Source organism: Paenarthrobacter sp. NPDC089988, from assembly GCF_044748465.1.
Taxonomy (GTDB): domain Bacteria; phylum Actinomycetota; class Actinomycetes; order Actinomycetales; family Micrococcaceae; genus Arthrobacter.
Window position 1 is genome coordinate 1 of the sequence record NZ_JBIVGD010000006.1, and the last position, 113,737, is coordinate 113,737.

The 113,737-nt window shown below is 64.8% G+C and carries 96 protein-coding genes, 3 tRNA genes, 1 pseudogene and 1 riboswitch (1 of these 101 cut by a window edge); of the genes and pseudogenes, 44 read left to right on the top strand and 56 right to left on the bottom strand.

The features are described 5' to 3' along the window. The 9 genes and pseudogenes from ACIPV6_RS09190 to ACIPV6_RS09230 form a co-directional block, all read right to left on the bottom strand. Positions 1-208: pseudogene (locus ACIPV6_RS09190) on the bottom strand (hypothetical protein); the annotation flags it as partial. 351 nt (positions 209-559) lie between these two features. Beyond that, positions 560-1,864 carry a tRNA guanosine(34) transglycosylase Tgt gene (gene tgt, locus ACIPV6_RS09195; protein ID WP_400270576.1) on the bottom strand — a complete coding sequence of 435 codons (1,305 nt, stop codon included), beginning with the start codon at positions 1,862-1,864 and terminating at the stop codon, positions 560-562. 69 nt (positions 1,865-1,933) lie between these two features. After that, positions 1,934-2,641 carry an SRPBCC domain-containing protein gene (locus ACIPV6_RS09200; RefSeq protein WP_400270577.1) on the bottom strand — a complete coding sequence of 236 codons (708 nt, stop codon included), beginning with the start codon at positions 2,639-2,641 and terminating at the stop codon, positions 1,934-1,936. 62 nt (positions 2,642-2,703) lie between these two features. Continuing rightward, positions 2,704-3,693: a DUF6707 family protein gene (locus tag ACIPV6_RS09205; RefSeq protein ID WP_400270578.1), complete on the bottom strand. Its 990-nt coding sequence runs from the start codon at positions 3,691-3,693 to the stop codon at positions 2,704-2,706. A 73-nt stretch (positions 3,694-3,766) separates the two neighbouring features. Next, positions 3,767-4,306, bottom strand: coding sequence for an NUDIX hydrolase family protein (locus tag ACIPV6_RS09210; protein WP_400270579.1), 540 nt, complete (start codon positions 4,304-4,306; stop codon positions 3,767-3,769). A 78-nt stretch (positions 4,307-4,384) separates the two neighbouring features. Continuing rightward, positions 4,385-4,993, bottom strand: coding sequence for an RraA family protein (locus ACIPV6_RS09215; RefSeq protein ID WP_400270580.1), 609 nt, complete (start codon positions 4,991-4,993; stop codon positions 4,385-4,387). Continuing rightward, a complete protein-coding gene (locus tag ACIPV6_RS09220) occupies positions 4,990-5,397 on the bottom strand; it encodes a RidA family protein (RefSeq protein ID WP_400270581.1) in 408 nt (135 codons plus the stop codon). The genes ACIPV6_RS09215 and ACIPV6_RS09220 overlap by 4 nt, the downstream gene beginning before the upstream one ends. Continuing rightward, positions 5,394-6,773: an MFS transporter gene (locus tag ACIPV6_RS09225; RefSeq protein WP_400270582.1), complete on the bottom strand. Its 1,380-nt coding sequence runs from the start codon at positions 6,771-6,773 to the stop codon at positions 5,394-5,396. The genes ACIPV6_RS09220 and ACIPV6_RS09225 overlap by 4 nt, the downstream gene beginning before the upstream one ends. 157 nt (positions 6,774-6,930) lie before the next feature. Next, the gene (locus ACIPV6_RS09230; protein WP_400270583.1) at positions 6,931-8,142 is read right to left on the bottom strand and encodes a PucR family transcriptional regulator; all 1,212 of its coding nucleotides are present in this window, start codon (positions 8,140-8,142) and stop codon (positions 6,931-6,933) included. Positions 8,143-8,306: 164 nt separating this feature from the next. Between ACIPV6_RS09230 and ACIPV6_RS09235 the strand changes: the two genes are divergently transcribed. The 5 genes from ACIPV6_RS09235 to ACIPV6_RS09255 are packed head-to-tail and all read left to right on the top strand — an operon-like array spanning position 8,307 to position 15,657. Continuing rightward, positions 8,307-9,638: an MFS transporter gene (locus tag ACIPV6_RS09235; RefSeq protein ID WP_397323755.1), complete on the top strand. Its 1,332-nt coding sequence runs from the start codon at positions 8,307-8,309 to the stop codon at positions 9,636-9,638. Then, entirely contained in the window at positions 9,635-11,254 is a 1,620-nt protein-coding gene (locus ACIPV6_RS09240; RefSeq protein WP_400270584.1) for a thiamine pyrophosphate-dependent enzyme, read from the top strand. The genes ACIPV6_RS09235 and ACIPV6_RS09240 overlap by 4 nt, the downstream gene beginning before the upstream one ends. 16 nt (positions 11,255-11,270) lie before the next feature. Continuing rightward, positions 11,271-12,668, top strand: a complete 1,398-nt coding sequence (locus ACIPV6_RS09245) for a gamma-aminobutyraldehyde dehydrogenase (RefSeq protein WP_400270585.1) — start codon at positions 11,271-11,273, stop codon at positions 12,666-12,668. A gap of 8 nt (positions 12,669-12,676) precedes the next feature. Next, on the top strand, positions 12,677-14,392 hold the full coding sequence (locus tag ACIPV6_RS09250) for an amidohydrolase (RefSeq protein ID WP_400270586.1): 1,716 nt from the start codon (positions 12,677-12,679) through the stop codon (positions 14,390-14,392). A gap of 8 nt (positions 14,393-14,400) precedes the next feature. Next, entirely contained in the window at positions 14,401-15,657 is a 1,257-nt protein-coding gene (locus ACIPV6_RS09255) for a M20 family metallo-hydrolase (RefSeq protein WP_400270587.1), read from the top strand. Here ACIPV6_RS09255 and ACIPV6_RS09260 read toward each other — a convergent pair. Further along, on the bottom strand, positions 15,654-16,358 hold the full coding sequence (locus ACIPV6_RS09260; protein ID WP_400270588.1) for a hypothetical protein: 705 nt from the start codon (positions 16,356-16,358) through the stop codon (positions 15,654-15,656). The genes ACIPV6_RS09255 and ACIPV6_RS09260 overlap by 4 nt on opposite strands. Before the next feature lie 86 nt (positions 16,359-16,444). Between ACIPV6_RS09260 and ACIPV6_RS09265 the strand changes: the two genes are divergently transcribed. After that, positions 16,445-17,050: a YdeI family protein gene (locus ACIPV6_RS09265; RefSeq protein WP_400270589.1), complete on the top strand. Its 606-nt coding sequence runs from the start codon at positions 16,445-16,447 to the stop codon at positions 17,048-17,050. Between the two features lie 44 nt (positions 17,051-17,094). Here the strand turns inward: ACIPV6_RS09265 and ACIPV6_RS09270 are convergent, their stop codons facing one another. Then, positions 17,095-18,288: a glycoside hydrolase family 76 protein gene (locus ACIPV6_RS09270; RefSeq protein ID WP_400270590.1), complete on the bottom strand. Its 1,194-nt coding sequence runs from the start codon at positions 18,286-18,288 to the stop codon at positions 17,095-17,097. Between the two features lie 204 nt (positions 18,289-18,492). On the opposite strand from ACIPV6_RS09270, the gene ACIPV6_RS09275 reads away from it, so the two are divergent. Together ACIPV6_RS09275 and ACIPV6_RS09280 are read left to right on the top strand one after the other, a co-directional pair. After that, positions 18,493-19,284, top strand: coding sequence for an SDR family NAD(P)-dependent oxidoreductase (locus tag ACIPV6_RS09275; protein ID WP_400270591.1), 792 nt, complete (start codon positions 18,493-18,495; stop codon positions 19,282-19,284). Further along, positions 19,281-20,504 (top strand): acyl-CoA dehydrogenase family protein, encoded by a 1,224-nt coding sequence (locus tag ACIPV6_RS09280; RefSeq protein ID WP_400270592.1) that lies wholly within the window; start codon positions 19,281-19,283, stop codon positions 20,502-20,504. Before ACIPV6_RS09275 ends, ACIPV6_RS09280 begins: the two co-directional genes overlap by 4 nt. Here the strand turns inward: ACIPV6_RS09280 and ACIPV6_RS09285 are convergent, their stop codons facing one another. The 3 genes from ACIPV6_RS09285 to ACIPV6_RS09295 form a co-directional block, all read right to left on the bottom strand. Continuing rightward, entirely contained in the window at positions 20,505-21,329 is an 825-nt protein-coding gene (locus tag ACIPV6_RS09285; protein ID WP_400270593.1) for a DUF1684 domain-containing protein, read from the bottom strand. It lies immediately after the preceding gene. Positions 21,330-21,522: 193 nt separating this feature from the next. Continuing rightward, positions 21,523-22,932 carry an Ig-like domain-containing protein gene (locus ACIPV6_RS09290; RefSeq protein ID WP_400270594.1) on the bottom strand — a complete coding sequence of 470 codons (1,410 nt, stop codon included), beginning with the start codon at positions 22,930-22,932 and terminating at the stop codon, positions 21,523-21,525. A gap of 92 nt (positions 22,933-23,024) precedes the next feature. Next, positions 23,025-23,768 carry a hypothetical protein gene (locus ACIPV6_RS09295; RefSeq protein WP_400270595.1) on the bottom strand — a complete coding sequence of 248 codons (744 nt, stop codon included), beginning with the start codon at positions 23,766-23,768 and terminating at the stop codon, positions 23,025-23,027. A gap of 150 nt (positions 23,769-23,918) precedes the next feature. Here ACIPV6_RS09295 and ACIPV6_RS09300 point away from each other — a divergent pair, with 150 nt between their 5' ends. From ACIPV6_RS09300 to ACIPV6_RS09330, 7 genes are all read left to right on the top strand, one after another. Further along, positions 23,919-25,478: a zf-HC2 domain-containing protein gene (locus tag ACIPV6_RS09300; protein WP_400270596.1), complete on the top strand. Its 1,560-nt coding sequence runs from the start codon at positions 23,919-23,921 to the stop codon at positions 25,476-25,478. Positions 25,479-25,599: 121 nt separating this feature from the next. Next, complete coding sequence (locus ACIPV6_RS09305; RefSeq protein WP_400270597.1) at positions 25,600-26,514, top strand: PIG-L deacetylase family protein; 915 nt, start codon at positions 25,600-25,602, stop codon at positions 26,512-26,514. After that, on the top strand, positions 26,514-27,428 hold the full coding sequence (locus tag ACIPV6_RS09310) for an ATP-grasp domain-containing protein (protein ID WP_400270598.1): 915 nt from the start codon (positions 26,514-26,516) through the stop codon (positions 27,426-27,428). Before ACIPV6_RS09305 ends, ACIPV6_RS09310 begins: the two co-directional genes overlap by 1 nt. Beyond that, a complete protein-coding gene (locus ACIPV6_RS09315; RefSeq protein ID WP_400270599.1) occupies positions 27,425-28,702 on the top strand; it encodes a glycosyltransferase in 1,278 nt (425 codons plus the stop codon). The genes ACIPV6_RS09310 and ACIPV6_RS09315 overlap by 4 nt, the downstream gene beginning before the upstream one ends. Beyond that, entirely contained in the window at positions 28,699-29,808 is a 1,110-nt protein-coding gene (locus ACIPV6_RS09320) for a hypothetical protein (protein WP_400270600.1), read from the top strand. The genes ACIPV6_RS09315 and ACIPV6_RS09320 overlap by 4 nt, the downstream gene beginning before the upstream one ends. A gap of 152 nt (positions 29,809-29,960) precedes the next feature. Beyond that, the gene (ppc, locus tag ACIPV6_RS09325) at positions 29,961-32,759 is read left to right on the top strand and encodes a phosphoenolpyruvate carboxylase (protein ID WP_400270601.1); all 2,799 of its coding nucleotides are present in this window, start codon (positions 29,961-29,963) and stop codon (positions 32,757-32,759) included. Between the two features lie 20 nt (positions 32,760-32,779). Beyond that, positions 32,780-33,085, top strand: coding sequence for a hypothetical protein (locus ACIPV6_RS09330; protein ID WP_400270602.1), 306 nt, complete (start codon positions 32,780-32,782; stop codon positions 33,083-33,085). Positions 33,086-33,091: 6 nt separating this feature from the next. On the opposite strand, the gene ACIPV6_RS09335 is transcribed toward ACIPV6_RS09330, so the two are convergent. Next, complete coding sequence (locus tag ACIPV6_RS09335) at positions 33,092-33,724, bottom strand: DedA family protein (RefSeq protein WP_400270603.1); 633 nt, start codon at positions 33,722-33,724, stop codon at positions 33,092-33,094. 75 nt (positions 33,725-33,799) lie between these two features. Between ACIPV6_RS09335 and ACIPV6_RS09340 the strand changes: the two genes are divergently transcribed. Further along, positions 33,800-34,339: an O-acetyl-ADP-ribose deacetylase gene (locus tag ACIPV6_RS09340; RefSeq protein ID WP_400270604.1), complete on the top strand. Its 540-nt coding sequence runs from the start codon at positions 33,800-33,802 to the stop codon at positions 34,337-34,339. Between the two features lie 9 nt (positions 34,340-34,348). Here ACIPV6_RS09340 and ACIPV6_RS09345 read toward each other — a convergent pair whose 3' ends face one another. Beyond that, positions 34,349-35,278, bottom strand: a complete 930-nt coding sequence (locus ACIPV6_RS09345) for a pseudouridine synthase (protein WP_400270736.1) — start codon at positions 35,276-35,278, stop codon at positions 34,349-34,351. Between the two features lie 148 nt (positions 35,279-35,426). Here ACIPV6_RS09345 and ACIPV6_RS09350 point away from each other — a divergent pair, with 148 nt between their 5' ends. Both ACIPV6_RS09350 and ACIPV6_RS09355 read left to right on the top strand, forming a co-directional pair. After that, on the top strand, positions 35,427-36,083 hold the full coding sequence (locus tag ACIPV6_RS09350) for an ArsR/SmtB family transcription factor (RefSeq protein WP_400270605.1): 657 nt from the start codon (positions 35,427-35,429) through the stop codon (positions 36,081-36,083). Next, complete coding sequence (locus ACIPV6_RS09355) at positions 36,073-36,765, top strand: SRPBCC domain-containing protein (protein WP_400270606.1); 693 nt, start codon at positions 36,073-36,075, stop codon at positions 36,763-36,765. The genes ACIPV6_RS09350 and ACIPV6_RS09355 overlap by 11 nt, the downstream gene beginning before the upstream one ends. A 77-nt stretch (positions 36,766-36,842) precedes the next feature. On the opposite strand, the gene ACIPV6_RS09360 is transcribed toward ACIPV6_RS09355, so the two are convergent. Next, complete coding sequence (locus ACIPV6_RS09360) at positions 36,843-37,418, bottom strand: TetR-like C-terminal domain-containing protein (RefSeq protein ID WP_400270607.1); 576 nt, start codon at positions 37,416-37,418, stop codon at positions 36,843-36,845. A 78-nt stretch (positions 37,419-37,496) separates the two neighbouring features. On the opposite strand from ACIPV6_RS09360, the gene ACIPV6_RS09365 reads away from it, so the two are divergent. After that, the gene (locus ACIPV6_RS09365; protein ID WP_400270608.1) at positions 37,497-37,994 is read left to right on the top strand and encodes a DUF4188 domain-containing protein; all 498 of its coding nucleotides are present in this window, start codon (positions 37,497-37,499) and stop codon (positions 37,992-37,994) included. Positions 37,995-38,033: 39 nt separating this feature from the next. Here ACIPV6_RS09365 and ACIPV6_RS09370 read toward each other — a convergent pair whose 3' ends face one another. Together ACIPV6_RS09370 and ACIPV6_RS09375 are read right to left on the bottom strand one after the other, a co-directional pair. Then, entirely contained in the window at positions 38,034-39,074 is a 1,041-nt protein-coding gene (locus ACIPV6_RS09370; RefSeq protein WP_400270737.1) for an IS30 family transposase, read from the bottom strand. 239 nt (positions 39,075-39,313) lie between these two features. Beyond that, the gene (locus ACIPV6_RS09375) at positions 39,314-40,771 is read right to left on the bottom strand and encodes a PLP-dependent aminotransferase family protein (protein ID WP_400270609.1); all 1,458 of its coding nucleotides are present in this window, start codon (positions 40,769-40,771) and stop codon (positions 39,314-39,316) included. Between the two features lie 60 nt (positions 40,772-40,831). Between ACIPV6_RS09375 and ACIPV6_RS09380 the strand changes: the two genes are divergently transcribed. After that, positions 40,832-41,461, top strand: a complete 630-nt coding sequence (locus tag ACIPV6_RS09380) for a YitT family protein (protein WP_400270610.1) — start codon at positions 40,832-40,834, stop codon at positions 41,459-41,461. Here the strand turns inward: ACIPV6_RS09380 and ACIPV6_RS09385 are convergent. The 6 genes from ACIPV6_RS09385 to ACIPV6_RS09410 form a co-directional block, all read right to left on the bottom strand. Then, positions 41,445-42,293 carry a DNA-formamidopyrimidine glycosylase family protein gene (locus tag ACIPV6_RS09385; protein WP_400270611.1) on the bottom strand — a complete coding sequence of 283 codons (849 nt, stop codon included), beginning with the start codon at positions 42,291-42,293 and terminating at the stop codon, positions 41,445-41,447. The two genes, ACIPV6_RS09380 and ACIPV6_RS09385, sit on opposite strands and share 17 nt — an antisense overlap. Further along, a complete protein-coding gene (locus tag ACIPV6_RS09390; RefSeq protein WP_400270612.1) occupies positions 42,286-47,247 on the bottom strand; it encodes an ATP-dependent helicase in 4,962 nt (1,653 codons plus the stop codon). The genes ACIPV6_RS09385 and ACIPV6_RS09390 overlap by 8 nt, the downstream gene beginning before the upstream one ends. Before the next feature lie 80 nt (positions 47,248-47,327). Continuing rightward, positions 47,328-47,957 carry a DUF4232 domain-containing protein gene (locus tag ACIPV6_RS09395; RefSeq protein WP_400270613.1) on the bottom strand — a complete coding sequence of 210 codons (630 nt, stop codon included), beginning with the start codon at positions 47,955-47,957 and terminating at the stop codon, positions 47,328-47,330. Positions 47,958-48,054: 97 nt separating this feature from the next. Next, positions 48,055-48,702 (bottom strand): YcnI family protein, encoded by a 648-nt coding sequence (locus ACIPV6_RS09400; protein WP_400270738.1) that lies wholly within the window; start codon positions 48,700-48,702, stop codon positions 48,055-48,057. Positions 48,703-48,853: 151 nt separating this feature from the next. Then, entirely contained in the window at positions 48,854-49,543 is a 690-nt protein-coding gene (locus ACIPV6_RS09405) for a hypothetical protein (RefSeq protein WP_400270614.1), read from the bottom strand. 95 nt (positions 49,544-49,638) lie between these two features. Then, entirely contained in the window at positions 49,639-50,208 is a 570-nt protein-coding gene (locus ACIPV6_RS09410; RefSeq protein ID WP_400270615.1) for an SRPBCC family protein, read from the bottom strand. Between the two features lie 175 nt (positions 50,209-50,383). Between ACIPV6_RS09410 and ACIPV6_RS09415 the strand changes: the two genes are divergently transcribed. Further along, positions 50,384-50,794 (top strand): peptidoglycan-binding protein, encoded by a 411-nt coding sequence (locus ACIPV6_RS09415; protein WP_400270616.1) that lies wholly within the window; start codon positions 50,384-50,386, stop codon positions 50,792-50,794. Positions 50,795-50,927: 133 nt separating this feature from the next. Next, complete coding sequence (locus ACIPV6_RS09420; RefSeq protein ID WP_400270617.1) at positions 50,928-51,977, top strand: TM2 domain-containing protein; 1,050 nt, start codon at positions 50,928-50,930, stop codon at positions 51,975-51,977. A 55-nt stretch (positions 51,978-52,032) separates the two neighbouring features. On the opposite strand, the gene ACIPV6_RS09425 is transcribed toward ACIPV6_RS09420, so the two are convergent. After that, positions 52,033-52,122, bottom strand: a tRNA-Ser gene (locus ACIPV6_RS09425). A gap of 115 nt (positions 52,123-52,237) precedes the next feature. Between ACIPV6_RS09425 and ACIPV6_RS09430 the strand changes: the two genes are divergently transcribed. Genes ACIPV6_RS09430 through ACIPV6_RS09445 form a run of 4 tightly spaced genes read left to right on the top strand, consistent with a single transcriptional unit; the run spans position 52,238 to position 55,892 of the window. Continuing rightward, positions 52,238-53,245 (top strand): zinc-binding alcohol dehydrogenase, encoded by a 1,008-nt coding sequence (locus tag ACIPV6_RS09430; protein ID WP_400270618.1) that lies wholly within the window; start codon positions 52,238-52,240, stop codon positions 53,243-53,245. Between the two features lie 3 nt (positions 53,246-53,248). Next, positions 53,249-53,647 (top strand): 6-pyruvoyl trahydropterin synthase family protein, encoded by a 399-nt coding sequence (locus tag ACIPV6_RS09435; RefSeq protein ID WP_400270619.1) that lies wholly within the window; start codon positions 53,249-53,251, stop codon positions 53,645-53,647. 1 nt (position 53,648) lies between these two features. Next, positions 53,649-54,647, top strand: coding sequence for a glycosyltransferase family 4 protein (locus ACIPV6_RS09440; protein WP_400270620.1), 999 nt, complete (start codon positions 53,649-53,651; stop codon positions 54,645-54,647). Positions 54,648-54,677: 30 nt separating this feature from the next. Continuing rightward, positions 54,678-55,892 carry a DNA glycosylase AlkZ-like family protein gene (locus tag ACIPV6_RS09445; RefSeq protein WP_400270621.1) on the top strand — a complete coding sequence of 405 codons (1,215 nt, stop codon included), beginning with the start codon at positions 54,678-54,680 and terminating at the stop codon, positions 55,890-55,892. Positions 55,893-55,927: 35 nt separating this feature from the next. On the opposite strand, the gene ACIPV6_RS09450 is transcribed toward ACIPV6_RS09445, so the two are convergent. Beyond that, positions 55,928-56,464, bottom strand: a complete 537-nt coding sequence (locus ACIPV6_RS09450; RefSeq protein WP_400270622.1) for a nucleoside deaminase — start codon at positions 56,462-56,464, stop codon at positions 55,928-55,930. 22 nt (positions 56,465-56,486) lie between these two features. Between ACIPV6_RS09450 and upp the strand changes: the two genes are divergently transcribed. From upp to ACIPV6_RS09475, 5 genes are all read left to right on the top strand, one after another. Beyond that, positions 56,487-57,122 (top strand): uracil phosphoribosyltransferase, encoded by a 636-nt coding sequence (upp, locus tag ACIPV6_RS09455; RefSeq protein WP_397323816.1) that lies wholly within the window; start codon positions 56,487-56,489, stop codon positions 57,120-57,122. Between the two features lie 83 nt (positions 57,123-57,205). Beyond that, positions 57,206-57,670 carry a hypothetical protein gene (locus ACIPV6_RS09460; protein WP_400270623.1) on the top strand — a complete coding sequence of 155 codons (465 nt, stop codon included), beginning with the start codon at positions 57,206-57,208 and terminating at the stop codon, positions 57,668-57,670. 53 nt (positions 57,671-57,723) lie between these two features. Beyond that, on the top strand, positions 57,724-58,101 hold the full coding sequence (locus ACIPV6_RS09465; RefSeq protein WP_397323818.1) for a VOC family protein: 378 nt from the start codon (positions 57,724-57,726) through the stop codon (positions 58,099-58,101). Positions 58,102-58,155: 54 nt separating this feature from the next. Continuing rightward, positions 58,156-58,848 (top strand): HAD-IA family hydrolase, encoded by a 693-nt coding sequence (locus ACIPV6_RS09470; protein ID WP_400270624.1) that lies wholly within the window; start codon positions 58,156-58,158, stop codon positions 58,846-58,848. A gap of 38 nt (positions 58,849-58,886) precedes the next feature. Further along, the gene (locus tag ACIPV6_RS09475; protein ID WP_400270625.1) at positions 58,887-60,278 is read left to right on the top strand and encodes a pyridoxal phosphate-dependent decarboxylase family protein; all 1,392 of its coding nucleotides are present in this window, start codon (positions 58,887-58,889) and stop codon (positions 60,276-60,278) included. Positions 60,279-60,412: 134 nt separating this feature from the next. Here ACIPV6_RS09475 and ACIPV6_RS09480 read toward each other — a convergent pair whose 3' ends face one another. The 7 genes from ACIPV6_RS09480 to ACIPV6_RS09510 form a co-directional block, all read right to left on the bottom strand. Then, the gene (locus ACIPV6_RS09480) at positions 60,413-61,162 is read right to left on the bottom strand and encodes a MerR family transcriptional regulator (protein WP_400270626.1); all 750 of its coding nucleotides are present in this window, start codon (positions 61,160-61,162) and stop codon (positions 60,413-60,415) included. Positions 61,163-61,619: 457 nt separating this feature from the next. Further along, complete coding sequence (locus tag ACIPV6_RS09485; RefSeq protein ID WP_400270627.1) at positions 61,620-63,701, bottom strand: ArnT family glycosyltransferase; 2,082 nt, start codon at positions 63,699-63,701, stop codon at positions 61,620-61,622. Positions 63,702-63,703: 2 nt separating this feature from the next. Next, positions 63,704-65,827: an ArnT family glycosyltransferase gene (locus ACIPV6_RS09490; protein WP_400270628.1), complete on the bottom strand. Its 2,124-nt coding sequence runs from the start codon at positions 65,825-65,827 to the stop codon at positions 63,704-63,706. Further along, on the bottom strand, positions 65,824-67,167 hold the full coding sequence (locus ACIPV6_RS09495; protein ID WP_400270629.1) for a glycosyltransferase: 1,344 nt from the start codon (positions 67,165-67,167) through the stop codon (positions 65,824-65,826). The genes ACIPV6_RS09490 and ACIPV6_RS09495 overlap by 4 nt, the downstream gene beginning before the upstream one ends. A gap of 171 nt (positions 67,168-67,338) precedes the next feature. After that, positions 67,339-68,178 carry a hypothetical protein gene (locus ACIPV6_RS09500; protein WP_400270630.1) on the bottom strand — a complete coding sequence of 280 codons (840 nt, stop codon included), beginning with the start codon at positions 68,176-68,178 and terminating at the stop codon, positions 67,339-67,341. Between the two features lie 3 nt (positions 68,179-68,181). Continuing rightward, positions 68,182-68,365, bottom strand: a riboswitch (cyclic di-AMP (ydaO/yuaA leader). Between the two features lie 108 nt (positions 68,366-68,473). Further along, on the bottom strand, positions 68,474-69,964 hold the full coding sequence (locus tag ACIPV6_RS09505) for an ATP-binding protein (RefSeq protein ID WP_400270631.1): 1,491 nt from the start codon (positions 69,962-69,964) through the stop codon (positions 68,474-68,476). A 3-nt stretch (positions 69,965-69,967) separates the two neighbouring features. Next, positions 69,968-70,708 (bottom strand): response regulator transcription factor, encoded by a 741-nt coding sequence (locus tag ACIPV6_RS09510; RefSeq protein ID WP_397323830.1) that lies wholly within the window; start codon positions 70,706-70,708, stop codon positions 69,968-69,970. Between the two features lie 202 nt (positions 70,709-70,910). Here ACIPV6_RS09510 and ACIPV6_RS09515 point away from each other — a divergent pair, with 202 nt between their 5' ends. The 3 genes from ACIPV6_RS09515 to ACIPV6_RS09525 all read left to right on the top strand — a co-directional run bounded on the left by ACIPV6_RS09515 (position 70,911) and on the right by ACIPV6_RS09525 (position 73,860). Further along, positions 70,911-71,825, top strand: a complete 915-nt coding sequence (locus ACIPV6_RS09515) for a hypothetical protein (RefSeq protein WP_400270632.1) — start codon at positions 70,911-70,913, stop codon at positions 71,823-71,825. Positions 71,826-72,389: 564 nt separating this feature from the next. After that, on the top strand, positions 72,390-73,253 hold the full coding sequence (locus tag ACIPV6_RS09520; protein WP_397323832.1) for a winged helix-turn-helix domain-containing protein: 864 nt from the start codon (positions 72,390-72,392) through the stop codon (positions 73,251-73,253). Between the two features lie 82 nt (positions 73,254-73,335). Continuing rightward, complete coding sequence (locus tag ACIPV6_RS09525) at positions 73,336-73,860, top strand: SixA phosphatase family protein (protein WP_400270633.1); 525 nt, start codon at positions 73,336-73,338, stop codon at positions 73,858-73,860. A gap of 28 nt (positions 73,861-73,888) precedes the next feature. On the opposite strand, the gene ACIPV6_RS09530 is transcribed toward ACIPV6_RS09525, so the two are convergent. Together ACIPV6_RS09530 and ACIPV6_RS09535 are read right to left on the bottom strand one after the other, a co-directional pair. Beyond that, positions 73,889-74,212 carry a hypothetical protein gene (locus ACIPV6_RS09530; RefSeq protein ID WP_400270634.1) on the bottom strand — a complete coding sequence of 108 codons (324 nt, stop codon included), beginning with the start codon at positions 74,210-74,212 and terminating at the stop codon, positions 73,889-73,891. 95 nt (positions 74,213-74,307) lie between these two features. Beyond that, positions 74,308-75,237 carry a LysR family transcriptional regulator gene (locus ACIPV6_RS09535; RefSeq protein WP_400270635.1) on the bottom strand — a complete coding sequence of 310 codons (930 nt, stop codon included), beginning with the start codon at positions 75,235-75,237 and terminating at the stop codon, positions 74,308-74,310. A gap of 72 nt (positions 75,238-75,309) precedes the next feature. Between ACIPV6_RS09535 and ACIPV6_RS09540 the strand changes: the two genes are divergently transcribed. Beyond that, complete coding sequence (locus tag ACIPV6_RS09540) at positions 75,310-76,224, top strand: EamA family transporter (RefSeq protein ID WP_400270636.1); 915 nt, start codon at positions 75,310-75,312, stop codon at positions 76,222-76,224. Positions 76,225-76,255: 31 nt separating this feature from the next. Here ACIPV6_RS09540 and ACIPV6_RS09545 read toward each other — a convergent pair whose 3' ends face one another. From ACIPV6_RS09545 to ACIPV6_RS09560, 4 genes are all read right to left on the bottom strand, one after another. Beyond that, a complete protein-coding gene (locus tag ACIPV6_RS09545) occupies positions 76,256-76,909 on the bottom strand; it encodes a hypothetical protein (protein WP_400270637.1) in 654 nt (217 codons plus the stop codon). 90 nt (positions 76,910-76,999) lie between these two features. Further along, on the bottom strand, positions 77,000-77,635 hold the full coding sequence (locus ACIPV6_RS09550) for a TetR/AcrR family transcriptional regulator (RefSeq protein ID WP_400270638.1): 636 nt from the start codon (positions 77,633-77,635) through the stop codon (positions 77,000-77,002). Next, the gene (locus ACIPV6_RS09555; protein WP_400270639.1) at positions 77,632-79,668 is read right to left on the bottom strand and encodes a YhgE/Pip family protein; all 2,037 of its coding nucleotides are present in this window, start codon (positions 79,666-79,668) and stop codon (positions 77,632-77,634) included. The genes ACIPV6_RS09550 and ACIPV6_RS09555 overlap by 4 nt, the downstream gene beginning before the upstream one ends. Further along, positions 79,665-80,450 carry an ABC transporter ATP-binding protein gene (locus tag ACIPV6_RS09560; protein ID WP_400270640.1) on the bottom strand — a complete coding sequence of 262 codons (786 nt, stop codon included), beginning with the start codon at positions 80,448-80,450 and terminating at the stop codon, positions 79,665-79,667. The genes ACIPV6_RS09555 and ACIPV6_RS09560 overlap by 4 nt, the downstream gene beginning before the upstream one ends. Before the next feature lie 114 nt (positions 80,451-80,564). On the opposite strand from ACIPV6_RS09560, the gene ACIPV6_RS09565 reads away from it, so the two are divergent. Next, a complete protein-coding gene (locus ACIPV6_RS09565; RefSeq protein ID WP_400270641.1) occupies positions 80,565-82,019 on the top strand; it encodes a dihydrolipoyl dehydrogenase family protein in 1,455 nt (484 codons plus the stop codon). Between the two features lie 18 nt (positions 82,020-82,037). Here ACIPV6_RS09565 and ACIPV6_RS09570 read toward each other — a convergent pair whose 3' ends face one another. The 7 genes from ACIPV6_RS09570 to ACIPV6_RS09600 all read right to left on the bottom strand — a co-directional run bounded on the left by ACIPV6_RS09570 (position 82,038) and on the right by ACIPV6_RS09600 (position 90,261). Continuing rightward, entirely contained in the window at positions 82,038-82,724 is a 687-nt protein-coding gene (locus tag ACIPV6_RS09570; protein WP_400270642.1) for an N-acetylmannosamine-6-phosphate 2-epimerase, read from the bottom strand. Positions 82,725-82,733: 9 nt separating this feature from the next. Beyond that, positions 82,734-83,711 (bottom strand): ROK family protein, encoded by a 978-nt coding sequence (locus tag ACIPV6_RS09575; RefSeq protein WP_400270643.1) that lies wholly within the window; start codon positions 83,709-83,711, stop codon positions 82,734-82,736. 18 nt (positions 83,712-83,729) lie between these two features. Continuing rightward, entirely contained in the window at positions 83,730-84,647 is a 918-nt protein-coding gene (locus ACIPV6_RS09580) for a dihydrodipicolinate synthase family protein (RefSeq protein ID WP_400270644.1), read from the bottom strand. Between the two features lie 37 nt (positions 84,648-84,684). Next, a complete protein-coding gene (locus tag ACIPV6_RS09585; RefSeq protein WP_400270645.1) occupies positions 84,685-85,479 on the bottom strand; it encodes an ATP-binding cassette domain-containing protein in 795 nt (264 codons plus the stop codon). Beyond that, positions 85,476-87,584 carry a dipeptide/oligopeptide/nickel ABC transporter permease/ATP-binding protein gene (locus ACIPV6_RS09590; RefSeq protein ID WP_400270646.1) on the bottom strand — a complete coding sequence of 703 codons (2,109 nt, stop codon included), beginning with the start codon at positions 87,582-87,584 and terminating at the stop codon, positions 85,476-85,478. Before ACIPV6_RS09590 ends, ACIPV6_RS09585 begins: the two co-directional genes overlap by 4 nt. A 3-nt stretch (positions 87,585-87,587) precedes the next feature. Further along, positions 87,588-88,544, bottom strand: coding sequence for an ABC transporter permease (locus ACIPV6_RS09595; RefSeq protein ID WP_400270647.1), 957 nt, complete (start codon positions 88,542-88,544; stop codon positions 87,588-87,590). Positions 88,545-88,638: 94 nt separating this feature from the next. Beyond that, entirely contained in the window at positions 88,639-90,261 is a 1,623-nt protein-coding gene (locus ACIPV6_RS09600; RefSeq protein WP_400270648.1) for an ABC transporter substrate-binding protein, read from the bottom strand. Between the two features lie 320 nt (positions 90,262-90,581). Between ACIPV6_RS09600 and ACIPV6_RS09605 the strand changes: the two genes are divergently transcribed. Further along, on the top strand, positions 90,582-91,310 hold the full coding sequence (locus tag ACIPV6_RS09605; protein ID WP_397323857.1) for a FadR/GntR family transcriptional regulator: 729 nt from the start codon (positions 90,582-90,584) through the stop codon (positions 91,308-91,310). 97 nt (positions 91,311-91,407) lie between these two features. Here ACIPV6_RS09605 and ACIPV6_RS09610 read toward each other — a convergent pair whose 3' ends face one another. Continuing rightward, complete coding sequence (locus ACIPV6_RS09610) at positions 91,408-92,028, bottom strand: TetR/AcrR family transcriptional regulator (RefSeq protein WP_400270649.1); 621 nt, start codon at positions 92,026-92,028, stop codon at positions 91,408-91,410. Positions 92,029-92,175: 147 nt separating this feature from the next. Here ACIPV6_RS09610 and ACIPV6_RS09615 point away from each other — a divergent pair, with 147 nt between their 5' ends. Genes ACIPV6_RS09615 through ACIPV6_RS09625 form a run of 3 tightly spaced genes read left to right on the top strand, consistent with a single transcriptional unit; the run spans position 92,176 to position 95,145 of the window. Then, complete coding sequence (locus ACIPV6_RS09615; protein WP_400270650.1) at positions 92,176-93,414, top strand: MFS transporter; 1,239 nt, start codon at positions 92,176-92,178, stop codon at positions 93,412-93,414. Further along, a complete protein-coding gene (locus ACIPV6_RS09620; protein WP_400270651.1) occupies positions 93,407-94,192 on the top strand; it encodes a cyclase family protein in 786 nt (261 codons plus the stop codon). Before ACIPV6_RS09615 ends, ACIPV6_RS09620 begins: the two co-directional genes overlap by 8 nt. Continuing rightward, positions 94,189-95,145, top strand: coding sequence for a fumarylacetoacetate hydrolase family protein (locus tag ACIPV6_RS09625; protein WP_400270652.1), 957 nt, complete (start codon positions 94,189-94,191; stop codon positions 95,143-95,145). The genes ACIPV6_RS09620 and ACIPV6_RS09625 overlap by 4 nt, the downstream gene beginning before the upstream one ends. Before the next feature lie 225 nt (positions 95,146-95,370). Here the strand turns inward: ACIPV6_RS09625 and ACIPV6_RS09630 are convergent. Further along, a tRNA-Arg gene (locus ACIPV6_RS09630) sits at positions 95,371-95,444 on the bottom strand. Between the two features lie 285 nt (positions 95,445-95,729). On the opposite strand from ACIPV6_RS09630, the gene ACIPV6_RS09635 reads away from it, so the two are divergent. After that, positions 95,730-97,556 carry a phosphoenolpyruvate carboxykinase (GTP) gene (locus ACIPV6_RS09635; protein ID WP_400270653.1) on the top strand — a complete coding sequence of 609 codons (1,827 nt, stop codon included), beginning with the start codon at positions 95,730-95,732 and terminating at the stop codon, positions 97,554-97,556. A 91-nt stretch (positions 97,557-97,647) separates the two neighbouring features. Here the strand turns inward: ACIPV6_RS09635 and ACIPV6_RS09640 are convergent, their stop codons facing one another. The 4 genes from ACIPV6_RS09640 to ACIPV6_RS09655 form a co-directional block, all read right to left on the bottom strand. Continuing rightward, positions 97,648-98,817, bottom strand: coding sequence for a globin domain-containing protein (locus tag ACIPV6_RS09640; RefSeq protein WP_400270654.1), 1,170 nt, complete (start codon positions 98,815-98,817; stop codon positions 97,648-97,650). Between the two features lie 144 nt (positions 98,818-98,961). Then, the gene (locus tag ACIPV6_RS09645; protein WP_400270655.1) at positions 98,962-99,456 is read right to left on the bottom strand and encodes an RrF2 family transcriptional regulator; all 495 of its coding nucleotides are present in this window, start codon (positions 99,454-99,456) and stop codon (positions 98,962-98,964) included. Positions 99,457-99,480: 24 nt separating this feature from the next. Further along, positions 99,481-99,948 carry a hypothetical protein gene (locus ACIPV6_RS09650; RefSeq protein WP_400270656.1) on the bottom strand — a complete coding sequence of 156 codons (468 nt, stop codon included), beginning with the start codon at positions 99,946-99,948 and terminating at the stop codon, positions 99,481-99,483. 24 nt (positions 99,949-99,972) lie between these two features. Next, entirely contained in the window at positions 99,973-101,391 is a 1,419-nt protein-coding gene (locus ACIPV6_RS09655; protein ID WP_397326020.1) for a phosphomannomutase/phosphoglucomutase, read from the bottom strand. Between the two features lie 126 nt (positions 101,392-101,517). Between ACIPV6_RS09655 and ACIPV6_RS09660 the strand changes: the two genes are divergently transcribed. Beyond that, positions 101,518-103,683, top strand: a complete 2,166-nt coding sequence (locus tag ACIPV6_RS09660; RefSeq protein ID WP_400270657.1) for a RecQ family ATP-dependent DNA helicase — start codon at positions 101,518-101,520, stop codon at positions 103,681-103,683. An 81-nt stretch (positions 103,684-103,764) separates the two neighbouring features. Further along, on the top strand, positions 103,765-105,195 hold the full coding sequence (locus ACIPV6_RS09665; RefSeq protein ID WP_400270658.1) for an MFS transporter: 1,431 nt from the start codon (positions 103,765-103,767) through the stop codon (positions 105,193-105,195). A 74-nt stretch (positions 105,196-105,269) separates the two neighbouring features. On the opposite strand, the gene ACIPV6_RS09670 is transcribed toward ACIPV6_RS09665, so the two are convergent. Together ACIPV6_RS09670 and ACIPV6_RS09675 are read right to left on the bottom strand one after the other, a co-directional pair. Beyond that, a tRNA-Ser gene (locus tag ACIPV6_RS09670) sits at positions 105,270-105,358 on the bottom strand. Positions 105,359-105,426: 68 nt separating this feature from the next. Further along, the gene (locus ACIPV6_RS09675; RefSeq protein ID WP_400270659.1) at positions 105,427-107,661 is read right to left on the bottom strand and encodes a prolyl oligopeptidase family protein; all 2,235 of its coding nucleotides are present in this window, start codon (positions 107,659-107,661) and stop codon (positions 105,427-105,429) included. Positions 107,662-107,721: 60 nt separating this feature from the next. Between ACIPV6_RS09675 and ACIPV6_RS09680 the strand changes: the two genes are divergently transcribed. Beyond that, on the top strand, positions 107,722-109,668 hold the full coding sequence (locus ACIPV6_RS09680; RefSeq protein ID WP_400270660.1) for an FAD/NAD(P)-binding protein: 1,947 nt from the start codon (positions 107,722-107,724) through the stop codon (positions 109,666-109,668). 64 nt (positions 109,669-109,732) lie between these two features. Here ACIPV6_RS09680 and ACIPV6_RS09685 read toward each other — a convergent pair whose 3' ends face one another. Next, positions 109,733-113,737 carry the 3' portion of an ExeM/NucH family extracellular endonuclease gene (locus ACIPV6_RS09685; protein WP_400270661.1) on the bottom strand. Its footprint extends 519 nt past the window's final position, so the window shows 4,005 of its 4,524 coding nt (coding positions 520-4,524); its start codon lies beyond the right edge, outside the window; it ends in the stop codon at positions 109,733-109,735.

A 113,737-nucleotide genomic window follows, 5' to 3' on the forward strand; every position in this document is an offset into this window, starting at 1 on the left:
CAGATTTTGGGGTCAACCATTCCGGGCGCCGGGGCTCCAGGTCCTCCACCTTGGGATCGGTTGCCGCCGCGCTCTTGGCCATGGCGTCCAAGAGCCCGGAAGCTTTTCCCAGGATGTCTACTGCGGCCTCGGATCGGGCCAACTTGGCCTTGAGGACTTCGTTCTCTTTCAGAACCTGCTTGAGCAGCCTCTTATCGGGTTCGCGCAACCTATGATCCTCCCGGCCTTCCCTGTTCCTGGACCTGAGTTCCCCGGACTCGCGCTGCCGGAACCAAAGGCGAATGGTGCTATCACTGATGCCTACAGACCTGCAGAACGCAGTCCGGGAACCACGCTCAAGGCACTTACCGTACTCATCCAGAATCGCGTGCTTCTCAGCGAGAGTGAAGTGGCTCCGCTTCGAAAAACGGGCAGGGATAACAAAATCCATGACGGACCTTTCCCCGCCGATGCATCAAACTGATGCGACAGCAACCTGTCACACAACAGCCTGACACACACGGGTTTCCCGGCGCCGTCGCACGTTTCCGGCGACCCCGGCACACACGCCCAACAAAGGCTACGAGTAGTACCGGCCCAACGTCTCGGCCTTGAACTCAAAGAAGTCCCCGGACTCGATGGCCAAACGGGCGTCGTCCACCATCTTCACCACGAAGCGCTCATTGTGGATGGAGATGAGCGTGGCCGAGAGCATCTCCTTGGCCTTGAACAGGTGGTGGATGTAGGCGCGCGAGTAGTTCAAGCACGTGTAACAGTCGCAGCCTTCCTGCAACGGCCCGAAGTCCTTCTTGTACTTCGCCCCGGACAGGTTGAACCGGCCGGACGGCGTGTAGAACGCGGAGTTCCGGGCAACGCGGGTGGGGGAGACGCAGTCGAAGGTGTCCGCGCCATTTTCGATGGCCGTGAAGATGTCGTCCGGCTCGGAGATGCCCAGCAGGTGCCGCGGTTTGTCCTCGGGAAGTTCCTCGTTGCACCAGCGCACGATCGTCCCCAGGTTCTCCTTCTCCAAGGCACCGCCTATCCCGTAGCCATCGAAAGGCATGGCACCGAGGTCGCGGCAGGCCTTGCGCCGAAGGTCCTCGTACTGGGCGCCCTGGATCACCCCGAACAGTGCCTGGTAGGGCTTGTCCGCACGGGAAGCCGTCAAGGAGAAGTGCTCGTCCAGGCAACGCAAGGCCCACAGCCGGGTACGCTCCAGCGACTCTTCCTGGTACGCCCGCGAGTTCTGCAGCGTGGTGAGCTCGTCGAAGGCAAACATGATGTCCGCGCCGATCTGGTGCTGCACCCGCATGGAGATCTCGGGGGAGAACCTGTGCTTGTCACCGTTGAGGTGGGACTTGAACCAGACACCGTCGTCGTCGATGTGCGCCAAGCGTTCCTTGCCTGGTGCCACGGCGTCATCCGGGCCGGAAGTATCCACATTCTTCATGTCGATGACCTTCTTGAACCCGGAGCCGAGGCTCATCACCTGGAATCCACCGGAGTCGGTGAAGGTGGGTCCGGACCAGTTCATGAACGCGCCGAGGCCTCCCGCGGCGTCGAGGATCTCGGGGCCGGGCTGCAGGTACAAGTGATAGGCGTTGGCCAGAACGGCCTGCGCGCCGAGGTCCGCGATGGACTCCGGCAGCACTGCTTTGACGGTGGCCTTGGTTCCGACGGCGATGAACGCGGGCGTCTGGATGGTTCCGTGCGGCGTGGTGATGGTTCCGGTCCTGCCAAGGAACTCGCCGCCGTTGGCGTCCACCAAAGCGTCCGACGGCGACGACGTTTCAGTCAGTCGCCGGCCCACCGAGAAGGAGAACCCGGACGCAGGATCGGAGACGGCGGACGGAACGGATGAGGGCGAAGACGCGGAAGCTGGCACGCTACCAAGTGTGCCAGCTTTACCGCGGGTAACTTGCCCGGCAAGCCCGAGAGCGCCCGGCAGCAACCATCAGGACCCGGAGCCTGAGTCCTTCCACTTGTCCCACGAGGACCGGATATCCGCCAAAGTGTGCGCCCCCAAATCGTAGGTGGAGGCAATCACCATGGCACCGCCGTCGGGCCTTTTCTCCGGGATCGGCTGCTGTTCGGCGACGATCAGCAGCCCATCGCCGTGTTCGGCGTAGCCGTGGACGGTGACGCCAACCTGATGGCGGCTCTTGAACCAGACCTTTCCGGAAATCGACTCGCCGGTGGACAGCGTGAGTGAGTATTCGTCCCCGACCGGCGGAAGATCGCCCAAGCCCAGTTTCTCGATGGCCGACCCGCCACCGGAGACCGAGACAAAGTGCGTCCGGCGCTTGCCGTGCGGGTGGCGTTCCAGAGTGAAACGGAGTTGGTTCAGGAAAGTGAGCCAGCCCTGGGTGATGTCCTCGTCCCATTCCGCCCACTCGGAGTCGTGGTCCAGTGCGGCGCGGGTGACCTTGACTTCCGTGCCGCCGGATACCGGGTGGAGTTCAAACTCATCGCCGCCGCGAACGGTCAGGCTCGTGTGGTCCGGTCCTTCCACGACGCTCGGATCGAAGTAGATTTGTTTGATTTCGTCGTCCAGCTCGTCGGCTTCCCAGCCGTGCCATTGGGCCACCAGCGACGGTTCGCGCAGCATCGTCCAAACCTGCTGCGCGTCAGCATTAATCACAACGCTCAGATTGTTCGTCATGGCCCTGAATTTACCGCCGTTTGGGTGCCTAAAACAGGCCTTGAAGTTGCCGAAGCAAAGGACTAGGCGCGGACCGCTTCGAGCTCGTTGGCGATCCGGCGTCCCAGTTCATCCTCGGCGATGGTCTTGGAGCCGCCATGTGCCCGGAGGAACATCAGCGCTTCGAGCCGCAGGAACCGCCACTCACGCTCGGCGTCGCGGTTCCCGTTGTCCATGGCGCGGAAAATTTCCTTGTCGTAGAGGTTGGGCTCGTTCAGTGAACGCTGGCGGACCCGGGCGTTGACGAGTGCCTTGAACGGGTCCTCTTCCTGGGATTCGGGAGCGCGGAGCAGTTTTTCGTAGACGGCGGCCCGCTCCGACAGGCCGGCTTCACGGCAAATGAAGCTGGACAACGCGAGGGCCCGCTCGATCGATGCCCAGCGGTCCAGGTTCCCGTCGAACGGAAGCACGTTCAGCAGGTCCGCGACTTCCAGGGAATGGTCGGGGTCGCGCAGCACGATGCAGAGATCGAAGGCGAGGTCGCTGAGGTCACGCAGGCAACTGCCGGACTTGGTGTTGATGCCCTTGGCCAGCCGCTCGGCCAGCACCTGCACGCCGTTCTTGCCTTTGTGTTCGGCCACCGCGGCGCGCACTACGGCCTCCGGCGTTCCGTCCGGTTCGGGAATCAGGGCCAGGTCTTCGGCAGTAGGACCCGTGAAGGCGGGAGGGTCCGCCGGGCGGGGAGGCACGACGACGGCGGGTTCCGTGGGAGCCTCGACGTCACCTTCCGCGGTGGTGCTGGAGTCGGGCTCGCTGCCTGTACTGGCGCCGCCGCCCAAGCCGCGCGGAACACCGTCGCCCACAGGCACGCTGGACCCAACAGCGATCCGTACCGTGCCGGCGTCGTACGTGGTGACCAGCAGCAGCGCGGCGACGCCGTAATCGTCGTTCTGGACCTCAATGGAGGCGATTTCCTCGGCCGGACCGTCCCCGGGAAGGTACACGAAATCCCCGGTTTGCAGGTCCCCAGCCTGCTTTTCGCGGTATTGCTGTGAGGCTGGGCTGTGAGTCATCGGAAGTCCTTTGGTTCTCTTGCGGTCCGCCGTCCAGTCTACAAAAGCGGGCCGCCAATAACCTGGGGACCCGCTAGGCGACGATGCCGGAGAACGCCAAAGCCTGGCGGACCAGGTTGCCGCGGCCGCCTTCGAATTCCTGCTGGACACCGTCGCTGAGGACTTCCTGCGGGGTCATCCACGTGAGTTCCAACGCGTCCTGCCGCGGTTCGCATTCGCCGGTCACCGGGATGATGAACACCAGCGAAACCGCGTGCTGGCGGTCGTCGGTGAAGCCGGTCTGGGACGGCGCCGGGAAGTATTCGGCCACCGTGAACGGCACCGGGCTGATGGGAAGCTGCGGGAAAGCCAGGGGGCCGAGGTCCTTTTCCATGTGCCGGAGCAGGGCTGCCCGGATGGTTTCGCGGTAGAGAACGCGGCCGGAGACGAGGTAGCGCACCATGTTGCCGTCGGCATCGCCTTGCAGGAGGGTGCCCACTTCATTGACGTACCCGAGCGGATCCAACCTGACCGGTACAGCCTCCACGTAGACCATGGGGAGGCGGCCGCGGGCTTCGAAGAGGTCCTCATCGGAAAGCCAGCCTGGATACGGGTCGGGTGTACGTACGCTCATGGTTAAGTTCTACCGCATCCCCGGCCGAAGTTCCGTTGAGGCCTTGCCCCGCGCTGTGGCGTTACGCTCTCGGCGGTATTACAACGCAAGGATTGACTCGAGGGGGTGGCCGGCGGCAATGCGCGCAAGGATGTCCGGCTCGGCCTCGTCCGATGCCAGTGCTTTGTCCAGGACTCCACGGGCCGCTTCAGGCGTAAGCACGATCACCCCGTTGTCGTCCCCCAGCACCAGATCCCCGGGATTGACCTCCACTCCGCCGCAGCGCACCGGGACGTTCACTGCCGACCCCGTACCGCGGAGCCGTTTGGTGGTGAGGCACGTGGTCCCGCGCGCGAAGACGGGCAGCCCGGCCTGCCGGAGTTCCAGCAGGTCTGTCGCCATGCCGTCAACCACGACGGCGGCAGCACCTTGGGCGATCGCCGCGGCTGCCGTCACGGCCCCGACGGGCGCATGGCGGTGGTCGCCCAGCATGTCCACCACGAGCACGTCGCCGGGCCGCAGGGCCAGAAGCGCCCGGTTCATGGCGATGGCATCGTGGTCCGCGATCCGGACGGTTACGGCGGGTCCGGCGACCTTGATGTTCTCCAGCAATGACTGGATGCCAGGGTCAACGAAGCCGTCCTCGAGGAAGTGGCCGATGGTGGGGTAGCTGATTCTCTCCAGCTCCTGGAGCAGCGTGGTGATCATGGGGCGGTGCCCTCCGATCCGGCCAGGACAGCGACGCATTCGATCTCGAGGGACACACCCCAGAGGCTCACGCACACGGTAGTCCGTGCAGGTTTGGCGTCGCCAAAGTACTCCACATAAACGCGGTTGTACTCCTGAAGCTGCTCTTCGCTGGTCAGGTACGTGTTGACTTTGACCACGTGTTGCAGGCTGGAGCCGGCGGCTTCCAGGACGCCGGCGAGGTTCTCGATGGTCTGGCGGACCTGCCCTTCGAAGGTGTCGGGTTGATCGTCCAGGCCCGTGATCGCGGGGATCTGGCCGGAGGTGAACACGAATCCGTTGGCAATGACCGCTGGGGAGAAAGGCCCGACGGCGGGCGCCTGGCCGGGGATGCCGGCCAGGCGCTCGATGGTGGTGGCGGTCATTTGGCTGCGGCAGCTTCCGTGGTCGCGTCGGGCGTTGCCGCCTCAGCCGGTGCTTCCTCGACGGAGTCGATGTTGCCGTGCCGGGTCTCGGTGAGGACGAAGAGCGCTGCCAGGGAAAGGATGGCCGCCGCCATGATGTACCAGGCGATCGAGGAGCTCTGGCCGGTCAAGCCAAGGAGCCACGTGGTGATGAACGGCGTGGCGGCGCTGCCCAGGAGCCCGGAGAGCATGTACGCCACGGACAGGCCGGAGTAGCGGACCTTGGACCCGAAGAGCTCTGCCAGGAAGGTGGCAATGGGGCCGTAGTTGGCTGCGAACGCCGTCATCATCGCGAGGTAGGCAACGAACAGGAGCGCCACCGATTTGGTGTCCATGAGCCAGAACATCGGGAACGCGAGGGCAGCCTCCGCAGCGACGCCGGCGTAGATGATGGGCTTGCGGCCGTACTTGTCCGAGAGCTTGCCGAAGAAGGGAATCAGGATGAAGCACAGGGCACAGGCGGCCAGGACAACCCAGAGCATGAGGCTCTCCGAGTGGCCCAGTTCCTTCTTGCCGTAGGAGACGCCCGAGGCCACGAGGAGCGTGAAGGTGCTGCCGGTGGACAGCGTGGCAACGCCGCCCAACACAACCTGCTTCCAATACTTGGCCATGAGCGAGGCGAACGGCATCTTGGCCTTGGCCCCTGCGGTCTTGACGGCCTTGAAGGACGGCGTTTCTTCGATATTCAAGCGGATGTAGATGCCCACGGCCACCAACAGGACGGAGGCCAGGAACGGGATGCGCCAACCCCACGCGTGCAGGGCGTCAGTGCTGATGCTTGAGGCCACAATCAGGAAGGCAACGTTGGCGATCAACGTGCCGGCCGGAACGCCCACCTGGACCAGGGACCCGTAGAAACCACGGCGGGCCGGGGGAGCGTGCTCAACGGTCATGAGCACCGCGCCACCCCATTCGCCGCCGAGGGCAAGGCCCTGGATGACGCGAAGGAGGAGGAGCAGCAGGGGAGCCATGATGCCGATGCTTTGGTAGTCGGGCAACAGGCCAATGGCGAACGTCGCAGCGCCCATGGTCAGGAGCGAAACAAGCAGCATCGACTTGCGGCCCAGCCGGTCGCCGAAGTGGCCAAAGATGATGGCACCCACCATGCGGGCAATGTACGCCGAAGCGAAAGTGCCGAAGGCGAGCATGGTGCCCACGATGGGGTCGAAGCTGGGGAAGAAGATCTTGTTGAAGACCAGCGCGGACGCTGTTCCAAAGACGAAAAGGTCGTACCACTCAACAGTGGTGCCAATGACGCTGGCAAAAGCGATTTTGCGCATTTTCGCCAGGTCCAGCCTGGCTGTGGAAGCGGATTCGGTATCTACCGTTTGGGCCATCAGAATCTCCGGATGGGGTGCGGGGACGAGTGTCCGGTGCAAGGTAGCTACAACTATTCTGTGTTGCGGATCACAGCTTCAATGGCAAAAATCCCAGCAAAAACGGGCATGGAATGTGAGAACACACATCGGGCTGCCGAGGAGCAAAACACGGCACCTACGCCCAGGCCACCACCAGCCGGGCTGCGCTCGCCGGCACTGCGAGGTCGATTCCAGTGAGCTCTTGGAAGCGGTTGAGCCGGTTCAGGATGGTGTTCCGGTGGCAGAACAACTGCTCCGAGGTCTGGGTGACATTGCCCGTGGTCAGGTAATTCCGAACGGTCTCCAACAGGCGCTCGCGCTCGCCGCCCTTGCACTCGCCCAAGGCTTCCTCGAGTTCGGCGGCAAGGTCCAGTCCGGCGTCCTGCAGGTTCTGTTGCGCCAGGCGGGCCCACGCCGAACCGGCTGACAGGGGACCGGCATCGCGTGGCCGGAGCAGCGCGGCCAGGCTTTCCGCCGTCCGGGCCGCTGCCGGTAGGGCGCGCAGCCCCAGGACGTCGGGAACATAGCCGCAGGGGACGTCCACGACGCCGGGCGGCAGCTGATGTCTTTCGGCGTCGGGCCCGTGAAGCTCGCCGCGGTTTTCCGGCCCCCTTGACCGGAGCGGCGGCAGGGTCCAGAACACGTAGGTATTTCCGCCCGACTCGTGCAGGAACAATCGCTGCCGGGAGTGCTGGTTCGAACCGAACTGCGACGCTGCAGCCCGTAGCCGTGCCCCGGGATCGCCGCTCGCGGCCACCAGCGCAAACCGGGATTCCGGGTTGATCCCTAAAGCCGAGGCAACTTGTGCGGAGGTTTCCAACGACGGCGTGCTCTGGTTGAAAAGTCGTGCAATGAATTCGCGCTGGATGCTCGATTCTTCCTGCGCCATGCGCACGCGTTCGGTGAGGTAGCTCGTGTGGGTCCGGGTGGCGAACTCATCCACCACCCGCCACACCTGGTCCACCCGGGAAGCCAGGAGGATGGCGTCTTCAGGCTTGGCGATTTCCAAGAGTTCCGCCCAGAGGATGCTGAAGTCCAGTCGCACAGCGGATGTCAGTGATTCGGGCGGGATTCCTGCCCGCGCGCGCTTGGAACCGAGGTCGGAGGCGAAGTCCAGCAGTCCGTCGCTGCTGTCCGTCGTGCCGTTCTTGAGCCCGCGGATGAGGCGCCGGAACGTTCCGCGGGCAGTCTCGGTGATCTCCTGGATGGTCACCTGGCTTTCGCCGTATTCGGGGATCTCGCGGACCCTGGCGGTAAACGCGCGGGCCAGTTCATCCAGCCGTCCGTCCAGCTGATCCACCAGTTCGGTCCAGCGCTGGCTGTGCCCGGACGCTTCAACATTGTGCATTCACACATCCTAGCGGTCCTTTTGCGTGATGTATCGCTAGTTATTTTGGGAAAAACTACTGGCACTATGGAATGAGTCACTGTGGAGTGAATCCCCTCACAAGCATCCACACCACCCTCCGGGCCCCCAACGCCCGGTCCCGTTTTCGCACTTTTGGAGCAACAATGGCAAGCACCGTCAGCGGAGCCACGGGCGTCAGCCCAACGGCAACACGCGTCGTCGATGAAAGCGTCACCAAGAAGGTGGCCCTCGCTGCCCTGGTGGGCACGGCGTTGGAATGGTACGACTTCTTCCTGTTCACCACGGCTGCCGCCTTGGTGTTCAACGCCCAGTTCTTCGTCTCGCAGGACCCGTTTGTCGCGGCAATGGGCTCGTTCGCCACACTCGCTGTGGGCTTCGTGGCCCGCCCGATCGGTGGCTTCATCTTCGGCGCCCTGGGCGACAAGGTTGGCCGCAAGAAGATCCTCATGGTCACCATCGTCGGGATCGGCATTGTCACCGGCCTCATCGGCTTGCTTCCGAACTACATGACCATCGGCCTGGCCGCACCCATCCTCCTGGTGGCGCTGCGCATCGTCCAGGGCCTCGCCGTCGGCGGTGAGTGGAGCGGCGCGGTGATCATCGCCGTCGAGAACGCTCCAGTGGAGAAGCGTGCCCGCTATGCGGCGCTTCCGCAGGTCGGTTCGCCCATCGGCACCATCCTGTCTTCGGGCGGTTTCTTCGGCATGCTCTTCCTGGTAGGCCAGACCAACTTCGATGCCTGGGGCTGGCGCATCCCGTTCATCGCCGCCATCCCGCTGCTGGCCGTATCCCTGTGGATCCGCAGCAAGCTCAGCGAATCGCCCGAATTCGAAGCCCTCATGGAGTCCGGTGAAACGGAGCACGCGCCCATCCGCGGTGTCCTGAAGAACAGCTGGCGGCAAATCCTGGTGGGCATGTGCTCGGCGCTCCTGGGCATCGGCGGCTTCTACCTCATCACCAGCTTTGTGGTCTTCTACGGCACCAAGGTTCTCAAGCTGCCCTCCGAGTTGTTGCTCCTCGGCACCCTCCTTGCCGCTGCCCTCGAAATCGGCGCCTTGATCTGGGCCGGCCGGCTGGGCGAGAAGTTCGGTGCCAGCAAGGTCATCCTCTGGGGTGGCGTTGCCTCGGCCCTTATCGCGGTCCCGGTGTTCCTGGCCATCGACAGCCGCAACCCGGTCCTGGTTGTCCTGGGCATGATGATCGGCGTCGCCGTTCTTTCCATTCCCTACGCTGTTTCCGGCACCGCACTGACCGCCCTCTTCGCCACGAAGGTCCGGTACACCGGCGTCGCCATTACCTCCAACACGGCAGGTGTCATCTCCGGCTTCGTGCCGCTGATCGCCACGGCCCTGGTGGCCACCAACAACTCCTTCTGGCCGGGCGCCATCATCCTGCTGGTCGTTTCCGCACTGACCGCCCTCTCCGGATTGTTCCTCCCACGCCTTTCCATCGAAGAAGAAGGAATGAAGCATTGAGCACCACCACTGCAGGCCACCTGATTGTTGGCCAACTCGAACGGGCAGGCATCAAGCGGGTATACACCGTTCCCGGTGAGAGCTTCCTCGATGTGTTGGACGGACTGCATGGCTCACCCATCCAGAACGTCGTGGCCCGCCAGGAAGGCGGCGCCGGGTTCATGGCCCTCGCCGAAGGCCGCCTGACCGAACTCCCCGGAGTGGCCATGGTGACCCGTGGTCCTGGCGCAGCAAACGCGTTCATCGCGATCCATACGGCCCACCAGGACGCCACGCCCCTGATCCTGTTCGTCGGCCTGATCCCCGTCGCGGACCGTGGGCGCGAGTCCTTCCAGGAGTTCGACATCAACGCCTGGTTTGGCAGCACAGCCAAGAAGGTGGTCACTCTCGACGACGCCGCCTCCGCCGCCCGCGTGGTGGACGATGCCATCTTCACCGCGCTCAGCGGGCGTCCCGGACCCGTGGTCATCGGCCTTCCGGAGGACGTCCTGGTCCACGTCGTCGAGGACGCCACGGTGGAACCCCGCGCGGTCGCCCGCCCGGAGCCTGCCGTCGCGGACCTTGCCGTGCTGAAGCAGAAGCTGCAGAAGGCCCGCAAGCCGCTCATCGTCGTCGGCGGCGAAGGCTGGACGCAGGAATCCGGCGAGCAGCTCGCCGGCTGGGCGAGCCGCCACAGCATCCCGGTGGTGTCGGACTTCCGCGCTTACGACGCCGTTCCCCACCGCAGCGACGCCTACGCCGGCTTCCTCGGTTACGGCCGCAGCGACGCAAACGCCCAGCGCCTGGACGACGCCGATCTGCTGGTCTTCGTGGGCTGCGTCCGCGGCGACGTGCTCTCCGACGGCTACCAGCGCGGGCTCGGCGCCGAGACCATAGTGGTCAACGCAGACGCCAACCTCTTGGGTCACTTCGGCCGGGTAGATCAGCACATGATTGCGGACGTTTCGGCTTTCGCTTCCGTTCTCGGGGCACTGGAGGCCGATGTCACCACCGAAGCTGGCTGGTTCGCCAGCGCCCGCGCGGAGCAACTGAAGTTCTCCACGCCAGCTCCCGACGGCGGCATCGGCGTCGACCTCGGCGTCGCCATGGAGGTCCTCAAGAAAGAGATGGACGACGACGCCGTCCTCACCTTCGGTGCCGGGAACCACGCCCTGTGGCCCGCGCGCTACCTTGAGCACAACACCGCCAACTCCCTGGCCGCTCCCCGCAACGGCGCCATGGGCATGGGCATCCCGGCCGCAGTGGCAGCGTCGCTCGCGTACCCGGGACGTCAGGTCATCTCCGTGGCAGGTGATGGCTGCTTCATGATGAATGGGCAGGAAATCGCCACGGCCATGGGCTACGGCGCGCAGTTCATTGTGCTGGTGGTGGACAACGGCATCTTCGCCACCATCCGTGAGCACCAGGAGGCGCACTACCCGGACCGTCCGTCCGGCACGCACATGACCAACCCGGACTTCGCCGCACTGGCCCGTTCCTATGGGGGCTACGGGGAACGCGTAGAGCGGACCGAGGACTTCGCAGCCGCGTTCCGCCGCGCCGTCGACTCCGGCCTTCCTGCGTTGCTGCACCTGCCGCAGGACCCCACGACGCGTTCGCCCAAGACGTCCAACTAAGAGTCAGGACCTTTTCGTGATTCAGCTTCAGAACATCATCAACGGCGAGTCCGTCTCCGTGCCGGAAACGCTCCCGTTCTTCGACCCCGCCACGGGTGCGCAGATCGGCACCGCGCCGGACAGCGACGCGGCCACGGTCGACGCCGCGTTCCAAGCCGCTGCCGCGGCCTTCAAGAGCTACAAGCGCACGACGCCGGGCACGCGCCAGTCGCTGCTGTTGCAGCTGGCGGACCTCATCGAGGCCAACGTAGACCGCCTGCTGGAGGCCGAGGTTGCCTGCACAGGCAAGCCTGCGGTCCTCACCAAGGAGCTCGAAATCCTGCGGGGCGCCGACCAGCTTCGTTTCTTCGCAGGAGCGTGCCGGGTGGTTTCGGGCACGGCACAGACGGAGTATGTCGAAGGATTCTCGTCCACCATCCGGCGGGAGCCGATCGGCGTGGTCGCCCAGATTACTCCGTGGAACTACCCGTTCATGATGGCCGTCTGGAAGATCGGCCCGGCCTTGGCTGCGGGCAACACGCTGGTCCTCAAGCCTGCCGACACCACGCCGTGGTCCACGGTGCTGCTGGCCGAATTGGCGCAGCAGGTTTACCCGGCCGGTGTGGTGAACGTGGTATGCGGCGGTCGCGAAGCCGGTGCTGCCATGGTGGATCATGAGATTCCGGAGATGGTGTCCATCACCGGCTCCACCCGGGCGGGTGCCCAGGTCATGTCCGCGGCATCGAAGACCCTCAAGGATGTCCACTTGGAGCTTGGCGGCAAGGCGCCCGCGGTGGTGTTTGCCGACGTCGATATCCAGCGGACCGCACGTGAGATCGCCCTGGCCGCGTTCTTCAACGCGGGCCAGGACTGCACCGCCGTGACCCGCGTTCTGGTCCATGAGGACATCCACACGGAGTTTGCCGCGGCCCTCGCTGACGCTGCCTCGGCTCTGCGCGTAGGAGAGGACCTTGGGCCGCTCAACAGCGCCGCACAGCTGGAGCGCGTTGAGGGCTTCCTGTCCCGCCTGCCCGCCAACGCGCGGGTCCTGGCCGGTGGCAAGCGCACCGGCACCGGGTACTTCTTTGAACCCACGGTGATCGACGGTGTGTTCCAGACCGACGAGGTGGTGTGCGACGAGATTTTCGGACCCGTCCTGACCGTCCAGCCGTTCGCGACGGAAGAGGAAGCGCTGGAGCTCGCCAATGGCACCAAGTACGCGCTGGCTTCCAGTGTGTGGTCCGAGAACCACGGCGTGGTGACGCGCGTTTCCAATGAGCTCGACTTCGGCGCGGTTTGGATCAACTGCCACCAGGTCATCCCGGCCGAAGCGCCCCACGGTGGCTTCAAGCACTCCGGCACCGGCAAGGACCTGTCCGTGTTCGGGCTTGAGGACTACACGCGCATCAAGTCCGTCACCACGTCCCACCGCTAGAAACAGCCATGAAACTCGATCTCCTCCTGCGCAACGCAGACATCATCACCATGGACCCGGACCGTCCGTCGGCCAGTTCGCTGGGCATCTGGCAGGGCCGCATCGTGGGCCTCGACCAGGACCTGGACGGCTTGGACGCCCTCGAGGTCCTGGACCTCGGCGGCGCCACGGTAACGCCGGGCTTCATCGACGCCCACTGCCACACCACGTGGTTCGGGCTGGGGCTCGCGGAACTGGACGTGTCCGGTGCACGCGGGCTGGAGGAGCTGTATTCGCTGCTGCGTGATGCGGCCTCGGGCGCCGATGGAACCGAAGGCGAGGGCTGGCTCTTCGCCACCGGGTTCAGCCAGACCCAGCACGGCGGGCTCTTCCCGGACATCGCTGAGCTTGACCGCATCACGGGGGCGCGGCCGCTGTTCATGCGCCACAACTCCGGGCATATGGCGGTGGTCAACACGGCCGCGCTGCGGCTGGCAGGTGCCCAGTCGCCGTCGTTCCCCGATCCCGACGGCGGCGCGATTGTCCGCGACGCAGCGGGACGTCCCACGGGACTCGTCCAGGAGACGGCGCAGGAACTCATCCAGCAACTGATCCTGCCCTACGCGCTGGAGGACATCGAGGCGGCGCTGGAACGGGCCACGGCGTACTACGCCTCGGAGGGAATCACGAGTTTCACCGAGGCCGGGGTGGGCGGTGGCTGGATCGGCCACAGCCCGGCCGAGCTCGCCGCCTACCAACGGGCTGCCGGGAATGGCCGCCTGTACGCCCGGGCACAGGTGATGCCGGTGCTGGATGTGCTGCACCCCCTTGATGGACATTCCTCGGACAGCCCCGGTGCGGCTCCGGCCGGACTGGACTTGGGGATTTCCAGCGGGTTCGGGAATGAGTTCCTGTCTCTCGGCCCGGCCAAGGTCTTCCTGGACGGCTCGCTCCTGGGCGAAACGGCTGCCGTGAGCCACGAGTTCTGCAGCCACGGGCACAAGGACAACCGCGGCAACGTGGGGTACTTCCAAGCCGACCCGGCCCAGCTCAGGGAACGCATCGAAGCCGCCTACGCAGCCGGGTGGTCCATCGCTGCCCACGCCATCGGGGACCGCGCCATTGACCTGGCCTTGGACATCATCACCGAATGCCAGGCAATGTGCGGCCCACGGCGTGTGCCCAACAGGATCGAACATGCGTCCATGACCCGGCCGGAGCAATTGACCCGACTGGCCGAAGCCGGGATCGCGGTCACCCCGCAGGCCAGCTTCTTCCGCGACGGCGGAGACGGCATGACGGACTCCCTCGGTCCGGACCGGCTCTCCTGGGCCTACCGCGCGGCCAGCTTCCTCGAAGCCGGAGTCACGCTCGCCGGCAGTTCCGATCGGCCTGTTGCCGATGGGAACGTGCTCCGCGGGATGCAGGCGTTCGTGGACCGCCGCACGGCATCCGGCGCGGTCTTCGGCAACCCGGCCGAGCGGCTCACTCCCTTCCAGGCACTTTCCGCCTACACGAGTGGTGCGGCTGAAGCCACAGGAACCCTGGATGAGAAGGGGACGTTGACCGCCGGAAAGCTCGCGGACTTCACAGTCCTCTCGGCCTCTCCTTTGGACGCTCCGGACATCAGCGGACTCACCGTCCTGGCTACCGCCGTCGGAGGCCGTTTCACCTACCAATCAACCGACTTCCACGCTGCACCGGCATCGCTGGTTCCAGCCGGGCAATCCCACCAAAGCACTTAGGGGAGACCATGACAACCACCACAAGTTTCACCGCACAGGACACCGCCTTCGTCCAGGACTTCCGGACCATGAGCGCGTTCGGAGCCACCGAGAACGGCGGCGTGGACCGCCAGGCCGCCACCATTCCGGACGGCGAGCAGCGCCGCTGGCTCACGGGCCTCCTCGAAGACCACGGTTTCACGGTGAAGTTCGATCGTGTTGGCAACCAGTGGGGCCTCTACGAGGCAGTGCCCGGAGCGCCGTTCGTCGTGGTCGGCTCGCACATGGATTCACAGCCAACGGCGGGACGTTACGACGGCGCGTACGGCGTCCTGGCTGCCGCGCACGCAGCATTTCGCCTGGTGAGCCGCTGGGAATCCGGTGCCGAGGCACCCACGTTCAACGTCGCCGTCGTCAATTGGTTCAACGAGGAAGGCAGCCGCTTCAAGCCGTCCATGATGGGCTCCTCCGTGTACACCGGCAAACTGGAACTTGAGGACGCCCTTAGCACCAAGGATGCCGGAGGGGTCACTGTCCGGGACGCCCTGGACGCGATCGGCTGCCGCGGTTCGTATGAAGGGCCGGAGGCCGCCTACTGCGCCGAGATCCACATCGAGCAGGGCCGCAGCATGGAACGCGAGGGCATCACCATCGGCTTGGTGAGCTCCAACTGGGCGGCCAACAAGTACGAATTCGTGGTCCATGGCGAGCAGGCCCACACCGGTTCCACGGTGATCGCCGACCGCAAGGACGCACTGCTTGGGGCTTCGATGCTGGTGGTCGCTGCCCGTGAACTCGCTGACCGTTTCCCGGGAGTCCTGCACACCTCCGTCGGGCAGCTCAACGTCTACCCAAACTCGCCCGTCGTGGTGCCGTCCCGCGTGAACCTGCTGTTGGACCTGCGCAGTGCCGACGAAGCCGTGCTCGCTGAGGCCGATGCGCTGCTGCACACCCGGATTGCCGAGATCGAGCGCCTGGCCAACGTCTCCGTGGAACAGCACCACTCGCACTCCTGGGCCATAACGCCGTACCAGCCCGAAGGCGTGGAACTCGCCGCGAAGGTGGCCGCGGACCTGGGCCTGAGCAACAAGGAAGTCATGACCCTGGCAGGCCACGACTCCACCAACATGAAGGACCTGGTCCCCACCGTGATGCTGTTTGTGCCGAGCGTGGACGGCATCTCGCACAACGAGCACGAGTACACCACGGACGAGGACATCGTTGCGGGGCTGACCATGCTCACCGAGGTGGTCCGCCGGCTCTGCAACGGGGCGTTGGAGGACTAAGTACCCGTCACCACGATCGACGCCGGCGCGGAGCCGGCAGCCGCGTCCGGGTTGGCAACGTACAGCACATCGTCCTCAATCCTTGAGTCGATGCCCGCCCCGTGGAGCCTGTCCAGCAGCGGTTCCAAGCCGCCGTCGTACTCGAAGGCGAGGTCGCCGGAATCCGGTTCCGCACCGTGCACCACACGCAGGACGCCGCCGTTCTTGGTGGTGAAGCTGGCCGATTCGTCGGTAGCGGTGCGGGGCCGCGCGCCAATGTTGCGGAGCTCCTGGGCGGAACCCACGATGTCGGGACTCACCCACGTGGCCACCACGGCGAGTGCCGGGTCGGCTTCGTCCGACGTTGCCCAGGTTCCGTCAGCGGCGCGTTGGGCGGGGTCGGCCAGGAAGGTGAAACCATCACGTGCCGTTACTTGTACGGTTTCCCCATGGGCTGCCTCGGTGACGTCCGCAATGGTTCCGTCGTCCCTGGTCCGCCGGGCGAACTCGTCCAGGACACCCACCTCAACGCCGAACATGGTGGTGCCATCCTCCGGCTGGGTGGATTCGTGCGCCACCCTGTGCAACGCGAGGCGGCCCGATCCGGCGTCGAACTCCCACCAGTCCTTGTCCGCCTTGGTGACCACCAGGCCAAGAGCCTCAAGCAGTTCGGCCCACGGTTCCGGCCGGGAGGTGAAGTGGATGGGGCGTGCTCGCAGCATGGATCCTCCTGGGCTGGTTCCCGGCAATTCGCGGCTTCCGCTTCCAAGCCTATGCCGAAAGCACGGATTCACAGCAGAATGGGGCCATGCCCATCGAACTTGCAGAACTGATCGTCAAAGACGCTGACCAATGGCGCGAATGGTTGTCCGATCACGCGGCAGAGAGCCGTGGCGTGTGGCTGGTCCTCCACAAGAAGGGCGGCAACGTCACCGAGCTCGATTACGACGCCGCCCTGGACGAAGCGCTCTGCTTCGGGTGGATTGACGGGCAGGTGAAGAAGCGCGACGCCGAGAGCTACTTCCAGCGCATGACCCCGCGCGGCGCCAAGAGCATCTGGTCCGCCCGGAACGTAGGGCACATAGCCCGTTTGGACGAGGCCGGGAGGATGACCGCCTCCGGGTGGGCGGCCGTCGACGCCGCCAAAGCGGATGGGCGCTGGGAAGCCGCGTACGCCGGGCCCGCCACCATTGAAGTTCCGGAGGACCTGGCCGCTGCCATCGCCGCCGTTCCCGAGGCTCAAGCGATGTTCGAGGTCCTGACCTCCCAGAACCGCTTCGCCCTGATCCACCGGACCAACTCCGTGAAGCGTGCCGAAACGCGGGCCAGGAAGATCGCGGGCTTCGTGGAGATGCTGGCCCGGCATGAGGCGCCGTACCCGCAGCGCAAAAAACCCGCCTCCGCACCCAACTGAGTCGCACTTCGCGTCGTTCTCAGCGCTGGGAACGACGTGAACTGCTACACAGTTGGGTCCAGGGTGGCTGCCGCTTCGAACGTCATCCACGCCTGCAGTTGGGTGGAAAGTTCGACGGCGGTACCCGGCGGATACGTCTCGCTCGCCGGGCGCAGGGGGTCGGGGGAGAACACTGCTTGAGTTGGGGCTGCGTCGTCATCCCCGGCGGTGGCTGCGGCCCCTGACCCGTGGGCGCTGGGCCCGTGGGCACTGGGTTCATTGCGGCCGGCCCACAAAGCCTCAGCGGTGGCCAACACCATCTCCCTTGCCGTTGCGCGGGCACTTTCCGGGAGTTGGTTGTCGCGGGCAGCCGCAGCCAGGTATCGGACAAGGATGCCGGTGAACAGGCCGCCATCGCCGGTCCCTTGGCCGCGGATGATGGAGGTGCCGTCCACAGTCAGCCCACGCGCCGTTGCCTCGATGAGTTCGGCTGCCCTGCTGATGTTCGAGTCGCCGCCGAGTTCCAGCAACGCGCCCAGGACGGGACCCTGGTTGTAGGTGTAGATGGCGTTTTCCAACACGGTTCTGCCATCCCGGATCCGCAGCCCATCCATGTAGAGACCGCTGACCGGGTTGAGTAGCTTGGCGTTGAGCCAATCCACCAGGGCCTGGGCCTTTTCCCGATGCCCGGTCCGTGCGAAATACAAGGCGATGGGCGACGTGGCAGGGGTGTTCTTGAAGTCCCTCGCCGTGCTCCAGAAGGTGCCCCCGCCAAGGTCTTCCGTGGCGGCGGAGTCGAATTGCAGGGTGAGGGAGCTGCGCACGTAGGCGTTGCGGCGGCGTCCGGGCTTGCGGGTTTCCTCCGCCAACTGGTCCAGCCTGAGCGTCGAAAGTGCCAGCCATGCCATGTCGTCGTAGAAGTGGTTCACGAACCTGAAGCGGTTCCTGATCCGGACGGAGGTGACCAGCCGGGACGCAAGCCGTCCGGCGCTGGGGCGGGAGGCGCCGTCGAACTTTACTCCGGCGGCGAGTTCCCGGCGGCCGGTATCCACCAGGCAGTCCACGTAGTGCGCTTGCCACCAGTAGTGCCACGGGCCGAAGAGGCTGCGGGCCCGCCACGGAACCTTGATGGCGCCGATGTGCGTGCCCGGGAGGAAGAACAGGCGCCTGCCAAAAGTGCGGGTTACCGAGCGGGCAGCGTGGTCGGCGCGATTTGCCCAGTGGCTTGGGTGGGCTGTTGGTTCGGCGTTGCTTGGCATGGTCCCAGCCTATCGGCGGAGCCCCGGCCTGGCGGTGGAGTCCAACCTGGCGGAGCCCGAGCCTTTCGGCGGAGTCCAGCCAGGCGGTGGGTGCCGACGTGCCGACGGGGCTTCTGGCGTGCACTGGGTCACAATTCCAGTTAACATGCATTAACGGATTTGGGTCTTCGAAGGACCGCATCGCGTCTGCATCAAGGAGGATGGATGGACATCAAGGGCACAGTTGCACTGGTCACCGGGGGAGCGTCAGGGCTGGGTGCCGCCACCGCCAAACGGCTGTTTGATGCCGGGGCGTCGGTGGTATTGGTGGATCTGCCTCAATCAGCCGGCGACGCCTACGCGGCTGAGCTCAATGAAACCGCTGCAGGGCAACAGGCTGTTTTCGCCCCCGCGGACGTCACCGACGAAGACCAGGTCCAAGCGGCCGTCGATGCTGCTGCCTCGCTCGGCGTCTTGCGGATCGTGGTGAATTGCGCCGGAATAGCGACGCCGGGCAAGGTCCTGGGCCGGGACGGGGTGCTGCCGCTTGAAACCTTCAACAGGGTCATCCAGATCAACCTGGTGGGCACCTTCAACGTAGTCCGGCTCGCCGCCGCTTCGATGGTGCAGAACGAGCCCGTCAGTACGGAACTTGGTGGGCCTGAACGTGGGGTCATCATCAACACAGCGTCCGTGGCAGCATTCGAAGGCCAGATCGGTCAACCGGCCTATGCCGCCTCCAAGGGTGCAGTTGCCGCGATGACGCTTCCGCTGGCCCGCGAATTTGCCCGTTCCCTGATCCGGGTGGCCACCATTGCCCCCGGGATCTTTGAAACGCCCATGATGGCAGGCTTGCCCCCGGCCGCGCAGGAGTCACTGGGACAGCAAGTGCCGCACCCCGCCCGCCTGGGCCGGCCCGGCGAGTATGCCAACCTTGCCGCACACATCGTGGAGAACGCCATGCTCAACGGAGAAACCATCCGCCTCGACGGTGCAATCCGGATGGGCCTCAAATGACAGCCACCCTAACGGACTTGCCCGCAGCAGATTTCTTCGACTTTGAGTCACTCCTCAGCGTCCAGGAGCTGCGCAAACTCAAGGAACTCCGCGCGTTCCTGGCCACCGAGATTGCCCCGTATGCCGGCCAATGGTGGGACAAGGCCGAGTTTCCCGAGCACATCCTGCCCAAGCTGGCAGCCCTCCGGCTCAGCGCACCTGCCCAGCGTGGCTACACCCACCTGTTCGCGGGGCTGGTCATCGCCGAAATGACGCGCGTGGACACCTCAATCGCCACCTTCTTCATGGTCCACCACGATCTCTTCGTCGAATCCCTCTACGACTTCGGCAGCGACGCCCAGCAGGACCGTTACCTCGATGACGCCTCCAACCTCCGCACTACCGGAGCTTTCGCACTCACCGAGCCGAACCATGGCTCAGACGTCGCCGGCGGCATGGAAACAACGGCGCGGCGTGTCCCAAGGGATGAGTCCGACGGCGGCGACTACTGGGTGATCAACGGCGCCAAGCGCTGGATCGGGAACGGGACGTTCTGCGACTACATGCTGGTGTGGGCCAAGGACCAGGCCGACGGAGCGGTGCGGGGGTTCATCGTCGATGCCTCCTTGCCGGGGATCACGCGCAGCCGCATTGAAAACAAGGTGGCGCTGCGGACCGTGCAGAACGCCGACATTCTTTTCGATGATGTCCACGTGGCCGAGGCCGATCGTTTCGCCGGGATCAACAGCTTTGCGGACACCAACCATCTCCTCCGCGGCTCACGCATCATGGTGGCCTGGCAAGCGGTAGGCCAACAATTGGCTGCCTTTGATATCGCGCGGCAATACGCCGTGGAACGCCTCCAGTTCGGCAAGCCGCTGGCCAAGTTCCAGCTGATCCAGCAGCACTTGGTGGACATGCTGGGCAACGCGGTGGCCAGCATGGGGATGATGGTCCGGATTGCCCAATTGCAGGAGGACATCTTCACTGACGCTGCAGGGATGCGGCACGGTGGCGCCGACATGGCCCAGGTGGCACTGGCCAAGGCCTACTGCAGCGCACGGATGCGCGAAACAGTGGCCCTGGGCCGGTCCATCCTGGGCGGAAACGGCATAGTTACCGACTACCGGATAGCCAAAGTCTTCGCCGATGCCGAGGCGATCTACACCTACGAGGGTTCCTACGAGATCAACTCGCTGATCGTGGGCAGGGCTGTCACGGGAGTTTCCGCCATCGCCTAGCTATAGGTCTTCGGGGAGTTTCTCGCCGGCCTCTACCCGGACATCGATCGAGTTTCCGCGAACCGGCATGGGGCACGTGCCGTAAGGAGTGAAGGCGCTGGGGTAGTTGATGGCCCGGTTGAAGTCGATGACCACCGATCCGTCAGGGCGTGGCTTGGGGATGAACACCTTGCGCCATTCGTCGGTGGTCTCGCCATTGGTCTCATCATGGAAGGTCACGTTGAGGGCCCCCAGTTTTTCCTCTTCCGCGTGGAGCCTGATCTCGTGGGAAATGCCCGGAGCATGGAACACCACCTCGCCCACGGAGCGGTGCAGTCCGTCCACCAAGGGGTTGGCGGTGCCGATGGGCACGTCCACGGGATGGTCGTAGGCCTCGAACGTGCCGGTGATCACCCACTGGGGATCGTAGGTGAACGTTGGCACGCTGGTGAAGCCGGTGTAAACGGGTGAGCCGTTGTCCCTGGTGCGGATCGCATACTTGTCCGCACGGACAGCCAGTTCCACCACCACCTGGTGTCCCTCCGGGCCACCGTACTGGACCCACATAAGCGATTCTTCGTCCTGGAGGGCTTCGGTGAACGTACCCACTGCAGGTTCGCCAGTGGCTACGAAGCTCAGACCGTCTTCCGCGGTGGCTGTGAGGACTGCACTGCTTCCGTCTGTTGACCACAGCCCCGGGGCAAGCTCCACGGCAGCCGGTTCTTCCTCCAACCACTGGAACGAGGTCAACGTCAGCCAGCCGTGGTCCGATGCCAGAGCCGCGTTCCGTCCGCTGCGGAACCTCTCCCAGCGGGCAAGTTGGGCATCCGTGGCGGTGGGACTCATGGTTCTCCTTGGTTCTCGAGGCTGCGCTTGTGGCGGCTGTTCCTTCCCGTCAACCATGCGGGAAGGGCAGGCATTCCCGTCGTGGAGCGGCTCACGCTGGCCCCCAACACATGCCAGCGCGAGCCCGTCTTAAGGGCGATGCGATGTGCCAGGGGGACGGCACATCGCATCGCAGTTCATGTAGCTGGCGCTCCTAGTGGGAGCGACAGCGTGCTGCGGACCTGGTTGCAACGAAAGCCAGCAGCGAACCCAAAGCGAGGAACGCGGCAGCCGCGAAGATGAACACCGGACCGTTGGCCCCCGTGGTGGCGAGCTGGCCTTCACTTCCACCTGCTGCGGGAGTGGTCGCCGTCGGTACCACCACGACCGGAGCGGACGAGGTGGTGCTTGCCGTCGGTGTGGGCGTCTCTGTCGGTGTGGCTGTGGGGCTGGGTGTTACCGTCCGTGTGGGCGTCTCTGTCGGTGTGGGCGTGACGGTCGGTGTGGCTGTGGGGCTGGGAGTCACCGTCCGCGTGGGTGTCTCCGTGGGTGTGGGTGTCTCCGTGGGTGTGGGCGTCTCTGTCGGTGTGGGCGTGACGGTCGGTGTGGCTGTGGGGCTGGGAGTCACCGTCCGCGTGGGGGTGGGAGTTGCCGTTGGGCCGGAAGTTGCGTTGCCGTTTCCGTTGGCGTCGGTCCGCTTGGTTTCGGCGCCGATGTCAGTGGTAACGCCGGAGATGGTCACCGTTCCGGTGTTGGTGTAGGAGTCGAGGTTGGGGTCAGTCACCTCAGTGACCACAAAGAGTTCCACGCGCTCGCCCTTGGGCAGTCCCGTCCAGGTGGCTGTTACCTTCCCGGGGGTACAGTCGACTACCGCCGGATATTTGTCCGTATCCATGGGATCGATGATGTTGCCGTCGGCGTTCAGAACGGTGCCAACGCGGGGCGTAATCTCATCGCAGTCGATCTCCATGCCTTCGGCAGGAGTATCTGTGACCACCACGTCATTCGTGTCAGACTTCATGGGCGGCATGTAAATGATCGATTCGAGGCGCGTCTGGTTCGCGTCAGCCCACCACATGGCTTTGCCGGGAGTGGCAGGGACGGGTGCACAATTGGTGGTGCAGGGCGTGATATCCACGGGTACGCGGAGCACGGTATCGCCGATGACAAATTCAAGCTGGCTGTGGTTGTCTCCCCCGGGAACCTCCGCGTACTGGGTGGTGAACGAACAGGTTCCGCCGATACCGAACGGGTGGGACTCCACAAAGTCGGTGAGGGTGAAGACCACAAGTCCGGAATCGTTGGCCTCGGCCTTGGCGACAGTCTCGCCGTCGGGGTTGTCCAGATCGAACGATGCCGTGCCAAACCAGCGCAGTTGCGGCGGCAGCTGGAGTTCGAAGGTATCGCCGGGCTTGGAGTGGTCCGGTACGCTCCAGTCGCAGGACAGGTCCACCTGGTCCCATTGGTTTGTCACCACGGACTGCGTACTCAGGGTGACGCGGGCATCCGAAATCACAGAGGCGTGGGCGGGTGCGGCGGACCAGACCAGGCCCACCACGAGCAAAAGCGTGGCAAGGACTGCCGTGGCCGCGGAAGCCACCTTCAGATGTAACTGATTGTTCATGGGGAAATAGATCCTTTGATTGGTAAACCGTGGGCCGTCGAAAGATCAGTGACGCAGTGCCTGCTTTCGTGACGCCCTTGCCCGGATTCCCGTCAATGCAGTTCAGGCCACCGCTCGGAGGTGCCGGCATCCTCCGACAGCGGGTAGAGGCTCATCCGCGAAGGACTCAAGGATCCGGCCCCCAGGGTTTCCATGGCCGCCTTGCAGGCGGCCAGCCGTTCGAGGTTGGCATCGCACACTTGGAACACCACGTGGATTGCGGAACTCCGGTAGGTTGCCATGGCGCCTGTCCCGCTGAGCTGGCGCTGCACCAGGGCTCCCAGTTGGACCAGCAACGTCCACCCGTGGCTTCGGCTGTCCGGAGGCTCGGGAAGTGCGATGACGGCCAACGCATGATGCCGGGAGTACTCGGGACCTGCGTTGTCCAACTCCAGGAGATGGCGTTGGAAATGGGCCTGCGTGGCGAGGCCGGTGTAGACATCGGTGCAGGAGATCGGCGGGAGCGCCTCGGCGCCCTCCACCCACCCCTCGGCCAGTGACTGGAGTGCGTCCACGTCGAGGTTCTGGTCTGCCGCGTCAAACAGGGCGCGGAAGTCCGTAATGGTCTCGCTGATCCCCACGCCGTTCCTGGCCCGGGCAGCGCCCAGCGACTTTGCGGTGGGCGCTGGCACGGTGGAGCGGGTTGTCAGCGAAGTGACCACTGTGCGGACTTCGGGCAGCAGCCAGTCGGATTTGAACCGCCATCCTTGCCGGTAGCTGGTGGTTTGCCATCTGCGCAAGAGGAGGTGCCGCGAGAACGTACAGTCGGCGATCGATTTTGTCCGGGACGAGGTCATACCGGAAGAGTGCGGCCATGCCGCCATTCATGACGACGTGCCGGGTAACTCTAATTCCTAAAAAGATTGTAGAAACGAGCGTCACGAGTTTGTCCTGCCATTCACTGCGTATGTATGGGCAAGATTTATTCGCATGTGGGGACGCCGTAAATGGCGCGGAGGACGCAGCACCCGGAGGAGGCCAGCGACGGGCAGCTTATTGCGCTGGTTCGGGGCGGGGATACAGCAGCCTTCGACGGCCTGTATGAGCGGCACATTTCCATCGCTTCGACCGTGGCCCGGCGCAACGTGGACAACCCCAGCGACGCCGAGGACATCGTGGCGGAAGCATTCCAGTCCGTGCTGCAGAACCTCGTTGCCGGGAAAGGCCCGGACACGTTCTTCCGCGCCTATCTGCTGTCCACCGTCACGCGTCTGTCCCACCACCGGAACCGCAGGGCGGGCAGGACGCTCCCAAGCGGCGACGATTCCACCCTGGATCATGCAGTGGGCGAGCCTGATGCCGTGGTCAAGGCCTTTGAATCCCATACGGTTGCCAAGGCATTCCGCATGCTGCCGGAGCGCTGGCAGGCAGTGCTGTGGTACCTCGACGTCGAACGAATGAAACCGGCCGCAGCCGCGCCATTGCTGGGTCTGTCAGCCAACGCCGTTTCGGCATTGGCCTTGCGGGCACGGGAAGGCCTGCGCCGCCAGTACCTGCAATGTCACGTGTCGGAAGGCCCCAGCAGGGAATGCGCCGAGTATGTTGCCAAGCTCGGCAGCTTCATCCGGGGTGGCCTTTCCGGGCCGTCGGCGCGGAGGGTCCGTACCCACCTGGAGGGTTGCGCGAGTTGCACGGCCGTGGTGGCAGAGCTCAGGGACGTGGAGGGGAGCATGAAAGCCGTCCTCCTGCCTTTGGTCACGGGGATTCCGGTGGCTGCGTGGACGGCCAGCGGTTCCGGGCTCGGCATCATCGGAAGCCTCGCGGCACCCGCCAAAGTGGCCGCCGTCGCGCCCCTCCTGGCCCAGCCGGTGGCCGCGACCATCGTGACCGCCGCGGCAGCGGGACTCGTGTTGGGGGCGGCCGGAGTCATTGACTACTTTTCGCAGGGGGCGCCCCCCGAACAACGGACCGTCCAGACCGCTGCCGTTCCCAGCCAGGTCACCATGGTCCCCCCGGCAGAGACCCCTGCTCCGACGCCCAGTCCAACTGACATTCCGGCCGTGCCTGTTGTTCCGGCCACTGAGGAAGCGCCGCCACCGGTCGCGGAGCCCGAGCCCCCAAGCACAACGCCCGCCGTCGAACCTCCCGTGCCGTCTACCCCTGAGGCGACTTCCTCTCCCACCCCGGTTCCGGACCTGCCACGCAAGCGTGACGCCCAGCCGGCAACGGTCACCTCTTCCGTAGCGACGGCAAAGGATGGGAACCCCTTCACCACCCCCTTGACCATCGAGTTCACAGTCTCGGGAACGGCGCCGCTTGGTCAGGGAACTGCCGTGTTCTCCGCGCCCGATGGTGCACGGATCGTCGGCGGCTCCATCGACGCCCCTGACGGTTGGCAGTGCTCAATGGAAAAAGGGTCCCAGGCAGTGTGTTCCACGGACTCGGCGGTGCGCCGGAACCTGCGCTTCCGCCTGACGGTCGAATCACGGCATCGCAGCGCCGATTCGCTGAGCTACGGCCTTGACGGGACAGGGATCCAGGAGCGGCACTTCGTCCATAACTACTGACCAATTTTTTGATGCGTGGATCACAAGCCGATCCACATCATGAACCGGCTCCTGCATTCACTCATTCATGGCAGGCCCGGACGCGGGTAGGTACGCATCATCCACGTTATTTAGGGGAAGTATGAAGGCAACGGTGTTTGCCGTGGCAGGCTCGCTTGGCGCGCTTGCTGTGGTTTTGGCCTTGGTCCCGGTCGGCCGGAATTGGTTCGTTCGCCGGTTCAGGTCGCCGCATCGGCTGCGGTGGATCACGGCGGCGTTGGGAGCGCTGCTGATGGCAGCCCTGTTGGGTTGTGTTCTGAGTCCCGAGCATTTGGGCTGGTGCGCGGTGGTGGTGCTTTTGTGCGGTGCCGCCTTGGTGGTCGGATTCCTCGTGGCGCCGACGCTGAGGATAGATCACGCCATGACAGCCCAACCCAGGCGGGTGCTGGCCATCGGAGCCCATCCCGACGATCTGGAGTTGGCCTGCGGCGCCACACTCGCCAAGCTGGCGGACGCAGGACACGAAGTCCGGGCCATGGTGATGAGCACCGGCAGCAGGGGCGGCGACAGCGCGGCCCGCCTGTCTGAGGCATCCTCCGGTTCAGAGTTCATGGGTGTATCCAAGGTCCAGGTACACGACTTCAGGGACACCAACCTGTCCCAGCACGGCCATGAAATGGTCCAGGCGATCGAGGCCTTCATCAAAGAGTTCCAGCCGGATGTGGTCATGACGCACTCGGGTCACGACTACCACCAGGACCACCAGGCCGTACACAATGCAACCATGCGCGCCGCCCGGCGTCACTCGTCCATCCTGTGTTTCGAAAGCCCTTCGGCAACCCGGCAGTTCAACCCCAGCGTGTTCGTGGACATTGCGGGGTACGTGGACGTGAAAATCCACGCAGTGTCCATGCACAGGGACCAGCGCGGCAAGCCCTACATGAGCGCCGAAAGGGTCCGGAGCCTCGCGGCCTTCCGCGGGTCGCAAGTGAAAACCACGTACGCGGAAGGGTTCGAACCCGTCCGTCTGCTGGGCTCAGCCGTAGGGGAGTTCTGATGGTCCGTTTCCTGGTGACAGGCGTGGGAGGTCCCGCCGGCAGTTCGCTGGCCCGCCAGCTCATGGACCGTGGACATTGGGTCCTTGGCGTAGACATGCAGACGGTGGACACCCGCTCCGCGGATATGGTGGCGAGGGTTTCCCGGTCTGACGCGCCGGGCTATCTGTGGGAGCTGCGGGGGCTGATCGCCCAACACGGCGTCCACGTTGTTGTTCCGACCGTCAGCGATGAGCTGGTGCTGGTCTCCGAGGCAAAGGATGATCTGGCACCCGGTGTCCAGGTAGTGGTGGCCGATGCTGCACCCGTCCGAACAGCGAACGACAAATTCCACACCATGACCTGCCTCCACAATGCGGGTGTTGACGTTCCATCCTTCGGGCTACCCAGCAGTTTCGATTCGGTCCACCATGCCATGGAGGTCCTGGGCGGCCCAATCGTGGTCAAGCCGAGGGTTTCGCGCGGTGGTCGCGGAGTGCAGCTCCTGGAGCGGTTGATGGACGGGGGAGCCCGGGCAGCCCACGCCTGGGCGATGGCCGACGACACCTGCATTGTGCAGCGGTTTGCTCCAGGGACTGAATACGCTCCGGTGGTCCACAGGACGGGCACCGGGACGGACGTCGTCGTGACACTGGAGAAGACCGCGCTCAAGGAAGGGCGCGTGGGCAACGCGGTTTCGGTCCGGCGCAGCGAGGCTTCCGCGGACCGGGACGTTGCAGCGCTGGCAGTGTCTGCAGTCGAAGCCTTGGGGCTGCAGGGTCCCGTGGATATCGACATCAGGCGGATGCCGGACGGCACCCCAGTGGTCCTTGAGGTCAATGCCCGTTTCGGTGCCAACAGTGCCCATGCACCTGAACTCCTGGACAGCGTGCTTCGAGTGCATGCACAGGAGCAGCTGTCGGGAAGGAACGCGTGACCGTCCTTGATCTCGCGCTGGCTTTTGTCCAGGTTGGCGGACTGATCATCCTTGGTTTCGGTGCCGTCAAGATTATCTACGTTCCGCTGGCGCTCTACTTCAACCGCGTTCACCGGCCCCGGCCGGTGAAACACAAGTATTCCGTCCTCAGCACCAAGCCCATGGTCTCGGTGATTGTCCCGGGCTACAACGAGGCCGTGGTGATCACCAACTGCGTGGAATCGATCCTCAGCAGCCGGTACCTCCGTCTGGAGGTGATCCTGGTGGACGATGGCTCCACCGACTCCACGGCACAGATCATGGCCGGGCTCGCCGAGCAGTACGACCGTGTCCGGTTCATATCGCGGGCAAATGCCGGCAAGGGAGCTGCGCTGAACACGGGCATCAAGGCGGCGCAGGGCGAGATCCTGATGTTCGTCGATGCGGACGGCATCTTCGCGCCGGACACCATGCTCCACATGCTGGCGGGATTCGACCATCCCAAGGTGGGCGCGGTCTGCGGCGATGACCGGCCCGTGAACCTCAACAGGGTGCAAACCATGATGCTCGCCGTGCTCAGCCACGTCGGCACCGGGCTGGTGCGCCGAGCCCTCTCCCTGATGCACTGCCTTCCCATTGTCTCCGGCAACATCGGTGCGTTCAGGGCGGACCTGGTGCGCAGCGTGGGCGGTTTCCACGAGGACACCCTTGGCGAAGACCTGGAGCTCACCTGGCGGGTTTACAAAGCCGGCTACCGGGTAAGCTTCCAGCCCAAGGCGCTGGTCTATGCCGAATCACCTTCCACCATGGGAGGGCTGTGGCGGCAACGGGTCCGTTGGTCGCGCGGCCTGCTCCAGACGCTTCGCTTGCACTTTGGCATGCTGGGTAAAACAACCTACGGGACGTTTGGGTTGTTCCTTGTTTTCAACGCTTTCACCATGGTGTTGATACCCATCCTGCAATTGTTGATCCTGGGGATCCTGCCCTTTCTCTACGCAGCAGGCAGGGGACCCATCCCGTGGGAAGTGCTTGCCATCCTGGGCTGGTTGGGCCTCTTCGTGTCCTTCGTCCTGATCGTCTTTTCCATCGGCCTCAACCGTTCCTGGAAGGATCTCCGGTTCCTGTGGACGGTGCCGCTCTGGCCTTTCTACTCAGTCTTTGTAGGACTCGCGCTGGCCAGCGCGATCGTCAAGGAGCTGCGTGGCAGCCCGGCCCGGTGGAACAAGCTCCAACGCACAGGTGTGGTTTCGGTGACCGCACTCGACAGTGAATCCGTAAGGGAGTCCCTCGCATGAAACAGGTCATCCTGTCCTTCGCAATCATGGTTGCCACTGCAACTGCATCCACGGCAATCATGGCGGCATCACCAGTTGCCGGTCCATCCCGGCCGAGTGACCGCATGGTCAACCTTGGCTTCGAGGATGTGGTCAACAGCGATCCGCAGCATCTTAGGAAGCTTGCCCAGCGGCTGGACTCCGTGAACGCCACGGCTGTCTCGCTGTCAGTGGGACGGACAGACTGGACAGCCTTTCCGTGGGCTGCCCGGCCGGGGTCTTCCTCCGGCGAGGTGTCGGCCACCGGACGTGATTATGTTGCCGAGGCCATCAAAGCCGTGGGGACCTCTGCCGGGGGTGCCAAACGGGACATTGTGCTGACCATCGACGTCCTCCTGGGCCGGGCGCTCCGCGAAAACGTGGCCGTCGCCGGCCGCGATGTCAGTGGCCGGACGTCGCCGAGTTTTGCCGGCGTCGCTGCTTTGCGGAACGGTGAGGCGGGCGCCCGGCTGGTTGCCTTGGCTGCCGAGGTTGCCAGGAAGTACCGCCCCACTGCCGTGGACCTGACGGAGTTGATGTTCGACGATTTCACCTTCGGGCCTGATGACCTGCAGGACTACAAAGCCACCACGGGCCAGACCGACTGGCCCCGCTTGTCCAGCGGAGCGATTGACGCGGCGGATCCCCATATCCGGACCTGGCGCAGCGAAGCGGTGGCGGACATCGCCAGGAAGGTGGGTGCCGCCGTCGAGCCCTATGGCGTCAAGGCCGAAACGGACGTGCGGAGCCCCCGGAATTCACCGTCCGGGGACCGGGCTGAGAGCGGGCATGACTACGATCTTCTCCTCAAGCAGGTGGACCGGTTGCACGTGTGGCAGTACGTAGGCATCAACGATGAACGGGCGCCCAGTACGGAGGAACTGGTGCGGGCCATGAACCGCAGGGCGGGTTCGCGGATGTCGCTGTCACTGGGTCTGTGGGCCAACGACGGCATCATTTCCGCGGAAACTTTGGCCGCTGCCTTAAGAGACGCTTCGCGCGCCGGGGCGCAATCCGTGTCCGTGACGCCCGCGAGCCTCATGGCTGACGCCCACTGGGACGTCTTGAAGGAAGCTTGGGCAGAGTAGCCCGGACGTGTAGGCCGGACCATGCCAGAATCTGAGACACATTCCCGCGGCCCAAGCCGCTGCGGGTAATATCCCTTGGGAAACATAAGTAATAGGGCTCACAGTATCCAGCGCAGTGTACGAGCCAAACCACATCCCGAAGGTAAGTATCTATGGTTCACACTGCCCCTCAAGACACCGATCTGGCTGCGGAACTTCGCGCCGACGTACGCCGGGTTTCCACCCTGCTGGGCGAGTCCCTGGTCCGGCAGCACGGCCCGGATTTGCTGCAACTGGTGGAGCAGGTCCGGTTGCTGACCAAGGAGTCCAAAGAGGCCGCGCGTGGCGGCGCCGACGCAACCGGTCCGTGGAGCGCTCACGACGTCGTAGCCCAGGTGCGCGAACTCCTCGCCTCCTTGCCACTCGACCAGGCGACAGACCTGGTGCGGGCCTTCGCGTTCTATTTCCACCTGAGCAATGCTGCCGAGCAGGTGCACCGCGTCCGCGGTCTCCGTACCCGGCAGGAGAAGGACGGCTGGCTCGCCAAGGCCGTCTCCGAAATCGCGGTACAGGCCGGCCCTGAGGTGCTCCAGGACGTGGTCAACGAGCTCGACGTCCGCCCGATCTTTACGGCCCACCCCACCGAGGCATCGCGTCGTTCGGTACTGGACAAGATCCGTAAGCTCTCCGACGTCCTGGCGCAGCCGACTCTGGAGGGTACGTCCGCCCGCCGCCGGCAGGACCGGCAGTTGTCCGAAATCATCGACCAGATGTGGCAGACCGATGAGCTGCGGCAGGTGCGGCCTACCCCGGTGGATGAGGCCCGCAACGCCATCTACTACCTGAACAGCATCCTCACGGACGCCATGCCGGAAATGCTGACCGACCTTGCGGAACTCCTTGGCGAACATGGCGTGAAGCTTCCGTCCGCCGCTGCCCCGCTTCGCTTCGGATCCTGGATCGGTGGCGACCGCGATGGCAACCCGAACGTCACGGCCGCCGTGACCCGGGAAATCCTGCAGCTGCAAAACCAGAACGCAGTGCGTATTGGCATTGCCCTGATCGATGAGCTGATCTCCGTCCTGTCCAACTCCACGGCGCTGTTCGGAGCGGACCAGGAACTGCTGGACTCCATCGATGTTGACCTGAAGAACCTTCCGGGCCTGGACAAGCGGGTCCTGGAGCTCAATGCGCAGGAGCCCTACCGGCTTAAGCTCACGTGCATCAAGGCCATGCTCATCAACACCGGTCGTCGTATTTCAGCGTCCACCCACCACGAACCGGGTCGCGATTACGCCACCACCTCGGAGCTTCTTGCCGAATTCGGCTTGCTCGAATCGTCGTTGCGGAACCACGCTGCCGGCCTGGTGGCCGATGGTGCGCTGGCACGCGTCCGGCGGGCCCTCGCGGCCTTCGGCCTGCACCTCGCCACCCTGGACATCCGTGAGCATGCGGATTACCACCATGACGCCGTGGGCCAGCTCGTTGACAGGCTGGGGACCGAAAAGCCCTACGCATCGTTGACCCGCGAGGAACGCTTCGAGTTCCTGGGGGCGGAGTTGGCATCCCGCCGTCCGCTCTCCGGCCACCCCATCAAGCTTGACGGCACCGCAGATGGCACGTACGACGTTTTCCGCAGCATTCGCCAGGCCCTGAACACCTACGGCCCTGACGTGGTGGAAACGTACATCATCTCCATGACCCGGGGCGCTGACGACGTTCTTGCCGCGGCCGTCCTGGCCCGCGAAGCTGGCTTGATCGACCTCTTCGGTGCAAAGCCGCACGCCCGGATCGGTTTTGCGCCGCTCCTGGAAACCGTCGAAGAGCTCCGCGCCTCGGCCGAGATCGTGGACCAGTTGCTGTCCGATCCGTCCTACCGGGAACTTGTCCGGTTGCGCGGGGACATCCAGGAAATCATGCTGGGCTATTCCGATTCCAACAAGGAATCGGGCGTGATGACCAGCCAGTGGGAGATCCACAAGACCCAGCGGAAGCTGCGCGATGTTGCTGCGAAGCACGGTGTCCGGGTGCGCCTTTTCCATGGCCGCGGAGGTTCGGTGGGCCGTGGTGGCGGACCTACCTACGATGCCATCATGGCCCAGCCCAACGGTGTGCTCGAGGGCGAAATCAAGTTCACGGAGCAGGGCGAGGTCATCTCGGACAAGTACTCGCTGCCGGAGCTTGCCCGCGAAAACCTGGAGCTCTCGCTGGCGGCCGTGATGCAGGGTTCGGCGCTGCACCGGACTCCGCGCACCTCGGAGGACGAACGTGAGCGGTACGCCAACGTCATGGAGACCATCTCCGACGCAGCCTTCGCACGCTACCGCGCCCTGATCGACGACGAGGATCTTCCGGCGTACTTCCTGGCGTCCACCCCCGTGGAGCAACTGGGTTCGCTGAACATTGGTTCGCGTCCGTCCAAGCGACCGGATTCCGGTGCCGGGCTGGGCGGCCTGCGTGCCATCCCGTGGGTTTTCGGCTGGACCCAGTCCCGCCAGATCGTCCCGGGCTGGTTTGGCGTCGGCTCCGGCCTGAAGGCCGCACGCGAAGCCGGCAACACGGAACAGCTCACGGAAATGATGGACCGTTGGCACTTCTTCCGTTCCGTGATCTCCAACGTGGAGATGACGCTGGCCAAGACAGACATGGAGATTGCCGGGCACTACGTTTCCTCGCTGGTTCCCAGCGAGCTGCACCGCCTGTTCCATATGATCCGCGACGAGTACGAGCTCACGGTGGCAGAGGTCGAGCGGCTCACGGGAGAACTCGAGCTCCTGGACGCCCAGCCGACGCTTAAGCGTTCGCTCGAAATCCGTGACCAGTACCTGGACCCCATCAGCTATCTTCAGGTGGAGCTTCTCCGCCGCGTCCGCGAAGAGTCCGTGTCCGGAGCCGAGATCGACGAACGGCTCCAGCGGGCCATGCTCATCACGGTCAATGGTGTCGCCGCCGGCCTGCGCAACACCGGCTAAGCCACGGCTAGGCTAGTGGGATGCCATCGTTCCAAACCAAGCTGAAAATCACGGGCCTCAAGCCGGGCAATGCTCCGGAGTCCGTGATGGCTGCCGCCGTGGAAGCACTGGGTACCAGGCACCACGTGGAGTCGAACCACTTGGATATTGTTGGTGGCGTCCCACAGATCAGCCTGCGGTTCATGGTGGATGCGCGGGACTACACGGGTGAGAACCACGAGGCCAGGACGTCGGCTGCCCTGATGCGTGACGCCGTCGAACGCGTGGCCCTGACCGGCAGCCTGTACGTGCTCCGCCGGAGCCGCGGGCGCTGGTCACCGATCTAGCTGAGGCTAATCCGGCAGGGGTGCGTCGCCGTCGAAAGGTTCGTCGACGGGGGAGCGGTTGCCGCGCCGCCGCGTGACGATGAGTCCCACCACCACGCCGATTACCAGGCCCACGGCCACACCGATCAGCGAACTGGCCCAAAAAGGAAGCTTGGTGGTGGAGCCGGTAAAGTAGCCCAGGCCCACCTGCCACAAGGCCCACAGCACGCCGCCGAGTCCTGCGCACAGGCTGAAGCCGCGGACCGAAACATTGGCGATGCCTGATGCCGCGGAGGTGGCCAGCCTGCCACCGGGAACGAACCGTGCGCCGATGATCGCGCCGTAGGCGGAGGAACGCCCGGCCTTGGCGATGGCTTCGTGGATTGCCAGATGTACCTTGCGGCCCCACGACCACCGGTCCAGCACGTGGCTGACGCGCCTCTTGAACAGCAGGTACACGGCCATGTCGCCCAACCAGGAGGCGAAGGCGGCCAGCAGCAGGATCAGCCAGAAATTGACGTGGCCCTCGGCGGCCAAGGCACCTCCGGTGATCACCACCATCTCCGAGGGAACCGGCGGGAAAACGGCGTCACCCAGCACAAAGGGGACCACCCACAAGTAAATGGCTGATCCCCACGTGTCCGGGGAAGTGAAGTCCATTGGCACAAAATACCGCACTTGCCACCCCACCCGCTGGCTCTTGCAGCGTCGCGCGAGCGGCGGAAGACTGGCGGAATGCGGATCGAGATCATGCACGGGGACGTGACCACGCGCGGCGTCGACGCAATCGTCAATGCCGCCAACTCTTCATTGCTCGGTGGGGGAGGAGTGGACGGAGCCATCCACAGGGCCGCCGGCCCTGAACTACTGCAGGCGTGCCGTGAGTTGCGCCGCACCCAACTGCCGAACGGGCTTCCGGTGGGTGCCGCCGTCGGGACGCCGGGTTTCCGGCTCCCCGCGCGCTGGGTGATCCACACGGTAGGGCCGAACCGGCATGCGGGACAAACGGACCCCGAAATGTTGGCCTCGTGCTTCCGCGAAAGCCTGGCCGTGGCGGGGGAACTTGGCGCGCGAAGCGTCGCGTTTCCCGCCATCAGCGCCGGAATCTACGGTTGGGACGCCCGCGAGGTTGCCGAGGTGGCGCACGACGCCGTCACGGCCTTTTCGGTGTCAGGTGCTGGAAGTGCCGTAAAGGGTAGCCCTCTGGACCTGGTGGAGTTCGTGCTGTTTTCGGAGGATACGACGGCGGTCTTCCGCGCCGCATTTGGCCGCTGACTGGCCCGGCTAGCCGTGGGCTTCGCTGAGTGTGAGCCCGCTCCGGTATTCCACGGGTTTCCTGCTGATGGGGTCCACAAAACGGATGCCGCGGGCCAGGAGCTGGAGGGGCTTGGCGTAATCGTCGGGCGCTTTGTCCAGGAGATCCGGGTAGAAGGCGTCGTTGACGATTCCCAGGCCAAGCGAGGCCATGTGGACTCGGAGCTGGTGGGTCTTTCCGGTGTGGGGCTCCAGCCGGTACAGCGCACGCGGCTCCGCACCGCCGTCGAACGTCCTGGTCTGTTCGATGCGCGTCTCGGCGTTCGGTTCGCCGTCCACTACCTCGGCAAGGAGGTAGCTGCGCGACTTGGTCATGCGGTTCCGGACCACGGCAGGAAATTCGACGGCGGGGTAGCCGGGGGCAGGTGTCGCAGCGGACACGCACTCGTATTCCTTCTGGACCTGGCGCTTTTCGAAGAGCACTTGGTACCTGCCGCGCGTCTCCGGGTTGGTGGAGAGCAGGAGGATTCCGGCGGTCATGCGGTCAAGGCGGTGCATGGGAATGAGGTCTGGCAGGTTCAGGAGGTTGCGGAGCCGGACCAGGGCTGATTCCTGGATGTAGGTGCCGCCCGGGGTTGTGGGCAGGAAGTGGGGTTTGTCCACCACCAGGATGTGCTCGTCCTGGTGGAGGATGGTGATCTCCACGGGCAGGCGGGTCTCCGGTGGGAGCGTGCGGTAGTACCAAATGAAGGTGTGGTCCTCCAGCTTGGTGGTCCGCGTGAGCGGAACGCCGCCTTCGCCCACTATTTCGCCCGCGTCGAAGCGGTCCTCGATTCCGTGCGGATCGATGTGCCCCCAGCGATGCATCATGTAGTCCATGGCTGTGTCCCACGGTCCCTCGTCCGGGAGGCGGAGGCGGGTGGCGTTGACGCCGTCGCGCACGGGGAGGGGGGATTGCATCACCGGACAATTCTACTTTGTCCCGTTGCGGGCCCGCTTTGCGCGCTGTTTCCTGCCAAGGCAAACAGAGCAGGCCCTGCAAGGCCGGAACACTCCGAACATAAAAAAGTTCTTGACAAAAAAAGTTGTCGGTAAGCATACTTGAAGCATGTTGGATATCGAAGTGATCGAGGACCCGGCCGCGGCGGAAGTTTCGCTGGATCCGATCCGCACGCGCATCCTGCGGGAGTTGGCCCAACCGGCGTCGGCCACCCAGCTCGCTGCCAAGGTGGGCATGCCACGCCAGAAGGTCAACTACCACCTCAAGGCCCTTGAGCAGCACGGCCTGGTGGAGTTGGTGGAGGAGCGGCGCAAGGGCAACGTCACGGAGCGCGTTCTGCGGGCGACGGCGGCTTCCTACCTCATTTCGCCGGTGGCCCTGGCCTCCGTGGCGCCGGATCCGCGGCGCTTTGCGGACAGGTTTTCGGCTTTTTGGCTCCTTTCGCTCGCCTCGCGAACTGTGCAGGAAATGGGGAAGCTTATTTCCGGCGCCGCTGCGGCGAAGAAGAAGCTGGCCAGCTTCGCGATCGACGGCGAGATCACCTTCCGCTCGGCTGCGGACCGCGCCGCCTTTGCGGAAGAACTCGGCGTTGCGGTGACGCAGCTCGTGGACAAGTACCACGACGGCGGTGCGTCCGCCGCGGCGGGTGGCGGACGCAAGCACCGCCTCGTCGTCGTGCTTCATCCCGCACTCAAGAACCCAGCAGTTGAAGTCTCAGCAGGCAGTGACTTTCCCACAGAAAAGGATCAGGACAATGGCAAATAATCGTGAATTCGAAATCGTCGCCGATACCGAGCTGCCGGGAACCCCGGAACGCGTATGGCAGGCTGTCACGGCGGACACCTCCGCATGGATGTTCCCCACGGACCAGTGGCCGGCTGTCCGGACCGTCGATGAGTTCCCCGGCCACCTCGTGACCAGAATGGATGGGCCTGACGGTTGGTTCAACCAGTTGGAGCACGTCCTGGAGCCGGTGGACGGTGGCCGCGCCAAGTTGCACTACGTCCACAGTGGGATCTTTGCTGATAACTGGGATGAACAGTACGACGGCGCCAGCAAGCACACTGAGTTCTACCTGCACACGCTGGGCCAGTACCTGGAGCACTTCGACGGCCAGCCGGTGGTCTTTACCGACATCCAGGGCCCGGGCTCTTCGCAGGCTGCGGATGGATTCCGCCGGTTGAAGAACGCGCTCGGCGTGGAGGGATTGGCGGCAGGTTCGGCGTTCGACGTGGACGTGGAAGGCGTGGGGCGGTTGCGCGGCGAGGTGGACTTCGCCAATGACAACTTCCTTGGCCTGCGCACGGACGACACCCTCTTCCGTTTCTTTGGCCGCAACGCCTTTGGAGCTCCCGTAGGCATGACGGTCCATGATTTCAGCGGCTCCGGGGACTCGGAACTCACCGCGAAGGCCTGGGGAGCGTTCCTGGGGAACGTGTACGCATAGGAAGTCCTTGCCCAACTGGCTGGCAGTAATGGTTGTTCTCAGCACTGGGAACAACCCCTGCTGCCAGTCAGTTTGCGTCAAGCTGCCCAGGCCCGGGCGACTCCTTCAAGGGCTGCCTCGTAGATGGCCGCCCAGTCCGTGCCAGGTTCGTTCATCTGCGCCAGTTCCAGGCTCACCAGCCCATGGACCTGCCCCCAAATGGCCATCGCGACCGTTTGGGGGTTGTCCTTTTTAAGCCTGCCCGCTTGCTGCGCGGAGGTGACCGCCTCCACCAAGGGTGCCATGGACGCCGAAGCGACTTCCGGCGTCGGGCTGCAGTCGATGTACGCCGCCAGGGCGCCGCTGAACATGAGCCGGTACAACGCAGGATGTTCCAGGGCCCATCCCCGGTAGGCGCGGCCAAGGCCAAGGAGGCCGTCCTTCGAGGCGTCGCGCTGGGACTCGCCGAAGGAGCGGAAGCCGTCGTCGACGGCGGCAGTCAAGAGTTGCGCTTTCCCGCCGAAGAGGGAGTAGATCGCCGTCGTGGACGTGTTCGCGGCTGCCGCGACGTCCCTCAATGTCACCCGGGTGGGGCCTTCGCGGTCCACGAGCTCCGCGGTGACTTCCAGCAGCCGTTGGTGAACAGCGTGGTCGTGAACGATGGGTCTTGCCATGCCTTCCAGTGTTTCATAACATTGTTTCATAACGCCGTTATGAAACTGGAAGCCAGGAACAATTACCGAAGGACTGACATGGCACAGGAGATCTTCCCTGGACGTTTCACTGCTGACATCGGCCGGGACAACATCACGGTTTTCCTCATCGGAATGCGGGCCAACCGCTGGTGGAAGGCTGGCCGCGTTGCGAAGGTAGCATCGGCGATGCCCGTGATGATGCAGCACTTGGCCCGGAATCCCGAGGCCGGCCTGCTGGGGAGCGAACAATGGTTTGGCCGGACCACCATCATGCTCAGCTACTGGGAGAGCCCTGAACACTTGCGGAAATTCGCCGCGGACAGGGAATCGCCGCATCTGGGTCCGTGGCGGAAGTTCATGAAGGAGATCGCGGGCAGCGGTGACATCGGGGTGTGGCACGAGACGTACCAAGTGCCCGCATCCGGAATTGAAGTGGTGTACAACGGCATGCCCTTGTTCGGCTTGGCCAAGGCAACCGCGCACATTCCCGTGGGCCCCGGCAGCAACACTGCGAAGCAGCGCATGGGCTCGGCAGCGCGCGTCGTCCCCAACTAACTGGCACTTGTTGTTGTTTTGAGCGGCGGTTTCTAGCGGTTATCGCAACAGGAAGGTTCTGATCATCTCATTTGGGGTGCAGAAATCGAATCGTTGGCGGGGTCTGTCGTTGAGTTCGTGGGCGACGTAGTCGAGGTCTGTTTGGCTGTAGATGCTCAGGTCTGTGCCTTTGGGGAAGTATTGGCGCAGGAGTCCGTTGGTGTTCTCGTTCGAGCCGCGTTGCCAGGGTGAGTGGGGATCGCAGAAGTAGATGTCGATATCGGCTGCGATCTTCACTTCCTTGTGCTTGCTCATCTCGGTCCCTTGGTCCCAGGTCAGTGAGAGCCTCAGTTCGTCGGGGAGGGCGCTCATTTTGCTGATCAGTCCGTCCCGGACGGACTCGGCACGGTTCTGATCTGCGGGTACGTGGACGACCATCACGAACCCGGTAGTGCGTTCCACGACAGTGCCGATGGCGGTTTTGCCGTCCTTGCCGATGATGAGGTCGCCTTCCCAGTGCCCTGGTACCGCGCGGTCTTCGACCTCCGCGGGGCGGTCGGCGATCATGACCATTCCCTGGATTCTGCCGCGGCGTTCGTCAGGGCGGCGTTGGGGTTTGCGTAAGGTCCGGCCGGTGCGCAGGCTCTTTACCAGTTCCCGTTTCAGTCCGCCCCGGGACTCAAGATAGAGGGACTGGTAGATGGTCTCGTGTGACACCCACATCTCCGGGTTGTTCGGGTGGTCCTTGCGGAGCCGGCCGGCGATCTGGACTGGTGAGTCTTTCTTACCGAGTCGCTTTTCGACTTCCTTGCGCAAGGCTTCGTTGCTTTTGAGCTTAGCGGTCTTGGGCCTGGCCGCCCTTGCGTGGGCCCGGGCGTGGGCAGTGGTGGCCCGGTAGTAGTAGACCTCATCGGCGTTACGACGCAGTTCCCGAGATATCGTCGAGGGCGACCGGTCCAACCGCCTGGCGATCTCACGGACGGATTCCTTGCCCCTGAGCAAAGCGATCTGCTCGCGTTCATCAAAGGACAGCGAACGCCCGGTAAGGATCCGGCCCCTGCGTGGCCGGATCCCTCCCGAGGACCTCAATTCATTCCGCACGGTCGTTACGGACCATCCGACGAACTCTCCCGCTTCTTCAAAACGGGAACCGTCCGCTACCTGCTTCCAGAACGACTGAACAACCTCAGCAACCAAACGATTCGAGAACTTCACCACGGCAATCGACACCCTTCAATAATCAGGTGTTGCGATCACCGCATGATTCGAAGGCTCCAGAACAACAACTACTGCCAGTCAGTTGGGTGGTTGGGCGACGGGGAGGCCGGGCGGCTGGGTGGTCAGGCGACGGCGGCCGCGGCGGGGCGCTCGGATTTGAGGCTCCTCCTGAGCTGGGGTGACGCGTCGAGCTTGTCTTGCGCAGCCCGGAGTGCGCGGACTGCCACCTCCAAGGATTCCGGCGGCAGGGTGTAGGGCACGCGCAGGTAATGCTCGAACGCGCCGCCCACCCCAAACCGCGGCCCTGCCGCCAAGCGGACACCGAAATCCGGGGCAAGGACGGTCAGGGCCGTGCTGCTCGGACCCGGCAGTCGGCACCATACCGTGAGTCCGCCACGGGGCCGCTCCACCTCCCACTCGGGAAGATGCCCTGCCAGCAATTCCATCAAAGCTGACCGGTTCTGCCGGAGCTCAGCCAGTCGGGCGTCCATCGGCTCGGAGTAGGCGCCCACCAGGCGGGCGGCGGCCAGTTGCTCCACGATCGGACCGCCCAGGTCCATGGTGGTCCTGGTGGTCACCAGGCGGTTGATGACCGATTCCTCGGCGCGGATCCACCCCGTGCGGAGGCCGGCCCAGTGGGACTTGCTCAGCGACCCGATGGAGACCACCGAGGAACTGAACGATGCCATCGGTGCTGCCGTGACGGCGTCGAGGTTCAACCCCCGCAGCGTCTCATCCACCACCAGGACCGTCCCGGCCAAAGCTGCGGCCCGTGCCAGGCGGCGCCGCTGAAGGTCGGGCATGATGCGGCCGGTGGGGTTATGGAAGTCCGGGACGAGGTAGGCCATGGCCGGACGTTGCTGGTTCATGGCAGCCACCATGGCATCGATGTCCCAGCCCACCCCGGCTCCGGCGGCCGGCATCGCCACCGGAAGCGGGCGGCACCCAGTGCCACGGATGGCGTCCAGGGCGTTTGGGTAGGAAGGGTGTTCCACCAGGACTTTGTCCTGTTTCCCTGCCAGGGTCTTCAGGACAATGTTCAACGCGTGCTGCGCCCCGGACGTCATCAGGATCTGATGGGCCGTGGTGGGAACGCCCTCGGCCGTGTACCTGTCCGCAATCGCCTGCCGGAGCGCAGGCACGCCCACTGCGTCATAGCCGAAGCCAGGCAAGAGGGCAGGGAGTTCGGTCAGCGCATCTGCGAAGGCGCGGTGCACCACCTCGCCCGCTGCCGGCAGCGATGCGTACGCCAGGTCCAGCAGTCCCTCGGGCGCTGCCAGCCCTGGCATGGTCACGGGCGAGCTGCGGTGCGGAATGCAGGTTCTGCCACGGCTGCCTTGGCCCGCCGTCAGGAAGCCCTGCTCCCGCAGCGTGGAGTAGGCTGCCGTCACCGTGGTCCTGCTCAGGCCCAGTGTTTGGGCCAACGCCCTTTCGCTCGGCAGTGCGACGTCCAGCGGGATTCGTCCGTCCATCACCAGTAAACGCACGACGTCGGCCAGCTCCCGGTAGGCGGGCAGGGCGCCGGAGTTCCAGGCGCCGAGGAGGCGGGTGAGCGCGGTGGGATTGAGTGAGCCTGGCACCAGTCCAGTATTTCAAACTGGCTATGGAATACAAGGCCAGTTTTTCGTGATGATGGATTCATGATGACCCGAAGAATCACCCAACTCCTGATCGGCCTCGCGATGTACGGCATTTCCCTTGCCATGTTCATCCGTGCCGGACTCGGCCTGGACCCGTGGGACGTGTTCCACCAAGGTGTGTCCCAGAAGACCGGATTCAGCATTGGGATCGTGGTCATCGCCGTTAGTTTCCTGGTGCTGCTGCTCTGGATTCCGCTGCGGCAAATGCCCGGCATCGGAACCCTCGCGAACGCTGTTCTGGTGGGCTTGTTTGCCGATCTGGGGCTTTGGCTGATTCCCGCGTTCTCGCATCTCGGTGGCCAGATTGCCATGCTGGCCGGGGCCGTGATCCTCAACGGCATCGCTTCCGCCTGCTACATCGGAGCCCGGCTGGGCCCAGGTGCGCGCGACGGCCTGATGACCGGGCTGGTGCGGCGGACGGGCTGGTCCGTTCGACTCGTGCGCACGGGAATCGAGGTTGTGGTCCTGGCGGTGGGCTGGCTGCTGGGTGGATCCGTCGGCGTGGGCACGGTGGTCTACGCCTTGGCGATCGGTCCGATTGTGCAGTTGTTGCTGCCGCGCTTCATGGTTCCGGAACAAAGCACGACGCCGGAACGAGCCGAGCCTGCGCAGGTCACCCCGGCGGCCTAGCGGCTGGCTTCGGCTGGCATCTGGGACAGTAATAGATATCGCGTTCCTCGGTGCCCTCCGGCGACCCCAGCAAGCCGTACTGGATGGGTGTTCCGCATCGCCTGCACGGCTGCCGCGTTCTTCCGTAGACCCAGTAGCCCGGACGCACGGCGCGTGGACCCAACGTGGAGCGTCGTCCGGGACCGAGGTTCTCGCCCAGAAGCCGCTTGGCGTCGCGGACGATCTTCGCCAGATCCGGGACTTGGCCAACCGGCAAGGCAGGGTGCACGCCGGACAGGAAACAGGAATCGCAGCGGTAGATGTTCCCGATCCCTGCGAGGTTCCGCTGATTCAGCAGGGCGTAGCCGATAGGAACATCCGGTTCAGCCTGCAGCCGCCGCAGGGCCTCAGCTTCGTCCCAGTCCGGCCCTAGGAGGTCCGGTCCAAGGTGGCCTACAATCTTGTCCTCTTCGCCGCTAGGCACAACCTCGAGGATGCCCAGCGAGAATCCCACCGCATCGGCCACCGCTGTCCGCAGCACGCAACGGGCCGTGTGCCCGGGCCTGGTCCAGCGGCCGCCCGGTGCGTAGACCATCCACGAACCCTCCATCTTCAAATGCGAATGGATGGTGAGGGCGCGTGGTTTCCGGCTGGCCCCAGGTTCTGTGTCCTCCGGACCCACCAGGCGCATCAGCAAATGTTTTCCGCGCGGCACAACCTCGGCCATGGTCCAACCGGCAAGGTTCAGCGTTGCGAAGCGCGGCACGCGAAAGTCCGAGGCCGTGATCACGTGGCCGGCAAGGGCCTGGTGGAGCTTATGGGCGGCGCGCCAGACGGAATCTCCCTCAGGCACGGATCCGCAATCCCTTCGGCGTCGAGTAGGCGCCGGCTGCGGCGAGGGCGGCGGCGATGGGTGTTTCCAGGAGGTCGTGACCGTTGACCTTCTCCATGAACAGCTTGTCCACGGCGCCTCGACGAACCACGCCCACCAGTGCCTCGGCAGCGACGGTGAGGGCAGCGTCGTCGTGGCTGAAGGTGAGCAGTGTCTTTCCGCCGCGTTCGACGTAAAGGACCAACGCGCCGTCGACCATCACCACCAACGCACCTGCTTTCCGTCCCGGCCGATGTCCCGAGCCGGCCTCGCCGGCCACCGACGGCCAGGGAAGGGCGGCTCCGTACGGATTCGCGGGGTCGGTTGCCGCGAGGGCCAGAGCCGACGGGTCTGGCTGGGCGATGCGGGCGTCCTCGGTGAAGGAGCGCAGCCGGTCAACGGTGGCGGGCACGGCGAACTGGGCTGCGCCGAGATGCTCAATGAAGTATCCGCGGCGGCAGCGACCGGCTTCCTCCAGTCGCGCGAGCACCTTGTACATGAGGCCGAAGCCGCCCAGGATGTTCTCTGCCATCACCGAACCCCGCGTAACCACCCCGTAGCGGTCCAGAAGGAGTTCGGCGGTTCCGCGGGCGTGGATGGTCGGGTCCAGTTCCGGCAGGGGGAGGGCGGACCAGCGTCCGACGGCGAGCGGCGGCGTGGGTGCCTGGGCTGCCACTGATCCATAGCGGCCACCGGTCAGCCCGGGTGATCCAAGGAGGCCCGCGCCGTGGCGGCCGAGTCGGCTCATGCGCGGCGCCCTGGCCCGGGGTGCCTTGGCCACTTGGCGATGGGCCGTCCGCCCGCCGGCGATCATGGCGCGCACCGGGGCAAAGGTGTCCCCGGTAACCCTTCCCGCCCAGACGAGGTCCCAGAGAGCGGAAACCACGGCGTCGTCGCTCAGCACGGCATCCATTCCACCGGCAACCTCCGTGAGTTGCCGGAAGAAGTAGCCGCCTCCCGCGCCCAGATAGTCCAGCAGGCGTTGCTGCGCGTCACCGGGTTCAAACTCCGGCGACGGGTTGAGCGTGAGCTCGGCGGAATCGGCAACGTGCAGGCTGATCCAGCCGTCGTTGCCGGGCAAGGATCCGGCGCCGGACCACAGGAGTTCGCCGGCTGCCATCAGTTCGTCCAGCATGGCGGGCTTGTAGTCGGCCACACGGCTCGCGAGGACCAGCGGCTCCCACGCCGAGGCCGGAACGGGGACGCCTGACAACTGGTCTACGGCCGTGATGATGCCGTCCAGCCCGCGGAGTGCCTGGCTGCGCGACTTTCCAGGTGCCGTGACGTTTTGCCACGCAGGAAGGAATCGCCCGTAGGCCGCGGCATCGACGGGTTCCACTTCTGCCCTGAGCGCCGCCAGGGACCGGCGCCGGAGTTTCCGAAGGACCTCGGAATCACACCATTCGCTGGACGGGGGAGCCTCAAGGCTCGTGACGTCAGGGTCGCGTGCCTGCGTTTCGAGCGCGGTGGCGTGCGGACGGAATTCGCCTTCCACCACGCGGCCGTCGGCGGCGAGCCGTTTCAATGCCGTATTGACCACGGCACCCCCGAGGCCCAGGCGTGTTGCTGCCTCGGACGCCGTGAATGGCCCATGAGTGCGGGCGTACCGAGAGACAAGATCACCCAGAGGATCGTTCACCGGCTCGATGAATGCCAGCGGCACACCCATCGGCAAGGGCACGCCGATGGCGTCGCGCAACCGGGCGGCGTCCTCCACGGCAGCAAAACGTTCGACGCCGCCAATGGTCACCTTGAGTGCGCGGTTGGCTTTCTGGAGTGCCTGGAGATGGGATCCGGCCTCGTCGGTGGTTGCGGAGGCGGGCACGTCCTGGTCAATGGAGGGCTGGTCCGGGGCCTGCAAGCGCTCGGCCACTTCATCCACGGCAAGGGGGCCCAGCAACCGCAGCAGGTCCGCCACGCCTTCCATGCCCTTGACGCGGCGGTCGGGGACCAGCCGTTGCAGTTCGCGTTCCGTGGTGTCGATGACCTTGGCGTCCAGGAGTTCGCGCAGTTCCACGCGTCCCAGGAGCTCGTTGAGGAGCGTGGAATCCAAGGCAAGCGCTGCGGCCCGGCGCTCGGCAAGGGGTGAATCGCCTTCATAGAGGAACTGGGCCACATAGCCAAACAACAAGGATTTGGCGAAGGGGGAAGGCTGCTGGGTGGTGGTCTGGACGATCCGGAGTTCGCGACGCTCAACGGACGCGGCGATGTCCTTCAACGCAGGCAGGTCGTAGACATCCTGCAGGCATTCCCGCACCGTTTCGAGGACGATGGGAAATGCCGGGTACTTCTTGGCCACGTCCAGCAACTGCGCCGAGCGTTGGCGCTGCTGCCATAGGGGTTGGCGTTTGGTGGGGTTCTGACGCGGCAGCAGCAGGGCCCGGGCAGCGCATTCGCGGAAGCGGGAAGCGAACAGGGCGCTGCCGCCAACCTCGGCGGTAACGATCTGTTCGAGTTCTTCGGGATCGAACAGGAAGAGTTCTGCGCCCGGCGGTTCGTCTTCCATCATGGGGACGCGGAGAACGATGCCGTCGTCCGCCGCCATCGCCGAGCCGTCCAGGCCATAGCGTTGCTGGAGGCGCTGGCCCACAGCGAGGGCCCAGGGTGCGTGGACCGGCATGCCGAAGGGACTGTGCAGGATCACCCGCCAGTCGCCCAGTTCATCATGGAAGCGTTCCACCACCAGGGTGCGGTCACTGGGAACGACTTCCGTGGCCTGCTTTTGCTCGTCCAGGTATTGGATCAGGTTGTTGGCCGCGAACGCATCCAAACCGCTGGCCTGGCACCGTTCCATGGCCGGAGCAGGGTCGGCAGCGGAGAGCTCCCTGATGAAAGCACCGAGTGCCCGGCCAAGGTCCACCGGCCGGCCCAGCGAGTCGCCTTTCCAAAAGGGGAGTTTCCCGGGCTGGCCGAAGGCGGGGGAGACCAGCACGCGGTCGTGGGTAATGTCCTCGATTTTCCAGCTGGTGGCACCCAGCGCGAAGATATCACCCACGCGCGACTCGTAAACCATTTCCTCATCGAGTTCGCCGACCCGACGGCCTCCCTTGGCCGCCCTCGCCGAACTGCTGGGACCATCGCCGTCGGCCCCGCCGGAAGAGCCGGTTCCCTCGACCTCAGTACCGATGATGTAGACGCCGAACAGCCCCCTGTCCGGGATGGTTCCACCGGAGGTGACAGCCAGACGCTGGGATCCAGGCCGTCCTTCGATGGTTCCGGCATGCCTGTCCCACACGATGCGCGGCCGGAGCTCGGCAAATTCATCCGAGGGGTACCTGCCGGCCAGGAGATCCAGCGTGGCCTCGAACGCCGAGCGCGGCAGGCTGGCAAAGGGCGCGGACCGGCGGACTGTGCTGAACCACTCTTCGACGTCGATGCTGCCCAGCGCCGTGGCGGCCACGGTCTGTTGCGCCAAAATATCCAAGGGGTTGGTGGGGATGCTGAGCCGCTCAATCTGGCCGCTGAGCATCCGTTCCACGGTGACGCTGGTGTGCAGCAGGTCCGCCCGATGCTTCGGGAAGAGGACGCCTTCGGAGATCTCACCCACTTGGTGTCCCGCGCGGCCGACGCGCTGCAGGCCGCTGGCCACGGACGGCGGCGACTCCACCTGGATGACCAGGTCCACGGCGCCCATGTCGATGCCGAGTTCAAGCGAAGACGTGGCAACGACGCAGCGCAGCCTGCCGGATTTCAGGTCGTCCTCGATCATGGCACGCTGGTCCTTGGACACGGAGCCGTGATGTGCCCGCGCCAGGACCGGGTCTGCTCCGGTGGTGCTTCCGGCTTGGGCCATCATGTGGGCCGGGGTGGCCGTGGACGTGGGGGACTTGGCGGAGGAACCGCCCGGCGATGCGACGGCTGCGGGAGCCGGCGCTGTGTCCCAGTTGTCCGAACCGCCCTGCCCGGGAGACTCGTCCCAGGCGGATCCAGCGTCGGCCATCAACTGCCGCTCTGCGTAGATCTCGTTGAGCCGGGCGGTCAGGCGCTCGGAGAGGCGACGGGAATTGGCGAACACGATGGTGGATTGCTTGGAAAGGACAAGATCTACGATCTGTTCCTCCACATGCGGCCAAATGGAGGCCTGCGGCTGCAACCCAGAGGCGGGGCCGGAATCGAAAGCCCCCGAAGCACCCTGCAGGTCTGACATGTCCTCCACAGGGACCGTGACGGTGAGGTTCCAGTTCTTCTTGGACGGCGGAGCCACGATCTCCACCGGAGCATGGCCGGCCAGGAACTGTGCCACGAGTTCACGGGGCTGCACCGTTGCCGAAAGCCCGATGCGCTGCGCCGGCTTGGGCAGCAGCGCGTCGAGCCGCTCCAATGACACCGCGAGGTGGGCGCCACGCTTGGTGCCAGCCACGGCGTGGACCTCGTCAATGATGATGGTGTCCACTTCGCTCAGCGTTTCCCGGGCACGGGAGGTCAGCATGAGGAAGAGGGACTCCGGGGTGGTGATGAGGATGTCCGGCGGGTTTGTCAACAGCGTACGGCGATCTGCCGCCGTCGTATCTCCGGAGCGGACGCCTACCGTCACGAGGGGAGCCGGCAACCCCAAACGCTTGGCAGTTTGCGTGATGCCGATCAGCGGGGAGCGGAGGTTGCGTTCCACGTCCACGCCCAGTGCCTTCAGGGGCGAGATGTAAAGGACGCGCGTCTTGGTTTTCGGCTTCCTGGGCCGCTTGCCTGCGGGGACCTCTTCCAATCCGGGCAGAGTGTCCGAGGGTGTTGAATGCAGACGATCCAAAGCCCAGAGGAAGGCCGCGAGCGTTTTGCCCGAGCCGGTCGGAGCCACCACCAGAGCGTGGGAGCCGGAGGAGATGGCGTTCCATGCACCATCTTGGGCAGGCGTGGGCACGTTGAATGCGCCGAGGAACCATTCCCTGGTTGCCTGGCTGAAACGGCTGATGGCGCCGGAAGACGCCTGCTGCTCCTGCATTCCTCCATCATGCCCCACGGCACGGACAGAATAAGGTCCGGCAGTCTGAACGCCAGATCACGCCCGGGCCGGGGTGGAGGTCAGACTGCCTGGAAGGCGGTGATGCTCAGGAGCTTGATGCCTGCGTTGCTGCAAGCATCGTGCGGTTCGGCGACGAACAGGGAGGCCGTATCTTCCGGTGGGTAGATCCGGTAGCCGGCCGCCGCAACCTTGGTGCAGTCGCCGTAGTTCCCCGCCTGGGTGTAACGTAGTTCGGCCCACGCCGCCTTGCCCGGTGCCAGCTCGATCTTGGTGACGGGCGTGGTTGTCTCCCGCGTTGCGGGTTCGCCGATCGGTGCCCCGTTGGCGTCGGCCGTCAGGGAGACCCCGGCAAAGCCTTCAAGGGTGCACGTGGCAGAACCGGAGTTGGTCAGGATCAGCTTCTCGTAGATGCTGCCCGCTGCGCCACCGCCGGTGGAGTCCGTGGTGGCCGTGAGCGAGGCCGCCTTGCACAACCCCGGACCTGCCGGTGCTGCGGAGGTTACCGGCGTCGACGGCGAAGCGGACGCCGAAGGAGAGGCCGAGGTCTGCGAGGGAGACGGTGATGACGAAGTAGGCGGGGCGCTGCTGGTTCCCGCAGGGCTGGGGCTGGGTCCACAGGCGGCAATAAGCAGCAGTGACGCGGCCGCCGTCGTCGTTAAAAGTCCGGTTTTGATGCGCTGAGTCCACATGGGCACCAGCCTTGCCTCGGCCGTGGCACGAGTCAATCGAGCCACGGCCGGGGCGGCGGATTGGCGCCCGGATCGTAATCTTCCGGGCGCCGACCAGCTACTTGGTCGCCTTGGACCGCCGGAAGAAAGCCGCCGCGCCCAGGACCAAGCCGGCAATTCCGGCCAGCATGCCGGCCCAGCTGCGCGCTGTGGAACCGTCGTCGGTCACCGAGGACGCCTGCTCGGTGGCTACGGTGCTGGCACCGTGGTGGTCGCCTTCTGACTCTGCCGGGGTGATGGTCACGGACGGGGCGGGGGACTTCAGGTCGTGCTCGCTCTGTCCATCCTTGGGGATTTCCGACCAGTCAGTCTGCCCCTGCCCGCACGTCTGCAGTGTGGGGAAGTAGATGGTCTTGCCCGCTGCGTCCGGCAGCTTGACGGACAGGACCAAAGCGTCTCGCAGGTGCGGATCCAAGGGGGTCTTGGCCGTGTAGACGATCTGGCTGGTCCGCTTGGTGATGGACGTGCCGTCGTCGAGCTTCTTGGGTTCGGCGAGTGTTTCAGTCACCTTCTCGGCGGTCCAGTTGGCGTTGACCGTGGGCGTTGCGTCCGTCAGTTCCTGCGGGAGGTTGATGGTGACCTTGGTAGTGGCGGAGGTATCGCAACCGTGCGGGATGCCAAAGGTCACCAGCGCGTACGAGTTGGCGGCGGTCTTGTTCGGATCGGCGGAGACGTGCGCCGATGCTCCGGCGAGTCCCGCCATCATCAGGGCAGCGGTGCCACCGGCGACGGCGGTTGCGGACAGGGTACGGCGGAGGGTGGAGTTTTTCACGGGATGGCCTTTCAGGGTGCGCCTGGAAGCGGCGCGGGGTACGGGTTTGGAGCCCGTCACCGTGGAAGGCTGGTGCCGGGCGGAACTAAAGACGTACGACGGCGGCTGGCGGGCCGCGGCGGCTGTCCTGCCTTAGGTTCCGCCAAGGGCGGGGGAGGTAAACGTCAGGTGCGCCGACGGCGACAGGCGTGGCACCGGCGTCGGGCTTGAAAAGCAACGACGGAAGGGTGACCAGCGGACGAAGCCACGCCGCAAGCTGCCACAGCGCGTCTTCGCCCTTGGCGAGCACGGCCGCCGAAGCAACTGTTGCCATCACGTGCGCAATGAACATCAGGACACCGGCCGTGGTGCCAAGCTCGTGCAGGTGGGTGGCCGGATCCACGATGGGCATCAGGCTCTCCGTCCCGAGGTGATGACCTCCGGCAGGAGCTGCCGCGTCGATCGGTGCCAAAGACGTAAAAGCCTGGTGCAACGCCAGTTGACTGGCCCCCAGCAGTGCCGTCATGGCCGCGAAGTTCAGCTTGAAACGGGTTGCGAGCGTTGCCGCTAGCCCGGTCAGCGCGATCAGTGCCGTGAGTACCGGAGCCGTGGGGAGCACCCCGCCGCCAAGAACGTGGGCTCCCGCGGCCAGCAGGACGACCACCACGGAAAGTGCGCCGGACCGCAGCGCGTGGAAGGGCGAGCGGAGCTGCGAAGCGCGCACGGAGTCCTCCCTTTGTTCGCCGGCTGGGTTGGTAACGGCTTTGATTCTATCGGGAGTTCGTTGTCCTGCCATCCGCGGATTGCTCCTTGGCCGACTCTGATGCGGCGACCGCCCGGGGAGTGGATTGGCGAGCTTGAGCGGGACGTCCGTGTTCTCATCCGTCAGGGTCAGGGTCCGTCCTGTTTGGGCTTGGGAGTGAAGGTGGGCCCCGGCGGTGCCGGAACGCGCGCCGGATCGGTGGTGGGACGACGACGGCGGAGCTCAAGTGCCAGGCTTTCCTCACCCCGCGCCATGGCCCAGTGGTGGTTGGCCGAGAAAGCTGGTTTCAGGAGCCAACTGAGTCTCCGCAACAGGGGCTTGGCGGTGCTGACGCGCCAGTCGTAGGTGATCACAACCTCGGGACCGTCCGTCTCGAAGGTCCACCTGCCCGTTCCGTTGAGGTCGCCCTTGGCCGTGAGCGCGAAGCCGTGGAGGGTAACCGGCTCTGTGACCGTCAGCCTCCAACGAAGGGTGTAGGGCAGCCAGCCCTTGGTATGGAGATCGAAGGAGTTGCCGACGCTATCCGGGCTTCCTGTGCTCACCGGCGTGACCTCAAGATAGACAGCCGGCCACCATCGTTTCAGGGTGCCCGCGTCTCCCAGGACATCCACTACTTCCTGCAGCGTTCCCGCCACGCGCCACACAGTGACGAACTCGTAGTCGGTGCTCTTGCCTGTCCTGCTGGTTGACCCGGCCATTGTTGCCTCCACGGTCCGTGCGGCTCCGAGGGTGTCCTTGTGGCATCCGTGAATAATGTACCGCCGGGCGGCGGTGGGGGTTAGATGCCGGAGCTTGAGGGTAGGCCTCCCCATGCCCTCGCGGGTGGCGCTGGGTTAGCATGGAGCCGAAATTCTCCATCGAAAGGATTTACCCATGCGCAAAACAACCCGACGCGTCACATTGGCGCTCACGTCTGTGGCGGCCAGCCTTGTCCTCGGCGGCACGCTGAGTGTCGCTGCTCCCGCACAGGCCGAGGCCGCTGGACGTTGCGTTGACTACAACTACAGTTACGGCGGGTACTCCAGCTGTGTCGGCAACATCCAGACCCTGCTGAACGCCTTCCGCACCCGCATCGGTTCGCCATATGGCACGCTCGCCGTGGACAACTCCTATGGCCCGGCCACCCGCAACGCCGTTATCGGATTCCAGCGCTATTGGGGGCTCCAGGCTGACGGCATTGTTGGCCCGCGGACGTGGAACATTCTGTGCGCGCCGCAGATGGGACCCGGCCCGATCAGCTGGTACCCGTACTCTGCTGCACGTGCGTCGGGATGCAACATCTAGCCCAGGCGGCGGTCTGGCAGTTATCCACAGGCTGAAGGCCGCCGTTTCGCTCTTTGGCGTAACCCCCCGGCAAATTGTTGGCATCACACAATCCCTGCTTTGGCGCATCTCGCTATGCGCTGAAAGGAATTCCATGAGCCACGACCAGCCAAACCCAACTCCGCCACCGGGCTACCAGCCGCCCCCGGGCTACGAGCCGCCGGGCTACCAGCCGCCGCCGGAGTTCCAGCAATCGCCTGGCTACCAACAACCGGACGGCTACCAGCCGCCGCCCGCGTACCGGGGCGCCGGACAGCCCTTTCAGGCACCGCCGGGATTTGAGCCAAGCATTCAGCCTCCGGCGGTGTCTGACAAGACGTTCCTGGTGACGTGGCTCCTCTCCCTTTTCTTGGGCGGGCTCGGGGCGGACCGCTTTTATCTCGGAAAGATCGGCACTGGTATCGCCAAATTGCTGACTCTCGGGGGCTTGGGTATCTGGGCTCTCGTGGACCTCGCCTTCACGCTGCTCAACCTGCAGACTGACAAGGAGGGGCGCAAGCTGGCGGCATATGACCAGCACAAACTTGTTGCCCTCATCGTTTCGGTGGTGCTGGTGGCCGGTGGCCTCTTTGCTGGTGTGGCCCGGACTGCCTCAGCGTTAGCGGATGCCATGGAGCCTCCGACTGTTTCTGAAGAGCGCGAACCGCTCGCCAAACCTCTTCCCACCACCTCCAGCGCTCCCAAGACCAAGACCAATAGCCGCGGCAACCTTGAAATGGCTCTGGGTGATGTGGGGACTCTCAACGACCGCGGCGCCAAGGGTGCTGTCCAGGTCAAGTTCATTGTCAACAGCATCAAGCCGGTGGCCTGCACCAGGCCGTATGCCCGTGCGGCAGAGAACGGCAAACTCCTGGCCGTTGACATCAGCGCTGAAACTACGCCGGAGTTGGCCAACGCTGTGATTCCGCGGTTCGACCTGAGCGGCTACGACTTCAAGTTCATCGGTACGGATGGCAAGACCTTCAACGGTTCCCTGAGCGGACCTGCTACCTACTCGTGCCTTGATGATTCCGAGACATTTCCCATCTCCGGGATGGGGCCGGGCGAGAAAGCAGAGGGCGTGGTGATCATTGATGTGCCCGCGTCATCGGGAACCCTGATCCTCAAGCCGGCCCTTTCCGGCGGTTTTGAATACAAGTTCTAGCCAAAGCGAAAGGCCCCTGTTCCCTTCAAACAAAGGGAACCGGGGCCTTTCTACGTGGCGGTGACGGTGGGATTTGAACCCACGTTGGCTTTTACACCAAACAACATTTCGAGTGTTGCACCTTCGGCCGCTCGGACACGTCACCAACTGAAATAGGGTACCGGAGGTGGGTGCTGTTCCCCAAAACGGGGCGGCAAGAGTGCCGCAGGACACACGCCAACTTCCGTCCAGGGCACCCCGGCGATAGATTCATCAGTATCATGACTATCTCCAAAGAGCGCACAGCCCCAAGCGAGGCCACGGCATACTGGGTCATCAGGTCCGGACACGGTGAGTTGCGTCCGGAAACGCTGCCCACCCCGCAACAGGACGAGGCATTGGTCAGGACGCTGTACTCGGGAGTCAGCCGCGGTACCGAACGCGTTGTCCACGAAGGACGTGTCCCGCCCAGGGTCGCCGAGCGGATGCACGCCCCGCACCAAGAGGGCGATTTTCCGGGACCGGTGAAGTACGGCTACTTGAACGTCGGCGTCGTGGAAGCAGGGCCACAGGAGTGGTTGGGCAAGACCGTCTTCAGCCTCCACCCTCATCAGGACTACTACGTGGTCCCCACAAGCCAACTCACTGAGATCCCCAACGCCATCCCCGCTCGTCGGGCTGTCCTGACCGGCATCGTGGAAGTGGCCGTCAACGCACTGTGGGAAGCCGGGCCGCGCCTGGGTGACCGGGTCGCCGTCGTCGGTGGTGGCCTGGTGGGCGGCGCGTTGGCGACGCTCCTGCGGAAGTACCCACTGGGTCGACTGCAGTTGGTGGACGCCGACCCGGCAAAGCAAGAGCTCGCTCGGACGCTTGGCATCGACTTCGCGGAACCGCACGAAGCCAGGAACGACTGCGACATAGTCTTCCACTGCTCCGCCACGGATGAAGGCCTCAAGCTCAGCCTCCAGCTGGCCGGGGACGATTCCGACGTTATCGAGCTTTCCTGGTTCGCGGACAAGGAAGTTACCCTGCCGCTCGGCGAGGATTTCCACGCCCGCCGGCTCACCATCCGGTCCAGCCAAGTGGGCGAGGTGGCCATGCCCCGCCGGCACAGGCGGACCACCTCGCAGCGACTGGAAACCGCGGTAGCCGCGCTGGAGGATCCGCTGTTCGATACGTTCCTGACGAGTGAGTGCGTGTTCCGGAACCTGCCCGGCACGCTTGCAGATTTGTTGGAAAAGCCGGGTGGTTTTTGCCACGTGGTCGCCTATCCGAAGCCGGAGGAGTAAGACATGTTCAGCCTGACCGTCCGACGCCATTTCATGATCGCCCACAGCCTTCCCCGGGAAGCGTTCGGGCCCGCGCAGGGCCTGCACGGGGCAACGTTCGTTGCCGAAGTCTCGTTCCGGCGCTCCAAGCTCAATGACGACGCCATTGTGCTGGACATCGGCGCTGCCGGGAGCATCCTCGATGACGTCCTGGCGGACCTGAATTACAAGAACCTGGACGAACACCCCGCTTTCACGGGCAAACTATCCACCACGGAGGCCCTTGCCCAACACATCGCCGGGGCCGTGGCAGCCCGGATCACCGAAACCGCCGACGGGAGGGCGCTCGCTGGGATCGACGTAATCCTCCGCGAGAACCCGGACGCGTGGGCGGGCTTCTCGCTGGAGTTCCCGGGCGACTGATTTGGACATCCGGCTCATCGTTCCCGGCAACGTCCGCCACGGCTCGGGCGGCAACAGGTACAACGCCAAGCTTGCCGAGCACTTGGAGGCCCTGGGTGCCGCTGTTGAGACGGTGACGGTCGACGGCGGCTGGCCGGTTGGCAGCCCGGCGGACAGGCAGCGCTTCGCGGACGCGCTCGACGGCGGCGCAACCGTGATTGCCGACGGCTTGGTTGCGGGTGGGGCCCCGGATGAGGTGGCCACCGCTGTGGGTAACGGCACCAGGGTATGGATCCTGTCCCATATGGCACTCTCGGAGCATCCTGCGCTTGAAAGACGGGCGTTGGCCGCGGCCACCGGCGTGATTTGCCCCAGCAACCATGCCGCCGGCGAGTTGCGGGCCAGGCACGGCCCCTCCGGGATAGTTGTAGCGCGGCCCGGGACCGAGACTGCCGGGGAAGCAAACGGGTCAGAGCCCCCGCACATAGTTGCTGTCGCGGCCCTGCTGCCCAACAAGCAACAGGCCCTGCTTGTGGAAGCGCTGGCCAGCCTCCAGGACCTGCCATGGACGGCCGCGCTGATCGGTTCGCAGGACGCGGACCCGGACTATGCCGCCGAGGTGAGGGCCGCCGTCGAACGTCACGGGCTCGAAGGCCGCCTTGCGGTCACCGGAGAGCTCACCGGAACACCCCTCGAACGCCAATGGCTCGCTGCCGACCTGAGCGTCCTGATCTCGAAGTCCGAGTCGTTCGGGATGGTCGTGGTGGAGTCCTTGGCACACGGCGTGCCTGTGTTTGTGAAACAGGGGACAGGGGCGGTGGAGGCACTGGGCAGCAGTGGCGCTGGGCAAGCCGTAAAGATCGCCGGTCCGAGCGACCTCGCGGAGGCCATCCGTGCCTGGCTCACTGACGCGTCGCTGAGGACGGAGTGGCGCCAGGCTGCCGTGACAGCCCGTCGCACGCTTCCGGGCTGGGATGCCACGGCCCGAACAGTCCTGGATGCCCTCACCGCGGGCGCCTGAACAACAAGAGTTCTGGGGCACAATGGGGCCATGACACCCACTGTGCCTGCAGCCGCAACCCTCACTCCCGAGCGACTCCGTGCCTGGGCCTGGCACAAACAGGGACTCGACGGCTCATTGCGTGGCATGACGTCGGAGCAGGTGCTGGACCACGCAGGCTGGGCCCGTTCCGTAGGTGGGGCCAACCCCTACCTGGGGCTGTTTGCCCGCGCCGGAATATCGCGCGAACAGGCAGACCGGGACGTCGCCGCACAGAGGATCCACGAACTTCCTGTTGCCCGCGGCTGCACGTATGTGTTGGGCCAAAGCGACTACGCCTGGGGCCTGCAAGTGGGCCGGGATGCTGCGTTGGCCTCGTTCAAGGTACTTGCGAGGCTGGGCGTGGAGCGTGGCGAAATCAGCCTGCTGGAAGACGAAGTGGAGCACGTCCTCAAGAACGCCGGCGCCCCCATGGACCCCAAGCAACTCAAGGACGAGCTGGGTGATTCCGTCCGCAACCTCGGCGAGGAAGGCAAGAAGAAGGGTGCCTCCACCACGCTGCCCACGGCCCTGGGACTTCTCCAGGCCGACGGCCGCATCCGCCGGGTGCCCGTCAACGGGCGCCTGGACCAGCAGCGTTACGCCTACACAGCTTGGAACCTGCCGCCCAGCGGAATGGACGACGACGGCGCCCGCCGCTTGCTGCTCGAACGGTACTTGCGCTGGACGGGCGGAGCGACGCTGAAGCAGAGCCAGTGGTTCACCGCGTTCACCGTGGCACAAAGCAAGGCGGCGCTCGCCGCCGTCGACGCGGTCGAGGTGACTACGGCGGCCGGTGACGTCCTGTGGATGCTGCCTGCCGACGTCGAACGTTTGGCTGCGTTCGAGGAACTGCGCGAAGAGCAGATCCACCTGCTTGCCGGCACCGACTCACTGGTCCTCCACAGGCGCAACTCGGCGGACATGTTCGCCGACCAGGACAAAGGCAAGAAGGTGCTGGACACCACCCTGGCCCTGCAGGCCGACCTGCCGGACCACCCCATCCTGGACCGGGGACGGATTATCGGGCTCTGGCAGTACGACCCGGGCAAGGAACGCATCGCGGCATGGACGTTCGAGCCGCCCACGCCCGCGGTAAGGCAGCGGATCGCCGAGGTTGAAGCGTGGATCCGGGACGAACTGGGCGACTTCCGCTCCTTCAGCCTCGATTCGCCGGCGTCGCGCCAGGTTCGGATCGACGCGTTGGACGAGGCTGCCGGACGCTGAGGCCTGCCGGTCGCAACCTCAGCCAGGCAGATAACTCAGGCGGGGGAGCGGTGCTCCGCTGCCGGTACGCGATGCGCCGCGAAGAAGTCCTTCAACAGCGCAGCGCATTCTTTCTCCCGCACGCCCGCGTAGACCTCAACCCAGTGGTTGAGGCGGCGCTCGCGGAGGATATCGAACACGGAGCCCACGGCCCCGGCTTTCTCGTCCCACGCGCCAAAAACGACGCGCGGGATCCGGGCCAGGACGATCGCCCCGGCACACATGGCGCACGGCTCGAGCGTGACAACAAGCGTGCAGTCTTCCAGGCGCCAGCCGTCGCCGCCCTCACCCAGCTCAAGCGCGTGCCGTTGCAGGGCCGCAGCCGCCTGGCGGATGGCGACAATCTCGGCGTGCGCGGTCGGGTCGCCGTGCGCCTCCCGTTCGTTGCGACCGGAACCCAGCACACCGCCGTCGGGCCCTAAAACCACCGCACCAATCGGCACGTCGTCCGTTTCGAGCGCCAGCCGTGCCTCATCCAGGGCAAGGCCCATCCAGGCAGTGTGTTCTGCGTGATACGGCTCGGTAGCGCTCATGTCTCAATGATAGTTTTGGGGGATGCGCACACTCGTCGTGGACCACCCGCTGGTCGCTCACAAGCTCACCGTACTGCGGGATAAGAACACCCCTTCACCGGTCTTCCGGCAACTTACCGAAGAACTCGTCACGCTCCTGGCCTACGAGGCCACCCGCGAGGTCAAGACCCAGCCTGTCGAAATCGAGACGCCGGTCACCAAGACGGTTGGTACGGCTTTCACCAAGCCCACGCCTCTGGTGGTTCCCATCCTCCGCGCCGGGCTCGGCATGCTTGAGGGCATGACCAAGCTGGTCCCCACAGCCGAGGTCGGCTTCCTGGGCATGGCGCGCGACGAGGAAACCCTGGACATCATCACCTACGCCGAGCGCCTGCCCGAGGACCTCACCGGCCGCCAGGTCTTCGTCCTGGACCCCATGCTTGCCACCGGCGGCACCCTTCGCGAGGCCATCAAGTTCCTGTTCAAGCGCGGAGCCTCGGACGTCACGTGCATCTGCCTGCTGGCCGCCCCCGAGGGCCTGTCCAAGCTTGAGGAAGAGCTCGCGGACAAGAACGTCAAAATCGTCTTGGCCTCGATCGACGAGAAGCTCAACGAGAAGTCGTACATCGTCCCGGGCCTGGGCGACGCGGGCGACCGCTTGTACGGCATCGCGGGCTAATTCCAACACCCCTACCTGCATGATTTAGGGCCGCTGCGTCATGGATCATCACTGACGAGCACCTCTAATTGGGAGGGGTGAACGTGAAGGTGATTCTGTTGGGGGCTTCATTGATCCCTTGGGTGCTCGGATGCTTCGCCGTCTACGTCACGTCGGCGCAGTTTTCCGGTCTTGGCATTGTCGAGTCCTACCGGGCATTTGAGGTCGGATCCAACATAGGCAATGCGCTGTGGTTTGTCTCTTGGACCGGGGTCTCGGCGGCGGTTTGCTGGCTTCTCGCTCGAAAGAACGATGCTGGAGCAGTCCGGTCAGCGTCATTTGTGCTGTACTGCTACGGCACGCCCGCCGCGCTTCTGATACTTCCGGACGCAGCCATGAGTTTCGCCGTATCGCACGTCCGGGCATTCACAGACGACACGGCCCTGCATTCGCCCGTTGTTGAGTTTCTTGTTGTCAGCGGAGTTGGTGCGCTGGTTTGTGCCGTGGCGCTCTCGGTCTGGGGCGGAATCCGAAAACGGCACGGTGCTGCCCAAGCATCGGGTCTTTGAGGAAACGTACACACCCCTACCGCTTTCCACCGTGCCCCGTTAGCCTGTGGCGCATGGACTGGAAACTTGAACTGGTGTTTGTCCCTGTGTCCGACGTGGATCGTGCGAAGGATTTCTACGTCAACAAGGTCGGTTTCAACGCCGACTTCGATGAGCGTCCCATGGACGGCATCCGCTTTGTCCAACTCACTCCGCCCGGCTCGGCCTGCTCCATCGCCATCGGTGAGGGCCTGTCCGACGCTCCTCCGGGGACCGCGCCCTCCCTCCAAATCGTGGTCAGCGACATCAACAAGGCACACGAACACCTCAAGTCCAACGGCGTCGACGTCAGTGATATCGACATCCAGGACTGGGGCCACTTTGTGTACTTCGCCGACCCTGACGGCAACAAGTGGGCGATTCAGTACATCCCGCACCGTCAGGACGGCTAGTCACTGTCCCAACGAACAGGTCACCGAACGCGCACTGTGCGGCAGGATGGAAACATGATCCTTCCTGCCGCACAGTCCTTGCCTACCCAACCCCAGACCTTCACGGTCCGCGCCGTCCTCTTCGACATGGACGGCACTCTGGTGGATTCCACGGCAATCGTCGAGCAAGTGTGGCTTGAGTTCGCTGAACGCTATGGCCTGGACTATCAAGAAATCCTGCGGACATCCCATGGCGTCCAGGCTGGTGACACCGTGCGCCGGTATGCCCCGGCGGGCGCCGACGTCGTTGCCCTCACTGCCGAGCTGGGCGAGATGGAACGCAACCGCACCGACGGCATCATCGCGTTGCCAGGCGCCGAAACGCTCCTCGAAGCACTCCCGGACGACGCCATCGCCTTGGTCACCTCCGCGGACCGCATCCTCGCCGACATCCGCATGCAGGCTGCCGGACTCACCATGCCAACGACGGCGGTGACCGCCGAAGCCGTTACGCGCGGCAAGCCGCACCCCGAGGGATACCTCAAAGCCGCCGCGCTGCTGGGCGCGGAACCGGCCGACGTCGTGGTTTTCGAAGATGCACCGGCAGGCATTGCTGCCGCCCGCGCAGCCGGCATGCGCACGGTGGTAGTGGGCGATGCGGGGGGTGAGCTGGAACCCGGCATGTGGCGGATTCCCAACTACTCGGCGGTGACGGTCAAAGCCGTCCAGCACGACGACGGCGGCTACGTCATCACGCTTACGCTGTAACTCTGGTCGGCCCGGTGAACCGGGCGTAGGCTGTGCGCATGTCTGCGTTGCCGGAGGCATACGGTGCTGCCTTGGAGCGTGCCATGGTGCACGCTACCGATTGGCTCACCTCGGTGCCCACACGTCCAGTCCGTCCCCAGTACGACGCCGATCAGGTTGCCTCAAGCCTCCTGCCGCGGCTGCCCGAGGAGTCGTCCGATGCCGCCGAAGTGGTGGATGAGCTCGCCGCGTTGGCCGAGCCGGGGCTCATGGCCATCCAATCCGGGCGTTTTTATGGGTGGGTCATGGGCGGCACGTTGCCTGCAGCCATGGCCGCCGATTGGTTGGTCTCGGCGTGGGACCAGAACACAGGTCTGCGCTTCGCCACTCCGGCCGCAGCCGCGATAGAAGAGTCAGCCGCTGCCTGGTTGCTTGACCTCCTGCACTTGCCGGCCACAGCCGACGTAGGTTTCACCACGGGAGCCACCACAGCCAACTTCGTAGGGCTCGCTGCCGGCCGTCAGTACCTCATGGACCAGGCCGGATGGGACCTCGAAAGTTTGGGTCTATCCGGGGCTCCGCGAATCACAGTTTTCGCCGGACGCGAGCGGCACGCGGCCGTGGACCTTGCTCTGCGGTACCTGGGTCTGGGCGCGTGCGTGCCGGTTGACGCGGATGACCAAGGCCGGATCCTGCCGGATGCCCTTGCCGCGGCCATGGAACAGCAGCCCGGGCCGTCGTTGGTGGTCCTGCAAGCAGGAAACCTGCATTCGGGGGCGTTCGACCCCATGACCGAAGCGGTGAACCTCGCCCATGACCGCGGCGCGTGGGTCCACGTGGACGGTGCTTTCGGGTTGTGGGCCGCCGTGAGTCCTGTGCTGCGGGAGCGCTTGGCCGGCGTCGAGCTCGCTGATTCCTGGGCCACGGACGCGCACAAGACGCTCAATGTTCCCTATGACTGCGGGCTTGCCATCGTCTCCAGTCCTGAGGCTCTGCGACGAGCCTTCAGCATCCACACGAGCTACTTCATAGCAACGGATGCCGGCCCGGGAGACCCGTTTGAGAAGGTGCCCGAGTTATCCCGCCGCGCCCGGGGTATCCCGGTATGGGCAGCCCTGCGCCAACTGGGCCGCAACGGCGTGATCGCCATGGTGGAGAGGCTCGCCGCCAACGCCCGAGCGCTGGCCGACGGGCTCTCCGCACTGCCCGGAGCCGAAGTGCTCAACGACGTTGTCTTCACGCAGGTGTCGGTAAGCTTCGGCAGCGATGAGCGGACACGCCGGGTGACGCAACGGCTCATGGCGGAAGGCGCTGTGTGGATGTCCGGTTCGTCCTGGCAGGGACGGGACATCGTGCGGATCTCCGTCAGCAACTGGGCTACGGACCCCGATGACGTTGCGACATCCGTCGAGGCGGTCCGGCGGGCCATGGAGCTGGAACCCGAAGCGTAGGGCCTGTCAAACCCCGAATCCGCGCACCCGTTGCCGCCCCGCGCCCCACTTGTTGGTTAGTGGCGCATCCTTTCCCGCCCCACGCGCCCACGGTTACGGGAGCGAACGGCGGCAACTGTCGCGATCGCCTGGCTTTAGCCGCGGGCCTCCTGCAGGTACTTCACGAGTCCGGTCATTTGCTCCGCGCTCCAAGGAAGGTCTGCGCTGATCGCTTGGCTGTTCTCCTGCCACGCGGCCCTGGCAGCAACTTTGGTGTCCTCGGTCGAATGGAACATGGACCCGATGCCGTTCCAGTTCCGGACCCATGCTTGGACGGCCGGATCGGACACGGGTGTCTCCGCCGCGACGAAAGCGAGGCCCTCCTTCACCAGACCGGCCCACTGTTCCTTGGCAGCCTCGATCTTTTCGGCACCCAGTTCGTTGCGCTTCTCTGCAAGTTGCTCCCGCTGTTCCGGGGTGAAGTGGTTCTCAAACACTGTGATCATCTCCAACGTGGTCATGAATTGTTCCGTGGTGGGAATGACGGGTCCGTCCATCCGGGCCAGCAGCTCGCCCAAACGGTCCTCGAGCAAGCGGACCTGTCGGGCGTGTTGTTGGACGTGGTCCAGCTGCTGTTGCAGGAGCCCGCGAAGGGAAGCCACGTCATCCGAGGATCCCAAGGCGTCGGCGATCGAAGCCAAAGGGAGCCCCAGCATTTGCAGTGCCTTGATCCGGTAGAGCCGCCGGACATCGTCTTCGCCGTAACGCCGATGCCCAGCCGATGTCCGTTCATTCGTGGACAGCAGCCCGATCTGGTCGTAGTGATGGAGTGTTCGAACGCTGACACCACACGCTGCGGCCAGTTCACCGATGCTCCACGGACCGTTGCCCCTTGTTCCCGTCATGGGAACCACGCTAAATCCTTACGTAACGTCAGGTGCAAGCCTGTTTGGCGCACCCTTTCGCGCCCGGCGACCCACTTGTTCGACTGGGGCGCACCCATTGCCGCCTGGCGCCCCGGTAAGTACGGGTGCGTGCGGCGGGAACGGTAGCGCTCGGTGCAGGCTCGTTGGTGGCGCACCTGTTTCCGCCCGGCGACCCACTTGTTCGACTGGGGCGCACCCGTTTCCGCACTGCGCACCTCTTGTTCGTTGGTAGCGCACCCGTTTCCGCTCAGCGCACCCCGGATTACGGGTGCGTGCGGCGGGTAGGGGTGCGCCGGGCGCAAGCTCGTTGCCGGCGCGCCCGTTTCCGCGCTGCGCACCTCTTGTTCATTGGGGCGCACCCATTGCCGCCTGGCGCCCCGGTAAGTACGGATGCGTGCGGCGGGAACGGTAGCCCTCGGCATACGGAACGCAAGCCTCATCCCGGAAGTTCGTACACCGTGGTTCCGCCGATGGTCTGCGCCCGGTAGTTCGCGGCCACCCAAGCTGCGATCTCAATGGCCGCATCCGAGCCGCCGTTGCCCTGCATGAGTCGTCCGCCAATGAAGTAGTGGATCTTGCCGTCAGCCACGAGTTGCTGGAACTGCGCCAGCGTTGGCGAGGGATCGGTACCGTTGAACCCGCCCACCGCCATCACCGGCAGCCCAGTGGCCAGTTGGTACCCGGCGGCGTTGTTGGAACCCACGACGGCGGCTGCCCAGGTGTAGTCGCCGGCGTCGGCTTTCAGGGCGCTCACCAATTCGGACGACGGGGTTGTGGCGTTAAGCAGCCCACCCATGCCGCCGCCCTGCCCGCCGCCACCAGCGAAGCCCTGGCCACCGGCACCCTGCTGTGCTGAACCCTGTCCGGTTCCCTGTCCCGTGCCCTGCTGCGAGGTTGGCCTTCGCACACCCTGTGGTGCCGTGTTCCTGCCCAAGCCCGGTCCAAATCCTGCGGTGCCGGCCGGACCTGCGCTCACGATCGCGCCTGTGTGGGGTTCAGCGGCCGTCGCTGCCGAGTAGGCCAGCGGTCCGGCGAGCGATACCGCGACGGCGAGTCCCACCGTCGTGCGTATTACCCAAGACCGTGTCCAGCGGCCGCTGAGGACAACGGCGCCGGCCACCACAAGAGCACCCACCAGGACAACCCAGCGCAGCCACGGAAGGAAGGTCGGGGTGCGGCCAAGGAGGGTGAACGCCGTGGCACCCGCGGCGAACACCGCAGCGCCAAGCAAAAGCGCCACGGGAAGCTGGGAGCGGCGTTGCCACAACAACACACCACCCAGGCCTATCAACCCCGCAATTCCGGGAGCCAGTGCCACCGAGTAGTAGGGGTGGATGATGCCCTGCATGTAGCTGAACACCAGTCCGGTCACCAGAAGCCAGGAAACCCACACTATGACCGAAGCCCGGACGGAATCGATCCGCGGAGCACGCCGTCCAAGCCAGAGCAACGCACCACCGAGGATGAGGGCCGACGGAATCAACCATGCGATCTGGCCGCCGAATTCCGCGCCGAACATGCGCAGCAGTCCCGGCGTACCCCACCCGTTGCCGCCGCCGCCCACACTGCCGGTCTCGTCACCGTTCAGGCGGCCAAGGCCGTTGTAGCCGAAGGTCAGTTCAAGGATTGAGTTGTTTTGCGAACCGCCGATGTAGGGTCGCAGGTTTTCGGGGACAAGCTCGACGGCGGCAATCCACCACCCAGCGGCGGCCACCATGGCGCCTCCCGCGGCCAGGAGATGGAGCAGGCGTCGGACTGGCTTGGGCCGGGCTGAAACGAGGTAGGCGAGCGCGAAGCCAGGAACCACCAGGAAAACCTGGAGTTGCTTGGCAAGGAAGCCAAACCCGAGGAACACGCCGGCGAAGACCAGCCACCTCAGCTTGTCCTCCTGGACGGATCGGACCACCCCATAGCCCGCGGCGGTCATGAGCAACACCAGCAATGCGTCCGGGTTGTTGAACCGGAACATGAGCGTGGCCACGGGAGTGAGGGCCAGAACGGCCGCGGCGAGAAGGCCCGCCCGGTGGGCGAGGCGGTCATTGCCGGTGGCGGGAAGGGCTGCCCGGCGGATGGCAAGGTAAAGGATCCAGGCCGTGGCCACGCCCATCAGTGCCTGGGGAACCAGGATGCTCCACGAACTCAGGCCGAACAGCCGAACGGACAGGCCGGTGATCCACAGGGCTGCCGGCGGTTTGTCCACGGTGATGGAGTTGGCGGCGTCGGAGGAACCGAAGAACCACGCCGTCCAGTCCTGGGAACCGGCCTGGGCCGCGGCGGAGTAGAACGCGTTGGCCCAGCCGGAGGCGCCCAGCCCCCAGATGTACAGGATTGCGGTTCCCAGGAGGACGGCACCCAGTTCGAGGCGGTTCCGGAGGAGTCCGGCGGAATTGGCGGCAGAGCCCTTGGCCAGCCGCGGTCCCCGCCAGCGTATTCCTCGCCTGCGCAGTCCCCGCTGGCTGGTTGCGCTCGCCGTTGGATCCTGACGGGCGTCCGGGCGTGGCTTGAAGTATGTTGTCACGGTCAGTTCACCAGCTTGTAGACGGTGGTGCTGCCCACGGTTTGTGCTTCATAGTTGGCTGCCACCCATGCGGCCACTTCAGAGTTGCCGCCCCGGCCGCCACCGCCCATGCCGCCGCCACCCATCCCCCCACCGGAGATGAAGTAGCTGATCTGGCCCTTGTCCACTATGTCCTGGAACTGGGCCAGGGTGGGATAGGGGTCGCCGCCGTTCCAGCCACCCAGGGCGATGACGCTGGTGTTCGAGGCGAGTTCCAGGTCTGCTGCCTGTGTTGCTCCGGAGACGATCGCGGACCACTTGGTAGTGGTGGATTTCAGCAAGGCTGTCAGTTCGGCGTTGGCTGTGCTCCCGCCCCCGGGTCCGCCAAAGCCACCGGCTCCGCCTCCGGGGAAGCCGCCTGCGGCCGCATCCTCTGCACCGTTGGTTGCATCGGGAACTGTTGCGTCGGGAAGCGTGCTGCCCGAGGGCGCTTCACCAAGACCGGCAGTCCCGCCCAGCCCGTTTTGCGCGTTGCCGAGGTCACGGTTGCGGCCGTCGGTTCCGGCGCGTGTCCCGAAGCCACCGCTGGCCGCGCCCGCGGGTCCCGATGTCGGAATGGAACCCGAATGCGGGGTCGCGGCAGTGGCAACCGTCCAGGCGCCGGTACCCAGGCCACTGGCAAGCAGAGAGACCACCACGACGGCGGCCGCCGGCAGGCGTCGGAGCGTGCCCTTGAGCGCGGAGGCAGTGAGTCGGTCCACCCGGAGCAGCAGGGCGACCGCCGCGAGGACGCCGAGGACCACAACGAGGATGCGTAGCCAGGGCAGCCACGTGGCATCCCGTCCCAGCAGTATGGCCGACCAGAGGGCGCTGCCCAGCACCACGACGGCCAGGACGATCCGGGCCGCCCATGAGTCGCGGCCGCGCCACAGCTCGACGCAGCCTATGCCGATCAGTGCGGCGATGGCCGGTGCCAGCGCCACGGCGTAGTAGGGGTGGACGATGCCGCTCATGAAGCTGAAGATTCCAGCAGTGACGAGCAACCAGCCGCCCCACATGAGGAGGGCAGCCCTGCTCCGCGAGGTACGGATTTCGCGGCGGGTGAACCACAATCCGGCTACAAGGAGGATGAGGGCGGCCGGGAGCAGCCAGGAAACTTCTCCGCCGAAGCTGGTGCCGAACATACGGCCCAGGCCGGCCGCGCCACCGAATCCGGCATTGCCGCCCATGCCTCCGCCACCGCCGGGCATGCCGCCCCCGGCACCACCTTCGCCCGATCCGGTGATGCGGCCCAGGCCGTTGTAGCCGAACGTGAGTTCAAGGAAGCTGTTGCCCTCCGACCCTGCCATGTAGGGGCGCGCCGAGGCGGGGGTCAGCTGGAAGATCGCAATGTACGTCCCGGCAACAGCCACGATTCCCGCTGCGGCGGCCAAGAGGTGCAGGATCCTGTTGCGGAGCGTTGTGGGAGCTGCCCACAGGTACGCGAGCGCCAGTCCGGGCACAATCAGGAAGCCTTGGAGCATCTTGCTCAGGAACGCCAGCCCAACAACGGCACCGGCCGCGGCAAGCCACTTCCAACCCGCCTTCTCGATGGCCCGAGTTGTCAGGTAGGCGGCCAGCACCAGGCACAGCGTGAGCATGGCGTCCGGGTTGTTGAACCTGAACATCAGCGCTGCAACCGGGGTCAGAGCCAGTGCGCCACCGGCGATGAGGCCCGCCGCGGGTCCGGCCACGCGCTTGACCGCCAGGTACAAAAGCCCGACGGCGGCCACTCCCATGAGTGCCTCCGGGACCAGCATGCTGGTGGGGGAGAAGCCGAAGACCCTGCCCACGAGCGCGGGAATCCAGAGGGAAGCCGGTGGCTTGTCTACGGTGATGGCGTTGCCGGCGTCGAGCGAGCCGAAGAACAAGGCCGTCCAGTCCTTGGTGCCGGCCTGGATGGCGGCGGCGTAGAAGGAATTGCCGTAGCCCGTGGCCGCGAGGTTCCAGAGGTAGAGGAAGGCTGTCGCCACGATGAGCCCGGCGGCGGAGGGGCGGACCCAGCGAGCCTGCCGACCGAACGCCAAGCGCTGCAACCGTGATTTGGTCTGCCGGGTGGCCACGGGTTCCGCTGCGGTGGCCGTGCCCGGTTGGAGTGCGGTGATCACTTCGCTGCCACCTCCGTGGCCTGGTCGGGCGTCGCTGCCAGCGTCGGGCGGCGGAACACCCACAACCGGAACAGCAGGAACCGGGCCACCGTTGCGGTGAGGTTCGCCCCAACCACGGTTGCCACCTCAACCCAGCGGTCCGGCGTCGTGCTTCCATGCACCAGGGCGAGCGCACCGGAGGTGAGCGCCAAGCCGATGCCGAAGACGATCAGCCCTTCGAAGTGGTGCCGTGCGTGGTTGCCGCCGTGGATGCCGAACGTGAAGCGGCGGTTGGCGGCGGTGTTGGCCACGGCGGTGATGATGAGCGCCAGGAAGTTGGCGAGCTGCGGGTCCATGAAACCACGGCAGAGCAGGAAGATCACAAGGTAGGCCACGGTGGACACGGCACCGATGAATCCGAAGCGAACCAATTGCCCGAACAGGCTGGTGCGCGGCGTGGCCTCGGAGGTCCGTGAGGAAGCGGGGAGCGGTCCGCGGGCCAGTGCGGCACGAAGTTCGGGAACGGGGATGCGCCCGGTGACCAGGTCGCGCGTCAGGCGCGCCATTCCGCGCAGGTCCGCTAGTGCGGTACGTACGACGTCGACGCTTGAGTTGGGATCGTCGGTCCAGTCCACGGGGACTTCATGGACGCGGAGTCCGCAGCGTTCGGCGAGGACCAGCAGTTCGGTGTCGAAGAACCAGGCGTTGTCCAGCGTGTGCGGGAGGATTTGGTGGGCAACGTCAGCGCGGATGGCCTTGAAGCCGCACTGCGCGTCGGAGAACCGGGCGCCCATGACGGTGTGCAGGAGGACGTTGTAGCTGCGGGACACGAATTCGCGCTTCGGCCCGCGGACTACCCGGGAGTTGCGGGAAAGCCGGGTGCCGATGGCCAAGTCCGAGTGCCCGGAGATCAGCGGGGCCAGCAGTGGGGCCAGGGCGGCGAGGTCGGTGGAGAGATCCACATCCATGTAGGCCAGCACGGGAGAAGGCGACGCGAGCCAGACCTGGCGGAGGGCGTTGCCCCGACCCTTTTCCTCGAAGCGCATGACGGCAATCTCGGGGAGTTCGCGGGCCAGTCGCTCGGCGATCTTCAGGGTGTTGTCCGTGCTTGCATTGTCCGCCACCGTGATGCGAAAGGAATGCGGGAAAGTGTCCACGAGGTGTCCGTGCAGGCGGCGCAGGCACTCCTCGAGGTCTGTTTCCTCGTTGTGGACGGGAACGGTGACGTCTAGGACGGGAACCGTGGTCCGGGTGTCCACGGGAGAGCGCCGCATCTGCCGGTGGGGCAAGGCAGGAGCGGCGGAGTGCCCCGCATGGGCGGGGTTCGGCAGCGCACTGGTGGCTGGATCTATAAGCGTCATGCATCCACAGTGGAGCCGCCGATTGTGAGGGCTTTAGGCGGAAGCTGTGACGGGACTGTGTAACTGAGGCGCGGCCGGACATGCGAAAGCCGCCCCCGTTCACGCCGTGCGCAGCAGTTGGGGTTGCTGCGCGCGGCGGGAACAGGAGCGGCTATCGGAAAGCTTCCGGGCTTAGTACCAGTTGTTGGCCAAGTGGAAGGCAAGGGCTGCGGACGGCGAACCGTAGCGTTCCTTGATGTAGTTCAGGCCCCACTTGATCTGGGTCTGGTAGTTGGTCTGCCAGTCGGCTCCGGCGGATGCCATCTTGGATGCCGGGAGCGACTGGACAATGCCGTAAGCGCCACTGGAAGCATTGGTGGCAGTGGTCCGCCAGTTGGATTCCTTTTCCCACAGGGTGTTGAGGGCGGTCATTTCGCCCGGGCCCCAGCCGTAGTTGGCCAGGATGCTGGCGGCATAGGCCTTGGCTGCTGCGGGATCGTCGATTGCCTTGGGGGCAGCGGCGGCGGCTGCAGCTGCTGCTGCCGCCTTGTCAGCGGCGGCCTTTGCTGCGGCGTCGGCGGCGGCTTTCTCGGCTGCTGCCTGTGCTGCGGCAGCCTGGTCGGCGGCGGCCTTCTCTGCTGCTGCCTTGTCAGCGGCGGCTTTGTCCGCAGCGGCCTTCTGGGCGGCGGCCTGCGCAGCTGCTGCCTTGGCCGCGGCGTCCTGCTTGGCAGCATCTGCCTGCGCAGCGGCCTCTGCGGCAACATTTTCGCGGGTCTGGGGGCTAACCTGCGCAGCGGCCTGGGTCTGGGCGGCCTGGCTCAGTTCCGGCAGGTTGAACGCGGCATTGGCGGCCTGTCCCAGCGAAGCGACGCCGAGTGCGGCGGCAACGACGCCGGCTACGACCGACATGCGGTGGCCGGCCTTGCCCTGGCGCGCGGCGTTCTTCAGAACGGCCTGCGACTTGGTCAGGGGAGCATCGTTTTCGTCGCGATGACGCGCGGAATGGCGCGTCTGATCCTTGAATTCAGACATGTGTGATTACCTCTCAGCGCCTGCGGAGTTAGCTGTCGGGTTCGGATGAGGTCATCCGGCCGCGCGCGTAGCAGCGGCTTCACCCCAAGGGCCGGCGCAATGCCTGGCCCGGAGACTCTGGGTCCCCCGTCTCTGCCTCGATGAGAACGGAACTCCGGGAAGTGGCAGAGCTCGGCGCATCCCGGGTGCGGGCCTCTTGGGGCGACCCACCCTTTCGACGGTACAGGAGGATTTTGCTTAAGTCACATTTAGGTAACAGAGATCACGACGGCGGTGCGTCGCCTTGCCGGTTTCGTTATACGCGTTCACTGGTCACCGAAGGGAGCCGCAGAGCGAACTCCGTGCGCCCCGGTTTGGAGGTCACTTCGACGCTGCCACCGTGCGCTCCGACGATCGATTCGACGATCGACAAGCCCAGCCCTGAGGTGCCCTCCGACCCCGAACGTGCCGCGTCGGCCCGGGCGAATCGGGAGAAGATCCGGCCCTGGAAATCCGCGGGAATGCCTGGCCCGTTGTCCGTCACGGTGACCACTGCACTCCCGTCCGCGCTCAGCATGACGCCGGTGACCACAGTGGTGCCCGGATCGGTGTGCTTGCGGGCGTTGGACAGCAGGTTGGCCAGCACCTGATGAAGTTGCGTGCCGTCTCCACGGACCGTGATCGGTTCGTCGGGAAGCTTGAGCTGCCATACGTGGTCCGGGGCCATCACTTTCTCGTCAGTCACGGTTTCAATGACCAACTGCGTCAGGTCCACGTCCGTGACCTTCAAAGGCTGCCCTTCGTCCAAACGAGCCAGGAGCAGCAAGTCCTCCACCAAAGTGCTCATCCGTTCCGATTGGCTTTGGACGCGTGCCAGCGACTTGCGGCCATCCTCGGTGAAGTTCTCGGTCATGCGCAGCATCTCGGTGTAACCCCGGATGGCCGTGAGGGGCGTACGGAGCTCATGGGAGGCGTCGGCAACGAATTGCCGGACCTTGGTTTCACTTTCCTGCCTGGCTTCGAGGGCGCTGGCAACGTTGTTCAGCATTTGGTTGAGGGCATAGCCCACGCTGCCTACTTCGGTACCAGGGTGTGAGGCCGACGCGGGTACGCGCACCGCGAGAGCTACCTCGCCGGCGTCGAGTGGCAGGCGGGAAACCTTGGTGGCCACTTCGGACAGTTGCTCCAGCGGCCGCATGGTCCGCCGGATAATGACGGTGCCGGCCAGCCCGATCAGTACCAGTCCACCCAGTGACACGAACACCATGGTCCAGACGAGGGACGCTTGGGTGCTCTGCTTGTCAGCAAGTGGCAGGCCTGTCACGATCACGTCGCCGTAGGCCGTCTTTACGGCGACCAAGCGGTAGTCGCCGTTGGACAGCGAACGGTCCACGGGTCGGTTGTCCAGGGGGAGGTCCAGCAGGATCTGTTTGTCTTCGGTAGACAGAGTGGCACGGTTTCCGGCGGCATCTATGAGCCCGGCGCTGCTGACGGTCGATCCGCTGATCCGCGCATTCAGGGTTCCGGCGCCCTGCCCACGGGCTTCGAGGGGGTCCGGCCGGCCGTTCGGGAAGCTCGACGGCGGTCTGCCGAAGTCGTTTGCGCGGCTGGACGCCTGCTCCAATTGCTTGTCCAACTGACGGTTGAACACCATGTCCATGGACGCATAGCTCACTACGCCCACCGCCCCGCAGATGGCAACGAGCAGTGCCATGGCTACGAGCACCAGACGGGTCCGCAAATGCCAGGTGGATGGGTCCAGCCAACTCCGCTGCGTCTTCCTGGCGACCCCTGAGAGTGTGGTCAAGGCTTAGTCCGCGGGCTTGATGACGTAGCCTGCGCCACGAACGGTGTGGATCATGGGCGGGTGGTTGGCCTCGATCTTCTTGCGCAGGTAGGAGATGTAGAGTTCCACGATGTTGGCCTGTCCGCCGAAGTCGTAGTCCCACACGCGGTCGAGGATCTGGGCCTTGCTGACCACGCGTTTAGGGTTCTCCATGAGGTAGCGCAGGAGCTCGAACTGGGTTGCCGTGAGGGCGATGTCCTCGCCGGCCCGGGTTACTTCGCGGGTGTCCACATTCAGGGTGAGGTCGCCCACCACCAGTTCTGCGGTGTCCATGGCGGCAACACCTGAACGCTGCACCAAGCGGTGAAGGCGCAGCAGCACTTCCTCCATGCTGAACGGCTTGGTCACGTAGTCGTCACCGCCCGCCGCCAGGCCAACGATGCGGTCCTGTACGGCGTCCTTGGCGGTGAGGAAGAGGGCGGGGACTTCCGGGGCGAACGCGCGGATCCGGTTAAGGACCTCGACGCCGTCGAATCCGGGAAGCATGACGTCCAGCACCAGGACGTCCGGGCGGAAGTCTTTAGCGAGCTTCACGGCTTCTGGTCCGTCGGCGGCCACGGCGACGGACCAGCCGGCCATGCGGAGGCCCATGCTCATGAGTTCGGCGAGGCTCGGCTCGTCGTCGACCACCAGGGCGCGGATGGGGGAGCCGTCCGGGTGGGAGAGCTGGGGAAGGTTGTTGGTCATGGAGTGCGGGGATGCCATGTGACAACTCTCCAATCTGCTGGTTTGCCGGCGCTTTGCCGGTCCTGTGAGGACCCTGTGAAGTCAACACTAGCGAGGTGGGAGTCCTGAAACACGCGAATCCACAGGTCACAGGAGGGACTGCTCCTCAACACAGCTTCCGCACAGCCAGGCAGCCGACTCTGGGGCCTAAGAGGACCAACAACCCCATCAGGAGAACACCATGAACCAGCAGCAGCGCCCCGAAGACCCTACGTCCCCGGCCTCGCAAGGCAGCACCCAGCCCGGCGGGACCCAGCCCTCGGCTGGGTGGGGCGCTCCGCCGTCGGGCCTTTCCGCAGCCAACAGCGGATGGGGGGCTCCGACGTCGGGCCCTTCCGCAGCCGATAACGGATGGGGAGCTCCGCCGTCAAACACCAATGGCTGGGGTGCTCCTTCCGCGAACGGCTGGGGCACCTCCCTGCCCGGCAAGGACAAGGGAACCCTGCCGAGCCGGTGGACGCTCAAGCGGACCCTCATCGTGGCCGGCGTTGCCGTGGTTGTCGCCGCAGGAACGGCCGCGGGTTTCTACTCCTTGGGTAACGCCGGCTCGGCAGATGCGGCCAATGTTCCGTTGGGCCAATCCGGCGGACTCGGTGCGCAGCAAGGTGTGTCCGGACAAGGCCTCGGACCCGGCGGAACCAGCCCGGATGACAGCGGGCAAAGCGGAACTGGCACGAACGGCCTGGGCACGCCTGGTCAGATGGGCGGCATGTCGCCTGACGGCTTGGGCATGGCCGGTGGCCTGAACGCCGCAATCCATTCGGAGTACGTGGTTCTCCGCGACAACGAATACGTGACCATGGCCGATCAGCTCGGCACGGTCAGTGAGGTTTCGTCCAATTCCCTGACGGTCAAGAGCTCCGATGGGTTCTCCAAGACGTACGTCCTCAGTTCGGATACAGCCGTAGCCCAAGGCACCAGGCAGCGGGGCGGCACCACCAGCAGCCTGACCATTGCGGACATCACGTCGGGCGCCACGGTGCGGGTAACAGCGACCAAGGACGGCGACACCTACACGGCCGCATCCGTCCGGCTCACCACTGCAACCACGTCCTCGGGACAGGGCTCGACGTCGGGTTCGGGCACCACTTCCTGACCCGCCGCCCGCACGGTGTAGCCGTTTCTACCGCTTGTAGCAGATTGGGGCCACTAAAATCGAGATGGAGTCGAGTTGCGACTGGTCAGTAACTGTTTCAGATCGTGAGATTCCATGGCCGCGTAGGGATAGAAAATCGCGAAGGCCATAATGCACTATTCGTCGAAGAAAGTTCACTCCATGTTCAATATTTCGGGCATCGGACGAATGGAATGACGTTCATTTTAGGGGCCTGCTGAATTGTGATTTGAGGCACAATACTGCCCGTTGTCTCAGGATGTGGACGTTAGGGCACATTGTTACTTGCGTGTTGCCTTTGTTACGTTGCACACTTCCAATGTGAACAAGAACTCAACAGCACCTGCAGCCGCAGCAATCTGGTCCAGCGCACCCGCTGGCGACGAGACCCGCTGTTGTCGAATGCAAGCCTAACTTTCCACCCCAAAGAAGTTTCAGGCATTCGCCCCCTTGCCCAGCGTTGGGCGCCCCTCCCCGGACTCATTGCGGGGACAACCAGCATTCGAAGCCGCGATGACGGCTATTCACTTTTGAGGTAAGCACTCCATGTCAGTTGCATCCGGATACGTCCACATCTCTGTCCGTAACGCCAATAAGGCCGCTTCCAATGCCGGCCTCCGCCCCGGTTTCGGCAACCGTCCGGGCTACGCCCCCGGTTCCCAGGGCGCCCAGCAGGCACCCGGGTACGTCCCGCAGGGCTACAACCCGAACTCTTACGGCCAGTTGCGCGCAGTACCCACCAACGAACCAGCGCCTATTACTGCGCCCACCCCGGTGGTTGCCCAGACCGAGCGCCTTCGCCCCGTCGCCAACGACAACGTGGCCCGCGGATTCGTGCTCTACATGGGTATTGACGAGGAAACCGCTGCAGCTGCCGGGACGTCCATTGCCAAGCTGGCCCAGGAAATCCGCGCCTACGCACAGTCCCTCGTGACCGGTGCCGAGAGCTACGCCGCAGTCGCTGTTGCGCCGGCCAACGCACCCGGGTCCGCACTCGACGTCGTCCGCTCCACCTTTGGTGACCCCACGGTTGCTGCCCGCCAGCGCACTGAGGCCGCCCGTCCCGCGCCGCAGCAGGAAGCCCGCCCGTCCGGCGTGCTCATCGACCTGGCCCGCCGCGAAGTCCACCTGGACGGCGAATCCCTGAACCTGACGTTCAAGGAATTCGAGCTCCTCAACTACCTCGTGGAGAACGGCACCCGCACCGTGGGCCGCGACGAGCTCCTGGAAGGCCTATGGCGCAACGCCGAGGAAGTGCCCAACGAGCGCACCATCGATGTCCACATCCGCCGCCTCCGCTCCAAGCTGGGCCGCCTGGCCAACACTGTCCGCACGGTCCGCGGCCAGGGTTACCGCTTCTACGAGCACCCCGAGGTCATTGTTTGGGCTGCTCCGGAATACTCCATCTAGCAGCACGCGCAAAGCGCCCGCCTCCCATGGGGAGGCGGGCGCTTTCGTATTTGCATCGGCTTGGCAGCTATAGGGTTGAGGCATGAGCGACCACCACATCAAGCGGCTTGTGATCATGCGGCATGCCAAGGCTGACTGGCCTCTCGGCGTCCCGGACCACGAACGGCCCTTGGAGGAGCGTGGCCACCGCGAAGCTCCCTTGGCCGGCAAGTGGCTCCTGAAGCACAAGATCGTGCCGGACTTCATTTTGTGTTCTTCGGCGCTCAGGACGCGGCAAACCTGCACGTGGGTCTGCGACGAGCTTGGGGAGAAGGCTCCGACGCCCAAACTCGAGGATGGCCTGTACGCGGCGTCGGCCACAGGCATGTTGTCCGTGATCAACCATGTACCGGACACGGTGACCACGCTGATGATCATCTCGCACATGCCGGGCGTCCAGGACCTGGCCATGCATCTGGCTTCCCGCGACTCGGATCACGACGCCTACATGGATGCTGCCACGCGTTACCCAACGAGTGCGTTGACGGTAATGGAAACAGAGAAGCCGTGGGCTGAGCTGGACGGCCAGGATGCCAGGCTGACGCATTTCAAGGTGCCGCGCCACTAGCCCGTTGACGGGCAGCTGGGATGCAGTCCTAGTGTGGGTCCGGTTCCGCAAGCTGCGGCAAGCACATGCAGCGGATCTCGAACACGGGAATGCCCGCGGCCTCCTCGCCGTGGCCGGTGGCAATCAGGTATTCACCGTCGAACATGTACACGGGAAGCTGTGGCGCGAGGTATTCGTTGTAACGGCTCGGGTAGACCCATTGTCCGCGGATATCGAAGGCCGGAAGTGCGTACGTGTCTCGGCGGTTGTGGGCACTGGGAAAGAGCTCATCGTCCACCATGTGGTAGCTGGCCAGCCCATACAGGTGATGGTGGTTCGTGTCCGTGGGAAAAAGGATTGCTTCAACTGCCATGGCCCCTCCGAGCGGTGTTGGACCGGCGCATCAGGCGCGCCGGTGGTTAGGTAAGGTTAAGCTAACCTAACCCCGTGGAGAGTGTCGAATGTTCCTCAGTGTGACGTTGCTTGCAGCGGCAGCTCCTGTTGGGCAGCCACCTCGCGGAGCAGGCGCACGGCGTGGCGGATGTTGGGGCTCGCCGTCATGGTCTTGCGGTGAACGATCCCGACGGCGCGCTGCTGGACTGGATTCACCAAGGGGACGGCCACTACCGCAGGTGGGAGCCACGGACGTCCCAGCCGGGGGACCAATGCCACGGCCACTGCCTGCTCCACCATGGCGACGTGCGTCGAAAAGTCGGGGTCGTAGACGCGGATGTCCGGCACCCGCCCCAGTCCGGCGAAGATCTGCAGCAACGCTTCGTTACAGATGGCACCCGCCGGGGTGCTCACCCAGGTCTCGTCCAGCAGGTCTTCACGCTCGACGGCGGTCCTCGCCGCGAGCGGGTGGCTCCTGTTGAGCAGGACGTCGGCTTGGTCGAGGCAGAGGTCCTCAAGCACCATGTTCTCCGGGATCACCAGCGGCACGGAATTCCAGTTGTGCACCACGGCGAGCTCGGCCTCGCCGGATGCGACGCGTTGGACGGCTTCGCGCGGATCCTCGGCGAGGACGCTGATTCCAAGCGCGGAACCGGCCGACGCCATCCTTCCCAGCATGGGACCCACCAGGCCGCGGCAAGCCGTGGAGAAGGCAACCAGGCGGAGCAGGCCGGAAGGCTTCTCCGGATCGGCGAGCAGCGTGGCCTGCAGCTCTTCCAACTCGCCCAGGATTCGCCGCCCATATCCGGCAAGGGCGAGGCCCCGCTCGGTGAGCAGTACGCCGCGCCCATTTCGTTCCAGTACGGCTACTCCTGCCTGCTTCTCAAGTTTCTTGATCTGCTGGGACACGGCAGACGGGCTGTAGCCCATCACTTCGGAGGCGGCCACTACCGACCCGTGCTGCTCTACTGCCACCAAGGCCCGAAGCGCGGAGATATCAATCATGAAGTAAATCTACGTTGTTTCATGCTGAATTCAACGCTGGTGCTTCATCGAGAATGGAGTCAGAGTTAAGTCGTGAACCTTCGCCATTCTTTGCTCGCGGTCCTTGTCGCCGTCCTTTGGGGCATCAACTTTGTTGCCATCGACCTTGGGTTGCACCCAGCAGGCCACGACGTCCCGCCGCTGCTCTTCGTGTCCTTCCGTTTCCTTCTGGTGGTCTTTCCGTGCATCCTGTTCATCCGCAAACCTGACGTGGGCTGGAAGGCGATTGCCGGCGTCGGGCTTTTCATGAGCGCCGGGCAATTCGGGCTCCTGTACCTGGGCATGGCGTTGGGTATGCCGGCGGGCCTGGCTTCGCTGGTCCTGCAGGCGCAGGTGCTTTTCACGATCCTGCTGGCCTCGCGGATCCTGGGGGAGCGACCGACGCGGCGGCAGATGGTTGGCGTCATCCTGGGCATCGCCGGCTTGGGTGTGGTGGCGTTGGGGCGGAGTGCCGTCGCTCCCGTACTGCCGCTCATGATCGTGCTTGCCGCGGCGTTGTCCTGGGCCGTTGGGAACGTGGTGGCCCGGCACTCGAAGGCAAAGTCCGGGCTGGGGCTGGTGGTCTGGTCCGGCGCCGTGGTTCCCGTGCCGATGGCGGCGCTGTCCCTGGTGGTGGATGGTCCGGAGGCGGTGTTCGGAACCATCGTGGATCTGCAGCCGGCCACCATAATGAGCGCGGTGTACACGGCCGTGTTCGCCTCGCTGATTGGTTACGGGATCTGGAACAGGCTCCTGACGCTGTACCCGAGTTCCGACGTCGTGCCTTTCACGCTGCTGGTACCCGTGGTGGGGATGACCGCCGCTTGGCTGGTGCTTAGCGAGGTTCCGACGCCCGCCGAGATCCTGGGCGGCTTGGTCCTGCTCCTCGGCGTGGCGACGGCGGTGCTGGGAGTGTCGCGCAAACCACCCGTTGTGGGGCCTGCTCTGCGGGCCAAGGTGCTCCGGTAGCGCGTTCTGCGGGCCCCGCAGGGGTTGGGGGCTACCGCTTGGCGGGCTTGCGTTGGGCGGGGGCGTTCGACGGCGGTCGCTTGGCCTGCGTGGCGGCCTTGCCGGCCTGCGCGGGGCGCTTGGGGGCGGCGGCCCTGGGCTGGGCGGGCGCGGCGGGGGTTGGGCGTTTGGGTGTGGCGGTCCGGCCTTGGGCAGGTCGGCCCTGGGCCGGACGTGCAGCGGGTCTTTTCGCGGGCGCTGATCCGGCAGGTCGCCTGGCGGCGGGACGCTTGCCGGGCCTGGCGGTGACGGGCTGGGCGCCGGAACCGAAGCCGGGCAACACTGCGCCGAGGAACAAGATCCCCAGTGTCCCCACCCCTGCCACGGCCGCCAGATAGAAGTAGATGTCCGAATCCTTGCTGCTCACAGCGCTTCCCAGGCCGTTGGAATCCTGGTTGAAGGCGAGGCCCCACATGCGCAGGAACGCGATGCCGAAGCCTATGAACAAGGCGGTGCCGGCGGCGGCGAGGAGTACCACAAGATACCTGCGCCGGTTGAAGACCTGTATCAGGGAAGCCAGGTAGCACGTGAGGATGGCGCCCAGGAGCAGGTACAGGACCACTTCCTCGAGGACGGCGGCGGCCAGGACCAGCAAGCCGAGGGAGACGACAGCGGCAATGATGGCAAGCTTTCCACTGTTCCCCATGCGACGCATGAGGTTAATCATCGCCGACCAAGGGGCTGCGCCACGCCGTCGTAGATTGCAGTTGTGTACCGTTGTGGAGCCCGCGTGCCACTACTTGATGACGTACCCGTGCATGATGGTCATCACCGCGGCGACGCTTTGTTCGCGGGTGCGCTCCGGGTTGTAGGTTTGCCGGTCCAGTCCCACCACGAAGATGGCCCCGAAGATGGCGGCTTCCAGGCTTCCCCGTGCAATGGAGGTATCCACCGTGTACCCCGAAGCCACGTCTTCCACCGCTGAGCCGATGACGGCGAGCAGCTCACCGCGGAGCTCGGCGAACACCGCACTCCATTCGCCCGGCGCCCGCCAATTCTCGCTGACCCAGAGCCGGGCGAAGGAGGGGTAGTCGTCCATGAACTCCATGGCCTGGCCCACCATGTCCCGCATGGCCTCCAAGGGATCCTCGGTATGGCCTTCTATGGCCTGCAAGCGTCCCAGCATGATGTCCACGCCGTGGCGCAGCAGTTGCGCAATCAGGTCTGATTTGCTGCCGAAGTTGTAGTAGACAGTCCCCTTGGACACGCCTGCTGCGGCGGCGATCTCGTCCACGGTGACACCGGCTGCTCCACGTTCGCCGATGAGTTCCATGGAGGCCTCGAACAGGCGCTGCTTTGTGGCGTTGGTGCGCTCGGGCCGGAGCTTCTTCTCTCCAGCTCCCGGCGACGGGACTGGCTCGGCGGTGCTCATACTGCGATCTCCGGCTTCAGGGTCTTCAACGTCCACATCTTGTGCTTGCGGACGGCGAGCGTGGACAGCGCCGCTCCCAGCAAAGTGTATCCAAGCAGGCCGAGCACAGTTGGCCAGATCATGGTCAGTTCACCGCCGTAGATCAGGTGCCGCATGCCTGTGACCACGTAGCCCATGGGCAGGACCTCGTGCACCACGTGCAAGGGCATGGGCGTGGTCTGCCAGGGGAACGTTCCGCCGGAGGAGACCAGCTGGAGGACCAGCAGGATCAGCACTACGAACTTTCCGGGCGTACCAAGCAGGGCCACGATTCCTTGGATGGTGGCACTGAAGGCCATGACAGCGGCCAGCATGAAGAGCCACATTCCGATGGGGTGCGCGGCGTTAAGTCCCAGGCCCAGGTTCACCACGACTGTGAGGATGGTGGCTTGCAACACCGAAACCACGAAGAACGGCAGCCAGCCGCCCACGGCGATCTTCCACGCCGGGGCATTGGACGCCAGGGCCCGCTGGGTGATGGGCCGCATGGCCTGGACCAGCATGAATACGCCAATCCAGAGGGCAAGTGTGAGGAAGAACGGTGCCAGGCCGGCGCCATAAGAGTTGGCCTTGGCCTGCGAGACGTTCTCCACCGCGACAGGATCCGCGATGACCTTGGAGACGTTGCTCTTCTGCTCGTCGTTGGGGTTCGGAATGTCGCCCGCGCCCTTGGCGAGCTCGGACGCGAGCGTGTGGGCACCGTCTGATGCCGTGGCTGCGCCCGTGGCAAGTTGTCCCGCGCCGTCGTCCAATTGGCGCGCGCCGCTGTCGAGCTTGGTGGCTCCATCCAGCGCGGCCTGCTGGCCGGCGGCGAGCGTTGCTGCGCCCGTGCTGAGCTGGTCTGCGCCGGCGGAGGCCTTCGAGATGGCATCGGTCAGCGCGGGCGTTGCTCCGGCGAGCTTCGCTGCCCCGGCACTGACGGCCGCCGAACCGTCGGAGAGTTGCTGGATCTTGGCGGCGTCCCCGGCGATCTTCGCCTTGGCATCGGTCACCGGGCTGGAGGTGGCGGCGGCATCGAAGTCGGCGAGGACTTTGTCCGCTTGCTCTTGAGTCAACACACCGGCGGCAACCAGCCGCGCGTTGGATTCGACGACGCGCTTCCGGAGGCCTTTGTCCGCGGCGTCCAACTGCCCGACGACGTCCTGCACCTTCGCGTTCAACTCGGCGTTGCCCGCGGCTACTTGGGCGGCGCCATCGGCAAGTTTCCTGGAATCCGACGGAAGCGTGGCGGTCTTGTTCTTCAGCTCTGTGAGGCCTGAGCTCAGTTGGCCCGCGCCCGTGTTGAGCTGGTTGGCACCATCTCGCAACTGGGTCTGGCCGGCCACCAGTTGATCCGCGCCGGTGACCAGTTGGCTGGTGCCGTTATGGAGGGTACCTGCGCCGTCGCTCAGCTTCCCCACGCCATCGGCCAATTGCCCGGCGCCGTCAGCGGCCTTGACGATGGACGCGTGAATGGTCCCGAAGCCTGTAAGGAGCTGGTTGGCTGTTTCCTCGCCGACTTCCTTGGCCACCGTTGAGTGGACGGCAGTGGTGAGCTTGTCCACGATGGTGCTCAGGAGGTAGTTGTTGGCGTCGTTGGTGGTGACGTGAAGCATGGCCTGGTTGGCGGCGTCGAAACTGCCGGGCGAAACCAGGTTCGCGGAGAAGTCCCTGGGAATGCGAAGGGCGAACGCGTACTCACCGGTCTTGACGCCTGCGTCTGCTTCCTCGGCCTTGGAGACCTGCTTCCAGTTGAAGACGTGGCCGTCCACGAGGCTGTCGGCTACCTTCTTGCCTGCCTGGAGCTCGGTCCCGTCCTTCGACGTCGCGCCGGTGTCTTCCACCACCAGGGCGGCGTCGATCTTGTTCAGGTTGCCGTAAGGGTCCCAGTTCGCGTAGAGGTACACGGCCCCGTAAAGCAAGGGAACCATGGTCAGGGCGAGGATGGTCAGCTTGGGCAGGAGCCCGCCGGTCATGCGCTTGAGTTCGGAGCGGGCAAGCCGCAGAACAGTCACTTTGCAGTCCTTTGGAGTTCTTGGTCTTCTTTGTCTTCTTCGGTAATGGCGCTTTCGGGTACGACGGCGGCAACTTCCGTCGCTGCTGTGGGCGCGGCTTCCGGCTGTGCTTCCGCCGGTTCCGGCGTGGGTTCGGCCGGCGCAGCTTCCGCTGCATGGGTCACCGAGTTGCCGATCACGGCCGCGGGTCCGTCCCATTCGTCCGGGAGGGCACTCACGGACGCGACGACGGCAAGCGGCCTCCCGGCGTCGGACGCCAAAGCCTGTAACCGGGGCAACCAAGCCGCGGGGTCGGCACTGTGGCGATCGGGGGAGTCGACCACCAAGAGGTCGATGGCGGGGTCGGCCAACGCCAGGGACGTCAGCAGTTCCAACCGGCGGCCTGCCGGGAGTTGTTCAATCCAGAGATCGGCGATGTCCTCGAAACGGTTGACCTTCAGCCATGGCTTGCTCAGCAGCGCGCCCCGGTAGCGGCGGGGAATGAGGGACAGGTCCTCGGTGACAAGGTCGCGGACGCTCAGGTGCTGCTCGGGTTCGTTGACGCCGGGGGAGTCGATCAACGCGCTCGCGAGCCGTATCTTCTTGGTTTTGGTGGTGCTGTCCCAGGAGAGGACGCCGTCGCTGGGCTTCATGCGGCCGCTCAGCGCAAGGGCGAGGGCGGTTCGCTGGTCCTGGCCTTCGCCCGAGATGAGGATGAGTTCGCCTCGCTTTGCTTCGAGCGAGGTAGGCGGTAGGAGGTCGGTCCGGCGGCCGTTGATCTGGAGTTGCTGTACGGACAGCATGTGATCCCTTCAAGGGTGATGGGTTCTGGTTCTGCATCGATTCTAACTAAACTGACCAGTCAGTTCAAATAGGTGTCTCTCACTTGCCCGTCCAACCCGGCGTAGGCTTCTCCCATGACTGCCGAAAACTCCCGTGAATTCGATGTGATCGTTATTGGCGCCGGTGCCGTGGGGGAAAACGTAGCGGACAGGGTGGTCCGTGGCGGATTGTCGGCGGTGATCATCGAAAGTGAGCTGGTGGGAGGCGAGTGTTCCTACTGGGCGTGCATTCCGTCCAAAGCATTGCTCCGGCCTGGAACGGTGCTGCACGCGGCCCAATTGGTGCCCGGCGCTTCCGAGGCAGTGACCGGAACCGTGGATGCGGAGGCAGCCCTCAAACACCGCGATTGGTTCACCAACAACTGGCAGGACGGCAGCCAAGTGGACTGGCTGGACAGCGCGGGCATAGAGCTGATCCGCGGACGCGGGCGCATCACTGGCCCCCGCGAAGTCCAGGTGGATGGCCTGGACGGCAACAGCTACGCGCTCAAGGCCCACTACGCCGTGGTGATCGCGACAGGCTCAACTCCCACCATTCCGGACATCGAGGGCCTATCCGATGTCCCCTTCTGGACTACCCGTGGCGCGACAGCCGCTAAGGAAGTCCCGCGCAGGATGGTGGTCCTGGGTGGCGGTGTGGCGGGTGTTGAACTTGCCCAGGCCTTCGCGCGCCTCGGTTCGGACGTGACCGTGGTGGCCCGCGGACGCCTGCTGAGCAGCTACCCCGCAGAAGCCGCCAACCTGGTCCTGGCAGGCCTCCGTGCGGACGGGGTCACCGTTCACGCGCACACGGACATCCGGAAAGTGGAGAAGAACGACGACGGCTCCGTCGCCGTGACGGTCGACGGCATGACGCTGCAAGCCGACCAGCTCCTGGTGGCATCCGGCAGGCACCCTTCGCTGGCCAATCTTGGCCTGGAAAGCGTGGGCGTCGCCGCAGAGGACGGAAAACTCCGGCTCACAACGGATCCCAGCGGATTGGTGGACGGGCCCGCCAGCGATGGCACCAGTGGCCTATGGCTCTACGCGGCCGGGGATGCTGCAGGCAAAGTGCTCCTGACCCATCAGGGGAAGTACGAGGCCCGCGCAACCGGCGATGCCATTGTTGCCAGGGCACGCGGACGCTTGCGCGGAACCCCCAAACCGTGGAGCTCCTTGGCCCACACGGCCAACGATCATGCCATCCCCAGCGTCGTGTTCACGGACCCGGAGGTTGCCTCAGTGGGTCCCTCGCTGGAGCAGGCGTTGCTGCAAGGGAAGAACGTGACCGGCGTCGAATTGCCGATCAACGTCTCGGGGTCCCAGCTGTACTCCTCCGATTACAAGGGCTGGGCGCAGATCGTGGTGGACGAAGACCGAAAGGTGATCCTCGGCGCGACGTTCGTTGGGCCCGGCGTGGCGGAGTTGCTGCACTCGGCCACGATTGCGATCGTCGGAGAGGTTCCGCTGGATCGCTTGTGGCATGCCGTGCCGTCGTATCCGACCATCAGCGAGGTGTGGCTGCGGCTGCTGGAGAAGTACGGGCTGTAGCAGCCCCGCAACGCAGGGTTAGGCGTGCATTGCTCCCATGAACCAGCCTGTGATGGTGGCAGGGTGGGTGATCGCGGTGCCCACCACCACGGCGAAGGCGCCGGCGTCCAAGGCTTGGCGGGCTTGGGCCGGCGTGTGGATGCGTCCCTCGGCGATGAGCGGCTTCCCCAGCTCCGCCGAAGCTATCTGATCCAGGAGCTCCAGGTCCGGCCCGTCGGTCTTGGGGCGCTCGCCGGTGTAGCCGGCAAGGGTGGTGCCAATCAGGTCCGCGCCTGCTTCAACGGCAGCAACGGCGTCCTCTAATGAACCACAGTCAGCCATCACCAGTGCCTGGGATTCCGCATGGATTCGGGCCACGGTGTCAGCCAGGGAGAGCCTGTCCGGGCGTGGCCGCCGGGTGCCGTCGATCGCCACAACATGCGCTCCGGCGTTGGCTACGGCCAGGGCGTGCCGGAGGGTTGGGGTGATGAAGACACCGTCATGGCCGTCCTTCCAGAGCCCGATCACAGGAACCTCGACGGCGGTACGGGTGAACTGCACGTCAGCCAGACCTTGGACGCGGATCGCCGCAGCACCCCCGATCACCGCCGAGGCAGCAACCTGGCCAGTGGTCCGGGGATCGCGCATCGGTTCGCCAGGGTATGCCTGGCAGGAAACGATGAGCTGGGAACGAAGGGCCTCGAGGCTTTCGGACGTGAGAATCACAGGTTTTCCTTAGCTAAGTACAAGTTTCGCGGCGCCCACTATGGCTGCGGAGTTGCCGAGGGTTGCACGGACAACGGGGACAGCAGCCAAAGGTGCAAGGAGTTCCTGGCGCAGCGCGGCTTCCATGGGTTTCCACCACAGCTCACCCGCGTCTGCTAGGCCGCCTGAGATGACCACGAATTCAGGGTCAAGGATGTTGATGAGCCCGCCCACGGCTTGGCCGGCGGCGGCGGCACCCAGTTCGATGGCGCGGGAAGCGGCGGTGAGGCTGGCCGCGGAGTTGGCGCCAGCGCCGGCGTCGTGGGTTCCGTTGGCGAGTGCGAACACGCCGCGGGTGTCCGTCGCCTCCGCAGCCGAGCCGCCAAAGCGAAGGAATGACTCATGGATTGCCGGCCCGGAGGCCACGGCCTCCACGTGCCCGGAGCCACCGCAAACACAGGGCAACGGAGCGCCATCAAAAGCAGCAAGAGGCGAGGCAAAATGCCCGACGTGCCCGCCCACAAACCGGTGACCCAGAAGCGGCGCGCTGTTCAGAACAAAGCTGCCACCAACGCCGGTCCCGAACGCCACCATCAAGGAACTCGACGTACCGGCGGCGGCACCGAGCCAGGCCTCACCGAGGGCATGCGCGTGGACATCGTTAACGGCACGCACGGCCGCAGCAGGAAACGAAAGCCGCGCGGCCAGCCCGGCCGTCAACGAAGTGCCCGCCCAGCCAAGGATCGCATCGGTGGCGGACACCACGGTTCCAGTAGCAGCATCAATGACCCCCGCGGAGCCGACACCGACGCCGGACACTGTCAGTCCGGCGTCGGCAGCCCGCTCAACCAAGCCCGCGATCAACGCCGCGGTGGCATCAAGGATCGCCTCGCCACCGGCCCGGTTGAGGGTCGGAATAGTGTCCGACATCAACACCTCGCCTGAGGAGGAGACAACCCCGGCGGCGGTCTTGGTGCCGCCGAGGTCAACGCCGATCACGTGGGTCATGGAAGAGGTCATTGAAGGTTAGACCAGCCCGTTGCGTTCCAGGATGGCGCGGATGGCAGCCGTTTCGGTCTCATTCAGGGACAGCATGGGCTGGCTCATGGTGTTGGACTCGATGATGCCCATGACCTGCAGCGCGGTCTTGAAAGCGCCCAAGCCAGCGGCACCGCCGGACACGCGGCCGTTGGGGGTGTAGACGATCTCGAAGACGTCGGCCAAGCGGTCCTGCTCCCGGGCCGCCAATGCCCAATCGCCGGCCTGCGCAGCGTCGAAGAGGCGGCGGTAGCCGGCCGGGTCAACGTTGCCGAGGCCAGGGACAACGCCCTGCGCACCGCCCAGGAGGGCGCCATCCACCACAACCTCGTGACCGGTGAAGATGTCGAAGTTGGGAATGTCCTTGGCTGCGAGGAGCAACTGGCGGAAGGAAACGTCGTCGCCGGAGGAGTCTTTCACGCCGGCGATCACACCGTCGCGGCCGAGGCGTACCAGGAGGTCCGTGGGCAGCTTGAAGTGCGTGCGGACGGGCACGTCGTAGGCGAAGATCGGCTTCTGGATGGCCTCGTGGATGCTGCGGAAGTGGGTCTCGGTCTCTGCGACGTTGCCGATCGCGTAGTACATGGAAGTCACCACGATCGCATCTGCGCCGAGGTCCACCACCTTGCGGGCTTCCTCGATAACGCGGTTAGTGGTTTGCTCGTTGGCGCCCACGATCAGGGGAACTGCACCGGCGTTGGCGTCGGCGATGGTGGAGACCACCAGTTCACGCTCGGCGTTGGTCACGTAGGGGACTTCGCCGGAGGAGCCCAGCACGAACAGCCCGGACACACCGCCGTCGATCAGGTGTTTGGTGACGTTCTTCAACGACTGGGTGTCGATGCTGCCATCGGCGTGGCGGGGCGTGATGACCGGGGGAATGACGCCCTGGAACTGAGTGGACACAGAAATCTCCGTTGTTTGTATCTTGTGAAGGTAAAAGCTAGATGTGGAGCAGGCTGGGCGCGGCGCCCAGGAGCTTCCGCGTGTAGTCGTTGCTGGGATTGTCGAAGACCTGCGCGGCTGTGCCTTGTTCGACGATCCTGCCGAAGTACATGACACAGATCCGGTCAGAGACGTAGCGGACGGTCTGGATGTCGTGCGAAATGAACACCATGCCCAGGTTCAGCTGCGACTTGAGGTCGGACAGCAGGTTCAGCACCTGAGCCCGCACCGAAACGTCCAGGGCCGACGTCGGCTCGTCCGCCACGATGATGTCCGGTTCCAGAGCCAGTGCCCGGGCGATCGCCACGCGCTGACGCTGCCCGCCGGAAACCTGCGACGGCGTCACTTCGGCCGCCGATTGCGGCAAGCCAACCAGCGCCAACAGTTCCCGGACCTTGGCCGCGCGGCTGGAAGCGTTTCCGATTCCGTGGACCTGCAGGGGATCGGTCAGGATGTCCTGGATGGTCATGCGCGGATTCAGGGCCGTGGACGGATCCTGGAACACCACGGAGACGGAGCGGCCGAACTCGCGCCGCATGGCTGCGTTGCGCTTGATGGCCGGCTTTCCGTGGAACAGGACACTGCCCGACGTCGGCGGCTGGAGTCCCACGAGCACTGACGCGAGCGTGGACTTGCCGCAGCCGGACTCACCAACGATTCCGACGGTTTCGCCGCGGCTGATGCTGAAGTCCACCCCGTCAACGGCCTTGACGATGTTGGGCCGGAACAGTCCACCGGTGCGTGCCCGGTGATGGACCTTGACGTCCTTGAGCTCAATCACTGGTGTGCTCACTTCGCGTCCTCCTTCAGGTGGCTCGCCCAGTAGTGGTCGGCATCGTCACCGTTCGCCGACGCGACAGTGGTGAGGACCAGTTTCTGGTGGGGATCGGCGTCGGGCCGCAACGAGCGGGCCGCGAAACGGTCGCCCGTGGCGAAATCGCGCGGAGAGGGAACCGTGCCGGGGATCTGGTGGAGCCGCGTGGCGTCGGCTTCGATGGAGAGCACGGCGCCGAGCAAGCCCCGGGTGTATTCGTGCTTGGGATTCTGCAGGAGCTCCGAAGCCTGTGCGGATTCCACTACCTGGCCTGCATACATCACGGTGATGCGGTGCGCCAGCGAGGCGACCAACGCGAGGTCGTGGCTGACGAACACCATGGCGAATCCGAGCTGCTCGCGGAGTTCGTTGAGGAGGTCCACAACCTGCTTCTGGACCGTGACGTCCAGGGCAGTGGTGGGCTCGTCAGCAACCACGATCTTCGGCGAACGGGACAGGGCCATGGCAATCAGTACGCGCTGACGCTGGCCTCCGGAGAGCTCGTGCGGGTAGCTGGCCAAGGTCCGGACAGGATCCAGCTTGACCATTTCCAGCAGCTCCGCGGGCGACTTGCGGCCCCCGCGCTTGGTGAGCTGTTCCAGCTGCTCCTTGATCTTCATGGACGGGTTCAAGGAACTCAACGCGTCCTGGTAGACCATGGCGATCTGCTCACCACGAAGGCCAACGTAGGCTTTCGGGTTGCTGTGCTTGGTGTTGGCGTCCAGGAGTTCCTTGCCATCGAAGGTGATGGATCCGGTGACCTCCGCCGTCTTCGGGAGGAGGCCCATGACGGCGAGCGAGGTGATCGACTTGCCGCAGCCGGACTCGCCCACCAGCCCCATGGTTTCGCCTTCCCGGACCGTGAAGGACACGTTGTCCACGATCGCGGTGTCGCCGAAGCGCCCGGGGAAACGGATGGACAGGTTCTTCACCTCAAGGACGTTGCGTGCGCCTGCCGCTACCTGCGGGAGGCGGTCGGTGCGCTTCGCTTCGATTTCTGCCAGCAACTCAAGTTCCCGGTCCAGGAGGAGGTGCGGGTTGGCGGCGGCGGGGGTATCGGTGAGCAGGGCTGACTGTCCGCCCGCGGAACCGGCTCCCAGGCCGGAAGCTGCCCGTACGCCGTCGAGCTCGTGTTCCTCAACAACAGAAGGCTGGGCAACTGACGTTGCCACCTCGGTGTCCACGGTGACGGAGGCGGAGGAACCGTCGTCGTCCTTCACCACGGGAGCCCGGCGGAGCTTGGGGTTGACCATCGCGTCGGTGAGGCCCTCGGCCAGGATGTTCAGGGACAGCACGGTCAGCAGGATGGTGAGGCCCGCGAAGGTGGTGGCCCACCAACCGCCGGACAGGACCAGGTTGCGTCCGTAGGAGATCACGTTGCCCCACGACGGAGCAGGATCCTGCACACCGGCGCCCAGGAAGGAGAGGGAGGCTTCGAGGATGATCGCGTCCGCCACCATGACGGTTGCGAACACCAGCACGGGGGCAGCGGTGTTGCGGACAATGTGCTTGACCAGGATGTAGAACCGGCCGGCACCCATGACCCGCTCGGCCCGGACGTAGTCTTCGCCGTACTGGGCCAGGACGTTGGCGCGGACCACACGGGCCAGTTGCGGGGTGTAGATGATGGCGATCGCGATGATGATGGTCGGGACCGAGTTGCCGAACGCCGCCAGAAGCACTGCCGCCAGCGCGATGCCCGGGAAGGCCATGAGGATGTCCATGATCCGCATGATGATCTCGTTCACGGACTTGCTGGAAGTCGCGGCGAACGAACCCAGGAGTGCGCCCACCAGGATCGCCAGGCCCACGGCGCCGAGGCCGATCATGAGCGAAGACTGTGCGCCGAACAACAGCCGGGAGAAGATGTCGCGGCCCAGGCGATCCGTGCCGAAGAAGTGTTCGGCGCCGGGAGGCGTGGCCGGAATGAACGTTTCCAGGGGGTCGTGCGGTGCCAGGACCGGCGCCAGGATGGCGGCGAGGACAATGAGGATGAGGAAGAGCAGGGCGATACGCGATCCCCAGGGCAGGGCCTTGAAACGAAGGCCCGGGGCGCTTAGCCGATCTGCGAGCTTGCTGCGCATGAGCTATACCGTCCTGATTCGGGGGTTGATGAGCAGGTAAAGAAGGTCCACCACGATGTTCACCAGTACGAAGGTGACGGAGATGGTGAGCACCACGCCCTGGACCAGGTTGACGTCCAGGTTGGTGATGCCGTTGAGGATGAGTTGGCCCATGCCGGGCAGGGCGAAAATCATTTCAATCACGACGGCGCCACCCAGCAGGTAGCCGACGCGGAGTCCCAGCACGGTCACCGGGGTGACGAGCGCGTTGCGGAGGACGTTCTTGGACACGACCTCGCGGTAGGGGACACCGTTGCCGATCGCTGTGCGGACGTAGTCGCGGTCCAGTTCTTCCACCATGGAGGTCCGTACCACGCGGATCAGCGAGGCGGACACGGGAATGCCGAGCGCCAAAGCCGGGAGCACCATGGAGTTGAGCCAACCGCCAAAGCCGGATTCCGGCGTCGCAATTCCGCCCGAGGGGAACATCGGGTTCTCGCCCAGCGCGAACCATTGGATAAGCAGGATGCCGAGCCAGAACGACGGCGTGGCGATCGCGGCAATCGAGAAGACGCGGACCAACTGGTCCTGCCACTTGTCGCGGTAGAGGGCGCCGAGGATGCCGAACGCCAGCGAAAGCACAATGGCGATGAGCACGCCCAGGAACGTCAGCAGCAATGTCAGGGGGAAAGCCGAGCCGATCATCGAAGCGACGGACTTGGCAGGGGGAGTGGTGACCCCGAGATCGAACTGCAGGAGTTTGCCGAGGAAGCGGAAGTACTGCAGGACCAGGGGATCGTTGAGGCCATTCTCCTGGCGGTACTGCTGCTTCGCTTCTTCGCTGGCGCCGTCACCGAGGGCCGAGCTGGCCTGGTCGCCGGGAGCGGCCTGCAGGACGAGGAAGACGAGCAACGTGATGCCCAGGATCATCAATGGCAAGGCTGCAAGTCTGCGGCCAAGCAGACGCAATATCGTGACCAATTTGTTCTCCGGTTGGTTGGAAATTTCTTGGCTTGCGGGGCCCGCTCTGCGTGCTAAGTGGGGGTTTTAGCGCGCAGAGCAGGCCTCACAAGGCTTAGGCAGTTCGTCCGACGTCGACGAACGACAGGCCCGTGGTGGGCAGCGGCTTGAAGCCGTTGAGCTTCTTCTCGTCCCACGCACTGGGGAGCTGGCGGTGGAAGATCGGGTAGAGCGGAAGTTCCTCGGAGACCAGGTCCACGATTTCGCCCACGGTCTTCTTGGCTGCGTCGCCGGAGGCCTGCGAACCCTTGTTCATGAGGTCCTGCAGCTTGGTGCGCTCCGGAGTGGTCCAGAAGGCGCGCTTTTCCATCCAGGTGGCTCCTGAGTAGAACCAGCTCAGGAGCAGGTCCGCGTCGTTGCCGAAGACGGACGGATCGCCGGGGGCAGCGACAACGGTGTAGTCGCCCTTGCCCACGCGGTCGCTGTACAAGGCGCCGGACTGGAGGTTCTTGACGGTGACCTTGACGCCGGGGATCTTGTTCCACGATTCGAGGATCAACGGAGCAACGTCCTTGACCCACGCGGTGTCCGTGGTGAGCAGTTCGAATTCGAGGTTGCTGACCCCGGCCTGCTTGAGCAGGTCTGCAGCCTTGGAGGCGTCGTAGCCGTAGACGTTCTTGGCCTTGACGTAGTCCGGATGGCCTTCCTGGAAGTATGAACTGGCGGCCTTGGCGTTGCCGAACAGGGCCTTCTTGATGATGGCTTCCTTGTCCATGCCGTAGTGCAGGGCCTGGCGGACCAGCTTGTTGTCGAACGGAGCCTTGGCACAGTTGAACATGAGGAACAGCAGGCCGAAGGACTGGACGGATTCAACCTTGACCTTGGACTTCAGGCCGTCGACGTCCAGGTAGGGGACGTCCTCAATGGCCTGGACACGGCCGGACTGGACCGCCGTGACGCGTGCGGCGGCGTCGGAGAGGAGCAGCCAGTTCATGCCCTTGGCCAGCGCGGGCTTGGGGCCGTTATAGTCTGCGAACGCTTCGAACACGATCTTGTCGTCCTTGACCGCGGACACCAGCTTGTAGGGACCGGAGCCCACCGGCTTGGCGTCGAAGGCCTTGAGGTCGGTGGCGAGTGCCTTGGGGACGATCTTGACCACGGAAATGCGCGGGCCGAAGCCGGGGAAGGCGTACTTGAGCGTGAATTCCACGGTCTTCGCGTCCACCGGCTTGACGTCCTGGATGAACGGAATGAACTGGGAGAACAGGGACTTGTTGGCCGGGTCCATCACACGGGTGAAGGAGAAGGCAACGTCCTCGGTGGTGACAGGGGAGCCATCGTGGAACTTGGCGCCGTCGCGGATGGTCACCTGGTAGGTGGTGTCGTTGACCTTCTTGGGGTCCGAGGCCGCGAGGGCGTTGTAAGGCTGGCGGGTGGCCGGGTGCAGTTCGATGAGGCCTTCGAAGATGTGCAGGTTGGCGGCCATGGGCGTTGCGCCGGAGGAGCTCAGCGGGTCGAAGCCAGTGGAGAGGGCGTAGGAGATGCCCGCCTCGATGATGAGGTCCCTGTTCACCGCCGCCGTGTTGCTTGCGTTGCTGGTGGTGGTGCTGGCAGCGCCGCCGCACGCAGAAAGGGTTGCCGTGAAGGCGGCTGCTGCACCAACTGCGCCGCTTAGCTTCAGGAAGTTCCGGCGGCTGGCGTCGTTGACCAGCGGCAGGCTGTGGATCGTCTTGCTCATAGGGTGCCTCACCATTCGAGTTTCGTGGGTTATCGGATGTAGGACGTCCGATGCTCGTATGGAAACTGTAAGGGCGGTCACAACGGAACGTCAAGCGGGAGTCGGGTGCCGGGGGAGCTGGCGGGGCCTCCGTAACCGGCGGTACAGGCCAGTATTGGCGGGAAATCCGAGGAATTCCCGCTACATACTTATCAAGGACGTGGGACATCCGATATTGTATGTTGCGAGTCACTCATTCTGCGGTGGGCGCTAAGCTCGCCTCAATATTAACACCGCGCTGCCCGGCACTGACGGGAGAGCGCATTGGCAAGGAGAGCGCCATGACAACTTCCGGTGTGGTTCCGCAAGCGCGGTTCAGTGCACAGGCACGCCTGCGTGCTTTGCAGTCGGACATTATGGAGCTGATCCTCGAACGCGAACTCGAAGCCGGCGATCCCTTGCCCACGGAAAGCGAGCTGTCCGTTGCCCTGGGCGTCGGCCGGAACACACTCCGTGAGTCCCTGAAGGTGCTCCAGGCTCTGGGCGTCATCGAGATCCGCCACGGTTTCGGCATGTTCGTGGCCCCCAGCAACTTCGACGCGCTTGCCGACGGCCTCACGTTCCGCGGCCGGTTGTCGCTGCGGCACCAAGGCCTCGAAGCCCTGCAGTTGGTGGATGTCCGGCAGGCGCTCGAATCCGGACTCATAGGCACGTCCATCGATGTCATGACGCCCGAGCAGCTTGCCTTGATCGAGGAAGCCGTCAAGCAGATGGAAGACCTGGCTGCCGCCGGCGAAAACTTCGTGGCCGCCGATGCGGAGTTCCACCGCCGCCTCTTCGAACCCCTCAACAACGAACTCCTGATCAACCTCATGGGCGTCTTCTGGAAGGTCTACCGGAAGATCCATGTAGAGATCGGCGCCGGCAACGAGGACCTGGTGAAGACCGCGGCCATCCACCGCAACATCTATGCGGCCGTCGCTGCCGGAGACAAGGTTCTGGCCGCCGAACTGCTCAACCGCCACTTCGATGGCATCCGCCGCCGCATCAGCGAGGCCGTTGGCGAGTAGCGCACGCAAACGCCCGGGCCGCCGTCGTACTTTCCGCAAAAGTACGACGGCGGCCCTTCCGTTCCTGCGCGCCCGTCACCTCCCTGCGTGGCCGGTGCTAACCGCGCCAGCCGGCCACGAGGACCGAGCGAAGGTAGTCGTAACGGAAATCGTTGATGTTTTCGCGTTCCGAGAGTGACGCGATCCTGTGGGGGAGCGCGGTGCCCGTCAAAGCCCCCACGCCAAAGAGGTAAGCCCATTCGTGGAAGCCCGGTGGCTTGTCCGGCAACGCCTTGCGCATGACTGTGATGAAGTCCCGCGCCATGGGGTCGAAGTATTCGGCGAGGATGCCGCGCTCGTGGGCCGCCGGATCTGAGGCTTCGCGGAGGACGAGCCGCGCGAAGAGCTTCCCATCCGGCGTTTCCTGCGCCCGCAATGTTGGCAGGAGAAACGCTTCCACGATCCGTTCGACGGCGTCACCCGCCGAGGTGTCGACGGCGAGTACCTCCCGGCGGCGTTCCTCGTTGAGGTGTTGGTACCGGGCGAACACTGCCGTGTAAAGATCCAGTTTGGTGGCGAAGTGGTAGATCACCAGCGGTGCCGTGGTGCCAATCTCCTCGGCGACGGCCCGCATGGTGGTTGCTTCGAAACCGCGGTCCGCGAACATCCTGACGGCGACGTCCAGGATCTGCTCGCGCCGCCGCGTTCCTGCGGTGTTTCCCTGCACTTCTGTGGACATGGTTTCCAGCCTATAGCTCCGTGGGTTCCGCGGGCGTTGACACAAACTGAATGGGTGTATAAATTCTAATCCAGCAGAAACTGAATGGGTGTCTAAGTTTTGTTTCTGCTCCGGGCAACGTCGCCCGCTTCAGAAGGGATCCCCGCCATGAAACGTGGAACCAAATGGTTCATCCTCCTCGGGTCGTTCGTCATCTACCTCTTTGATGCCCTGGAAATCGCAGTGCTCTCCTTCGCGTTGCCAGCCATCAGCGCCGAGTTGGGGCTGACGCCCTTGGCGGGAGGTTTGCTGGCTACCGCCACGCTCCTGGGCATGGGCTGCTCGAGTGTGATTACCGGTTGGCTGGCTGACAACCGTGGCCGGCGCGTCGCACTGATCGTCTCCATGGTGGTCTTCGTCGCCCTGACATCGGCGCTTTTCGTGGTGCCCAACTACGGGGTGTTCGTAGCTTTGAGGTTCCTTGCCGGCATTGGTTTGGGTGGTGTGTGGTCCGTTCTGTCCACGTATATCGTTGAGTCCTGGCCACCGTCACAGCGCGGGCGGGCTGTCGCTTTTGTCCTCGCGGCCTACCCGTTGGGTGGGGCAAGCGCGGCTTTGATTGCCGGCTTCTTCATGCCGGATTGGCGGCTGCTGTTCCTGGTCACGGGGTTGTCGGCGCTGGTTCCGTTGCTGATGGTGGTGTTCTTCTTCCCGGAGTCCAAAGCCTGGCTCGTCGAGCGGGCGGCGCGTTCGGCCGCCGTCGATACTCCCGAAGGCAACGTCACCGCGCGGGTGCTGTTCACCGGTCCGTACAGGCGGCGAACCATGGTTGCCACCCTGGTGGCGGTGTGCGCATTCATTGGTTTCTATGGCGCTTCCACGTGGCTGCCCAGCTACCTTTCCAGCGAACGGGAACTGGACCCACGGCAAGTGAGCTTCTTCATGACCGTCCTGAATCTGGGCATGTTCCTTGGGTACCTCGCTTTCGGTTGGGTGGCGGACAGGATCGGCCGCCGAAATGCGATCATTCTTTCCCTGGCAGGAACGGGTGTACTGATGCCTCTCTACGGACTGGTCAGCCACCAGGCAGTCCTGCTCTGGATGGGGCCGCTCTATGCCTTCTTCATGACCTTCGCCGGGCTTTTCGGTTCCTACCTTGGCGAGCTCTACCCAACCCGGATCCGCACCACGGGTGCAGGGTTCTGCTTCAACGTTGGCCGTGGAATTGCCGCGTTCGCACCCCTGGCCATGGGCGGAATCGCTGCCTCTTGGGGCTTCTCTTCCGGTCTCATCCTCTCCGGGGCGGTGTTCCTGTTGGGCGCTTGCCTCATGTTCTTCCTGCCGCAGACGCACACCGCTGCTGTCGCCGAAATCCATCCAGACAAGGAACCCGTCACGCATGCCTAAACTCGTAGACCTCTCCGTCAGCCTCAGGGCCAACATCGCCTCCGACCCGCCAGGCCTGACCCCGGAGATCGAATACTTCGGTCATAAGGAAACCGCCCGCGATCTGGTCTCCTTCTTTCCCGGCATGGTCGAGTCCGACTTGCCAGGAGGGGAAGGCTGGGCGATCGAGCGCGTCACAGCCACTACCCACACCGGAACACACCTGGACGCCCCCTACCATTACGCCTCCACCATGGACGGCGGTGCCCGGGCCATCACCATCGACGAGGTTCCGCTGGAATGGTGCTTCGGCCGGGGAGTGAAACTGGACTTTCGGCATTTCGAAGACGGCTACGTAGCCACGGCATCCGATGTGGAGATGGAACTGGGCCGGATTGGCCATGAACTCGCCCCGGGGGACATCGTCCTGGTCAACACCGCTGCCGGCACCCGCTATGGGCTGGACGACTACCTCTCCACAGGCTGCGGAATGGGCCGTGAAGCGACGCTCTACCTGACCAGCCGAGGTGTCCGGGTGACCGGTACCGATGCCTGGAGCTGGGATGCGCCCTTTATCCACACGGCCAAACGATACGGCGAAACCGGCGACAACTCCTTGATATGGGAAGGCCACAAAGCTGGCATGGAGATTGGCTACTGCCACATCGAAAAGCTCAGCAACCTGGAGGTCCTTCCGAGCACTGGCTTCCAGGTCTCCTGCTTCCCGGTGAAGGTCCACGGTGCGTCCGCCGGCTGGACCCGCGCCGTCGCAATCCTGGACCAGGAGGTTACGAGGTGAAGTTCTTCAGGATGATGCACGACGGCGTGCCTCGCCTTGGGCTGGCCGACGACGGTTTGGTTTCGGGCCGGCTTTACCCGGAAGGCCTCGAGGCCTTCGACGTGATTGCCTGGCCCTGGCAGTCCTCCAGCGGTGCGCTGGTGGACCTGCAGGACGCCGAGCTCTTGCCGCCGCTTGAGGTCACGAGCATCCGGGACTTCATCACCTTTGAGCAGCACACGATTGGCGCCCTGCGCTCCGTTGCCCCGGACAAGGGCATCCCCCAGGCCTGGTACGACGCTCCCGCGTTCTACTTTACGAATCCGCACGCGGCCATTGGCCATAACGCCACCGTCCCGATGGCACCGGGAACCCGGCAATTCGACTTCGAACTGGAAGTGGCCGCGGTGATCGGCGCCGACGGATACAACCTCTCTGTGGAGGAAGCCGAGGCACACATCGTCGGCTACATGATCCTGAACGACTGGTCTGCCCGGGATCTCCAGCGCGCCGAAATGGGTGTGGGACTCGGACCCGCGAAAGGAAAGGACACGGCCACCTCGCTGGGTCCCTTCTTCGTTACCAAGGACGAGGTTGCGGATGTCACCTCGGATGGATTCCTCAGTCTCGGCATGAGCGTGTCCGTTAATGGACAGGTGTTGGCCACGGATTCCCTGGCCAACATGGCGTGGAGCTTCGCCGAACTGGTGGCCTATGCCAGCCGCGGAACGTGGGTGCGGCGAGGGGACGTCCTCGGTTCCGGTACCAGCGGTGGCGGATGCCTCGCCGAGTTCTGGGGGTGGCACGGTTCCCAGACGCCACCACCGCTCCAGTCGGGAGACTCTGTAAGCCTGACGGTAGAGCGGCTCGGGACCCTCACTAATGTGATTGGTGATGCGGTTCCAGTTCACCCCGTGCCGCGTGCACGTCGCAGAGCCTACGCCCCGCCAACGCCGTTCAAGCCCGGGCGCTGACGGCCGCGCCTGTACCAAAAGGCAAGGGCCGCCGTCGTACTTTCCGCAGAAGTACGACGGCGGCCCTTGCGTTAGCGTTGCGCCCGACCCAACTAGGGGACAGCTCCTGTCCCTACGAGCGTTCAGTGGAACGTTATCTGTCCTTTAGTTGGGTAAGCGTGTAGCTGGGTACGCGTGGGGAAAACAAAAGACCCGCACCGGCGAACCGGTGCGGGTCTTGATTTGTGCGCCCAAAGGGATTCGAACCCCTGACCTTCTGTTCCGTAGACAGACGCTCTATCCAGCTGAGCTATGGGCGCATTTCGCGTGATTCTCGGCGGTCTGTTTCTCTGACCCCCTCGAACCTCAATAAACTTTACAGAAGTTCATGTGAAGTTCCAAATCGAAAAGCTGTAATCTGGCTTACTAGACCGGTCTAGGTGACCTTCGTCACTTAAATTGAGCATCTGGAAACGCAGATCCTTGAATTTCCGCGGTTTTTGCTTTTTGGTTCCCTGGTTGTCCGATGTCTGACAGCGGATTGGTCTGGTCCGCGCCCCCTATCGTTTAGGACACACCACCGAACCCTAGGGAAGGGAACCGCAATGGGCGATCTGGCGCGACTGCCGCTGCTTGAGAAGGCACCTACTACGCATGCACGCCTGCTGGCCTGGGTTGAGGAAGTTGCCGAGCTGACCCAGCCGGACCGCATCCACTGGGTTGACGGTAGCGAAGCAGAAAACAAGAAGCTGACCGACGAACTCGTCGAGGCCGGCACCTTGAAGCGCCTCAACCCGGAGACGTTCCCGAACTCCTTTGCGGCGTTCTCCGATCCGGCGGACGTTGCCCGCGTCGAGGAACAGACGTTCATCTGCTCCGAAAACGAGCGCGACGCAGGTTTCACCAACAATTGGATGGCGCCGGCCGAGATGAAGCAGAAGCTGCGCGGACTGTTCGCCGGCTCCATGCGCGGTCGCACCATGTACGTCATCCCGTTCGTCATGGGCCACCTGGATGCCGAAGACCCCAAGTTTGGCGTTGAGATCACCGACTCCGCCTACGTCGTGGCTTCCATGCGCATCATGGCCCGCATCGGCACGGACGTCCTGGACCGCATCACCCAGACTGACGCCTTCTTCGTTCCGGCCCTGCACTCGCTCGGCGCGCCCCTCGAAGCCGGACAGGCTGATGTTGCGTGGCCTTGCAACCCGGAAAAGTGGATTGTCCACTTCCCCGAAGAGCGTTCCATCTGGTCCTTTGGCTCCGGCTACGGCGGCAACGCCCTGCTGGGCAAGAAGTGCTACGCGCTGCGAATCGCCTCGGTCATGGCCCGCGACGAGGGCTGGCTGGCTGAGCACATGCTCATCCTCAAGCTGACCTCCCCGGAGCAGAAGACCTACTACGTTTCCGCTGCTTTCCCGTCCGCTTGCGGCAAGACCAACCTTGCGTTGCTCGACCCCACCATCAAGGGCTGGAAGGTTGAGACCCTGGGTGACGACATCACCTGGATGCGTTTCGGCAAGGAAGGCGAACTTCGCGCCGTCAACCCCGAAGCCGGCCTGTTCGGCGTTGCTCCCGGCACCGGTTGGGGCACCAACCCCAACGCCATGCGCGCCATCGCCAAGGGCAACAGCATCTTCACCAACGTTGCACTGACCGACGATGGTGGCGTGTGGTGGGAAGGCATGACCGAGGAAACCCCGGCCCACCTGACCGACTGGCGCGGTGAGTCCTGGACACCGGACTCCGACAAGCCTGCCGCCCACCCGAACTCCCGCTTCTGCACGCCGATCGACCAGATCGACATGCTGGCCGAGGAATACTTCAGCCCCGAAGGCGTGGAGCTCTCCGCAATCCTGTTCGGTGGCCGCCGCAAGACCACTATCCCCCTGGTCACCGAGGCCCGCGACTGGTCCAACGGCATCTTCATGGGTTCCACGCTCTCCTCGGAGACCACCGCTGCCGCCGCCGGCGCAGTTGGTGTTGTCCGCCGCGACCCCATGGCCATGCTCCCGTTCATCGGCTACGACGCCGGCGACTACCTGAACCACTGGGTCAACCTGTCCGCCAAGGGCAACCCGGAGCGCCTGCCGAAGATCTTCCTGGTCAACTGGTTCCGCCGCACTGCCGAGGGTGGCTTCGCCTGGCCCGGCTTCGGGGACAACGCCCGTGTGCTCAAGTGGGCCATCGAGCGCCTCGAGGGCAAGGCCGACGCAGTGGAGACCCCGATCGGCTTCGTTCCGACCGGCGAGTCGATCGACCTCGAAGGCCTGGATATGACCCCGGCCGAGGTTGAGGCCGCGGTTCGCGTTGACGCCGACGAGTGGGCAACTGAGCTCGCCTCCATTGAGGAATGGTTCGCCAACTTCGGCGGATCCCTCCCGGCGGCGCTGCAGTCCGAGCTGGATGGCCTGAAGAGCCGCCTGGCCTAGACCCCTTAGGGACAACGGCGTCCTTAAGTGCACGACGACGGCCTGTCACCTTTCGCTGGAAAGGTGACAGGCCGTCGTCGTGGTTTAAGCGTTAGTTGGCGAGCCAGACGTCCGGTCCGAACACTTCGTAGTGGATGCGCGTGGCCGGGATGCCCGCCTCGATGGCTTCGTCCCGGATCTTCTTCATGAAGGGCAGCGGGCCGCAGAGGTACAGCGAAGCATCCGCGGGCAGATCGACCTCGCGGAGGGACATGAAGCCTTGTTTTGCTCCGGCGGTTGCGCCGGGTTGCGGGGTCTCAAACCAGAGCTGCAGTTGGGCATCGATCCTGGCAGCGTCCGCGGTCATCTGGCCGCTGAGGGCCCAAGTATCCATGGACCGTTCGGCATGCAGGACCAGGACGTCACGCCCGGTGCCGGCATCGGCGAGGGAGCGCAGGATGGAAGCGGTTGGGGTGCAGCCGATCCCCGCCGAGGCCAGGATCACGGGCCCTTCGCCCTCCTTGAGCGTGATCTCGCCGTACGGGTTGGAGATTTCCAGGATGTCTCCACGCTCGACGGCGGTGTGCAGGGCGGTGGACACCTCGCCGCCGTCGTTGAGCTTGGTGGTGAAAATACGGCTGGTTCCGGCGCTGCCCGACAGGGAATACTGGCGGACTTGGCGGAGGCCATCGGGCAGCGTCACCTTGACGCTGACGTACTGGCCGGGTTTTGCCGCGGTGACGGGGGTTTCGTCCGCCGGTTCCAAGGTGAATGTCATGGAGTCCTTGCCCGCGGCTTGCTTGGACACCACGCGCCACGGGGTCCACATCCGGGTGTTGGCCTGGGCTGCGTAGAGGTCCTTCTCCAGCTTGATCAGCGCATCGGCCATGAGCCAGTAGACCTCGGTCCAGGCCTCTGCGATCTCTGGAGTAATGACGTCGGCCAGGTCAGCGGCGATGGCTGCAAACAGGTGTTCGTAGACCACTCCGTACTGCTCCTCGACGATCCCCAGCGAGGCGTGCTTGTGGGCGATGCGGGAGAGTACCTTTTCCGGAAGGCTGCCCGGGTTGTTGACCAAGTGCGTGGCGAAGGCTGCGATGCTCCCGGCCAGCGCCCTCTGCTGTTCACCCGAGCGCTGGTTGGAGCGACTGAACAGGCCGTCCAGGAGTTCCGGATGTGCCGTGAAAAGGCGGTTGTAGAAATCTGCGGTGATTTCTCCGATCCGCGATCCGACCAGCGGAAGAGTGGCTTCAATGATGGGGCGGGACTTTTCCGAGAGCATGGTTCTCCTGGGGTCGGGGTCCGGCTGGGTTGTCCGGACGTGAGGCATAAAATATACGTATTTTGAATGCGTGTATTTACACGTCAATTTCTACTCCTCGTAGAAAACATGTGCAAATCGCGACGCAGTGTGTCGCGGAGGGGTTTACGGAGCGGCGACCGTGGCTTCGGTCGCGGGCGAAATTCCGGCCTGGAACTGTGGCCGCAGTCCGATGGTTTGGAATACCGGGGCCATCTGGCGGGCATGCGGCAGCGACGCGATCACCACGCCATCGAGTTCCCGGTAGAAGGCTTCGCGCGCCCGTTTCATGGCGTGGCGGAGCCCGCATTCGGTGAGGAGAGGGCAGTCGCCGTTGGGGGACTGGCACTCGGCAGGGTCCTGTCGGCTGTCGAGGTGGCGCAGCAGTTGGCCCACCGTGGCTTTGCGCCCGGAGGCGTTCAGCCGGGACCCCCCGAGCCGGCCGCGTTCAACATCGATCAGACCGAGTTCCCGCAGCCGGACCATGGCCTTGCTGACGTGGTTGTAGGGCGTGCCAACAGCATCCGCCACAGCCTGTGTGGTCAACAGCGTTCCGTCAGGAGCTGCGGCCAGGACCATGACAGCGCGGAGGCTCACATCTGCGAACGCGTTGATCTTCATGGCATCTGCCTAACGTCGTGAGGTCTAGTCCACCCAGACGGTGGGCTCATGGGTGTCTGCTTCCATGGCACCGAAGGTGAAACCGTCCTTGGTTTGCGTGTAAGGAACGATGGCGGCCAGGACGCCGCCATCCCGGTGCTCGGCCGCGCCGGTGATGCCGTCCGATCCATGGTCCGGCAAGGATACGTCATAGGCAATGGCCACGGCGCGGTAGCCGTCACGGCCTTGGCGCAACAACTCCTGGACATCGGCCAGCATTTGTTCCGCGTCCAGCTCGCCGTTCTCATCCGGCTCGTTCGGGGTGACCAGGACGATCCGGAGCTCGCCGTCGTGGGACAGGGTGATGCCGAAAGGGAGGAAGCCACCGTTTTGGAGGAGGTGCTCCTGGGCCGTGCCAATGGCGGTGCCCAGGGTGTCGCGGAGCTCGCGGTCCTGGTCAGTGGTGGAATCTTGTCCGGCCGGCTGCCCCGTTGCTTGAGGGTTTTGGCTCATGGTGTCAGTTTTTCCTCTGCGTTCCTAGCCCCGGACGATTGCCAGGACGCGGTCGCGGATCTTTTCCATGGTGGCGTGGTCCTTGGCTTCGGCGTTCAGCCGGAGGAAGGGCTCGGTGTTGGAAGGCCGGAGGTTGAACCACCAGCTGCCGTCCTTGGCGCTGAAGGTGCTGCCGTCCATATGGTCGATCTCGATGTCCTCGGAGGCGAAGTCAGCGCGGACGCGTTCCACGGCCGCGGCCTTGTCCTCGATTTCCGAGTTGATCTCACCGGAGGAAACGTAAGGCTCGTACTGGCGGCCAAGCTCGGACAACGGGCCGTCCTGCTCACCCAACGCGGCCAGGACGTGCATGGCTGCCAGCATGCCGGTGTCTGCGTTCCAGAAGTCACGGAAGTAGAAGTGTGCCGAGTGCTCTCCACCAAAAACCGCACCCTCTTGGGCCATCACTGCCTTGATGAAGGAGTGGCCCACGCGGGTACGGACCGCTCGGCCGCCGTCCTGGGCTACGAGTTCCGGCACGGCCTTGGATGTCAGCAGGTTGTGGATGATCACGGGGGTTTCCTCGCCGGCGGCCTTCGCGCGGGCGATCTCCCGGCGGGCCACCATGCCCGTGATGGCCGACGGCGATACAGGCTCGCCCTTCTCGTCGACCACGAAGCACCGGTCGGCATCGCCGTCGAAGGCCAGGCCGATGTCGGCGCCGTGCTTGAGGACAGCTGCCTGGAGGTCGCGCAGGTTTTCCGGCTCCAAAGGGTTGGCCGGGTGGTTCGGGAACGAACCATCCAACTCGAAGTACAGCGGCACGATCTCAAAAGGCAGGCCGGGGAGCAGCTTGTCGCCCAACACGGCCGGGGTGGTCAGGCCGGCCATGCCGTTGCCGGCATCCACAACAACCTTCAAAGGCCGCGACCCGGAAAGGTCCACGAGCTTGCGCAGGTACTCGGCGTAGTCCTTCAGGACATCACGCACGCCGATCTGGCCGCGCTTTGCCGCGGCAGGGATGCTGCCCTGGTTCAGGTACTCCTCGGCCAGGGCCTGGATCTCCTTCAGCCCACTTTCGGAAGAAATGGGCTGGGCGCCGGCCTTGGCCATCTTGATGCCGTTGTACTCGGCCGGGTTGTGGCTGGCGGTAAACGTGGCGCCGGCGGCGTTCAACGCACCACAGGCGTAGTAGAGCTCGTCAGTGGAAATCAGATCCAGCAACTGCACGTCCGCGCCACGGGCAGCAGCGCCCTTGGCGAACGCCTGGCTGAACTCCGGCGAGGACGGACGCATATCGCCACCCACCAGGACCGTTTGGCCCTCAAGGCCAAGGACGTCAATGAAGGCAGCACCCACGGCCTGGACAATCTCAGCCGTAATGGATTCCCCCACGATGCCCCGGACGTCGTACGCCTTGAAGGAAGCCGAGAGGTCGAAAGTCTTGTTCTGCTCGCTAGTCACGCGCTCAATCCTACTGTGGCAGTGCAAATGGGCATGAACCGGCGCAGGGTACATGTGGATAGCCGTTGTCCACATAGCCCGTCGACGGGGTCCTGGCTGTCAGGGCCGGCTGCAATACTGGGGTACATGGCCTCCAACCCCCACATTCCTTCTGTTTCCGTGCAAACACCCACCCGTGAGCAGGCCCTTGCCTGCCTCCGTGAGCTCGTGGGACACCCGGAGGCGGAGTTCCACGACGGCCAGTTCGAGGCCATCGAGGCTTTGGTGGACGGCGGGAGGCGGGCACTGGTGGTCCAGCGCACCGGTTGGGGGAAATCGGCGGTCTACTTCGTCTCGTCCCTGTTGCTGCGCAGGCGCGGTGCTGGCCCCACCCTGATAGTCTCGCCGCTCCTGGCGCTGATGCGGGACCAGGTTGCCGCCGCAGCGAGGGCCGGCGTGCGGGCGGTGGCCATCAACTCGGCCAACGCCCTGGAATGGGACTCCGTGCTGGAACAGCTCGCGGCCGACGACGTTGACGTGTTGTTGGTGTCCCCGGAGCGGCTCACCAACCCCTCCTTCCGCGAGAACCAGCTTCCTGAACTGATCAGGCGCACCGGCCTGCTGGTGATCGATGAGGCCCACTGTATTTCGGACTGGGGGCACGACTTCAGGCCCGACTACCGGCGGATCGCGGACCTGATCGCCCAGCTTCCGCCGAGCGTGCCCGTGCTGGCCACCACCGCCACGGCCAACTCCCGCGTGGTCCATGACATCGAAGAACAACTCGGCGAAGGCGTCCTGACCATCAGGGGAGCACTGGGCAGGGAATCCCTGCGGCTCGGCGTGCTGAACCTCGAGAACTCCCGGGACAGGCTTGGCTGGTTGCTGACCCACCTGGCGGACCTGCCTGGCAGTGGAATCATCTACACCCTCACAGTCTCGGCGGCCGAGGACACCGCGAGGCTGCTCGCCGAAGCCGGGCACAACGTTTTGTCCTACACAGGCAGGACGGACCCCGCCGAACGGGAGCGCGCCGAGCAGCTCCTGAAGGACAACCAGGTCAAGGCCCTCGTTGCCACGTCCGCGTTGGGCATGGGCTTCGACAAGCCGGACCTGGGATTCGTTATCCATTTAGGGGCGCCCTCCTCGCCCGTGGCGTACTACCAGCAAGTGGGCCGTGCCGGACGTGGGGCAGCCAACGCCGATGTCCTCCTGCTTCCGGGATCCGAGGACCGCGAGATCTGGCAGTACTTCGCCACGGCCTCCATGCCCTCCGCGGAAAAGGCCGCGGCCGTACTGGACGTCCTCGCGGATGCACGGTCCGCACTGTCCACGGTTGCGCTGGAAGCCCGCGTGGACCTGCGCCGGACACCACTGGAGTTGCTGCTCAAGGTCCTGGCCGTGGACGGCGCCGTGGAGCGCGTGGGCGGGGGATGGCGGTCCACCGGCCAGCCGTGGGTCTATGACGCCGAGCGATACTCACGCATTGCCGAGGCCCGGGTGGACGAGCAGGACTCCATGATCATCTACCAGGACACCTCAGGGTGCCGCATGGAATACATCACCTCCGTGCTGGATGACGAGACCGCGGCACCGTGCGGACGCTGCGATAACTGCGCGGGACGCTGGTTCCCGGACGATATTGCCGCGGCCGCAGTGGACGCCGCAGGACAGACACTGCGCAGGGTGGGCATCGCCGTGGAACCCCGCCTGCAGTGGCCGTCCGGGATGGACCGGCTGGGGGTGCCCGTCAAGGGCAAGATCAAGCCGGATGAGGGCGTCGCTGAGGGGCGTGTCCTGGCCCGTCTCACGGACCTGGGCTGGGGAGGCGCGCTTCGCGAGCTCTTCGCGGCAGGAGCTGCAGACCGCGAGGTGGACCCGGCCATGCTCCAGGCCTGCGTTCAGGTACTGCGCGAGTGGTCGGGTGCGGATGGTGGAACTGCCTGGAGCGGAGTGGGCAGGCCTGCCGCTGTGGTGAGCCTACCCTCCAGGAGCAAACCGCAATTGGTGGACTCCTTGGCACGGGGAATCGCCAGCATCGGCCGTATGCCCTACCTGGGGTCCTTAGAGCCGCAGCATGGCGGACCCACAGGATCCCGCGGAGGCAACAGTGCCTACCGGCTTGCAGGAGTATGGGACCGGCTGGTGGTGGGCCCCGAACTGGGCCAAGCGCTCGCCGCAACAGCTGGGCAGCCGGTGCTCCTGGTGGATGACCTCGTTGACAGCCGCTGGACCATGACCGTGGCCGCCCGGGCCCTGCGGTTGGCGGGTGCGGGGCCGGTCCTTCCGCTGGCGTTGGCGCAGGCTGGGTAGAGGGTCATTGTCTCTATAGGATCGATGAAACACGCCTGATAGCCCCGCGCGGGCCGTCCATCCTGACTTTGGACCGGAGCAATGACCACAGATTCGAACCAGACCGACGCTGCCACCGCCACGGAGAGCACCTGGCAGCCGAGGTTGGCGCTGCTGGTGGCCGCAACGTTCTTCATGGAGTTCCTCGACGGCACCATCCTCACCACGGCCGTCCCCAGCATCGCCTCCGATTTCCGGGTCCCGGCCGCAGACGTCAACATCACCATGACGGCCTACCTCGTGACAGTGGCAATGGGCATCCCGTTGAGCAGTTGGCTCGCTGAACGGTTGGGGGCGCGAAGGGTGTTTTGCCTGGCCATCGCTGTCTTCACCGTCGCGTCGCTGCTCTGCGCCGTCAGCCAGGACCTGACCATGCTCACCCTGAGCCGCATTGCCCAAGGTGCAGGGGGAGCCATGATGGTTCCCGTGGGCACCTTGGTGGTGCTGCGGGGAACGCCGAAATCCGAACTCCTCCGGGCGACGGCTTTCCTCGTGTGGCCCGGACTCCTGGCACCGGTCCTGGCCCCCATGGTGGGCGGGGCGCTGACCACGTTCCTGTCCTGGCACTGGATCTTCATCATCAACGTCCCGCTGGGCCTCGCAGCTTTCATCGCGGCATTGCGGCTTGTGCCGAAGACCGCCGGCGACGGAAAGCGCAGGCTGGACTGGTTCGGGCTGCTGCTGACCACGCTCGGCGTCGGCGCCTTGGTGGTAGGGCTGGAAACCCTGGGTGGCCACGCTCCTGGGTCCGTTGCCGCCGTCGTGGTTGCTGCGGGTGTCTTGTCGCTGGCGGGTGCCGTCTGGTGGATGGCGAGGGCCAAGGTACCGCTGTTCAAACTGGACGTGTTCGGGACCAGGACGTTCCGGGCCACGTCCACCGGTGGGTTTATCTACCGCCTGACGATCAGCTCTGTGCCATTCCTCCTGCCCCTCATGTTCCAGGACGGTTTCGGCTGGGATCCGCTGAAGGCCGGCGTCATGGTGGCAGCCGTCTTTGTGGGCAACATCGGCATCAAACCCGCAACCACTCCGCTTATCAGGCGCTTCGGCTTCAAGGCAGTGCTGGTATTCGCTTCGTTTGCCTCCGCGGTCACGTTTGCCCTTTGCGCGTTCCTTACCGCGCAGACACCCGAGCCGGTCATCTTCGGACTCCTGCTCCTGAGCGGTGCCTTCCGGTCCATCGGGTTTTCCGCCTACGCTTCCGTCCAGTACGCGGACATCATTCCCGAACAGTTGCCCTCCGCCAACGCCATTTCAGCCACCTTGGTCCAACTGGCGGCGGGAGCGGGAATCGCCGTCGGAGCCTTGTTCCTTCGGTTGTTCGACGCCACCCATCTGTTCGGCGCCGACCATGTGACCGCCTACAAGGGGGCGTTCCTGGCCATGGCCGTCCTGATGCTGGTCAGCACGATCGACAGCCTGACGCTGCACCGCCATGCGGGAGCCGAAGTCAGCGCCGGCTCCCGGCGGTAGATCCGGGACCCACAACCGGTTAGGGGAGCGGTTAAAACGCAAAAGGTCCCGGTTCGAAAACCGGGACCAATTCGCGGAGACGGGGGGATTTGAACCCCCGGTCGAGTTTAACCCCGACCCTTCATTAGCAGTGAAGTCCATTCGGCCGCTCTGGCACGTCTCCAATCCGCTATTGCTAGCCCACCAAGGATACGCAGAACCGGCGGCCCAGTGCAAAACAGGCCAGGAGCGTCAGTTGATTCCGGCCAGCGCCCTCCACAGGAAATGGTTGCTCCGGGCCTGGAGGGCGGCAGCCTGCCGGTTGTCCGATGCTCCGGCATGGCCGCCTTCCAAAGCTTCGTGGAACCACACGTTGCGTATGCCCATGGCCTGCATGCGGGCTGCCATCTTGCGGGCCTGGACGGGGCCAACACGGTCGTCGGAGGTGGCGGTCCAGATGAACGTCTCCGGGTAGTCCACACCGTCGTGCAACAGGTGGTACGGGGAGAAGGTGCGGATGAACTCCCACTGCGCTGGAACGTCCGGGTCGCCGTATTCGGCAATCCAGGAGTACCCGGCGGAGAGCTTGGAGTAGCGGCGCATGTCCAGCAACGGCACTCCGCAGGAGACGGCCCCGAACAATTCGGGGTATCGGGTGAGCATGTTGCCCACAAGCAGCCCGCCGTTGGAACCGCCCACGCAGCCGAGGCGCTTCCGGCTGGTGACTCCGCGTGAGATCAGGTCCCGGGCAACGGCAGCGAAGTCTTCGTAGGCGCGGTGACGGTTCTCCTGGAGTGCTGCGCGGTGCCAGGAGGGCCCGTATTCGCCGCCGCCACGGATGTTGGCCACCACGTACACGCCACCCCGGGCATGCGAATCCGGCCCGGTGGTGCGGCGCTCCAACCAGGCACGGCCCACCGTTCCGCTGTACGCGGGGGTGCGGGACACTTCGAATCCGCCGTAACCGGAGAGCTGAGTGGGGTTTTGGCCGTCCAGGACCAGGTCCTTCGAGGCCACCTGGAAGTAGGGCACGCGGGTGCCGTCTGCGGAGGTGGCGAAGTGTTGCTGAACCTCGTACCCGGCTTCGTTGAAGAACGACGGCGACCGTTTCACCTCTTCGTGCCGGCTGTTGACACCCCCGGTCCGCCCGGTGTCGAGGGAGTACACGGCTTCCCCGGACGTCAAAGTGCCTCGGGTGAGCGTGGTGGGCGTCGTGAAGCCGGTGGCCACCAGCCAATAGTCGTTTCCGGCGCCGGATTCATCCTCGTCATCCACGGCGTAGGCGTTGACGTCGTGGAGGGGCGGGCAGGCGTCCAGGGTGCTGGAGGCCCAGGACCCGGCAGAGTCGAGGCGGCTGGGGTCCAGCACACGGATTTCCGAGGAAACATCGTGCAGCAGGTTCAGCAGGAGGTAGTCCCGGGTCCAGCTCCAGGACTGGAGGGACGTGTGCTCGTCCGGGGTAAACAGCACAACGACCGCCCGCGATCCGGCGAGCCACGCGTCCAGGTCGGCTGCCAGGAGCGAGCCTGCGGGGTAGACAACATCGGCCAAGGACCAGTCCTTCTGGGGCCGGAACATGAGCCACTCCCGGTGCGCACTGATGTTCACGTCCGTGGGTACCTCGATGGCCACCCACGAATCGTCGCGGAGCAGCCACGTGCTCCGGTTGTAGAAGTCGATGTAATCCACTGCGAAGGTCCGCTCGTAGCCCGGGGTGGCGTCGTGGGCCACCATTGCGAGCATGTGGTCTTCGGGGATCTCGAAGACCTGCTCCGCGGAGGCCAACGACTGCCCTCGGCGAAGCCGGACCGCCGTCCGGGCGTAGGAGGACGACGTCGACGGGAGGCCGTCTGCCGTGCTGGAAACGAGCAGCGTATCGGCATCGAGCCAGCTGACGTTGCCCTTCGCGGTTGGCACGTCGAAGCCGCCCGCCGCGGGGTCCACGAAGGTGCGGGTCTCGACGTCGAACTCGCGGTACCGGTTGGCGTCGCCGCCGTCGGGGGAGAGCGAAACCATCGCCAGACGGTACTCGGCTCCGGGCGCGGGACGCAGGAACCCGGCACCGTGGAAGACCCACTCCACGCCCTCGGCCTCGGCGAGGGCATCAACGTCCAGCAGCACATCCCAAACAGGTTCGGACAAAAGGTAGCTTTCCCACGTAGTGCGGCGCCACAGGCCCTTGGGGTGCTCCCGGTCCTTCCAGAAGTTGTAGTAGAAGTCGCCGCGCTTGTTCACCATGGCGATCCGGTCGGTGGAGTCCAGGACTTCGAGGATTCCGGCCTCCACGGCAGTGTAGTCGGCGTCTTCCAGCAGGTCCTCGGTGCGGGCGTTTTGCTCGCGGACCCAGGCCAGCTGCTCTTCGCCGTGGATGTCTTCCAGCCAGACATTCTCATCCGTCGGTTCCGCTGCCACATCGGCGGCGTGGCGGGGTCCGGTAGCGGGGCGGTCTTCGGGGAGTGGCGTCTGATCAGCTTCTGTGGTGGTCATCGCCCCATCCAAGCAACTCTTTTCACGGGGAAGCAAGTCACACGGACGTTAGGCTTGAGCGTGGCTAAATCGCAAATCATCCGTGTTGCCCTGGTGGGGGCGGGCCCCCGGGGTACCAGTGTGCTTGAGCGGCTGCTCGCCAACTGGGCAGCCACCACGGACCAGGCGATTGTGACCGCAACGCTCCACATCCACGTCATTGATCCTTACCCGGCCGGTTCGGGCCACGTGTGGCAGCCGGACCAGTCGCGGCTGTACCTGATGAACACCCAGTCGTTCTATCCGACGCTCATTCCCGAGGATCCCGAACTCGCGCCGCCCTTGGCGGGGACGTCGTTCGACGAATGGCGGGTCACCCGGCGTCGTGATGGCCAGGGGCTGAACCAGGCCGAAAAGGCGGAGCTGGCCACCCTCGAGTCGGACAACTTCCCCAGCCGTGCCATCTACGGTCGCTATTTGCGCCAGACCCTCGCGGAGCTGCTGCAACGGCTGCCCGACGGCGTCGAGGTCACCTTCCATGAAACCACCGCCATTGCGGCGCGGCCGGTTGGCGACATGTTCGACGTCGAACTGGCCGACGGCGGTAGCCTCACCGTCGGTTCGGTGGTCCTTGCGCTGGGGCACATTGAGTCCCGTTTGAACCCTGAGCAGCGCTCTTTCGAAACCGCGGCGCGGGAACAGGGCCTGCTCTACTTCCCGCCCGCTCCTCCGGCCGATGTGGACTGGACACGCGTTCCGGATAACGAGCCCGTCCTGGTCCGTGGCATGGGACTGAATTTCTTCGACGTGATGGGGCAGTTGACGGAAGGCCGGGGCGGCAAGTTCGTGGACTCGGTGGCTCCCGGGACGGGTACGCTCGAATACCGTCCCTCCGGCCGCGAACCCAAGATCATCGCTGCTTCTCGAAGGGGCACCCCGTACCGCGCCAAGGCCGGGCTGTCCGGCTACTACGCCACGAGCATCACGCTCCGGTACCTCACAGAGGCCGCCATGGACCGTTTCAAGGCCGCTGGAATCCAGCCGGGCTTCGATCACGACCTGTGGCCCCTCCTGCACCGCGACGCCCTCTGGGCCTACTACGCCACGCTGGCGGGATCGCAACCAGCGGCGATCCGGGATCCGGAGCAGTTCCTCGCGGACCTGGAAGACGCCTTGCAGCCCCACGCCCACGCGACGGGCAACTGGGAAAGCGCCGTGGGTGCGCTCGTGGAAAAGCATGTTGTGGCCTCCCGCCGACTGAACCTGAAGGGGCTTGCAGCACCCTTGGCCGGCCGGACGTTTTCCTCACGCAGGGAGCTGGACAAAGCCGTCACGGACTACCTCGACGACGACGCACGGCGCTCCGCGCTGGGCGAATCCGACCCCGTGAAGATGGCCATCGGCGCCCTGCACACCGGCCGGGCGATCCTCAAGACAGTAGTGGCCGACGGCGGCATCACGGACGAATCGTGGGTGGCTGAATTGCGGGGCTGGTTCGAATCATTCGTGGAGGGGCTGGCCAGCGGACCTCCGGCGCTGCGGTCGGAACAGTTGGCCGCCCTGGCGCGCGCCGGCGTCGTGAGTTTCGTGGGACCCGACCCCAAGTTCAGTGTTGATCGCAACGCCAAAGTGTTCCGCGCTTTTTCGCCCTGGGTCCGGGACGTTCCCGCGCAGGCGCGGACGCTGATCGAGGCGATGTCGCCGGCGAACCGCGTGGGGATGAACATCTCGCCGCTCCTGGAACAGCTGTTGGAGGACGGCCTGGTCCGCACCAAGATCATGATGAGCGTCGAGGGAACTCCGGTGCAGACCACGGGCTTGGACGTTGAACCGCACCCTTACCGTCCTGTGGCGGCGAACGGTTCGGTGACCCGGGGGATGTATGTGCTGAGCCTTCAGTTGTCCGCCACACAGTGGGGAACGGCCATCGCGGCGGAGGCACGGCCCACCAAGGGCAGGGCGTACAGGAGCGGGCAACGGACCCTCCGCGATGCCGACGAGATCGCCCGCAGCATCCTGAAGCTCTGACGCGTGGCGCGGAGGAGGAGCCCCTCACTGATGTGAGGGGCTCCTTTTCTGCTTTGAAGGGTGTTTAGCCCCTCAGGCACTTCTGGTACTCCAGCCACGCGAATGCGTAGCGGAGCCAGCCCACAATGTCGTACCACTTGGACGGTTTGGTGGGAGCGGTGCACTGCGGCGGGTTCGGGCCGCTCGCTGCCACCTTGACCAGCGCCTTGACTGTGGTGCCACTTTCGACGGCGGTGAGCACCACGGTGCCGGTCCCTGCGGCTGCCGCTGCGGGAACCTTGAGGCTGACGCTTGCAGCACCGGACGCCACGGGGACGTCGCCCAGGGCCACGGCGGCCCCCTTGGCATCAATGAACACGGCCTTGAGCGTCTTGTTGGCCGGGCTGCCAATGGAGGTCAGGTCCAACTTGGTGACAGCCAGCTTGATGGCGTCGCCTGCCTTGACCTCCGCGGCGGTGGTGTTCGCCACTGCCACTGAGCGCCGGGCGAAGTCAGGGGAGACCGGGTTGTGCGCCTGGAGGTACTTGATCCACGCATCGCGGTCCACCAGGCCCGTGTCCTTGGTGTCGCTGCCTTCCTTGAACACCCGGAAGTTGTCACCGCCAGTGGCAAGGAAGCTGAACGTCCCGATCCGGTATTGCTTGGCCGGGTCCATCACCGCGCCACCCACCCAGATGCCGGTGATGTGGTCACCCGCGGGGCGTGCGGCGTCGTAGGTGTAGTTGACGTTCTTGGACAGTCCCAGCTGCTGGTAGGGGCGGCTGGGCACCGTGCCGTCAGGGTTGGTCTGCCACTGCTGTTCCAGGAGCGTCTTGAACTGGGCGCCGGTGAGCGTCGTGGTCCAAAGGTTGTTCACGAACGGCAGCACCGCATTTGCCTCGGCGTAGGTGATGGTTCCGTCCGGGGCGTAGTACAGCTCGTTGCGGAGTCCGCCGGGATTGACGACGCCGATCTCCGCCGCGCCCAGTTCAGGAGCCTTGAGCGTATCCACCAGCGAGTCCGCCACGAGGTTGCCCAGCGTGGATTCGGACGCGCGGTCGTCCCGCTTCGGGGCACCGCCGGCAGGGTCCGGGGTGAAAGCCGTGGTGATATCGGCGGTGACCGCGCCCACCGGCTGGTTGCCGATCTCTGCGGCGTTGGCCAGGGCTTTGTCCACGATCGTCTTGACGGCTGCGACGCGCGGGTAGGCGGCGACGAGGCTTTCTGCCGTGTCCGTAGTGCGGTCCACGATCGACGCCTTGTACGCCGTAACCGACTTGGAAGCGGTGTCCACGGTCAAGGTCACGCTGCCCACGTTCTCGCCGTAGTTTCCCGTCTGCACGATCGGACGCGTCTTGCCTGTCGGCTGTCCGTTCGAGTCCAGGATGGGTGCATCCCAGGCATATTCCTTGTGGGTATGCCCGGTGAAGATCGCGGCCACGTCCGGGGATGTCTCATTGACGAGCTTGGCGAACGGGCCGCCGGCTGCCACTTCCTGCTCCAGCGTGGCGCCCTCGGGCGTTCCGGACGCGGCGCCGTCGTGGTTTTCCACGATGATCAGGTCCGCCGCGTTGTCAGCCTTGATCTTGGCCGCAACCCGGTTGATGGCCTCCACCGGATCACCGAATTCCAGATCCGCTATCCCCGCAGGGGTCACCAGGGACGGAACTTCCTGCGTCACGGTGCCGATCACGGCAACCCGCATGCCGTTCATCTCCAACACCTTGTACTCCGGCAGGACCGGAGTGGTGGTGCCCTTTTGGTAGACGTTGGCGCCAAGGTAGGCGAACTTCGCGTTGTTGCCACCGGCAATGACGCGGTCGCGCAAGTCTTGCCAGCCGCCGTCGAACTCGTGGTTGCCAACTGCGGAAGCCTGCAGTTCGAGCGCGTTCAGGACGTCGATGGTGGGCTGGTCCTTCGCCACTGAGGAAGCGAAGAGCGACGCGCCGATGTTGTCGCCGGCCGAGATGAAGGCCGTTGCGCCCGGAGCGGCTGCAGCCCGCAGCTTCTCCACGGTCCCTGCGAAGAGCACCGTGTTGGAGTCGACGCGGCCGTGGAAATCGTTGATGCCCAGGAACTGCAGGTCAACGCTTGCCGGTGCATCCGGTGCCAGGTCCAGGCCCACCACCACGGGATCGTGGTCGCTGGCACGGAACTCGTCCGCGGCATAGTAGTTGGTCACATTGTTGTTATACCGGCTGTACTCCAACGCCACGGACTCCACGGAGTTGATGTTCCAGATGTCGGTTCCCGTCACGGTCTTATGGGCCGCAGGGGAAGCGAGGATGTGGTCCAGGGAGCCGACCATTCCGCCGAAAAGGTAGGAGTGCTTGTTGGTTCCGGCTTCAAGGTCGGTGTAGCCCGCGCCCGTGAGGACGTTGATGGGATCTTCCTTGGCGTAGGCGTTGAAATCGCCGATCAGAAAGACCTTGTCCGTGCCCTTGCTGGCCTGCAGGTCCTTCGAGAAGGCCAGCAGCGACTCCGCCTGCTTGGTGCGGGCGATGTTGGAAGCGCCCTGGCCCTTGTCGGTGTCGTCCGGGGTGGCCGCGGAGCCCTTCGACTTGAAGTGGTTCACGATCGCGATGAACTTCTTGTCATCGGCCGCACCTACCGGCTTGAAGACCTGCGCCAGGGGCTTGCGGGCACTCGCGAAGGCAACGGTGTCGTTGTGGATGATGGATTCGCCCACGGGTTCGGCGGTGGCCTTCTTGTAGATGAATGCCGTACGGATCATGTCCTCGTCGCTCAGCGGGGGAGCGTTGGCGGGAGTGCGGACGTAGTCCCAAACGCCGGGCGTCTTGGCGTTGAGGGCATCAACCAGCTTGGACAGGGCGTCGTCGCGATTCTTGCCGAACTGCGCCGAGTTCTCGATTTCCTCAAGGGAAACGACGTCGGCGCCGGATTTGGTGATGGCGGCAACGATCTTGTCCTGCTGGCGTTGGAGGTTCTCTGCGTTGGCCGCACCGCGGGCGTTGCAACCTTCCTTCACCGTGATCGGGTTACCGGCGCGGTCCGTGTAGAACACGCAGCCGCTGAGCTGGTCGCCGGTGGTGGGGAAGTAGTTCAGCACGTTGAAGGACGCCAGCTTGAGGGTACCGCCAACATCTGCCGGGCCCTCGGGCCGTGAAGCAGTGAACGTGGCTGGCTGCACCGAGTCGGAATTCTCCGGGGTCAGGGCCGTGAGCGGCTGAAATTTCCAGGAGTTGTTGCCATAGCCCAGGATCACGTCGGTCCTGAACGTGGCAGGAGAACCCACCCGGACAGGATCTGTGGTGGTCAGATACGGGAGTTGCTGGGCCTTGGTTGTGGCGTCCTTGAGGAAATTGGTGGACGCGCCGTCGTCGAGCTTGATGCCGCGCATCGCGTTGTCAGCCACCACCGCCGCGTACTCCGGCGAACCGTAGGCGGCTACCGCCGTCGGCTGTACCAGAGGTGAGGTCCCGGCAGCGAGGCCGATTTCGCCGTACTGGTTCAGGGAGTAGTTGTCCGTCACGGTGAACGTGCCCTGCGGTGAGACGAGCATGCCCTCGAAAGTCTCCCGGGCTGCCTCATTGGCGGGGAGCGCGAACGGCGATGCCTTCACCTCCGGCGCGGCTTCGGTGAGCTTCTTGAGCCCCGCGGTGTCCACGGTGATCTGGGTTTGGTTCGCGAATTCGCTCACGACGCCGGTCAGTTCCAGGTAGTCGCCTGGCTGTACCGAACCCGCCGTCGTGGGGGAGTAGACGAACACAGCGTCCGACGCCGTCCTGGCAGCCCCGCCGCTGTCGCCGCCGGTTCCGGGGGTCTGGACGTAGTAGCCGTTGAAGCCGCCGGAGGCGTAGACCGCGGTGACCTTGCCGCGCGTGGTCACCGAGCTGCCGACAAGCGGGCTGGCAGCGCCGGTGCCTTGGATCTCGGCGATGGTCTTGGTGCCGGTGCCTGGCTCCGTTGGCGGGGTGCTGACGCCGCCGGACGCCGTGGGCGTGATGGACGCGCTGAGGCTGAAGTCGGCGGCGTTGGAGTCCGTGTCAATGCCGTTGTTGCGGTTCAGGCTCCGCACGTCCGTGTTTCCCGTGGGCGCCGCTGCGGCTGCGGTTTCGAACGTATTGGA

Excerpts from the sequence above, each read along its gene's own strand:
- ACIPV6_RS09495 (WP_400270629.1), bottom strand. The coding sequence starts at position 67,167 with ATGACGCTTATAGATCCAGCCACCAGTGCGCTGCCGAACCCCGCCCAT.
- ACIPV6_RS09360 (WP_400270607.1), bottom strand. The coding sequence starts at position 37,418 with ATGGCAAGACCCATCGTTCACGACCACGCTGTTCACCAACGGCTGCTG.
- ACIPV6_RS09640 (WP_400270654.1), bottom strand. The coding sequence starts at position 98,817 with ATGCTCTCGGAAAAGTCCCGCCCCATCATTGAAGCCACTCTTCCGCTG.
- ACIPV6_RS09350 (WP_400270605.1), top strand. The coding sequence starts at position 35,427 with ATGTTGGATATCGAAGTGATCGAGGACCCGGCCGCGGCGGAAGTTTCG.
- ACIPV6_RS09510 (WP_397323830.1), bottom strand. The coding sequence starts at position 70,708 with ATGGCATCCCCGCACTCCATGACCAACAACCTTCCCCAGCTCTCCCAC.
- ACIPV6_RS09210 (WP_400270579.1), bottom strand. The coding sequence starts at position 4,306 with ATGAGCGTACGTACACCCGACCCGTATCCAGGCTGGCTTTCCGATGAG.
- ACIPV6_RS09235 (WP_397323755.1), top strand. The coding sequence starts at position 8,307 with ATGGCAAGCACCGTCAGCGGAGCCACGGGCGTCAGCCCAACGGCAACA.
- ACIPV6_RS09295 (WP_400270595.1), bottom strand. The coding sequence starts at position 23,768 with ATGACCTCGTCCCGGACAAAATCGATCGCCGACTGTACGTTCTCGCGG.
- ACIPV6_RS09470 (WP_400270624.1), top strand. The coding sequence starts at position 58,156 with ATGATCCTTCCTGCCGCACAGTCCTTGCCTACCCAACCCCAGACCTTC.
- ACIPV6_RS09270 (WP_400270590.1), bottom strand. The coding sequence starts at position 18,288 with ATGCCAAGCAACGCCGAACCAACAGCCCACCCAAGCCACTGGGCAAAT.
- ACIPV6_RS09215 (WP_400270580.1), bottom strand. The coding sequence starts at position 4,993 with ATGATCACCACGCTGCTCCAGGAGCTGGAGAGAATCAGCTACCCCACC.
- ACIPV6_RS09355 (WP_400270606.1), top strand. The coding sequence starts at position 36,073 with ATGGCAAATAATCGTGAATTCGAAATCGTCGCCGATACCGAGCTGCCG.
- ACIPV6_RS09205 (WP_400270578.1), bottom strand. The coding sequence starts at position 3,693 with ATGACTCACAGCCCAGCCTCACAGCAATACCGCGAAAAGCAGGCTGGG.
- ACIPV6_RS09525 (WP_400270633.1), top strand. The coding sequence starts at position 73,336 with ATGAGCGACCACCACATCAAGCGGCTTGTGATCATGCGGCATGCCAAG.
- ACIPV6_RS09575 (WP_400270643.1), bottom strand. The coding sequence starts at position 83,711 with ATGACCCACGTGATCGGCGTTGACCTCGGCGGCACCAAGACCGCCGCC.
- ACIPV6_RS09200 (WP_400270577.1), bottom strand. The coding sequence starts at position 2,641 with ATGACGAACAATCTGAGCGTTGTGATTAATGCTGACGCGCAGCAGGTT.
- ACIPV6_RS09285 (WP_400270593.1), bottom strand. The coding sequence starts at position 21,329 with ATGAGTCCCACCGCCACGGATGCCCAACTTGCCCGCTGGGAGAGGTTC.
- ACIPV6_RS09250 (WP_400270586.1), top strand. The coding sequence starts at position 12,677 with ATGAAACTCGATCTCCTCCTGCGCAACGCAGACATCATCACCATGGAC.
- ACIPV6_RS09310 (WP_400270598.1), top strand. The coding sequence starts at position 26,514 with ATGGTCCGTTTCCTGGTGACAGGCGTGGGAGGTCCCGCCGGCAGTTCG.
- ACIPV6_RS09545 (WP_400270637.1), bottom strand. The coding sequence starts at position 76,909 with ATGGGGAACAGTGGAAAGCTTGCCATCATTGCCGCTGTCGTCTCCCTC.
- ACIPV6_RS09225 (WP_400270582.1), bottom strand. The coding sequence starts at position 6,773 with ATGGCCCAAACGGTAGATACCGAATCCGCTTCCACAGCCAGGCTGGAC.
- ACIPV6_RS09305 (WP_400270597.1), top strand. The coding sequence starts at position 25,600 with ATGAAGGCAACGGTGTTTGCCGTGGCAGGCTCGCTTGGCGCGCTTGCT.
- ACIPV6_RS09220 (WP_400270581.1), bottom strand. The coding sequence starts at position 5,397 with ATGACCGCCACCACCATCGAGCGCCTGGCCGGCATCCCCGGCCAGGCG.
- ACIPV6_RS09260 (WP_400270588.1), bottom strand. The coding sequence starts at position 16,358 with ATGCTGCGAGCACGCCCCATCCACTTCACCTCCCGGCCGGAACCGTGG.
- ACIPV6_RS09610 (WP_400270649.1), bottom strand. The coding sequence starts at position 92,028 with ATGTCCACAGAAGTGCAGGGAAACACCGCAGGAACGCGGCGGCGCGAG.
- ACIPV6_RS09335 (WP_400270603.1), bottom strand. The coding sequence starts at position 33,724 with ATGGACTTCACTTCCCCGGACACGTGGGGATCAGCCATTTACTTGTGG.
- ACIPV6_RS09290 (WP_400270594.1), bottom strand. The coding sequence starts at position 22,932 with ATGAACAATCAGTTACATCTGAAGGTGGCTTCCGCGGCCACGGCAGTC.
- ACIPV6_RS09280 (WP_400270592.1), top strand. The coding sequence starts at position 19,281 with ATGACAGCCACCCTAACGGACTTGCCCGCAGCAGATTTCTTCGACTTT.
- ppc (WP_400270601.1), top strand. The coding sequence starts at position 29,961 with ATGGTTCACACTGCCCCTCAAGACACCGATCTGGCTGCGGAACTTCGC.
- ACIPV6_RS09345 (WP_400270736.1), bottom strand. The coding sequence starts at position 35,278 with ATGCAATCCCCCCTCCCCGTGCGCGACGGCGTCAACGCCACCCGCCTC.
- ACIPV6_RS09330 (WP_400270602.1), top strand. The coding sequence starts at position 32,780 with ATGCCATCGTTCCAAACCAAGCTGAAAATCACGGGCCTCAAGCCGGGC.
- ACIPV6_RS09660 (WP_400270657.1), top strand. The coding sequence starts at position 101,518 with ATGGCCTCCAACCCCCACATTCCTTCTGTTTCCGTGCAAACACCCACC.
- ACIPV6_RS09675 (WP_400270659.1), bottom strand. The coding sequence starts at position 107,661 with ATGACCACCACAGAAGCTGATCAGACGCCACTCCCCGAAGACCGCCCC.
- ACIPV6_RS09645 (WP_400270655.1), bottom strand. The coding sequence starts at position 99,456 with ATGAAGATCAACGCGTTCGCAGATGTGAGCCTCCGCGCTGTCATGGTC.
- ACIPV6_RS09620 (WP_400270651.1), top strand. The coding sequence starts at position 93,407 with ATGCCTAAACTCGTAGACCTCTCCGTCAGCCTCAGGGCCAACATCGCC.
- ACIPV6_RS09650 (WP_400270656.1), bottom strand. The coding sequence starts at position 99,948 with ATGAGCCAAAACCCTCAAGCAACGGGGCAGCCGGCCGGACAAGATTCC.
- ACIPV6_RS09430 (WP_400270618.1), top strand. The coding sequence starts at position 52,238 with ATGACTATCTCCAAAGAGCGCACAGCCCCAAGCGAGGCCACGGCATAC.
- ACIPV6_RS09615 (WP_400270650.1), top strand. The coding sequence starts at position 92,176 with ATGAAACGTGGAACCAAATGGTTCATCCTCCTCGGGTCGTTCGTCATC.
- ACIPV6_RS09420 (WP_400270617.1), top strand. The coding sequence starts at position 50,928 with ATGAGCCACGACCAGCCAAACCCAACTCCGCCACCGGGCTACCAGCCG.
- ACIPV6_RS09500 (WP_400270630.1), bottom strand. The coding sequence starts at position 68,178 with ATGTCTGAATTCAAGGATCAGACGCGCCATTCCGCGCGTCATCGCGAC.
- ACIPV6_RS09340 (WP_400270604.1), top strand. The coding sequence starts at position 33,800 with ATGCGGATCGAGATCATGCACGGGGACGTGACCACGCGCGGCGTCGAC.
- ACIPV6_RS09475 (WP_400270625.1), top strand. The coding sequence starts at position 58,887 with ATGTCTGCGTTGCCGGAGGCATACGGTGCTGCCTTGGAGCGTGCCATG.
- ACIPV6_RS09565 (WP_400270641.1), top strand. The coding sequence starts at position 80,565 with ATGACTGCCGAAAACTCCCGTGAATTCGATGTGATCGTTATTGGCGCC.
- ACIPV6_RS09515 (WP_400270632.1), top strand. The coding sequence starts at position 70,911 with ATGAACCAGCAGCAGCGCCCCGAAGACCCTACGTCCCCGGCCTCGCAA.
- ACIPV6_RS09300 (WP_400270596.1), top strand. The coding sequence starts at position 23,919 with ATGGCGCGGAGGACGCAGCACCCGGAGGAGGCCAGCGACGGGCAGCTT.
- ACIPV6_RS09405 (WP_400270614.1), bottom strand. The coding sequence starts at position 49,543 with ATGGCAGGACAACGAACTCCCGATAGAATCAAAGCCGTTACCAACCCA.
- ACIPV6_RS09265 (WP_400270589.1), top strand. The coding sequence starts at position 16,445 with ATGCCCATCGAACTTGCAGAACTGATCGTCAAAGACGCTGACCAATGG.
- ACIPV6_RS09605 (WP_397323857.1), top strand. The coding sequence starts at position 90,582 with ATGACAACTTCCGGTGTGGTTCCGCAAGCGCGGTTCAGTGCACAGGCA.
- ACIPV6_RS09445 (WP_400270621.1), top strand. The coding sequence starts at position 54,678 with ATGACACCCACTGTGCCTGCAGCCGCAACCCTCACTCCCGAGCGACTC.
- ACIPV6_RS09465 (WP_397323818.1), top strand. The coding sequence starts at position 57,724 with ATGGACTGGAAACTTGAACTGGTGTTTGTCCCTGTGTCCGACGTGGAT.
- ACIPV6_RS09560 (WP_400270640.1), bottom strand. The coding sequence starts at position 80,450 with ATGCTGTCCGTACAGCAACTCCAGATCAACGGCCGCCGGACCGACCTC.
- ACIPV6_RS09380 (WP_400270610.1), top strand. The coding sequence starts at position 40,832 with ATGATGACCCGAAGAATCACCCAACTCCTGATCGGCCTCGCGATGTAC.
- ACIPV6_RS09365 (WP_400270608.1), top strand. The coding sequence starts at position 37,497 with ATGGCACAGGAGATCTTCCCTGGACGTTTCACTGCTGACATCGGCCGG.
- ACIPV6_RS09255 (WP_400270587.1), top strand. The coding sequence starts at position 14,401 with ATGACAACCACCACAAGTTTCACCGCACAGGACACCGCCTTCGTCCAG.
- ACIPV6_RS09635 (WP_400270653.1), top strand. The coding sequence starts at position 95,730 with ATGGGCGATCTGGCGCGACTGCCGCTGCTTGAGAAGGCACCTACTACG.
- upp (WP_397323816.1), top strand. The coding sequence starts at position 56,487 with ATGCGCACACTCGTCGTGGACCACCCGCTGGTCGCTCACAAGCTCACC.
- ACIPV6_RS09450 (WP_400270622.1), bottom strand. The coding sequence starts at position 56,464 with ATGAGCGCTACCGAGCCGTATCACGCAGAACACACTGCCTGGATGGGC.
- ACIPV6_RS09390 (WP_400270612.1), bottom strand. The coding sequence starts at position 47,247 with ATGCAGGAGCAGCAGGCGTCTTCCGGCGCCATCAGCCGTTTCAGCCAG.
- ACIPV6_RS09550 (WP_400270638.1), bottom strand. The coding sequence starts at position 77,635 with ATGAGCACCGCCGAGCCAGTCCCGTCGCCGGGAGCTGGAGAGAAGAAG.
- ACIPV6_RS09275 (WP_400270591.1), top strand. The coding sequence starts at position 18,493 with ATGGACATCAAGGGCACAGTTGCACTGGTCACCGGGGGAGCGTCAGGG.
- ACIPV6_RS09435 (WP_400270619.1), top strand. The coding sequence starts at position 53,249 with ATGTTCAGCCTGACCGTCCGACGCCATTTCATGATCGCCCACAGCCTT.
- ACIPV6_RS09395 (WP_400270613.1), bottom strand. The coding sequence starts at position 47,957 with ATGTGGACTCAGCGCATCAAAACCGGACTTTTAACGACGACGGCGGCC.
- ACIPV6_RS09410 (WP_400270615.1), bottom strand. The coding sequence starts at position 50,208 with ATGGCCGGGTCAACCAGCAGGACAGGCAAGAGCACCGACTACGAGTTC.
- ACIPV6_RS09320 (WP_400270600.1), top strand. The coding sequence starts at position 28,699 with ATGAAACAGGTCATCCTGTCCTTCGCAATCATGGTTGCCACTGCAACT.
- ACIPV6_RS09600 (WP_400270648.1), bottom strand. The coding sequence starts at position 90,261 with ATGAGCAAGACGATCCACAGCCTGCCGCTGGTCAACGACGCCAGCCGC.
- ACIPV6_RS09480 (WP_400270626.1), bottom strand. The coding sequence starts at position 61,162 with ATGACGGGAACAAGGGGCAACGGTCCGTGGAGCATCGGTGAACTGGCC.
- ACIPV6_RS09530 (WP_400270634.1), bottom strand. The coding sequence starts at position 74,212 with ATGGCAGTTGAAGCAATCCTTTTTCCCACGGACACGAACCACCATCAC.
- ACIPV6_RS09590 (WP_400270646.1), bottom strand. The coding sequence starts at position 87,584 with ATGCGCAGCAAGCTCGCAGATCGGCTAAGCGCCCCGGGCCTTCGTTTC.
- ACIPV6_RS09665 (WP_400270658.1), top strand. The coding sequence starts at position 103,765 with ATGACCACAGATTCGAACCAGACCGACGCTGCCACCGCCACGGAGAGC.
- ACIPV6_RS09400 (WP_400270738.1), bottom strand. The coding sequence starts at position 48,702 with ATGATGGCGGGACTCGCCGGAGCATCGGCGCACGTCTCCGCCGATCCG.
- ACIPV6_RS09535 (WP_400270635.1), bottom strand. The coding sequence starts at position 75,237 with ATGATTGATATCTCCGCGCTTCGGGCCTTGGTGGCAGTAGAGCAGCAC.
- ACIPV6_RS09415 (WP_400270616.1), top strand. The coding sequence starts at position 50,384 with ATGCGCAAAACAACCCGACGCGTCACATTGGCGCTCACGTCTGTGGCG.
- ACIPV6_RS09230 (WP_400270583.1), bottom strand. The coding sequence starts at position 8,142 with ATGCACAATGTTGAAGCGTCCGGGCACAGCCAGCGCTGGACCGAACTG.
- ACIPV6_RS09520 (WP_397323832.1), top strand. The coding sequence starts at position 72,390 with ATGTCAGTTGCATCCGGATACGTCCACATCTCTGTCCGTAACGCCAAT.